Genomic DNA, 112,338 nt, shown 5'->3' on the forward strand with positions numbered 1-112,338 from the left:
CCAGCGTTCAATCTGAGCCATGATCAAACTCTTCAATTTAAGTTTGGTTGCCAATTAAGGCGGCTCAATGAATTGCTGAATTAACTGCTGCAACTAAAAGTTGCTTTGGTCACTTCATCAGACATTGAAAATCAAAAATTGTTTTTGATGCTCGATGCTGTGAGTGCCCACACAGATTGCTTGATTCAAATTGTTAAAGAGCGTGGCGCTTGTCGCGCTGAGGTGGCATATAATACCTTCCCCACTTCGAAAGTCAAGCGCTTGTTTTCGCTTTTCTTTCGGCGCTGGCTTCACGAGGAAGCTAGCTCATCAGGTTGGCGTGTTCTGCCGTGCTGGTGAGGGCGCATTATAGGGAGGCGCGTCGCGATGACAAGGGCTTTTTGCAAAAATGCGTTCGTTTGCTGAAAAAGCAGACTAAAGCCCTCTAATCACAGGTTTCCGCCCAGTTTCACGCCGCTTTTTTGCTCAACTCTTCGCTTTGAGCCTGGATATAGTTGACCCAGCTGGTCGCCCGCTGCTGCCAGTTGCCCTGCTGCTGCAGTTCACGGGCCAGCACCAGCGCCTCGGCATACTGCTCCTTATTAAGGTGTGCTTGCACCAGCAGTGCCTTGGCCCTGTTGCCTTGCTCCCCTTTCACCGACTTGATGGCCGCGAGCTGGGTCATGGCGGCATCTGTTTTGCCTTGTTGCAACAGCAGCTCGGCGGCGCGCATGGCCGCCTTGGGATGAGTATGCTCACGGGCGAGCAGTTGCCAGCTGTCGACAGCCTTCGGCCACTCGCGCGCCCCTTCCCACAACTGGGCCAGCAGCTGACGGTTCTCAGCGCTTTGCTTCATCTGTCCCTTCACCATGGCAGCTTCCAGCAGGCGGGCGCCGCGATAGGGCAGTCCCTGCCAGGCATAAAGACGGATCAGCTGGTTGCGGGTGGCGGCATCATCCATCAGCTGACGGTCGATGGCGGTTTGCAGCAGTGCCAGCGCCTGATCGCCGCGCTTGGCGGAGAGGTTGAGCGACACCGCCTGTTGCCACCACTTGCTCTCTTTCGGCTCATGACGGATCAGCTCTTCGGCCTGATCGGCGGCCACTGTGTAGCGCTGCAGCGCGGTGAGAGCGGAGAGGCGGATGATGGCTGCCTGCTTCTGCCAGCTCTTCTTCAACAGCTGTTCACTCTGGCTGGCCGCCTCACCGTACTGCTTGTTGTGGTAATAGAGGCCGGCCAGACGCAGGCGCAAAGCATCATCAGCCTTGATGGCCAACGCGGCCTTGTAGCTGGCGATGGCGCCGGTCCAGTTGGATTGCTGGGCCTGGATGTCGCCGCGCAGCCGCAGCAGTTGCAGCTGTTGCTGCTCGGGCCACTCTTTATAGGCCAGAGCCTGCTCCACGTAACGGCTTGCCTGCGCGGTCTGCTGCAGGTTGGCAGCCAGGGACGCCTGCAGTTGGGCCAGCCAGGCGCGCTCAGCATCGCTATTTGGTTTGAGGCCGGATGCCTTGCTCTGGGCCTGTTGCCACTGGCCGGACTGATAGAGCTTCATCACGGGCTCCAGCTGGCGGGAGAAAAGAGGGCTCACCTCCATCGCCAGACAGGCTTGGCTGACCAGGGCCAGCACACAGATCCAGATCCGCAACATAGTTATGACTCCAGTTTGAATTTGAGCGTGATGACTTGCACCAGCTTGTCGGTGGCGCCGGGTCTCGGCTGATAGCGCCACTTGTTGATCGCCTGAATGGCCGCCCGCTCGAACTGACGCTTCGGCTTGGCCTCGACCACTTCCACATCCTGTACCCGACCGTCGGCATCGACGCTGAAACGTAAGGTCACCGACCCTTCGATGCCGGCCTGCTGGGCCCGATAGGGATAGACTGGCTCGATCCGCTGCAATGGCATCAGCATGTCGCCGGCGCCGATCCCGGCACCTTGCTGCTGGCCATGGAAGTTGCCGCTCGCGACCGGGTTGGGACTGGTCGCAACGCCAGGGGCATAGACCTGCACCGCGCTGAGGCTGGAGACCAGATCCAGGCTCGGCTGCACCGAGGGCAGCGGGGCCGCCGCCGGCATAGGCAGCGGCGTCGAGGCCAGCGCGGCAGGCGGCTCCGGCAAGGGTTCCGGCTCCTGGGGTACCGGGCGCTCACGCACCTGCACCTCGGTCACCTCGTTCTGCATGTTGATGACGATGGATTTCTGCTCGGCGCTCGCCTTCTCCCCTCTGGGCGGCTCCACCAGGGTGGCCATGAACAACAGGATCCCCAGACTGAGGGCAATCCCCAGTCCCAGGCTCATCAGCTTGTATTTCATTTCGGTGCCACCGCCACGGCGATGTTGGCGATGCCCGCCGCCTTGGCCTCATCCATCACCCGCACCACCTTGCCGTGGGGAACCCGCTCGTCGGCCTGGATCACCAGGCTGGCATCGGGCTGTTCCGCCAGCAGGCGGGCGACGCTGGCCTGAACTCGCTCCACGTCGATCTGCTTGCGGTCGAGGAATATCTGCCCTTGGGGACCGATCGCCAGCATGATGCTGGAGGACTTCTGCGCCTTGGCCTGGCTGGCCTGGGGCCTGTGCACCTCGAGCCCGGCTTCGCGCACAAAGGAGGTGGTGACAATAAAGAAGATCAGCATGATGAACACGATATCCAGCATGGGGGTCATGTCGATCTGCACTTCGTCGCGCTGGCGTTTGGATTGCCGTCTCATTGCATTACCTTCTCTTCTCGCAGGCCGTCCCGGGTCTTGGCCAGCGCACGCTTGGCCTGGCTCTCGAGCCGGCTGAGTAACAACACGCCGGAGAGAGCGACCACCATGCCAGCCATGGTGGGGATGGTGGCACGGGAGATCCCGCCCGCCATGCTCTCCGGGTTAAAGCGGTTGGCCGCGGCCAACGCATCGAATACGCCTATCATGCCGGTCACGGTACCCAGCAGCCCCAGCATGGGGCAGAGCACCACCAGGGTGCGGATGAAGATCAGATGACGGTTGAGCTCAAGCTCGGCCTCGGCCAGCCAGCGCCCGCGAATCGCCCGAGCGTGCCAGCTGTGACGCTCGCTGCGGGCCTGCCAGCGGCCGAGCAGCTGGCGCTGCAGCGGGGCAAACCCCAGGTTGAGGTAGAGCAGCCGCTCGATCATCAGAATCCACATCAGCACCAGCAGGGCCAGAATGACCCAGAGCACCGGGCCGCCACGGCCCATGAAGCTCTGCAGCTGTTGCCAGATGTCGAGCATCATGCCGCCCGCTCCATCCCGTCACGGTTGCTTTCGGCCCGCTCGGCCAAAATGCCGGCCACCTGCTGCTCCAGCACGTTGGAGAGCTCGGTGAAGCGGGACTGCAGCAGGCTGTGGGCCAGGATCAGCGGAATGGCCGCGACCAGACCCTGTACCGTGGTGACCAGCGCCATGGAGATGCCGCCCGCCATGATCTTGGGATCGCCGGTGCCGAACTGGGTGATGGCCTGGAAAGTGCCGATCATCCCGGTCACGGTGCCGAGCAGCCCCAGCATGGGGGCAATGGCCGCGATCACCTTGACCATGCCGATGCCGCGCTCCATGCGAGGGGTCTCCTGCAGGATCGCCTCATCGAGACGCAGTTCGAGGGTCTCCATGCTCAGCTCGGGATGCTTGTCCGCCACCGTCAGCACCCGGCCGAGGGCGTTGTCGGCATGATATTCACCGCTCTTGAGCTGGCGACGAACCCGACCCAGTTCACGGGAAAGGCTCCACAGCCGCACCCCGGCGATCCCCAGGCCGATGGCGGCCAGCAGCACTATGATGGCGCCGACCTGGCCGCCCTGCTGGACTTGCTGCCAGAAGGTAGGGGCTTGCGCCAGCATTGCCAGCAGGGTGCCGTGGGAGGGATCCAGCGGCAGCGTTTCTCCTTCCTGGCCTTGATAGGCGGCCGCGGCGGAGAGCACGTTGCCGGGCAGGCCCAGCACCGGGCTCAGGCCTTCGGCAGTGGGTTGCAGGAACCCCTGCTCGCCAAACAGCGCGAAGCTGCCGACCCGGGTCAGTGGCTGCTCGCTGGCCGCCCCCTGGGCATCCAGCACCTTGCCATTGAACTGGGCAACCCGGCCCGACTCGCGGATCTCCTGCAGCAGGGTGGCAGGCAGCAGGGCGAGGGCGACGCGATCCGGTACCTGCTTCTCCTGTGCCATCGCCTTGAGCGGCGCGAGGCGCTCGGGGTACTGACCCTCGACCGCGGATTCACTCAGCAGCTTGACCGCATCGCTGGCCCCCTGGCGGGTGACCGCAAAGATCTCGTTCATGTCGCCGGAGGCCTGCTCCCACTGGGCATTGAGTTCGACCAGCTGCTTCTCATTGGTGGCGAACTGGCTGGCCAGCTCCTTGCTCAGGCGCTGGGCCTCGGCCAGCTTGGCGCGGGCACTGTTCAGCTCCTTGGAGACGGACGCCAGATCCTGCTGTGCCTGCTGTTCACGGACCTGTTCCTGCTGCTGCCAGGCTTCGTCGGCCACGGCGGCAGTGGTGCCCAGAGAGAGGGCGAGGGCGAGGGGGAACCACTTCATGGTGACGCTCATGACTGGGCCTCCTGACCACGGCTGACGGAAAGGGGGACATTCAGCAACTGGGGAACCTTCTTGTCGGCGGCCATCTCCAGCGCCTCGGCGACGGGGGAGAGCCACTGGCTGTCGAGGGGCTGCCACTGCTTGTTCTGCGCGGACCAGCGCCACGCCTGGGAACGATCGGCGGTCATCGCCAACAGGGAGACCCGGCCCACCGCCAGCACGTCGACCCGGCGCGGCGCGCCGTCCAGCACCAGTTCGGCGGCATAACTGTCGAGCCGGCTGCCATATTCCGCTTCGATCTGGTAGGCCTGCAGCAGCTGGCGGAACTTCTCCGCTTCGCTCACGTCAGCCCTGGCCAGAGTGGCTTTCAACTGTTCAACTCGCGCCAGGCGATCTTCCTTGCGCAGCGGAATGTCATTTTGTACCAGCTGCTCCAGATCGGCCTGCATCTGCAGCATCAGCGGGATCAGGCCCTGCCGGGTCTCCTGTACCGCTTCCAGTTGCTGACTCAGCTTGCCCAGCTCATTTTGCTGATCGGCCACCAGAGACTGCATGTAGCGGTTGTAGGCTTCCAGATCGCGCAGTTGCAACTGCGCATTCTGCAGCTCCAGCCTGGCGGCAACGGCCGCATCGGCGGCTTTCTCCACGCGCTGCTGGGAGGCTTTCCCGGCAGCTATGCTGTTTTTCAGTGCCGGCGCGACCAGCTCGTCGGCGCCGGCAGCGAAGTGGACTGACAGTGGCAACAAGGCCAAACCCCAAAACTTGTTCATGATATAAATCTTAACAATGATAACTATTCTCATTGTCTCAGAGTGGAGGGTCAGTGGCAATCAGATGATTTTGTTGGCCTTCGGCTGAAAAAACAGGATAATTTTTAAGCAAGCACGGGAGTCACTGGCGTTGTTCGTCACAACACCAAATTAATAAATAAAAAATATCTTTTCGATCAATGTGATAGAGATCGAAAAAGGAGAAGTTCATGTTCAACGATGCGATCTGGGAACATATCGATCGGTTCACCAAGGCCAAGAAGACCAGCGATATCCAGCAGCAGCTGGAGCGCTTCAGTCACCAGATGGGCTTTGATTACTTTCGTTTGCTGATTATTTTCCCCATCAGCATGCAGAAATCCCATGTGGCGTTGTTCAACAACTGCCCCACCAGCTGGTTCGATGCCTACTCGGAACGGCACTACCTGACCCAGGATCCGGTCGTCTTCCTGGGACTGAAGCAGACCCAGCCCATCTTCTGGAACAAGCTCGACTGCGACTCCCCCTGGCTGCCCAGCGCCAGCCGGGAGGTGATGAACCTGGCCGCCGACTTCGGGGTGAGAAACGGCGTCTCCTTCCCGCTGCACACGCCGCAGGGGGAACACGGCATTCTCTCCTTCATCAGCAAGGAGAAGTCCAATTCCGATCTGATGTTTGAAAACGTTCCCTTGCTGTCGTTCTGCGCCAGCTACATCTTCAACTCGGCGCTGCAGTTGATAAAGAGCAGGCCGGACCTGATGAAGTACCTGACCGAGCTGTCCGATCGGGAGAAGGAGTGCCTGTTCTGGGCCAGCGAGGGCAAGACCTCCTGGGAGATCGCCACCATCCTCGGCATCAGCGAGCGGACCGTGAACTTCCACCTCAATCAGGTCACCAACAAGACCGACTCGAAGAACCGCAACCAGGCGATCGCCAAGAGCATCTCCAGCGGCATCATAGTGCCTTCGCTGGACGACGTGACCATCACCAACCTGCGGTTGTCGTGACGCCAGCCCGGCAGCACAGCCAATAAAAAAGAGCCGCAATGCGGCTCTTTTTTCATTTCCGGCGACGGCTTATTCCACCGTGACGGATTTCGCCAGGTTGCGCGGCTGATCCACGTCGGTGCCCTTGATGAGGGCAACATGGTAGGAGAGCAACTGCAGCGGCACGGTATAGACGATCGGCGCGATCACCTCTTCCACGTGGTTCAGGCTCATCACCCGCATGGTCTCGTCGCTCTTGAAGCCGGTATCGGCATCGGCGAACACGTAGAGGATACCGCCACGGGCACGCACCTCTTCCACGTTGGACTTGAGCTTCTCCAGCAGATCGTTGTTCGGCGCCACCACTATGATGGGCATCTCGGCATCGATCAGCGCCAGCGGGCCGTGCTTCAACTCACCGGCGGCATAGGCCTCGGCGTGGATGTAGGAGATCTCTTTCAGCTTGAGTGCCCCTTCCATGGCGATGGGGTACTGGCTGCCGCGACCCAGGAACAGGCTGTGGTGCTTGTCGGCAAACTCTTCGGCCAGGGCCTCGATATCCTTGGCCAGCGCCAGGCTCTCCTTGATGCGCAGCGGCAGGGCCTGCAGCGCCTTGACCAGCTCGGCTTCGGCGGCGGTGCTCAGGTGGCCGCGGCAACGACCGATGGAGGCCACCAGCATCAGCAGACCGGCCAGCTGGGTGGTGAACGCCTTGGTAGAGGCCACTCCAATTTCAGCCCCCGCTCGGGTCATAAAGGCCAGATCCGATTCGCGCACCAGGGAGGAGCCCGGCACGTTGCAGATGGCCAGCGAGCTCATGTAGCCGGACTCCTTGGCCAGGCGCAAGGCGGCCAGGGTATCGGCGGTCTCGCCACTCTGGGAGAGGGTCACCAGCAGGCTGTTGGGGCGCACCACCGACTTGCGATAGCGGAATTCGGAGGCGATCTCCACGTCGCAGGAGACGCCGGCGATCTCTTCGAACCAGTAGCGAGCCACCATGCCGGAGTGATAGGAGGTGCCGCAGGCGACGATCTGCACGTGATCGACCTTGTCGAAGATGGCGCGCGCACCGTTGCCGAACGACTCGACCACCACGTGATCACCACCCAGACGCCCTTCCAGGGTGTTGGTGATGGCCTTGGGTTGCTCGTGGATCTCTTTGAGCATGTAGTGGCGATACTCGCCTTTGTCACCGGCGTCGTGGGAGAGTTCGGACTCCTGCTCTTCACGCACCACGGCCTCGCCGTGGGTATCGAAGATGTGCACGTCGCGACGGGTCACTTCGGCCACGTCACCCTCTTCCAGGAAGATGAAGCGGCGGGTCACGGGCAGCAGCGCCATCTGGTCGGAAGCGATGAAGTTCTCGCCGATGCCGCGGCCGATCACCAGCGGGGAGCCGGAACGGGCCACCACCACGCGGCTGTCGTCACGGCTGTCCATCACCACGGTGCCGTAGGCGCCGCGCAGCTGCTTCACCGCGACCTGCATGGCAGCCAGCAGGCTGGGGGCGGATTTCAGCTCGTGGTGCACCAGGTGGGCGATCACCTCGGTGTCGGTGTCGGAGCTGAACACATAGCCCAGCGCCTTCAACTCTTCCCGCAGCTCTTCATGGTTCTCGATGATGCCGTTGTGCACCACCACGATATGCTCGGAGACGTGAGGGTGGGCATTGCGCTCGGACGGTTCGCCGTGAGTGGCCCAGCGGGTGTGGGCGATGCCGGTACCGCCATGCACGGACTGCTCGTCCAGCGCCTTGGCCAGCTCGGCCACCTTGCCGAGGCGACGCACCCGCTGCAGCGGCTGACTGGCGCTGAACACGGCCACACCGGCCGAGTCGTAGCCGCGATATTCCAGACGGCGCAGACCCTCTACCAGAATTTCAGCCACATCACGTTGGGCGACGGCCCCGACGATGCCACACATACACTTCTCCTTAAGACGCTATTGATTCGGTTGGATAATCATTTGTTCAGGTCAGACTGCCACGGGGGCGCAGATCAGCTGGATCCCCTTGGCCTGAATTCGTTCTCTGGCCGAGATAGCCAGCCCCTCGTCGGTCACCAGGGTATGGATGCTGGACCAGGGCAGTTCGAGATTGGGGATCTTGCGGCCGATCTTCTCCGACTCCACCATGACGATGACCTCCCGCGACACCTCGGCCATCACCCGGGACAGCCCCACCAGCTCATTGAAGGTGGTGGTACCGCGTTCCGGATCGATGCCGTCGGCGCCGATGAACAGCTGGTCGAAGTCATAGGAGCGCAGCACCTGCTCCGCCACCTGACCCTGGAAGGATTCGGAGTGGGGGTCCCATGTGCCTCCCGTCATTAACAGGGTAGGCTCGTTTTCCAGCTCGCGCAGGGCACCGGCCACATTGAGGGAGTTGGTCATCACGATGAGACCGCGCTTGTTGCCGAGCAGCGGGATCATGGCGCTGGTAGTGGTGCCGCTGTCGATGATGACGCGGTTGTGATCGCGGATCCGTTCGGCCGCAGCCTTGGCGATAGCCAGCTTTCGTTTCGAAACTTGCTCTGGATTGCCGTCCACCACCATCTCGCTGGGCAGGGGCACGGCGCCACCGTAACGACGCAGCAACAGGCCACCGGTCTCCAGCACGGCCAGATCTTTGCGAATGGTCACCTCGGAGGTGGAGAAGTGCTTGGCCAGGGCATCGACGCTCACTTCACCCTGCTCCTGCACCAGGCTCACTATGGTGTGACGGCGCTGCTGAGTATTACGTTTGGTCATCTTAAAGTTTCGATTCGAAAGAATGTCGAAATATTAATGCCTTTTCTGGAAAAATCAAACGGCAAATAGGATCCGATATGGTTCGATGCCAGAATGGGGGGCTGATTTGCGACGAGGATGCCATGCAAAAACGAACCATCTGGCTGGTAGAAGATGAAGCCAGCATCGCCGACACCCTGATCTATGCCCTGCAAACCGACGGTTTCGAGGTGGAGTGGTTTTCCCTCGGCCAGCCGTTGCTGGCGCGACTTGCCCAGTCGCGCCCCGACTTCCTGATCCTGGATGTGGGGTTGCCGGACATCAGCGGCTTCGAGCTGTGCAAGGAGGTACGAGCCCGCTGCGACGTCCCCCTGATGTTCCTCACTGCCCGCAGCGAAGAGATAGACCGCCTGATTGGACTGGAGATTGGCGCCGACGACTATGTGGCCAAGCCCTTCTCGCCCCGCGAGGTGTGCGCCAGGGTACGGGTCATCCTGCGCCGCAGCCAGCTAGCCGCCCCCCAGCCGAGCCAGACACTCACCCTGGACGAGGAGCGGGCCCGCATCAGCTTTCACGGCCAGCCGCTGGCGCTCACCCGCTACGAATACCTGCTGCTCAAGACCCTGATGCTGACGCCGGGCCGGGTCTACTCCCGCCAGCAGCTGATGGATCTGGTGTGGAGCGGGGCGGAAGAGAGCCTAGATCGCACCGTCGACACCCACATCAAAACCATCCGCGCCAAGCTGCGAGAGCGGGATCCGGACGCCAACCTGATCCTGACCCACCGCGGATTGGGTTACAGCCTGGAGCAGGCATGAACAGAGGGTTGCCGGGTCACGGTCGGGGGATGACATGAGAATCGGACTGCAACTGCTGTGCGGGCTGGTGCTGATCTTTGCGCTGGCCGCCTGGTTCGTGCTGGAGATCTTCGTCGAGGAGATCAAACCCGGGGTGCGCAGCGCTACCGAAGATACCCTGGTAGACATGGCCCAGATGCTGGCCCCGCTGGCGCTGGATGACCTGCAGGAGGGGAAGATGGCCGACGGCCGGCTGGCCAGCGCCTTCGCCCGCCTCAACCAGAGCCCCATCAACGCCCTCATCGACGGCCACCTCAAGCAGCAGGCGGAGTACCGCATCTATGTGGTCGATCGCTGGGGCAAGGTGGTTTACGACTCGGACGGGGTGGATCTGGGCAAGGACTACTCGCGCTGGAACGACGTCTACCTGACCCTGCGCGGCGAATACGGCGCCCGCAGCACCCGCAGCGATCCCGACGATCCCACCAGCTCGGTGATGCACGTCGCCGCCCCGCTGCGGGAGGGGGACGACATCCTCGGCTCCCTCACCGTCGCCAAACCCAACCGCACCCTGCTGCCCATGATAGAACGCAGCGAGCACCAGCTGCTGCAGGGGGCTGCCCTGCTGCTGTTCATCTCGCTGCTGATCGGCGCCCTGCTGGTGTGGTGGCTCAACCGCGCCATCGGCAAGCTGGTGCACTATGCCGATGCGGTCAGCCAGGGCCAACCCGCCACTCTGCCACGCCTCTACAGCCCGGAGCTGGATCGGCTCGGCCGCTCCCTGGAAACCATGCGCCGCCAGCTGGACGGCAAGGCCTACATCGAAGCCTATGTGCACAGCCTGACCCACGAGCTCAAGAGCCCGCTGGCCGCCATTCGCGGGGCAGGGGAAATACTGACCGAGGCGCCGCCGCTGGACATCGCAAAGCGCTTTATCGGCAACATCAATCTGGAGACGGCCCGCATGCAGCAACTGATCGAGCGGATGCTGCAGCTGGCCAAACTGGAGTCGGGGCAGGGGCTGGACAGACAGGCGGTCGAGCCGGCCAGACTGGGCAGACGGGCGCTCGACGCCCGCCAGATCCTGGCCCAGCGCCGCCAGATCACCCTGCACGCCGAGCTGGGGGAAACCCAGAAACAGAAGTGGGACCCGCTGCTGGTGGAGCAGGCCCTCGGCAACCTACTGGACAACGCTCTCGACTTCTCCCCCGTCGGCAGCACCCTCAGGCTGAGCGGCACCATGGAGGAGGGGGGTTACTGCTTCCGGGTGCGGGATCAGGGACCCGGCATTCCGGCCTACGCCCTGCCGCGCATCTTCGAGCGCTTCTACTCCCTGCCCAGACCCGACAAAGGCAAGAGCAGCGGCCTCGGGCTCAGCTTCGCCATGGAGGTGGCGCGCCAGCACGGCGGCCGGCTGACCCTCACCAACCAGGCTGACGGCGGAGTGCTGGCCGAGCTCTGGTTGCCAGCGGGCTGACACTTCACACTGGGCACATAAAGCGGCGCTATGCTGGTGTTTTCCCAGCGAACTTTATGTGCTCAAGGAGCTCCCATGTCCCGCCTTCTGTTATCCGGCCTGCTCGGCGCAGGCCTGCTGTTTTCGCTGCCGGCCAACGCCGCCACCGGCTGCTTTCTCTATGCCGACGGCAACGGCCAGACCCTCTCCAGCGAAGGGGATTGTTCAAGCCAGTTGCCACCCGCGTCCACCTTCAAGATTCCGCTGGCGCTGATGGGTTATGACAGCGGCTTTCTGGTAGACGAAGAGCACCCGGCGCTGCCCTTCAAACCGGGTTACGACGACTGGCTGCCCGCCTGGCGGGAGACCACCACCCCGCGCCGTTGGGAAACCTACTCGGTGGTCTGGTTCTCCCAGCAGATCACCGAATGGCTGGGGATGGAGCGCTTCCAGCAGTACGTCGACCGTTTTGACTACGGCAACCGGGATCTCTCCGGCAATCCTGGCAAAAACGATGGTCTGACCCAGGCCTGGCTCAGTGCCAGCCTTGCCATCAGCCCACAGGAGCAGGCCCGCTTCCTCGGCAAGATGGTGAGCGGCAAGCTGCCGGTGTCGGCGCAGACCCTGCAGTACACCGCCAACATCCTCAAGGTGAGCGAGATCGACGGCTGGCAGATCCACGGCAAGACCGGCATGGGCTACCCGAAGAAACTGGATGGCAGCCTCAACCGGGAGCAGCAGATCGGCTGGTTCGTCGGCTGGGCCAGCAAGCCGGGCAAGCAGCTCATCTTCGTCCATACCGTGGTGCAGAAACCCGGCAAGCAGTTCGCCTCGCTCAAGGCCAAGGAAGAGGTGCTGGCCGCCCTGCCGGCCAAGCTGAAAACCCTGTGATACCCAGACCGGCGCCAGGCGCCGGTTTTTTTATCCCCCTTCACCCCCGCTTCACACAGCCCCATCTCTGCTTCACCCACGACTGTCACACTCGCGCCATCAACAAGGAGACGTGTCATGGTCAAACAGATATTCAGCCACAAGATCTTTCTGCTGCTGTTGCTCAGCCTGCTGCTGATGGTGCCGGTGCAATCCATCATGGAGCTGAACCGGGAGCGCCAGACCTATCGCAGCCAGGCCATCCACAGCATCATGGCCAGCAGCAGCGGTCCGCAGCGACTGCTGGGGCCGGTCGTGGTGCAGCCTTATACCCGCACAATCACGGTGGAGCAGGATGGCAAGCGCTTCGAGCGCAAACTGCAGCTCTATCGCTACCTGCTGCCGGAACAGCTGGATGTGCAGGCCAGCATGGAAGTGACCCCGCGCAAGCTAGGCATCTACCAGGCCCAGGTCTATCACACCCGGCTCTCCCTCTCCGGGCGACTGCCTGCCGAACTGAACGGTAAAACCCTGATCAGCGGCGAACCGGATCTGACCGTCGATGGGGCCGATCCCGCCCTGGTGGCAGGCAAACCCTATCTGAGCCTGGTGCTGTCCGATGCCCGCGGCATCAACCGGGTACCCGAGCTGCAACTGGGGGAGCAGCGCATCCCGTTCGCCCCCGGCGCCTTGCTGGGTGACGGACTGGCCGGCATCCATGCACCGCTCGCCACCCTGCCGGGGGAGGGTGGCGCCTTTCACATCGAACTGGACCTGCAGGGGATGAACCAGCTGGAAGTGGTACCTCTCGGCCAGGACAGCAGGCTCAACCTCGCCAGCAACTGGCCCCACCCCAACTTCATCGGAGACTTTCTGCCGGGCAGCCGCACCCTTACCGCCAGCGGTTTCGAGGCCAGCTGGCAGAGCAGCTGGTTTGCCACCGACATGGAGAGCCGTTTCAACCGGATGATGAAGGGCACCAGCGGCGATCTGCCCGCCTTCAGCGTCAGCCTGGTGCAGCCGGTGGATCACTATCAGCAGAACGAGCGGGCCGCCAAGTATGCGCTGCTGTTCATCGGCCTCACCTTCCTCAGCTTCTTCATGTTCGAGCTGCTCAAGGGATTGCGGGTGCACCCGATCCAGTACGCGCTGGTGGGCATGGGGCTGGCCATCTTCTATCTGGTGCTGCTGGCACTGACCGAACACCTCGGCTTTGCCTGGGCCTATCTGATTGCCGCCCTGGCCAGCGTGACCCTCAACGGCTTCTACCTCAGCCATGTGCTTGGTGGCCCCAAACAGGGGCTCGGCTTCGCGGCCCTGCTCGGGCTGGTCTACGCCATTCTGTTCGGCTTGCTGCAGGCCGAGGAGATAGCCCTGCTGCTCGGCGCCCTGCTGCTGTTCGCCATCCTGGCGCTGGTCATGGTGCTGACCCGCAAGCTGGACTGGTATCGGGTGATGAGGAACGCCCCGATGCCCCCCGCCAGCGGGCAGGAAAACTGAAAACAAAACCGGCGCCATCAGGCGCCGGTTTGCATTTCATTGATCGGGTATCACTTCTTCTTGATCGGGCGCGCCCAGTTCTGGATATGGCGCTGGGGCACCCGGGTGATCACCAGCTCGTTCTCGGCCACGTCCTTGGTGATGGTGGAGCCGGCCCCCAGGGTCGCCCCCTTGCCGATGCGCACCGGCGCCACCAGCTGGGTGTCGGAGCCGACGAAGACGTCGTCCTCGATGATGGTCTGGAACTTGTTGACCCCGTCGTAGTTGCAGGTGATTGTGCCGGCACCGATGTTCACCTTGGCACCCACCTCGGCATCTCCCAGATAGGTCAGGTGACCGCACTTGGAGCCAACCCCCAGCCGGGCCTTCTTCATCTCGACGAAATTGCCGACGTGGGCATCCTGCTCCAGTACAGCACCCGGGCGCAGGCGGGTAAAGGGACCGACCGAGCACTGATCGGCGATTTGCGCGCCTTCGATGACGGAGTAGGGTTTCACCTCGGTGTGATCGCCGATCACGCAATCCTTCAGCACGCTGCCGGCCCCGATGCGGACGTGGTTGCCCAGCACCACCTTGCCTTCGATGATGACGTTGACGTCGATCACCACCTCTTCCCCGATCTCCAGGGAGCCGCGCAGATCGAAGCGGGCCGGGTCGATCAGGGTGGCACCGGCGATCATCAGCTTCTCGGCCTGCATCTGCTGATAGCTGCGCTCGAGCTGGGCCAGCTGCACCCGGTTGTTGGCCCCTTCCACCTCCATGGCGCTGTCCGGGTGAACCGCGGCGATGGGGCAGTTGTCGGCGTGGGCCATGGCAATGACGTCGGTCAGATAGAACTCGCCCTGGGCATTCTTGTTGTCCAGACGGGAGAGCCAGCTGCGCAGCTGGCCACCGTTGGCCACCAGCACGCCGGTGTTCACTTCGCGGATGGCGAGCTGCTCGGCGTTGGCATCCTTCTGCTCGACGATGCCGACTACCTGGCCATTGCTGCGCACGATACGGCCATAACCGGTCGGGTTGTCCAGCACCACGGTCAGCAGCGCCATGCCATCGCTTGCCTTGGCGGCCAGCAGCCGCTGCAGGGTCTCAGGCTGGATCAGCGGGGTGTCGCCGTACAGCACCAGCACGTCGTCTTCATCGTTCCAGAACGGGATGGCCTGGGCCACCGCATGACCGGTTCCCAGTTGCTGGGCCTGCAGCACCCAGTTCAGGTCGGATGCCTGGATCCGCTCCTTCAGCAGTTCGGCACCGTGGCCATAGACCAGGTGCAGCTGCTCGGCCCCCACCTGGCGGGCGGTATCGATCACATGGGAGACCATGGGCTTGTTGGCGACCGGGTGCAGTACCTTGGGCAGGGAGGAACGCATACGGGTACCTTTACCCGCAGCAAGGATCACGACATTGAGAGACATAGCTAGCCTTTGAGACAGGTGGAAATGCTGGGCGGAGTCTATCCAACGAGTAAAAAAAAAGCGACCCGCAGGTCGCTTTTTACCTCACCGTTATTAACGGTAATTCTTTTTGACGATATCGATGACCCGCAGTTGAGCCATCGCCTTGGCCAGCTCGGTGGCGGCCTGGGCGTAGTCGATATCACCATGGGAGCTGTGGATCCGCTCTTCCGCCGCGCGTTTGGCTTCCTGGGCTTTCGCCTCATCCAAATCGTCGGCACGAATCGCGGTGTCCGCCAGCACGGTCACGGCTTCGGGTTGCACTTCCAGCATGCCGCCGGAGATGTACAGCACCTCTTCAGTTCCGTTCTGCTTCACCAAGCGGACCAGGCCCGGCTTGATGGCAGTCAGCAACGGAGCATGACCGTGGCGGAGACCCAGCTCACCTTCGGAGCCTGATACCTGAGCGGACTGCACGCGACCGGAAAACAGTTTTCCTTCGGCGCTCACCACATCCAGGTGAAAGGAGATCATCTCAGCCATGGGCCCTCCTATCGAGGCTTACAGTTTCTTGGCTTTCTCGACAACTTCGTCGATGCTGCCAACCATGTAAAACGCCTGCTCCGGCAGATCGTCGTACTCGCCTTTCAGGATGCCCTGGAAACCACGGATGGTCTCTTTCAGCGGCACGTATTTACCCGGAGAACCGGTAAACACTTCGGCCACGAAGAACGGCTGGGACAGGAAACGCTCGATCTTACGGGCACGGGCTACGGTCAGTTTGTCTTCTTCTGACAGTTCATCCATACCCAGGATGGCGATGATGTCCTTCAGCTCCTTGTAGCGCTGCAGCACGGTCTGAACGCCACGAGCAGTCTCGTAGTGCTCCTTGCCAACCACCAGCGGATCCAGCTGACGGGAGGTGGAGTCCAGCGGGTCAACGGCCGGGTAGATACCCAGTGCCGCGATCTGACGGGACAGTACCACGGTCGCATCCAGGTGGGCGAAGGTGGTCGCCGGAGACGGGTCGGTCAAGTCATCCGCAGGCACGTAAACGGCCTGTACGGAGGTGATGGAACCGGTCTTGGTGGAGGTGATGCGCTCCTGCAGAACACCCATCTCCTCGGCCAGGGTCGGCTGGTAACCTACTGCAGAGGGCATACGGCCCAGCAGTGCGGATACTTCGGTACCGGCCAGGGTGTAACGGTAGATGTTGTCCACGAAGAACAGCACGTCACGACCTTCGTCACGGAACTTCTCGGCCATGGTCAGGCCGGTCAGCGCCACGCGCAGACGGTTTCCGGGCGGCTCGTTCATCTGACCGTAAACCAGAGATACTTTATCCAGTACGTTGGACTCCATCATCTCGTGGTAGAAGTCGTTACCCTCACGGGTACGTTCACCTACACCGGCGAACACGGAGTAACCGCTGTGCTCGATCGCGATGTTACGGATCAGCTCCATCATGTTTACGGTCTTGCCTACACCGGCACCACCGAACAGACCAACCTTACCACCCTTGGCGAACGGGCATACCAGGTCGATAACCTTGATACCGGTCTCCAGCAGGTCGTTGCTGTTGGACTGATCTTCGTAGCTGGGAGCCGCGCGGTGGATGGACCAACGCTCTTCTTCACCGATCGGACCCTTTTCGTCGATCGGATCGCCCAGTACGTTCATGATCCGACCCAGAGTCGATACACCGACCGGCACCTGGATGGATTTACCGCTATTCACTACTTCCAACCCACGACGCAGACCGTCGGAGGAGCCCATGGTGATGCAACGAACGACGCCGCCACCGATCTGTTGCTGAACTTCCAGCACCAGACCCTGGCCTTGACCTTCGCTGACAACCTTCAGTGCATCGTACACCTGGGGCACGGCATCTTGCGGGAACTCGATGTCCACCACAGCGCCGATGATTTGGACGATGAAACCGTTACTCATGTCAAATCCTCTAAACCTTTGATAACCCTTGCCTTACACCGCAGCAGCACCGGACACGATCTCTGTCAGTTCCTGGGTAATACTGGCCTGACGGGCCTTGTTGTATACCAGTTGCAGATCGTTAATCAGGTTACCGGCGTTGTCAGTCGCGGCTTGCATGGCAACCATTCGGGCTGCCTGTTCACTTGCCAAGTTTTCCACTACCCCCTGGTAGACCTGGGATTCGACGTAGCGAATCAGCAGGGTATCCAGCAGTTGCTTGGGATCCGGCTCATAGAGGTAATCCCAGTGGTGTTTCTTGGCGAGCTTGCTGTCTTCAGTTACGGGCAAAGGCAGCAGTTGATCGACTCGTGGTTGCTGAACCATGGTGTTGACGAACTTGTTGTACACCAGATACAGCCTGTCAATCTCACCGTTGTCGTAAGCCTTCAGCATGACCTTGACTGAACCAATCAGGTCATTGACGCTCGGGTTATCGCCCAGTCCTGCGACGTGAGCTTTCACCTTGGCGCCGTGCCGTTCAAAGAAGTTGGAGGCCTTGTTGCCGATCAGAGCCAGGTCAACCTTGGCTCCTTTCGCGCTCCATTGCTTCATGTCATTGAGGGCAGCCTTGAACAGGTTGATGTTCAGACCACCACACAGGCCACGGTCGGTGGAGACGACGATGTAACCCACTCGCTTGACCTCACGTTCGATGAGGTAGGGGTGCTTGTATTCCAGGTTCCCCTGAGCGATATGGCCGATCACCTTGCGCATGGTTTCAGCGTACGGACGGCTGGCAGACATGCGATCTTGCGCACGGCGCATCTTGCTTGCTGCCACCATTTCCATAGCGCCGGTGATCTTCTGAGTGTTTTTCACACTCGCGATCTTGTTACGTATCTCTTTTGCGCCGGCCATCTCTTACTCTCCATCAGGTGGCAGCTCGCGCTGCCACACACGCTTACCAGGTCTGGGTTGCCTTGAAGTTGTCCAGCAACGCAGTCAGCTTGCCAACGATCGCGTCGTTGTAGTCGGCCTTGGCATTGATTTCAGCCATCAGCTCGGCATGCTGGGTATTGGCGTAAGAGAGCAGAGCGGCTTCGAAGTCGACGATCTTGTTCAGCTCGACATCGGAGAGATAGCCTTTTTCCGCGGCGAACAGCACCAGAGACTGGTGAGCCACGCTCAGCGGAGAGTACTGCTTCTGCTTCATCAGCTCGGTCACTTTCTGACCGTGGTCCAGCTGCTTGCGGGTCGCATCGTCCAGGTCGGAAGAGAACTGGGCGAATGCAGCCAGTTCGCGATACTGGGCCAGCGCGGTACGGATACCACCGGACAGCTTCTTGACGATCTTGGTCTGAGCGGCACCACCTACACGGGATACGGAGATACCCGGGTCAACGGCCGGACGGATACCGGAGTTGAACAGTTGTGAAGTCAGGAAGATCTGGCCATCGGTGATGGAGATCACGTTGGTCGGAACGAACGCGGATACGTCACCAGCCTGGGTTTCGATGATCGGCAGGGCGGTCAGAGAACCGGTCTGGCCTTTCACTTCACCGTTGGTGAACTTCTCTACGTACTCGGCGTTGACGCGAGCAGCACGCTCCAGCAGACGGGAGTGCAGATAGAAAACGTCGCCCGGGTAGGCTTCGCGTCCTGGCGGACGGCGCAGCAGCAGGGAGATCTGGCGATAAGCTACGGCCTGCTTGGACAGGTCATCATAGATGATCAGCGCGTCTTCACCGCGGTCACGGAAGTACTCACCCATGGAGCAGCCGGCATACGGAGCCAGGTACTGCAGGGCAGCCGCTTCGGAGGCAGAGGCAACCACCACGATGGTGTTGGCCAGGGCGCCGTGCTCTTCCAGCTTGCGTACCACGTTGGCGATGGTGGAGGCCTTCTGGCCGATCGCAACGTAGACACACTTAATGCCGGAGTCTTTCTGGTTGATGATGGTGTCGATGGCGATGGCAGTCTTACCCACCTGACGGTCACCGATGATCAGCTCACGCTGGCCACGACCGATAGGGATCATGGCATCGATGGCTTTCAGACCGGTCTGGACCGGCTGGTCAACAGACTTACGCTCGATAACGCCCGGTGCAATCACTTCGATCGGCGAGAAGCCGTCGTTGTCGATTGGACCTTTACCGTCGATCGGCTGACCCAGGGTGTTCAACACCCGGCCCAACAGACCACGACCGACCGGCACTTCCAGAATACGGCCAGTCCCTTTTACTTTCATTCCTTCTGACAGACCGTCATAGGAACCCATGATCACCGCACCGACGGAGTCACGCTCCAGGTTCAATGCCAGAGCGTAGCGGTTGCCCGGCAGCTCGATCATCTCACCTTGCATGGCATCGGCCAGGCCGTGAATACGAATGATACCGTCGCTCACAGAGACGATGGTACCTTCGTTACGCGCTTCGCTCTTTACATCAAACTGCGCAATGCGCTGCTTGATCAGCTCGGCGATTTCAGTGGAATTCAGTTGCATGCTCTAATACCCCAATCAAGATTGCAGCGCGTCAGCCATGCGATCCAGCTTACCGCGGACCGTGCCGTCGATAACCAGGTCACCGGCCTTGATGAGCACCCCGGCCATCAAGGACGCATCCATGCTGCAATTCAGCTTCACTTTGCGCGCGAGACGTTGTTCCAGAGAAGCCTGAATATTGGCTTTCTGCTGGTCGGTCAGTTCGATCGCCGAAATCACGTCAGCCTGAACTTCTTTATCCAGTTCAGCCTTGAACGCGACGAATTCGGCAACGACCGCCGGCAGCACACCCAAGCGACCATTCTCGGCCATCACCCGGATCAGGTTCTGACCATGCTCGTCGAGTTGCTCACCACAGATGCCGACAAACAACTTTGCCAGCTCTTCGGCAGCCACAGAGCCGTTTACCAGGTTGTGGATGGTCTCGTTCTCCGCTACTTGTGCAGCGAAGCCGAGCATCCCCAGCCACTGGTCAACCGCCTTGTGCTCAACGGCAAACTCGAAAGCAGCCTTGGCGTAGGGGCGAGCGATTGTAGTCAGTTCAGACATAGCCCCGTTCCCGTTACAGTTCTGCTACCAGCTTGTCGACGATGTCGCTGTTGGCAGCCTGGTCGATTTGGCGCGCCAGGATCTTCTCTGCACCAGCAATGGCAAGAGCAGCAACCTGCTTACGCAGTTCTTCTTTGGCACGATGACGTTCAGCTTCAATCTCGGCACGGCCCTGAGCCAGGATTTTTTCCCGCTCAGATTGGGCACCGGCAGCAGCTTCATCAATGATCTGGGCCTTGCGTTTGTTGGCCTGTTCAATGATTTCTGCAGCCTGGAGCTTGGCTTCTTTCAGCTGATCGGTGGCGTTGGCCTTGGCCAAATCCAGATCTTTCTTGGCACGCTCGGCAGAAGAGAGGCCGTCAGCAATGGTTTTCTGACGGGCTTCGATGGCAGCCATCAGCGGCGGCCACACGTACTTCATGCAAAACACTACGAAGAAGAAAAAAGCAACTGCTTGGCCGAGGAGGGTGGCGTTGATATTCACAGCCTGTGTCCTCTTAGTTAGTTAATGGGTTATGTCCGGAGGTCGCTATGACTTAGCCGGCAACCGCAAACATCACGTACAGACCCAGACCAACGGCGATCATCGGGATCGCATCCACCAGACCCATCACGATGAAGAACTGGGTACGCAGAACAGGGATCAGGTCCGGTTGACGAGCTGCACCTTCCAGGAATTTGCCACCCAGGATACCGATACCGATGGAAGCGCCGATAGCCGCCAGACCCATCATCATTGCAGCAGCGATGTACAGCAGGTCCATGTTCAAGTTTTCCATGAGGATCTCCATTTATTTAGATGTAATTGATTGTATAAAAAGGATTATTTGAGTTGCATCAACCATGGTCTTCTTGAGCCATCGACAGATAGACGATGGTCAGCACCATGAAGATAAACGCCTGCAAAGTGATGATCAGGATGTGGAAAATTGCCCAAGGCACGGACAGGATCCACTGAGACCACCAGGGTAGCAAACCCGCAATCAGGATAAAGATCAGTTCGCCAGCATACATGTTGCCGAACAGTCGAAGACCCAGAGAAACAGGTTTGGAAATCAGCGTAACAGTTTCCAGGATGAGGTTAACCGGGATGGCCGCCGGGTGGTTGAAAGGCTGAAGCGTCAGCTCCTTCACAAACCCGCCGATACCCTTGACCTTGATGCTGTAGTACAGGATCAAGAAGAACACGCCCAAAGCCATGGACATGGTGATGTTAACGTCAGCAGAGGGAACCACACGCAGATAGGGAACACCCATCAACTGTGCAGCGTGGGGGATAAAGTCAACGGGGATCAGATCCATCAGGTTCATCAGGAAGATCCACACAAACACCGTCAGGGCCAAAGGTGCGATGACCTTGTTGCGACCGTGAAAGATGTCCTTGACGTTACCACTCACAAACTCGACCAGCATCTCCACAAAGCACTGCAGTTTACCGGGCACACCACTGGTAGCGTTGACGGCTACGCGGCGGAACAACCAGATAAACAGAGCGCCCAACAGAACAGAAAATATCATTGAGTCGACATTGACTGTCCAGAACCCAGACCCGACTTGCAGATGGGTCAGATGGTGGGAGATATATCCCTGAGGAGTCAGGACTTCTCCGGTTGCAGACATGAGTTTTCCTAATAGTGGTTGTTAAGCGTGAATGAGACTATCCACTGTACAACGAGGGCGAGGATATAAGTGGCAAAGAACGAGACGGTATCGACCTCGATCCCGGCGCCAAACATCAGGGCGAAAAGTCCTGTTGTAGTAATGAGCTTAATCCCTGCCCCACCATAAAAGTCCCGCAGAACCAGGCCCACGCTCTCTTTCGTCACCTTGCGGCGCAGAACCCAGAGCGTGAACAGGGCTTGAGGAACCCAGTACATGCTCCCCCCGTAGAGAGAGGAGCGTCCGGCAAACGCACCGGCCTGGTAAAACCAGACGGTACTGATCGCCAGGATCAGGACGAGCTGACAAACGAGCATAGCCAAGGCCAGCGTTAAACCTTCCAAGGCTATTTTCTGCTTCACCAACCTACCCCTGAACATTACAGAACTGTAAAAAATCGGGATCCGAAGACCCCGCGTTTACAGCCCAAAAAGCCGGTCAAATTATACCCTTGAAGACAGCTATTGCAACATGGCAAAAATCCTTAATTTTTGCGGCTTTCCGCACAGAATTAAGGTTATGTTCATATCAAAAGGAATGGATGTTTTATTACTACAAAAAGCGTAAAAATCACGATTCTGACAGGCCAAAATAGCTCAATACCCGGTCCAAATCCGCCAAGTTCTCGTAACTAATTACTAACTTGCCGCTATCCTGTTTTCCCGGCTGAAGTTGCACCTGATTGCCAATTTTTTCTGAGATCTGGCGCTCGAGATAACCAAACTGGGGATCGCGGACGGGCTCGACCCTGGCTTTTGCCGGTTCAAGCGCCTTTTGCACCAATTTCTCGGTATCTCGCACTGTCAGCCCCTTCTGGGCCACCAGTTTGGCCAGTTCGGACTGGGCCTGGCCGCTCAGGGCCAGCAGGGCACGGGCATGGCCCATGTCGAGGTCACCGTGCTCGACGAAGCGCTTCACGTCGTCGTTGAGCTGGTTGAGGCGCAGCAGGTTGGTCACCGTGGTGCGGGACTTGCCCACCGCATCGGCCACCTGCTGGTGGGTCAGTTCGAATTCGGTCAGCAGCCGCTGCAGGGCGACCGCCTCCTCGATGGCGTTGAGGTCCTCACGCTGGATGTTCTCGATGAGCGCGATGGCGACGGCAGCCTCGTCAGGCACGTCCTTGACCAGGCAGGGCACCACCTCGAGGCGGGCCAGCTGGGAGGCGCGCCAGCGCCGCTCACCGGCGATGATTTCGAAGGATTGCTCGCCGAGGGGGCGTACCACGATGGGCTGGATCACCCCCTGGGCACGGATGGAGTTGGCCAGCTCTTCCAGCGCATCCTGCGACATGTCCTTGCGCGGCTGGTACTTGCCGGACTGCAACCACTCCACCGGCAGCTTGCGCAGTTCGCCCTGGTTGGTCGGGGTCGGGGCCATGGCCTGCTCGGTGCGCTGATCGCTCATCACCTGCTTCTGGCGCGCGGCCGTGCTGGTGCTGAGCAGAGCGTCCAGCCCCTTGCCCAGCCCACGTTTTTTCGGCGTCATATGCTGTCTCGGTCTGCGATGGTCACCTGACGCTCCTGCTCCTGGCGACGCAGGATCTCGCCAGCCAGAGCCAGATAGGCCTTGGCGCCCACCGATGATTTGTCATAGTGCATGGCCGGGGCGCCGAAACTCGGTGCCTCCGCCAGTCTTACGTTGCGGGGAATGATGGTGCGATAGACCTTGTCCCCGAAGTGCTGTTTAAGCTGATCGGACACATCATTGGCCAGCCGGTTGCGGTGATCGAACATGGTGCGCAGCACCCCTTCGATCTTCAGATCCGGATTGACCACGGCTGCCAGCTTGCTGATGGTGTCCACCAGGGCGGTCAGCCCTTCCAGCGCATAGTATTCGCACTGCATGGGCACCAGCACGGAGTCGGCGGCGGCCATGGCGTTGACGGTCAGCATGTTGAGAGAAGGCGGGCAGTCGATGAAGACGTAGTCGTACTTGTCCCGCACCGCGGCCAGCGCGTTGCGCAGGCGGATCTCGCGGGCGAAGAACTCCATCAGACGAATTTCGGCCGCGGTCACGTCGGCGTTGGCGGCGATCAGGTGATAACCCCCGGAGGTTTCGGGGATGATCACCTCGCCGATGAGGGCGTCCTCGATCAGCAGCTCATAGGCGGTGCGCTCGACTTCGTACTTGTCGACACCGCTGCCCATGGTGGCATTGCCCTGCGGATCCAGATCGATCACCAGCACCTTGCGGCGGGTAGCGGCCATGGAGGCGGCCAGATTCACACAGGTGGTGGTTTTACCCACTCCACCCTTCTGGTTGGCTATGGCGATGACTTTTCCCACACTGTCCCCTAAATGAAACTGCGACCCTATTCGGGCTGGATATGTTTGAATTCCAGCAGATGACGTTCGCCTTCCAGCTCCGGCACCACCAGTTGATGGGAGGCGACCAGACGGATGTTGGCGGGCAACTGGGCCAGCTCCTGCTCGGGATATTGTCCCTTGAGCGCGAGGAAGCTGCCCTGGGCCGACGGCAGATGGTGACACCAGCCCAGCATGTCCTCCAGTGAGGCGAAGGCCCGGCTCAGCACGCCGTCAAATCCCACCTCGGGCTGATACTCCTCGACCCGGGATTTGACGGGAGTCACGTTGATCAAGCCCAGCTCCAGGATCACCTGGCGGATGAAGTTGATCCGCTTGCCCAGACTGTCCAGCAGCACGAACTGCTTGTCCGGATTGATGATCGCCAGCGGCAGTCCGGGCAGCCCCGGGCCAGTGCCCACATCGATGAAGCGCTCACCGTGCAGGTGCCGGCTCACCACCAGGCTGTCGAGGATATGCTTGACCAGCATGGCGTCCGGATCTCGTACCGAGGTGAGATTGTAAGCCTTGTTCCACTTGTGCAGCAACTCGACAAGCCGAACCAACTGGGTCTTTTGGGTCTCGGTGATAACAATTCCGGCCTGCATGAGCAGGCCGTTCAATCTTTCCAGCATGTTTTGCAACGGTAGGATCCTCAGGCGGTTTTACGCAGCAGGCCGTGTTTTTTCAGATGAACCAGCAGGATGGAGATGGCCGCCGGGGTGATGCCGGAGATGCGGGACGCCTGACCTATGGTCTGCGGCTTGGCATCGTTGAGCTTGGCGATCACCTCGTTGGAGAGGCCGTTGACGTCGCGGTAGTTCATGTCCAGCGGCAGCAGGGTGTTCTCGTTGCGCAGCTGCTTCTCCACCTCGTCGTGCTGGCGTTCGATGTAGCCGGCGTACTTGATCTGGATCTCCACCTGATCGGCGGCGGCCGAATCGCTCAGCGCAGGCCCGACCCCCTCGATGGCCATCAGCGCATCGTAGGTCACCTCGGGGCGACGCAGCAGCTCTTCCAGGCTCTGCTCGCGGGTCAGCGGGGTGTTGACCAGGGCGTTGACCGCCTCCAGCGACGGATGTTGTGGGTGGATCCAGGTCGAGCGCATGCGCTGACGCTCCTGCTCCACCTGTTCCATCTTGGCGTTGAACTTGCTCCAGCGCTCGTCATCCACCAGGCCCAGCTCGCGGCCGATGGCGGTCAGGCGCAGATCGGCGTTGTCTTCCCGCAGCAGCAGGCGATATTCGGCACGGCTGGTGAACATGCGGTAGGGTTCGCGGGTTCCCAGGGTGGAGAGATCGTCCATCATCACGCCGATGTAAGCCTGATCCCGGCGCGGATGCCAGGGATCCTTGCCCTGCGCACGCAGGGCGGCGTTCAGACCGGCCAGCAGGCCTTGGGCTGCCGCCTCTTCATAGCCGGTAGTGCCGTTGATCTGGCCGGCGAAGAACAGGTTGCCGATGCACTTGCTCTCCATGTTGGCCTTGAGATCCCGCGGATCGAAGAAATCGTACTCGATGGCATAACCCGGGCGGGTGATATGCGCATTCTCGAAGCCGCGCACGGAGCGGACGATCTGCACCTGCACGTCGAACGGCAGGCTGGTGGAGATCCCGTTCGGGTAGAGTTCGTGGGTGGTCAGGCCTTCCGGCTCGACGAAAATCTGGTGCGCCGTCTTGTCGGCAAAACGGGTGATCTTGTCCTCGATAGACGGGCAGTAGCGCGGGCCAATCCCCTCGATCACCCCGGCGTACATGGGGCTGCGATCCAGGTTGTTGCGGATCACCTCGTGGGTGCGCTCGTTGGTATGAGTAACGTAGCAGGGCACCTGACGCGGATGCTGGCTGGCATCGCCGATGAAGGAGAAGACCGGACGCGGATCGTCACCGTGCTGGGCCTGCATCACCGAGAAATCGACGCTGCGGGCATCGATGCGGGGCGGCGTACCTGTCTTGAGGCGATCAATGCGCAGCGGCAGTTCCCGCAGGCGCTGGGCGAGGGCGATCGAGGGAGGATCCCCGGCGCGGCCCCCCTTGTAGTTTTCCATGCCGATGTGGATCAGGCCGTTCAGGAAGGTACCCACGGTCAGCACGACCGTCTTGCCGCTGATGCGGATCCCGCTCTGGGTGACCACGCCGGCAACCCGATCCCCGTCCATGATGAGATCGTCACAGGCCTGCTGGAAGATCTTCAGGTTGGGGTAGTTCTCCAGCATCTGGCGCACGACCGCCTTGTAAAGCAGACGATCCGCCTGGGCGCGAGTGGCGCGAACTGCAGGGCCCTTGGAGGAGTTGAGGGTACGGAACTGGATCCCGCCAAGATCGATGGCACACGCCATGATCCCGCCGAGAGCGTCAACTTCCTTGACCAGGTGTCCCTTGCCGATCCCGCCGATCGCCGGGTTGCAGGACATATGTCCCAGCGTATCGATATTGTGGGTCAGCAACAGGGTATTGAGGCCCATCCGGGCTGCCGCTGTTGCCGCTTCGGTTCCTGCATGACCGCCACCGACGACGATCACATCAAATTGTTCATGGTATTGCATTGGGGATCACCTTGATCTGCACGCCTGAAGATCTTTGTTTGCCTGTGCTCGAGGGCGGAACATTCTATCTGTTTAGCGTCCTGAGGGGAACGTCTACTTAACGTTCAGTATGGAGGGAGGATCCACTAAATAGATCTTAAGGATCTTTAGATCGATCTTTTATTGGATCTTTTATTAGGATCCGCCGCTTCTGTTGATAAGCACTTTTTGATCATAAAGATCATCGTCTTAAGAGCGATCTCTGGTTGTGGAAAAGCTTGGATCCTGGCCCCGTGAACTGGGGGATAACAAGGGTTTTTATACACAGACACCCTTTGGTTTAGATTTCATACATGGATAACTATAGGTTTTACAGAGTTTCACACAGGAGTTATTCACAATTTCTCGGAGCATTCTAGGGGAACCCTTGGGACAACTTCTCCGGATCCACCTGTTAATAACCTGGTGGATAGCGATCTGGGGATAAGCGGGGAGATCGAGCCGTTCATGCCGGATCTCCCGCTCCCGGTTCAGGCGATCAGAGCCAACCAGTTCCGGATCCAGATTTCGGCCGCATCTTCCGGGATCTCGTGCCGGGTCACGTCGATGTCGAGACGATCCCCAATCCGGCTGGCGCCGCACTCGGCCAGCAGTCGATCCAGCGTCTTGCCACCCTGGCAGAAGGTGTCATAACTGCTGTCTCCCAGCGCGATCATCCCGTATTTCCAGCCATCAAGATCCGGACGCTGCTCGGCAAGATCCTTGGCGAAAGGCTGCAGATTGTCGGGCACATCGCCGGCTCCGTGGGTGGAGGTGACCACCAGCACTATGGCCTCCGGCTCGGCAAGCACCCTGGCCAGGCTGGCAGGGTTGTGGATCTCGGTTTGGTGGCCCGCTTGTTCCAGCAGGCCAGCGACGTGGTCCGCGACATATTCAGAGGCGCCCAGCATGGAGCCGACGACGAGATTGAGTTTGGCCATGGAATGGATCCTGATTTCAGACGAAGCAAGAGAAAGCCGGATTCTACCGCCAAAGGGTGTGGATAAATATGGATAAAGCTTGGGGATAATGGATCCTCGCTGCTTTTGTACGGAAAAAAGGGATCCACGCCCGCCGATCCAGCCCAGTCTTGCGATCGTGTCGAAAAGGGGCCGTTTCCTCCTCTTGTGTGTTCTCCGCTCGGCTCCTGATACTTCAAGTAACAATGCGGATGCAAATGATTAGCAATTATTGAATCGATTCGATCATGGCTCCTGTAGTAGCATGTCGCTGCTTTATTCGCCTGAGGAACCGGGCTACCGGCATGACCGGCTACCAATAATAAGAAATCAGAAACAACTCATTGATATTTGAGACACTTACTATGATTGCGCAAAAAAACACTCCCATCGCAGCGATGCGAAAGAGAGGGGCACAGCAACTGCTGCCGCTCTCCTGCCTGTTGGCCAGCCTGCCCGTGCTGGCGGCCGAACAACCGAAAGAACTGCCCAAAGCCAGCGAGACCATGGTGGTCACCGGCACCGCCATGAAGGTGGAAGTGCCCATGGCCGAGACGCCTCGCGCCGTCTCCGTGGTCAACCGCGAGGAGCTGGATCAGCGTGCCGTGCAGCAGCTTGACGAGTCCCTGCGCTACCGCTCCGGCGTGCTCACCGGTCTCTATGGCTCCGACAACAATACCGACTGGTTCAAGGTGCGCGGCTTCGATGTCGCCTCCTATCTGGATGGCAGCCGTTTGCTCAGGATGAATGGTTATTACGTCTGGACGCCGGAGCCGTTCGGCCTGGAGAGCGTGGAAGTGCTGAAAGGCCCGGCCTCCATTCTGTATGGCGAGGCGCCTCCCGGCGGCGTGATCAATGCCATCAGCAAGCGGCCGACCGCCACCCCGCAGGGGTTGCTGGATCTGCAGCTGGGCAGCCGGGATCACCGCCAGATCGGGGTGGATGTCTCCGATGCGCTCTCCGACAACAGCCGCTATCGCATGGTTGCTCTTTATAAGGAGCGTGACGGCGTGCTGGACGGCACTTACAACGATCGCGTCTATCTGGCGCCGAGTGTGACCTTCGATCTCTCGGATCGCACCAGCCTGACCCTGCTGGCCAGCTTCCTGCACGACGAAGGGGTGCCGACCAACGGCTTCTTCCCGGTTTACGGCACCCTCAATACCAGCGGTGGCCAGATAGATCCCAGTACCAACCTGAGCCAGCCGGATTACGATCGCAACCGCAACACCCAGCTCTCCACCGGTTACGAGCTGACCCACCAGCTCAACCAGACCTGGGAGTTCAAGCAGAATGTCCGCTTCAACTACAACGATCTGCTGCTGCGCCAGACCTATATATATCCTTGGGCTGCTTGGCCTGCGACACCCGATGAAAATATGCCGGTTCGTGGCCGTGGCATGATCTATCGGGATGGCAACACCAAGAGCGCCACCATGGACAACCAGGTGGTGGGCTACTGGAACACCGACAGCACAGAACAGACCCTGCTGCTGGGGGTGGATCTGCAGCGCCATGTCAACGAGGGGATGGAAGCTGATCAGTGGATGGGAACCATAAATACCCAGCACCCGGATTACAGCGGCTTCCCCGGTTTTGATGAGTCCACCGCCACCCACCAGAAGAGTACCAAGGGTCAGAGCGGCCTCTATGCCCAGCACCAGATCCGCTGGGACGATCGCTGGTTGCTGACCGGCGGCGGTCGCTTCGACTACGTGGAGACCCACAACATCAGCGAAGCCAAGGGCAAGAACGAGAAGCAGTATGATCACGAGCTCTCCCTCTCCGGCAGCCTGATGTACCTGGCCGACAACGGTCTCTCTCCTTATGTTGCCTATGCCGAGTCGTTCGAGGTGCTGCCGGGTATCGACCCCAACACCAGTGAATCCTACAAGCCGCTCAAGGGCACCCTGTACGAGACCGGCGTCAAGTACGCGCCGAGCTTCCTCGATGGTTACATCAACCTGGCCCTGTTCGATCTGGAGCAGACCAACTCGCTGGTCTCCACCGGTTCCGGCCAGCAGACCCAGGCCGGCGAAGTGACCTCCCGGGGGGTTGAGCTGGAAGGGAGCGTGCAGGCCACCGAGGCGCTGCGCCTCACCGCTGCCTACACCTATACCGATGCCAAGACCAACGACACCGGCAATGGCGATCGCCGTGCCAGCCTGATCCCGCGCCACCAGGCCTCCTTCTGGGGCAACTACAAGGTGCAGCAGGGTCCGGTCTCCGGTCTCGAGCTGGGTAGCGGCGTGCGCTACGTCGGCTCCAGCGTCGGCATCGGCGCCGTGAATGCGGACTACACCCCCGTCTACGGCTCGGCCCAGGTGCCGGCCCATACCGTGTGGGATGCGATGCTCGGGTATGACTTTGCCAAGAACTGGCGGGCTCAGCTCAACGTCAACAACCTGCTGGGTGATACCTACGTGGCCAGCTGCGACTACTACTGCTACTACGGCGAGCCGCGCAGCGTAGTGGGCAGCATCAACTACCGCTGGTAATCGGAGTGGGGCGGGAACCGGGTTCCCGCCCTTCTTTTCATCTGCAGTTGCTCTGATCTCTCTGGAATACCGGTCCGTTATGGAACTCTTGTCTCTGGTTTATCGCCAATATCGTTGGCCCTTCATCGCCATTACCCTGCTCAGCCTGCTCAGTGCCGTCAGCGGGATTGGTGTCATTGCCTTTATCAATCAGTCTCTTGTCGAATCCGTCGGCGATCCGCTGCCGGTGCTCGGCCAGCTGATCGGCCTCATTTTATTGCTGCTGGTGATCACGCTCGGCTCTCAGCTGGCGCTGACCACCCTCGGCCATCATTTCGTCTACCGGCTGCGCGGCCGCCTGCTCAAGCAGTTGCTGGATACCGATGTCGCCCGCCTGCGCCAGATTGGCCAGGGGCCGCTGTTGGCCTCCCTCTCCAGCGACATCGGCCAGATCACCATCGCCTTCGTGCGCCTGCCCGAGCTGGTGCAGGGTCTGGTGCTCACCCTGGGGTCGGCTCTCTACCTTGGCTGGCTGTCGCCGGCCCTGCTCGGCGTCACTACGCTCTGGGTCACCTTCACCATGGTGGTGGGCTGGCTGCTGGTGAACCGGGTCTATCGCCATCTCTCCCACATGCGTCAGGCCGAGGATCGGCTCTATCAGAACTATCAGGCCATCATCGCTGGCAGCAAGGAGCTGGCGCTCAACCGCGAGCGGGCCCACTTCGTCTACCACCAGCTTTATCAGCAGAATGCGCAGGACTATCGGGAGCAGATCATTCGCGCCGACACCTATCACCTGAGCGCGGTGAACTGGTCGAATATCATGATGCTGGGGGCCATCGGCCTGGTCTTCTTCCTGGCCAACGGGCTGGGCTGGGCCGACACCCAGGTGGCCGCCACCTTCGCGCTGACCCTGCTGTTCTTGCGTACCCCCTTGTTGCAGGGCATTGGCGCGCTGCCGACCCTGCTCTCGGCCCAGGTGGCGTTCGACAAGATAGCGGCCCTCAATCTGGCCGCGCCGGACGCCGACTTCCCGCTGCCGTCCGCACCCCGCGCCTGGCAGCGCATCGAGCTGGAGCAGGTGAGCTTTCACTATCAGGGGGAGGGTGGTTTCGCAGTGGGTCCCATCAACCTAGTGATCGAGCGGGGGGAGCAAATCTTCATCATAGGTGGCAACGGCTCCGGCAAGTCGACCCTGGCCATGCTGCTGACCGGACTCTATCAGCCGGTAGCGGGCCGGATCCTGCTGGATGGGGAGACGGTCACCGATCGCAACGCCTATCTGGCGCTGTTCTCCGCCATCTTCACCGACTATCACCTGTTCCAGCACCTGCTGGGGCCGGAACCCAAGGATGAGCTGGTGGCCGAGTGGCTGGAGCGGCTGCAGATGGGCAGCAAGCTCGCCATCGAAGATGGCTTCATCGCCGATATCGACCTCTCCCAGGGGCAGCGCAAGCGGGTCGCCCTGCTGCTGGCGCTGGCCGAGCAGCGCGAGGTGATGCTGTTCGACGAGTGGGCTGCGGATCAGGATCCCCAGTTCCGCCGCATCTTCTATCAGCTGCTGCTGCCGCGCCTCAAGGAGATGGGCAAGACGGTGATCGCCATCAGCCACGACGATCTCTACTTCTCCCAGGCCGACCGGCTGCTGGAGATGCGCCAGGGCCGGCTCAGCGAGCTGACCGGCGAGCGGCGCGAGCAGGTGAGCCGCGATGCGGTCGCCCATCTGGATTGTGACTTGAATGCAGAGGTGCCGGTTTGAACCCGGCCAACAGGAACCGCTTATGTTTGAGATGAAATCAGCCAGCTTCGTGGTCAATGACCGCACGCTGCTGCACCCCACCGATCTCTGTTTCGAGCAGGGCAAGGTCTATGGCCTCATCGGCCACAACGGTTCGGGTAAATCCACCTTGCTCAAGCTGCTGGCACGCCAGCAGCCGCTCAGTGACGGCGAGATCCGGTTCGATGACAAGCCGCTGCCGGCGTGGGGCGCGCGCGACTTCGCCCGTCAGGTGGCCTATCTGCCCCAGCATCTGCCGAGCGCCGAAAACCTGCTCGGGCGGGAGCTGGTGGAGATGGGCCGCTACCCCTGGCGCGGCCTGCTGGGTCGGATGGGGGCGGAGGATCACCGCCAGGTCGAACGTGCCATCGCGCTGACCCATACCGAACACTTCGCCGACCGGCTGGTGGACACGCTGTCCGGTGGCGAGCGGGGGCGGGTGTGGCTGGCCATGCTGCTGGCCCAGGAGAGCCGTTTCATCCTGCTGGACGAGCCGCTGGCCGCGCTGGACGTAGCTCATCAGGTGGAGGTGCTCACGCTGGTCAAGCAGTTGAGCCGTCAGCTCAAGCTCGGGGTCATCATCGTCATTCACGACATAAACATGGCCTCCCGCTTCTGCGATCGGTTGGTGGCGCTGCACTCCGGCCGCCTGCTGACCCACGGCGAACCCGAACAGATCATGACCGGCGAGACCCTGCACGCCATCTATGGCATCCCGATGGAGGTCATTCGCCACCCGGCCCATGACCACGCCATCGCCATCGTTTAGACAAGGCTTGTTATCTCGATGCTTTTATTCAAGAAAGTTGGTTGGTTCTGCTGCCTCTTGGCTCCGCTCATGTTGCAGGCCGAGCCAGTGGTGCCTGCCGCTGCAGACCTCCCTCGAGCCGATGCTGTGAAGTCGGTACCCCGTATCGCCACCGTCGACTGGACCATAGCGGAAACCCTGCTGGCGCTCGGGGTGACGCCGCTGGCGGTGGGGGATGTCGGTTCCTACCGCGCCTGGGTCGGCGAGCCGCTGCTGCCGGCCGCCGTGGTGGACATCGGCCAGCGCGCCCAGCCCAACCGCGAGCTGCTGGCGGAGCTCAAACCCGATCGCATCCTTATCTCGCCGCTGGCGGCCCCGCTGGCGCCGACCCTCTCCCGCATCGCGCCGGTGCAATCCATCGCGCTCTACGAGCCGGATGCCGATCTGTGGCAGCGATTGCACGAGGCGACCCTGACCATAGCCGCGCTGGTGGACAAAACCGCCGAGGCCGAGCAACTGCTGGCCAGGCTGGACCAGGATCTGGCGCAGATGCGGGCGGCGTTGCCTGCAGAGCTGCCGCCCCTCTTGGTGGTGCAGTTCATCGATGAGCGCCATGTGCGGGTATTTGGCCGCCACAGCCTGTTCGAGGCGGTGATGCAGCGGCTCGGCCTGCGCAATGGCTGGCAGGGGGAAACCAATGCCTGGGGCTTTGCCGTGGCCAGTCTGGAGCAGTTGATGGCGCTGCCGCAGGCGCGGCTGGTGGTGGTCGATCCGATCCCGGTCGGGGTGAGTGAGCGGCTGCAGGAGCCCGGTCTGTGGCAGCAGCAGCCACAGGTGAGGGCGGCGGCCGTGCTGCATCTGCCCGCGGTGTGGAGTTTTGGCGGCGTGCTGGCGGCGCGTCGCTTTGCCGTGCAGCTGAGTACTGCGCTGCAGCGGGATGGGCAAAGCGGGGAGGGGCTGTGATGAACCAGATTTTTCCATCGCCGCTGCGACTGTCTGTCAGCCTGTTGCTGGGATTGACGCTGGCGCTCGCCGGTTGGGAGCTGGCCGATCAATTGCCGGTGGCGCGTTGGCTGGCGACCCTGTTATCGCCAGATCTGACCGATGCCAGCCAGGCGGTAGTCCACTTCAGCTGGCTGCCGCGCCTTGCCGTCTGCCTGCTGGCCGGCGCCGCCCTCGGGCTGGCCGGCACCCTGATGCAGCAGGTGTTGCGCAACCCGCTGGCCTCGCCCACCACCCTGGGGGTAGCCTCCGGCGCCCAGCTGGCGCTGATGATGGTGACCCTGTTTGCTCCCTCCTGGCTGCTGCTGGGGCGGGAGTGGATCGCCATGGCCGGCGGCAGTCTCGCCATGGGGCTGGTGTTTGCCCTGGCCTGGCGTCGCCAGCTCAATCCGGTGGTCATCGTCTTTGCCGGGCTGGTGATCAACCTCTATCTGGCGGCCATCAGCATGGGGCTCCTGCTGTTCTTTCAGGAGGAGCTGAAAGGCTTGCTGGTGTGGGGCAGTGGCTCGCTGGTGCAGAACAGCTGGAGCGGGGTGAGTTACCTGCTGCCCCGTCTGCTGCTGGCTGGCGTGCTGGCCGCGGTGCTGGTGCGCCCGCTGGCGGTGCTGGAGCTGGATGATGCCAGTGCCCGCAGTCTGGGGGTCTCTCTTCAACACCTGCGTTTCGCCGGACTGGGGCTGGCGGTGTTCGTCACTGCCTGCGTGGTGAGCGTGGTGGGACTGATCGGCTTCATCGGGTTGGCGGCGCCCGCCCTGGTGCGCTTGCTGGGGGTGAGAAAACTGGCCCTGCGACTGCTGTGGGCCCCGCTATTGGGCGCTCTGCTGCTGGCGGCCACCGATCTGTTGCTGCAATCCTTGAGCCGCAGCGGCTCTGTACTCATTCCGACCGGCGCCATGACGGCCCTGTTGGGAGCTCCGCTGTTGTTGTGGCTGATCCCGCGCCTGGGTATCAAGTCGGGCACACCAAAGGCGAATGCCGCCCTGCTGGTGGCCCGCCACCCGGCACCGGCTCGCCTTGTCGGCCTGATGTTGATGGGGCTGGTATTGGCGGTGATGGCCTCCCTGCTGTTTGGACAGGGGATTGACGGCTGGCACTGGCCTAGCTGGCTGCGCTGGCAGGCCCAGCTGGAGTGGCGGCTGCCGCGCACCCTGGCGGCCGGTGCGGCGGGCATGCTGCTGGCGCTGGCGGGCACCCTGCTGCAACGGGTCAGCAGCAACCCCATGGCGAGTCCCGAGCTGCTGGGGGTGAGTGGTGGCACCTTCATGGGGGTGATTGCCACGGCGCTGCTGCTACCCGCCCTGCCTCTGCCCATGATGCTGGCCGGCGGCCTGTTAGGTGCCTTCGGTTGTCTGCTGCTGTTGCTGCTGGTCAATCGCAGCCACGGCTTCCAGCCGGAGCGGCTGCTGCTCTCCGGCATCGCCATCACGGCGCTGTTCGAGCCGCTACAGGCCATCGCGCTGGCCAACGGTGACCTGCGGGTGCAGCAACTGCTCTCCTGGATGTCCGGCTCCACCTATTACGTCACCCTGCCGCTTGCCGGCGGGTTGGTCGTGCTGGCACTGACGCTGCTGGCAGCCTGCCTGCTGCTCAGCCGCTGGCTCGATCTGCTGCCGATGGGGCCGGCGGTGGCCGCCGCGCTCGGCATTCGGCTCAACCGGGCCCAGCTCGCCATCCTGCTGCTGGTGGCCGTGCTCACCGCCAGCGCGACCCTGGTGGTGGGGCCGCTCTCCTTCGTCGGCCTGCTGGCACCGCACATGGCCAAGCTGATGGGGCTGGTGCGGGCACGCTGGCATCTACTCGGTGCCGCCGTCTCCGGCGCCCTGCTGATGGTGTCGGCGGACTGGATCGGCCAGCAGATCCTGTTCCCGCAGGAGCTGCCGGTGGGGCTGGTCTCCACCTTGTTAGGGGGCGCTTACTTCATGTGGTGTCTGCGCCGCCTCTAGGTTGATGGATGAAAAATGCACAAAAAAAGCCCGGGATGAACCCGGGCTTTTTATTGCCTGCCGTACGGCGTTATTTGCCGATGCAGAAGCTGGAGAAGATGCGGCCCAGCAGATCGTCGGAGCTGAACTCGCCGGTGATCTCACTGAGTGACTCCTGCGCGAGGCGCAGCTCTTCGGCCACCAGCTCGCCGGCCACGAACACCTCCAGCTGCTCCTTGGCTACCAGCAGCCGCTCGGCGGCACGCTCCAGAGCGTCCAGGTGGCGGCGGCGGGCCATGAAGCCCCCCTCGGTGTTGCCCTGGAAGCCCATGCAGGCTTTCAGATGCTCGCGCAGGGCGGGCAGTCCCAGCTCGGTCTTGGCGGAGATGCGGTAGACCGCGTGGCCCAGCTCCTGACTCGGCGCCAGATCTTCGCCGGTCAGGTCCGCCTTGTTGCGAATGACGGTGAGGCCGATCTTTTTTGGCAACCGATCAACAAATTCCGGCCAGATCTCCCGCGGGTCGACCGCAGCCGTGGTGGTGCCATCCACCATGAACAGCACCCGATCGGCCTGCTCAATCTCGGCCCATGCACGCTCGATGCCGATCTGCTCCACCTTGTCCTGGGTGTCGCGCAGGCCGGCGGTGTCGATGATGTGCAGCGGCATGCCATCCAGATGGATGTGCTCGCGCAGCACGTCGCGGGTGGTACCGGCGATCTCGGTGACGATGGCGGACTCGCGCCCCGCCAGAGCGTTGAGCAGGCTCGATTTGCCGGCGTTGGGGCGACCGGCGATCACCACCTTCATCCCTTCCCGCAGCAGGGCGCCCTGCTTGGCCTCGCCGCGCACCGCATCCAGTTCGTCCATGATGGCGTAGAGATCGCCAGCCACCTTGCCGTCGGAGAGAAAATCGATCTCCTCGTCCGGGAAGTCGATGGCGGCTTCCACATAGATACGCAGCCGGGTGAGACTCTCCACCAGCTGCTGGATCTTGCCGGAGAACTGCCCCTGCAGGGAGTGCATGGCACTGCGGGCCGCCTGCTCGCTGGAAGCCTCGATGAGGTCGGCGATGGCCTCGGCCTGGGCCAGATCCAGTTTGTCGTTCATGAAGGCGCGCTCGCTGAACTCGCCGGGGCGGGCTGGGCGTAGCCCTTTTATCTGCAGGATGCGGCGCACCAGCATGTCCATGATCACCGGGCCGCCGTGGCCCTGCAGCTCCAGCACGTCTTCGCCGGTGAAGCTGTTGGGGGCCTTGAACAGCAGGGCAATACCCTGATCCAGCGGCTGGCCTTGCTCATCCCTGAACGGCAGATATTCGGCGTAACGCACCCGGGGGAGTTTGCCGAGCACTATCTCGGCGACCTGTTCGGCGGCGGGGCCGGAGACGCGGACTATGCCGACGCCGCCCCGGCCGGGGGCGGTGGCCTGGGCCACGATGGTATCTGTAGTCATCTTGCTTGGCTCATTTGTTCGCTGATGGTTCACAGCAGTGGGGTCATTGTAATAAAAAAGGCGGCCCGAAGGCCGCCTCTTTTGTCATCCATCTTGCCATCGGGAGCGATTAGCTGCGGGTATGCAGGCCTTTCTTCTCCAGCTGACGATAGATGATGGTCTGCTGGGTAATGGAGATGACGTTGCTCACCAGCCAGTACAGGGTCAGACCTGCCGGGAACCAGAGGAACATGAAAGTGAAGATGATCGGCATGAACTGCATCACTTTCTGCTGCATCGGGTCGGTAATGGTGGTCGGGCTCATCTTCTGCAGATACCACATGGAGGCACCCATGAGGATCGGCAGCACGAAGAAGGGGTCCTTCACCGACAGGTCGGTGATCCACAGGGCGAACGGCGCGTGGCGCAGCTCGACGGACTCCATCAGTGCCCAGTAGAGGGCGATGAAGATCGGCATCTGTACCAGGATCGGCAGACAGCCACCCAGCGGGTTGACCTTCTCCTTCTTGTACAGCTCCATCATGCCCTGAGACATCTTCTGGCGATCGTCGCCGAAGCGCTCGCGCAGGGCGGCCAGCTTGGGCTGCAGCATGCGCATCTTGGCCATGGAGGTGTACTGGGCCTTGGTCAGCGGGAACATGACGCCACGCACCAGCAGGGTCAGCATGATGATGGCCAGACCCCAGTTCTGGACGAAGCCGTGGAACACGGTCAGCAGCCAGTGCAGCGGTTGGGCGATGAACCAGAGCCAGCCGTAGTCGACGGTCAGGTCGAGGTGGTTGGCTACCTTGGCCATCTGATCCTGCAGCTTGGGACCGACCCACAGCTTGCTGGTCACTTCGGCCTGCTGGCCGGCAGCGATGTCAACCAGCGGTGCCTTGTAGCCGATGATGGCCTGGTCTTTGCCAGGGATCACACGGCTGTAGAAGCTGTTGGTGTCGTCGGCATTCGGTGCCCAGGCGGAGACGAAGTAGTGTTGCAGCATGGCGACCCAACCACCCTTGGTGGTCTTGTTCAGGTCGGCATCCTTCATCTCGTCGAAGGTGTACTTCTTGTAGCGGGTATCTTCGCTGGAGAAGGCACCACCGCGGTAGGCGCTGGCCACCATGGCGTGACCCTGCTGGTCTTTCGGCGTGGCCACGGTCTGCTTCAGCTGACCGTAGAACTGCACCTGAACCGGCTCGGCAGACTTGTTGTCGATCTTGTAGTCGACGCCGACTGCGTAGTCACCACGCTTGAGGACGAACTCCTTGGTGAAGACCACGCCCTTGCTGTCGGTCCAGGTCATCGGGACGACGACTTGATCCTGACCGTCGGCCAGCTGGTAGCTGGTCTGGGTGGCTTCATAGGTGGGACGACCCTGGGGCTGGCTGTCCGGGCCATTGCGACCAACCAGACCGCTCTGGGCAACATAGAGGTGCTCAGGCTGACTGGTCAGCAGTACGAACGGTTGATCCTTGCCTTCTTCCAGCTTGTGGGCCAGCAGTTCGGCAGAGACGATGTCACCACCCTGGGTATCCAGGGTCAGCTTGAGCACGTCGGAGGTGACGGTGATCAGCTTGCGTGCGGTGTTCGCGTTGGCTTGCTCGGAAACCTGAGGAATATCACCGGTCTGACCGGCTTCAGGTACGAAATGTTCGGTTTGGGCCACGGTAGTCGGGGCCGGCTTCGGAGCCTTGTCGGACTCCCACTGTTGCCAGAGCAAAAAGCTCACGAACAGCAAACCGATCAGGATGAGATTGCGTTGTGATTCCATAGTCTTCAGTTTCTTCGCTTTGGTTGCGGAACCGGGTCATAACCACCCTCGGATAAGGGATGGCATTTTAATAGACGTTTGCTGGCTAACCAAACGCCTTTTATGAAACCGTGAAGTCGGATTGCTTCTATCGCAAATTGGGAACAAGTCGGGGTGAAACGGCAGCGCGGCCCGAGCAGAGGGCTAATGATTAGCTGATACAGGCGTATCAGTTTGACAGCTACCCATTGCAACGGCGTGACAGAGTGCGCCATAGCTTTTCCAGTAACTTGAACAGTTCCTCGTTATCCATCTCCTTCACACCGGCCTTGGCGATTACGACGATGTCGATAGCGGGCAGATTGGCTTGATTGAGGCGGAAACTTTCCCGAACCACCCGTTTTACACGGTTGCGCCAGACGGCACGCTTGAGTGCTTTTTTGGGCACGGCGAGACCAAGGCGAGGGTGTTCGAGCGAATTGGGAGAGGCGAGAAGTGTAATCTGCGGAGAAGCGGCCCGGACAGGCTCGGCGAAAACGCGTTTGAAGTGTTCGGGAGTTAACAGACGTAACTCCCGAGAAAAGGCGTGCTGGGTAGGCATTAGACTACCAGGCGGGCACGACCCTTGGCACGACGAGCGGCCAGAACTTTACGACCGTTGGCAGTTGCCATGCGGGCGCGGAAACCGTGAGAGCGCTTGCGCTTCAGGTTGGACGGTTGAAAAGTACGTTTCATGATTCGATTCCGTATTTCTGTACAGTTTTGATTGTCACACTTAGCCGACGCGCCAGCTATAGCGTGTGACGACTAGCAAAAGAGGCCGAATTCTAAACAGAGTTCGGCTTTTAGTCAATCCGCCGTTCCCTCCCATCCTGCCCCGACCTCGAAAAGGTCTTGGACGAACGTGAGGATCCGAAGGATCAAGGGCTCCGGATTATACTGGCAACCCGGGGTTTAACAAGGATCCTCCAATAAAAAAGGCGGCAATGCCGCCAAAGAGAGAGCTATTTAAGCACTTTACGCAGGAACTCCCGGGTGCGGGGATCCTGCGGATCGACCAATATCTGATCCGGCGGGCCCTGTTCCACGATCCGGCCTCCCTCCATGAAGATCACCCGATCGGCAACATCTCGAGCAAATTCAATCTCATGGGTCACCACCACCATGGTCTGGTGCTGGCGGGCCAGCTCCTTCATCAGGCCCAGTACTTCGTCAACCCATTCGGGATCGAGGGCCGAGGTGGGCTCGTCAAACAGGATTACCTTGGAATGAGCCGCCATGGCCCGGCCGATGCCGACCCGTTGCTGCTGACCGCCCGACAATGAGGCCGGATAGGCGTCCTGCTTGTCGGCAAGACCTATGTCCTTGAGGATGCCGAGGGCGGTGGCACGGGCCTCCGCCTTCGGCTGTTTCCAGACGGTGATCAGCCCCTCGGCGATGTTGTCCAGCGCCGTCTTGTTGGCAAACAGGGCATAGTTCTGGAACACGAAGGAGGCGCGCTTGCGCAGCTCGATGGCCTGCTGTTCGCTGGCCTTGGCCAGGTTGAGCTGCAGATCGTCAATGGCGAGGGTGCCCGTGTCGGGAGTCTCCAGCAGGTTGAGGCAGCGCAGCAGGGTCGACTTGCCGGTGCCGGAGGGGCCGATGATGACGACGATTTCCCCCTTTTTCACCTCCAGATCGATGCTGTTTAGCACCTGATTGCCGTCATATGCTTTGGAGAGGCCGGTTAGCTTGATCATGATGGCCCTCCTTTAAACAGGCGCAGAGTTAAAACGGACTTCCGGCGTGCATTGCAAGCGGGTCGGTTGCGTTGTCATGGCAAACCCCTAATAGGCACGGTTGAGCCGCACTTCCAGCAGATGCTGCAGGCGGGTAAAGAAGATGACTACCACCCAGTAGACCAGGGCCACCGCCATGAAGCTCTCGAAGAACTTGAAGGAGGAGGAGGCTTCCATCTGCGCCTTGCCCATGATCTCGGCCACCCCCAGGGTGAAGGCCAGCGAGGTGCTCTTGATCATGTCGATGAAGTAGTTCATCAGGGACGGCGTGGCGATGCGGGCCGCCTGCGGCAGTATGATCCGCTGCATTGCCTGGTAACGGCTCATGCCGATGCTGAGGGCGGCTTCCATCTGGCTCTTGTGGATGCCAATGATGGAGGCACGAATCGACTCGGCCATGTAGGCGGCAAAGTGCAGGGTCAAACCGACGATGGCGGCGGTGAAGGCATCCATTCCCACGAAGATGGGGAACAACTGCGGCAGCCCGTAGTAGAGCAGGAACAGCTGGACGAGCAGCGGTGTACCCCGAAAGAACGAGATATAGAGCATCGCCAGCCAGTGGATCACGGGAATGCGAAAGACCCGTACTATCGCCAGGGCCAGCGACAGTACGAGTGCCAATGCGAATCCCCACAGGGCCATTTCCATCGTGGTGCCCAGATACTTGAGCAGGATGGGAAACAGCCCCAGCGTGTATTCGAGATCAAATTCCATCATTTATTTGTCGGTGATGTCGGAAGCGAACCATTTTTCAGAGATCTGACGCAGGGAACCATCCTTGCGCATGGCGGTGAGGGCGTCATCGACCTTCTTCAGCAGCGCCTGCTTTTCAGGGGTCTTCAGGAAGGGCAGGGCGTTCTCGATGGTCTCGAACGGTGCGCCAGCCTGTTGCAGCGGCAGCTTGGACTCTTTAATCAGCTGGGCGGTGGAGACGCGGTCCATCACGAAGGCGTCGATGCGGCCCAGGGCAACGTCCTGCTCGAAGGCGGAGTCATAGGTGCGGATGTCGATCTTCTTGTTCGGGTCGTTCTTGCGCAGCAGCTCTTCGAAGTTGGAGCCCAGGTTCACCGCGACCTTCTTGCCTTCCAGATCCTTGATGCCGTGAATGGTGCTGTTGCCCTTGCGCACCACAATCTGGGCGCCGTCATAGACGTAGGGCTGGGAGAAGGCGTACTTGGCCTTGCGCTCGTCGGTGATGGTGATCTGGTTGGAGATGGTGTCGACGCGGCCGGTTTCCAGCATGCCGAACAGGCCGGAGAAGCTGGCGGTCACGAACTCGACCTTGTAGCCGGTGCGCTCGCCGATCTGGTTCCACATGTCCACTTCAAAACCCTGCAGCTTGTCCTGTTTGACGAAGGTGAACGGGAAGTACTTGCCGGACATGCCGACCTTGATGGTTTCCTGGGCGATGGCTTGACCGGACAGGGCGGCCAGCAGAATGGCGGCGCCGGAGACCAGCTTGATGGATGACGTCATGGTGATTCCTCTCTCTCTGTAGTTCTGTATTTTTAGTTGTAAACGCTGGGGTTGCGCTGATGTTATTGGAATAAAACCTAAAGAATAAATGATATTTGGTTATATAAAATAACCGCTTCAGGTCTGGATCTTTGGTGCATCGGTAACGGGATCGGGCTGTGGGTAACTTTGGGGATGAAATCAGATCCACGGCTGCTGGATCCTTGAAAGTCAAGGATCTTATTTGCTGGATCCGCGAGGTCGCGGCTAGAGATCCAGCCGCTAAAAACGTAGAATAGCCGGTCTTTAGTTAATCAATCGACGGGAGTTTAGAGTGACTGCTTCGCTATGGCAGCAGTGCCTTAACCGGCTGCAAGATGAGTTGCCCTCGGCAGAATTCAGCATGTGGATCCGGCCGCTTCAAGCGGAGTTGAGTGACAATACTCTGACCCTGTATGCACCGAATCGTTTCGTTCTGGACTGGGTTCGAGACAAGTATCTCATCCGGGTGAACGGCATCATCAATGAGCTCTGCGGGGTCGATGGCCCCACCCTGCGTTTTGACATCGGCAATCGTCCCCATCCCGTCGCGGTGGCCAGGGCGCCGGCGCGGGGTGCGGATCCTGTGAATAACTCGCAGAAGAGCTGGGAAAGCAAGGCCGAGGCCAAGCCCGAACCGAACCACAAGAGCAACACCAACGTGAACTATACCTTCGAGAATTTCGTCGAGGGTAAGTCCAACCAGTTGGCCCGTGCGGCTGCCCGTCAGGTTGCCGACAATCCGGGTGGGGCCTACAACCCGTTGTTCCTCTATGGCGGCACCGGTCTGGGCAAGACCCACCTGCTGCATGCCGTCGGCAACGCCATCAAGGAGCGCAAGCAGGACGCCAAAGTCATCTACATGCACTCCGAGCGGTTTGTGCAGGACATGGTGAAGGCGCTGCAGAATAACGCCATTGAAGAGTTCAAGCGTTATTACCGTAGCGTCGATGCCCTGCTCATCGATGACATCCAGTTCTTTGCCAACAAGGAGCGCTCCCAGGAGGAGTTCTTCCACACCTTCAATGCCCTGCTCGAAGGCAACCAGCAGATCATCCTGACTTCGGATCGCTATCCGAAGGAGATCAACGGGGTGGAAGATCGTCTCAAGTCCCGCTTCGGCTGGGGCCTGACCGTGGCGATCGAGCCGCCTGAGCTGGAGACGCGTGTCGCCATCCTGATGCGCAAGGCGGACGAGAACCAGATCCACCTGCCGGACGAAGTGGCCTTCTTCATCGCCAAGCGACTGCGCTCCAACGTGCGCGAGCTGGAAGGTGCCCTCAACCGGGTGATCGCCAATGCCAACTTCACCGGTCGCGCCATCAACATCGACTTCGTGCGCGAAGCGCTGCGCGATTTGCTGGCGTTGCAGGAGAAGCTGGTCACCATCGACAATATTCAGAAGACGGTGGCGGAGTACTACAAGATCAAGCTGGCGGATCTGCTCTCCAAGCGCCGTTCCCGCTCCGTTGCCCGTCCACGCCAGCTGGCGATGGCACTGGCCAAGGAGCTGACCAACCATAGCTTGCCGGAGATAGGTGATGCCTTTGGTGGTCGTGACCACACTACCGTGCTTCATGCCTGCCGCAAGATCGAGCAGCTGAAGGAAGAGAGTCACGACATCAAGGAAGACTATTCCAACCTGATCCGTACCCTTTCTTCCTGATGACGGAACTGAGTGCACAGATGCAGCTTGAACATGCCAACCTGATCCGAAACCTTTACTCCTAATCACAACGGAGAGCACAGATGCAGCTCGAAATTAGCCGTGAGGCCCTGTTACGTCCTCTGCAACTGGTGTCCGGTGCCCTGGGTGGCCGGCCGACCCTGCCGATCCTCGGCAACGTGCTGCTTGATGTCAGCAACGGTCTGCTGTCACTGACCGGTACCGACCTCGAAGTGGAGATGATCGGTCAGGTCTATCTCAACAGCGACAGTCAGGATGGCCGCACCACAGTACCGGCGCGCAAGCTGCTGGATATCTGTCGCGGTCTGCCGGAGGGGGCGGACATTCGTCTCAATACCGAAGGCGAGCGCCTGATCATCCGCTCCGGCCGCTCCCGCTTCAACCTGTCGACCCTGCCGGCCACCGAATACCCGAACATCGAGGATTGGGAATCCGTGCTCGAGTTCGACATCGGCCAGCTGGAGCTGAAAAAACTCATCGACGCGACCCAGTTCTCCATGGCGAGCCAGGACGTGCGCTATTACCTGAACGGCATGCTGTTCGAGAGCGAGGGGCACGGCCTGCGTACCGTGGCCACCGATGGTCACCGGCTGGCGACCTGCCGCCGCGAGGTGGTGAGCGAATCGCTGCCCGATCATCAGGTCATCCTGCCGCGTAAAGGCGTGCTGGAACTGGTGCGCCTGCTGGAAGCGGAAGACAAGCCGGTACGGCTGCAGATCGGCCGCAGCAACCTGCGCGCCGCCCTCGACGGTTTCATCTTCACCTCCAAGCTGGTGGATGGCCGTTTCCCGGACTGGCGCCGCGTCATTCCGCGCAACAGCGACAAGGCCCTGATCGCCGGCCGTGAGGATCTGCGCCAGGCCTTTGCCCGTGCCGCCATCCTCTCCAACGAGAAATTCCGTGGGGTGCGTCTCAATCTGCAGGAAAACCTGCTGCGCATCACCGCCAACAACCCGGAACAGGAAGAAGCCGAAGAGCTGCTTGACGTACAATACGAAGCCGGCGAGATGGAGATCGGTTTCAACGTCTCTTATGTGCTGGACGTGCTGAATACGTTAAAATGTGACCAAATCCGGATCAGCCTGAGCGATTCCATCAGCAGCGCCATTATTGAGGATTTTGACAGTCAGGATGCTCAGTACGTGGTAATGCCGATGCGGATCTAGTCGTGTCCCTGGTCAAACTCCAGCTCAGCGACTTTCGCAATATCCAGCAGGCCAGTCTCGCGCTGTCACCCGGCCTCAATATCCTGGTCGGGTGCAACGGCAGCGGCAAGACCAGCGTGCTGGAAGCCATTCACTACCTCGGTCTCGGTCGCTCCTTTCGCACTCACCTGACCGGGCGGGTCATCCGCCAGGGGGAGAGGGCGTTTACCCTGTTCGCCCAGTGCGAACTGGAGGGGTGCCAGGTGCCCATCGGCCTCGCCAAGGACAAGAGTGGCGAGACCCAGCTCAAGATTGCCGGTGCCCAGGCCCAGCGCCTGGCCGACCTGGCCGAGCTGCTGCCGGTGCAGCTGATCCACCCGGATGGCTTCAACCTGCTGACCGGCGGGCCCCAGGCTCGCCGAGCCTGGCTCGACTGGGGTGTTTTTCATCAGGAACCGACCTTCTTCTCCCTGTGGGGACGGGTACGGCGGCTGCTGAAACAGCGCAATGCACTGCTGCGCCAGAGCACCCAGTATCGCCAACTGGCGTTCTGGGATCAGGAGCTGGTGCGGTTGGGGGGAGAGCTGGCCGAGTTTCGCGCCAGTTATTGTCAGGCCATTACCCCCCTGATCAAGGAGATGACGGCGGACTTTTTGCCGGAATTCGACATCAGCCTTGGATTCTATCGAGGCTGGGAAAAAGATACCCCGCTCAATGAATTGCTGGAGGCGGGGTTTGAGCGGGATCGGACGCTGGGTTACACGGGCGTTGGTCCGCAGAAGGCCGATGTGCGCCTCAAGGCGAACGGCGTGCCCGCTCAGGATATTTTGTCCAGGGGTCAGCTGAAGTTGTTGGTCTGTGCCATGCGACTGGCCCAAGGGCTCTATTTGAATCAACATAGCAGCCGTGGCTGTATTTTTTTAATTGATGATTTTGCCTCTGAACTGGATGTCGACAAGCGCCGATTGCTGGCCGCAAGGCTGAAGCAGTGTGCGTCCCAGGTGTTCATTACCGCCATCGACACCGGTCAGCTCGCAGACATGATGGATGCGAATGACTGCAAGTTGTTCCACGTGGAACAAGGCAAGATCTCCGAAACGTTAGAGAAGGCAGAGAGTAAGCTATGAGTGAAAATACTTACGACTCCTCGAATATCAAGGTACTGAAGGGCCTGGATGCGGTCCGCAAGCGCCCGGGGATGTATATCGGCGATACAGATGATGGCTCGGGCCTGCACCACATGGTGTTCGAAGTGGTCGATAACTCCATTGACGAGGCGCTCGCTGGCTACTGCTCCGATATTCAGGTCAAAATCCACTCCGATGGTTCCGTCTCCGTCCGTGACAACGGCCGCGGCATTCCTGTCGACATTCACCCGGAAGAGGGTCGCTCCGCCGCAGAAGTCATCATGACCGTGCTGCACGCCGGCGGCAAATTCGATGACAACTCCTACAAGGTGTCCGGCGGTCTGCACGGCGTGGGCGTCTCCGTGGTGAACGCGCTCTCTGACAAGCTGTTGCTGACCATCCGTCGCAACGGTCACGTCTACGAGCAGACCTATCACCTGGGCGAGCCACAGGCTCCGCTCAAGCAGATCGGCGATGCCACCACCACCGGGACCGAAGTGCGTTTCTGGCCGAGCCCGACCATCTTCAGCGACACCCTGTTCCATTACGAGATCCTGGCCAAGCGCCTGCGCGAGCTCTCCTTCCTCAACTCCGGCGTTTCCATCCGTCTGATGGACGAGCGTGACGGCCGCGAGGCGCACTTCTGCTACGAAGGCGGCATCAAGGCGTTTGTCGAGTACCTGAACCAGAACAAGACCCCGATCCATCCGAAGGTGTTCCACTTCACCACCGAGCAGGACGGCATCGGCGTCGAAGTGGCGATGCAGTGGAACGACGCCTATCAGGAAGGGGTCTACTGCTTCACCAACAACATTCCGCAGCGTGATGGCGGCACCCACCTGGTGGGCTTCCGTACCGCGCTGACCCGTACCCTCAACTCCTACATGGACAAAGAGGACTACAGCAAGAAGGCCAAGTCTGCCGCCAGTGGCGACGACGTGCGTGAAGGTCTGATTGCCGTTATCTCCGTCAAGGTGCCTGACCCTAAGTTCTCCTCCCAGACCAAGGACAAGCTGGTCTCTTCCGAAGTGAAGACCGCCGTCGAACAGGCGATGGGCGAGAAGCTGGCCGACTTCCTGCTGGAAAACCCGGGCGATGCCAAGATCGTGGTCAACAAGATCATCGATGCGGCCCGTGCCCGTGAAGCGGCCCGCAAGGCCCGCGAACTGACCCGCCGCAAAGGCGCGCTGGATATCGCTGGTCTGCCCGGCAAGCTGGCCGACTGTCAGGAAAAAGACCCGGCGCTCTCCGAACTCTACATTGTGGAAGGGGACTCTGCTGGCGGTTCCGCCAAGCAGGGTCGCAACCGAAAGAACCAGGCCATCCTGCCGCTCAAGGGCAAGATCCTGAACGTGGAGAAAGCCCGTTTCGACAAGATGATCTCCTCCCAGGAGGTGGGCACCCTGATCACCGCACTGGGCTGCGGTATCGGTCGCGACGAGTACAACCCGGACAAGCTGCGCTATCACAACATCATCATCATGACCGATGCGGACGTCGATGGTGCGCACATCCGTACCCTGCTGCTGACCTTCTTCTATCGTCAGATGCCGGAAATCATCGAGCGTGGCTATGTCTACATCGCCCAGCCGCCGCTCTACAAGGTGAAGAAGGGCAAGCAGGAGCAGTACCTGAAAGACGAGGACGCGCTGCTGCAATATCAGACCGCCATGGCGCTGGATGGTGCAACCCTGCACGTCAACGAGTCTGCCCCGGCCATCGGTGGCGAGGCACTGGAGCGTCTGGTCAACCAGCATCGCGCCGTGACCCACCTCATCACCCGCATGTCCCGCCGTGCGCCAGAAGCCGTGCTGACCCAGCTGATCTATCAGCCGGAACTGAACGAAGCACTGCTGACCAGCGAGAGCGATCTGCAGGCCTGGTGCCAGAGCATGGAAGCCGTGCTCAACGAGAGCAACCACGGTATCCAGTACCAGATGCAGGTGCGCCGCGATGAAGAGCGCCGTCTGTTCGTGCCGCACGCCGTGGTACGTCAGCACGGTGTTGACCGCGAATACCCGATCAGCTACGACTTCCTGCAATCCTCCGAGTACCGTCAGCTGGTCTCGCTGGGCAAGGAGATCGCCAACCTGATCGAGGAAGGTGGTTACATCAAGCGTGGCGAGAAGGTGAAGCCGGTCGCCAGCTTCGTCGAAGCGGTCGAGTGGCTGATGGGCGAAGGCAAGCGCGGCATCTATATCCAGCGCTATAAAGGGTTGGGTGAGATGAACCCGGACCAGCTGTGGGAAACCACCATGGATCCGGAAGCCCGTCGCATGCTGCGCGTCACCATCGATGATGCCGTCGGTGCCGACCAGCTCTTCTCCACCCTGATGGGTGACGCAGTAGAGCCGCGTCGCGACTTTATTGAGACCAACGCCCTGCGCGTGGCCAACCTCGACGTTTAATCAGACTCGCTGATTGCATTAAAAAGCCGCTCACAAGAGCGGCTTTTTTACATCTGTAGTCTGCTTTATCAGAGCATTTTGCTCATGATGACCAGGTTGTGGGGTAGAACTTCACCATCGCTAGCCGTGCGATGACGCAACGCTGGCACTATGTGGTGGATGACCCTGAACCCCAGCTTGGTATAGAAAGGCTCGGCGGCCTGGGTACCGAGATTGACCTCATAGACCTTTTGCTGCTTCAGGTAATCCAGCACGGTATTGGCGAGCAGGGTGCCGGTTCCTGCGGCTTGCCCAGGTTGCACCACCACAGTGCCGATATAGGCGTATCGCCGATTGTCTGTGGAGTAGATAGACCCGGACATACCTCCCTGCAGTTCACCATTCTCATCGCGCAGCATCAAGACAAAGGTCGGCTGGATTTTGGGATCCTGCTCGTTGACGGCTTCGATGTAGAGGGTTTTGCCTGCTGGCTGAGAACCGCAATGCGCTCTAAATATTGCAGTGTGATCCGGGCCTGCGGGCATATGAACGGCTTCGTGCAGATAACCGCTTTGGGTGAGAGGGGAATAGAGCTCCTGATACGTGGTGAGTATCACCACCTCATTGATGAGGTGGCCCTGCTGCCGTTGTTCATCGATCAGCTGATCCAGATAATCGAGCGGAGTACCGAGAAAGCTGGCTTCCGAGTAGTGGACGATGACGTTGGGGTTGAAGCCAAACTCCTGCTCACGCAGTTGCAGCAGGGCAAAAAGAGCCAACTGCTTCTCGCTCAGTTCATCGGCTGTGCAGTTCTCTGGCTGATACAGCTTGAGTGGATTATGTCGAGTGGTCATTGTTTATCCATAAAATGATGCGCGCAGATGATAACACAGCCGATGGGATGGGCACGTTCCACGTGGAACATTGAACCGGATTACCCCAGCTCAGGTGCCGGGCAGTAGAGGCGTAGACGATGGCCATCCGGATCGAGGGCCATGCAGGTGTAGCCAAACTCCATCTTGGTCGGCGCCTGGATCAGGGTGAGCCCGCGCGCCAGCCACTCGGCAGACAGGCGATCGACGGCATCATCATCGGGGAGGGCAAAGGCCAGCTCTATCGCTCCGGCCATTTGGGTCACGGCAGGTTCGACCGTGGCGCTGGACCAGAGTGCCAGTCTGGCGCCCGATTCGAACACGAACATGGCAAAGGTAGGTGACTCCTCCACCGGTTCACGCCCGAACAACTCGCGGTAGAAGAGCGCGCTGCGGGTCGGATTGGTAACGTAGAGGATGGTGAACTGGGGGACTAACATGGTGATGCTCCTTGCTGATGAGATGGCGCATCGGCGCCGACCCCGTCAGCATGGCGCTGCCTGCTGTCAGTTTCTGTCAGCAATGAATCTGGGCTGCGGGATCTGCTGGCTGGCGCGCCACTCCTTGAGTAGCCGCTCCCGATTGCCCGGATAAGATTCCGCTTCCAGCCGCATCGCGCTGATCCTGTCCACCCGAAAGTGACGAAAGCCCTGGCGCAGCTCGCACCAGGCCACCAGTACCCGCACCTGATCGAAGTAGCCGAGGGCACAGGGCCAGACGGTGCGCTCCGAACTCTCCTCCTTGAGATCCCGATAGCTCAGGCTCACCTTGCGCTGCTGGCGGATGGCGCTGCGCAGGGGGGCTTCATCGGTGAGGCTGTCGCTGCGGGAGGTGCCGATCAGTAAGGCATTGGCATGCAGCTGTTGGCGGTAGTCGGCGGGCAGCACGGCCTCTATCTTGGCCAGCGCGCTGCTGGCGGCGGTACTGAGGGCATGGTCGGCATGGGCCGCTACCCAGCGTGAGCCCAGCACCAGCGCATCCAGCTCCTCCTCGCTGAACATCAGCGGCGGCAGCATGAAGCCGGGGCGAAGCACATAGCCGATGCCCGCTTCCCCCTCGATGTGGGCGCCCTGTGCCTGCAGGGTGGCGATATCCCGATAGAGGGTGCGCAGGCTGATGCCAAACTGGCTGGCCAGTTCCTCACCGGTGATGGCGTAGCGGTGGCCGCGCAGCAGCTGGAGCAGGGTCAGCAGGCGTTCGGAACGGGACATGGAATGACTCCTCGGGATCTCTGGTTAGCCTGCCATAGCGGAGTGAGCGGGTACAGCGGGCATCATCAGGAGTTATGGTCACGAAAAGATCGTCGCCACTCGCTGGGGGAGATGGCAAAGCGGGCGCGGAAGTGGTTGCGCAGGGAGGTGGCACTCTTGAAGCCAACCAGCTCGGCAATGCGGTCGATGGAATGGCCGCTCACTTCCAGCAACTCCTGACTGCGCCTGAGCCGTTCCGCCAGCAGCCATTCACCCACCGAGAGACCGGTTGCCTGATGAAAACGGCGGGTAAAGGTGCGTCTGCTCATCAGGGTGTGATCTGCCAGAGAGTCCAGGGTGTGAGGCTCGGCCAGATGGGCACGCAGGTGATCGAGCAACTGGTTCATCCGGACATCGCGGGTGGAGGCGGGCACCGGCTGCTCGATAAACTGGGCCTGCCCCCCTTCCCGGTGAGGTGGGATCACCAGCCGCCGCGCCACCTTGTTGGCGATGGCCGAGCCATGGTACTGGCGCACCAGATAGAGGCAGCAGTCCAGCCCGGCGGCAGTGCCTGCCGAGGTGACCAGCCCATCATCATCGACATAGAGGGCGTTGGTATCGAGTTGCACGCAGGGAAAGCGGCGGCAGAAATCCTGTTCGTACTCCCAGTGGGTCGATGCCTTGCGACCATTGAGCAGCCCGGCGTAGGCGAGCACATAGGTGCCGAGGCAGAGCCCGACCAGCCGGGCACCTCTGGCTCTGGCGGCAATCAGGGCATCGAGCAGCTGTGCTGGTGGCCGTGCTGCCGGGTCGTGCCAGAAGGGGATGACGATGATCTCCGCCTCGGCCAGCACCTCCAGCCCATGGGGAGCCTGAATGGTGAAGCCTTGCGCCGAGTGTGAATGAGGGTTGCCATCGCCGCAGCAGATCTTGAGCTCGAACAGCGGCTGGTCCGGCAGGATATCGCCGAAGATGAGGCAGGGGACGGCGCAGTGAAAAGGGCTGAAGTGATCGAAGGTCACCACGGCAACGATCGGGGTGGTCATGGTGTTGGCTCCTCTCTGCGCGCAGACCACTCATCATAAGCGTTCGGCAGTGAAAGCCGAAGGGCCATGTCTGGCATGGCCCTCTTGTGGATCACAGTGATATCGCCTCGCCATCTTGCGGCACCCGTACCCGATCCATCATGCCCCGTTTCGCCAGATAGTCGCGCAGCTCTAGGCGTGACAGCACGGCGTGATTGACCGCCTCCATATGGCTGGCGATCAGCGTGGCTTGCGGTGCAGCCTGATAAACGGCGGCGACATCCTCCTTGCCCATGATGATGGAACCGAGCCCGGGCACCTGTGCATCGCCACAGTTGAGGATGATGACCTCGGGCTGATGCTGTTGCAGGGCTTGCTCGACCCAGGGATGCCAGATGGTATCACCGGCCAGATAGAGGCACTGTTCATCGGGGTGGGAGAAGACCACGCCGCACACCTCTCCCATGCGCTCGCCCAGTACCGCCATCAACTGGTCGCTGCCGTGCTGGCCACCGGTCCGCTGCAGGCGAATACCGGCAAACTCGGGCTGGTCGCTCAGCAGGCGCACATCCTCAAAGCCACTGGCACGAATGGCATCGGCATCTTTCTGATGTTGCACCAAGAGCGGCAGATGCTTGGGGATCCGGGCTCTGGCGGCATCATCCCAGTGGTCGGGATGGTCGTGGGTGACGATAACGGCGTCCACATCGACCAGCTCATCGATCGGTAGCGGCAGCTCGACCAGCGGATTGCGCAGCTGGCTGTTGGCAGTGCCTTCAAAGCCGGGGAAGGCCCCCTTGGCAGAGAGCATGGGGTCGATCAGAAAGCGGGTGCCGGCATAGTCGAGCAGCAAGGTGGCGTTGCGAACCTGGGTAATCTTCATGGGATGGCTCCATGTTGGCTGGTGGATATGCAACCAATTATGGGAGACGGAGTGAGTTGCCATCAGTGGCCTACGGGTCGATTATCATCACTATCGGGCCAACAGGTTGATGTTCTACAGGTCTGCGCGGCCATTTAAAAAATTTGAAAAAATCCCCTTGAAAGGAAAAAGTGAGCCCCTATATAGGTAACAAGGCCGGAACGCTCGACAGAGGTTTCGACCAGGCACCCGTCCATCAGGAGGGTAAACAATCGGTTATCGCTCAAAAGAGGATAATACTATGCGTTCTATCGACTTTTCTCCGCTCTATCGTTCTGCCATCGGTTTCGATCGTCTGGCCACTCTCATCGAATCTGCCGCCAGCAATGGCAATGCCGGATATCCCCCCTACAACATCGAGCAGCTGGGTGACAGCGACTACCGCATCAGCATGGCGGTGGCGGGCTTTACCCAGGAAGAGCTGGAGCTGAGCTTCCAGGAGAATCTGCTGACGGTGAAGGGCAGCAAGCAGGCCGACACCGAGCGCAACTACCTCTACCAAGGCATTGCCGAACGCGGCTTCGAGCGTCGCTTCCAGCTGGCCGACTACGTGCGGGTGAAGGGGGCCGACCTCAAGAACGGTCTGCTGCACATCGACCTGGTGCGCGAAGTGCCCGAGGCGATGAAGCCCCGCAAGATCGAGATCAACGGCTGACAGCCTGACCTCGTTGCATTGCTGAAGTTTCCCGGGTGCCGATGGCGGGCCCGTGGAGAGTAAACCCTGTTGCTTTATAGAAGGATAGGATCATGCGTAACCTCGATTTTTCTCATCTCTATTCCAATGCCGTCGGCTTCGAGCGGATGGCCCGTGAGCTGGAAGGCCTGTTCGATCAGAAGACCTCGGCCTACCCCCCGTACAACATCGAAAAGCGCGATCACGACAGCTACCTCATCACTGTTGCCGTGGCCGGTTTCGAACGCAATGAGCTGGAGCTGGAGACCGAAAACGGCACCCTCAAGGTGAAGGGGCGCAAGGTCGCCACCATGGGTGAGCGCCAGTTCCTCCATCAGGGGATCGCCGAGCGGGACTTCGAGCTCGCCTTCAAGCTGAGCCAGCATGTAGAGGTGCAGGGAGCCAAGCTGGAGCATGGCCTGCTGACCATAGAGCTGGCCCGCGAGCTGCCGGAGGCGCTCAAGCCCCGCGCCATCCCCATCGGCAAACCCGAGCAGCTGGCGCTGCCCGGCTAAACAGTACCGCTGACCAGCTGATAGAAGAGAGGCCTGCATTGCAGGCCTCTCTGTTTTTGTATCGCCGGGCGGATTAGCCGGCGTAGAGGGTGTTGATCTCGTCGGCCAGGATGGCGATGCCGCGGCGTACCAGCTCCTCGCTCTGGGAGTAGTTGAGGCGGATGCACTCCTGACTGTGACGCCACTCCGGGTCGTCAATGCCGGGGAAGAAGTAATGGCCCGGTACGATCAGCAGGTTCTTCGCCTTCAGTCGCTCGTACAGCTCCTGACAGTGGATCGGCAAGCCTTCGAACCAGAGCCAGAGGAAGAGGGCGCCTTCCGGCTTGTGGATGTGGAAGCGCGGATCGGGGATCGCCTCGCGCAGCAGTTGCACCGCCAACTCCGCCTTCTGCCGATAGAAGGGTTTCACCACCTGTTCGCTGAGGGCGATGATCTCGCCACTCTCGATCATCGGAATGGTGATGGCAGGGCCCAGACTGCCCGGTGCCAGATTGATGATGCCGCTCAGGTTGGTGATGGCCTGAATGATCTTCTCGTCGGCGATGACGATGCCGCAGCGGGTGCCCGGCAACCCCAGCTTGGAGAGGCTCATGCAGAGGATGGTGTTGGCGTTCCAGAACGGCTTGGCCTCGCTGAAGATAATGCCAGGGAAGGGGACGCCATAGGCATTGTCGATCAGTAGCGGAATGCCCTTGTCGCGGGCGATCTGATCGAGGTGCTCGATCTCTTCATCGGTCAGCACGTTGCCGGTCGGGTTAGTGGGGCGGGAGACGCAGATCACCCCGATGTCATCACCCACCTGCAGGCTCTCGAAGTCCACGTGGTACTTGAACTGGCCGTTGGGCAGTTTCTCGATGGTGGGCTTGTAGGCCACGAAGTAGTCGTCCGCCAGAGCCGAGTCAGCATAACCGATGTACTCGGGGGCGAGCGGGAACAGTACCTTCTTCTTGCGGCCATCGGCAAATTCGCCCGCCAGCAGGTTGAACAGATAGAAGAAGGCGTTCTGGCTGCCGTTGGTCAGGGCGATGTTGCGGGCGGAGATCTCCCAGCCCAGCTCCTTGCTGAGCAGGGCCGCCAGCGCCTTGGTGAACCTGTCCTTGCCCTGGGGGCCATCGTAGTTGGCCATCGCCTTCACCAGCTCGCCGTTGTCGAGCAGGCTCTTGGCCTCGGCCTGAAAGCGTTCCAGCATGGCGGGGATGGGGGCTGGGTTGCCACCACCCAGCATGATGGCGTCCGGATTGGTCAGCCCCTGATTAAGGTCATCCATGAGTTGGGTAATACCGGCATGGCGAGTGAACTTCTCGCCGAACAAGGAAAATTCCATTCGGTGACAGATCCAGAGTCAGTTACGGGGGAGCTAGCACCATAGCTCAGTTTAAAAGCGGGTGTCGATCAAAAAAATGGGACGTTCCACGTGGAACAGCAGGCAAAATCTAGTGTGGTGAAAATAACCACTTGTTGGTTCAATCCTGACTACAGGATGTTTTCCAACTGGCGCCATTTATTATCTAAAAACAATTAATTTAAATAAAATCATGTTGTTATAGATGTGGCACGACAATTGGAATAGTTATCTGGTCATCTCAACCACACCGGAGCACACCAGATGAAAATCCTGATCGCAACCTTGATTGCCAGCAGCCTGAGCCTGAACGTCATGGCCGACGAATACCCCAGACCCGAACTGGACAGCGTCAAGCTGGAGCAGGAAATATTGGCCCAGCAGCAGCAGGCCTCCCATGCCGTGGTGGAGGAGGCGATCCACAACCTCAAGCCGCTGGCGCTGGATACCCTGGTGGTGGAGGCGAGCTCGGCCGATGCGACTCACCCCGAGAGTTGAGATAGCGCAAGGGGGTCTGCCCCGTATGTTGCCTGAAGAAGGCGATGAAGGCGCTGTCGCTGGCGAACTCCAGCGCAGCCGCCACCCGACTGATGGGCTCGGCTTCTGCCAGCAGCTCCAGCGCCCGCAGCAGTCGCCACTGCTGACGCCAGGCCTGGTAGCTCATGCCGGTCTCCCGCATGAAGATGCGGCCTATGGTCTTGTCACTGGCACTCACCCGTTCGGCCAGCCGGTTGAGCCGATCGGGCAGGGCGTCACCCTGCTTCACCTCCTGCAGCCAGCCGGCCAGACGCACGTCTGACGGCAGCGGCAACTGCCAGGATTCCCGCGGCGCTTGCGCCAGCTCCTCTTTCAATAATGCCAGCGTGCAGGTCTGCTCTGTCTCCGGCTTGTCCCACGGCCAGAGCGCCATCCGTTCGATGATCTCCCGCAGCAGCGGGTTGACCGCCAGCACCGCCATCTCGGCTGGCAAGCCGGGCTCCGGCTGGAAGTAGAGGGAGCGATAGGCCACCACCCCGCGCATCAGCACCCGATGGGGCAGACCCGCCGGCAACCAGGCGGCCCGCGTCGGCGGCAGCAGGCAGACCTGATCGTCCAGCTCTATGGTCATGCAGCCGGCCTGGGCGAACAGCAGCTGATGGCGCCTGTGCTGGTGGCGGCCAGAGTCGTGCCAGCCGAGGGCGGCGGCGATACCGATGGCACTGCCGTCGTGCTGGTCAGGATCAAAAGGGTGATCGGGAAGAATAAAGGCCATGTGTCCGATTATTGATGTTTATAGTCTTGCTTATTGTAATCGGACAATTGGCGTCACTCTAGAATGACGGCCTCTAGTGAAGGAGGTTTGTCATGAACAACAAGTTGCCACCGCTCTGGCTGGTGGTCGGGCTGATGATGTTTCCCCAGATAGTGGAGACCATCTACAGCCCGGTACTGACCCATATCGCCACTGAGTTTCGGGTGAGTGAGGGGCAGGCATCCCAGACCCTGTCGGTCTATTTTCTGGCGTTTGCGGCGGGCGTGGTTTGCTGGGGTCGGTTGTGCGATCTCATCGGTCGGCGCCCAGCCATGCTGGCGGGGTTGCTGACCTATGGCGCCGGCACCCTGCTGGCGTTGCTGGCCACTCAATTTGAAACCCTGCTGCTGGCCCGGGTCATTGCGGCCTTCGGTGCCGCCGTGGGCTCAGTAGTGACCCAGACCATGCTGCGCGACAGCTATCAGGGCAGCGATCTGGCGCGGGTCTTCTCGGTGATGGGCATAGCGCTCTCCCTCAGCCCAGTGCTGGGGCTGGTGAGCGGCGGCCTGCTGGCCGATGGTTTTGGTTATCTCGGGGTATTTGGCGCCCTGCTGGCACTGGCAATCGGCTTGTTGCTGATTGCCTGCCGGCAGTTGCCGGAAACCCGGCCGATCACCACCCAGCGAGTGGCACTCTGGCCGCTGGTATGCCGGATGGTGCGTGATAGCGGCTTGTGGCGCAGCGCAGCTCTGGTGGCGCTGTTCAACACCATGCTGTTCGGCTACTACAGTCTGGCGCCGTTTCTGTTTGCCGGGCTGGGGTTGAGCGCGGGCGAGTTTGGTTACTCCGGTGTCGTGCTGGCACTGTCGACCCTGGGGGGGAGTCTGGTCAACAAGCGTCTGTTGGGACTTGGCTGGTCGCCTGCCTCGCTGATCCGGCTTGCCGCCTTGTTGGCACTGGGCTCGGGTTGGCTGGTGTGGGCCAGCCAGGCGTCGCTCTGGTTTCTGCTGCCCATGACGGGAGTGGTAGTGGCATTCGGGCTGGCGATCCCCAATGTGCTGAGCCAGGCGCTGCTGGCCTATCGAGAGGTGGCGGGCAGTGCTGGCGCCCTGTTCGGGCTCGGTTACTACCTGCTGCTCAGCCTGGGGTTGGCGGTTGCAGCCAGCTTGCAGGATCTCGGTCTGCTGCTCGGTGGCTGCGGTCTGTTGGCCCTGTGTTGTTGCTGGCGTCGTTCCACGTGAAACATCAGCTGCCGATAAAGCGGTAGCCGATGCCGGATTCGGTCTCGATAAGGGCGGGGTCTTGAGGGTTATCCCCCAGCTTCTTGCGCAGGCTGGCGATGACGATGCGCAGGTAGTGGGTGTCCTCCTTGTGGCTCGGCCCCCAGATGTCGTTGAGCAGCTGGGTCTGCAGCACCAGCTTGCCGGGGTGGCACACCAGCGCCTGCAGCAGGGCGAACTCCTTGCGGGAAAGGGCCACCTCTTCCTCCCCCAGGGTGACCCTGTGGCTGCTGCTGTCCAGGGTCAGCCCGCATTGGGGGAAGTGGCGGCACTCACCGCTGCTGACCCCGGCCCGCTGGCGCAGCAGCACCCGGATACGGGCCATCATTTCACCGACGCCGAACGGCTTGCTCATGTAGTCATTGGCTCCGGCATCCAGCAGGCGCACCTTCTCCTGCTCCGAGTCCCGCGCCGACAGCACCAGTACCGGATGCTGATGGTGCTCGCGAATGGCCTGCAACACCTGAAGACCATCCCCATCCGGCAGGCCCAGATCCAGGATCACCAGGTCGGGGTTGAGGTGGCGATACTGCGCTAGCCCCTCGTTGACGCCAACGGCCTCGCTGACCTGATGACCTTCGGCGATCAGGCTGATCCGCAAAAAACGGCGGATGGCCGCCTCGTCGTCGATGACCAGTATGTGAGCCATTCAACCTCCAGCTCGCTGATGAAAAAGGGCGGCGACCATCAGGCCGCCGGAGCATTGAGGGCCAGCGGCAGGGAGATGCGCATGCAGGTACCGTTGCCGTTGGGGCCGGAAAAGGCCCAGATGCGGCCCCCATGGACCTCTATCATAGCGCGGGAAATGGCGAGGCCAAGCCCGGTACCGCGGCTGCCGCAATCACCGACCGGCTGGGTGTAGAAGAGGTTGAAGATCTTGTCCCGGTCAGACTCGGCGATGCCGACCCCGATATCTATGATGTCGATGATGAGGTCGGGGTCCGCCAGCATCACCTTGAACTCGATGGGGGTGCCGGCCGGCGAGTAGCGGGAGGCGTTGTCGAGGATATTGACCAGCACCTGCTCGATCAGGGCGCCGTGCACATAGAGACGGGGTATCTGCTGATCGAAGTGCACCAGCAGCTTGTGCTGGCGCCAGGAGGAGTCGAGCCGGCGGCGGGCATTCTCCACCAGATCCGCCAGATCGACCCAGTCCCGTTTCAGCTGGAAGTCAGGTGAGCCGATGCGGGTCATGTCCAGCAGGTTCTGCACATAGCTGTGCAGGCGGCGCGCCTCCTCCTGCACCGAGTGCAACAGCTCGCTGCGGTCTTCGCTGCTGATCCGGTCACCATATTCCAGCAGGGTGCTGCCGGCACCTATGATGGTGGCGAGCGGTGTCTTCAAATCGTGGGAGACAGAAGAGAGCAGGGCGGCGCGCATCCGGTCGGTCTCTGCCTGCAGCTGGCTGTCGGCCAGCCGCTCGTTGAGGTCGATCCGGGCCAGGGCGGCGCGGATATCGGTGAGCAGCGCCTGCAGCTGATGCTCGGCCGAGGAGGCGAGCGGATTGGCCAGCAGTATGCCCAGCACCAGGTCATCGCTGAGGTGATGGTACTGGGCCTCGGCCGCGTTGAGGGTGGCGGTGTGGGCGCCGGCGCTCTGTTTCTGGGCCAGACACCAGTCGATGGCCGCCTTGTCGGTCTGTCCCGGTTTGTGCTCGGTCGAGCCGGCCCAGTACTGGTAGTGCCGATCGAGGGCAAACACCGGCTGACCCAGTGCCAGCGAGATGGCCTGGCTCCCTTGCCTGAGCACCTCGACCGGGCTGCTGGCGGTGGCCAGCCCCTGGCTCAGGGAGAGCAGGGCGTTGCCCAGCTGCTGGGTCTCGCGCAGGCCGACCAGCTGCTGGCGCTGACGGGAGGCGAGCCGTCCGGCCGTGATGCCGACGATGAGCAGCACGAACAGGGTGAGCAGGTCGCTGTGGCTGGCCACGCTGAGGGAGAAGTAGGGGACGGTGAACAGCAGGTTGTGGCCGACGAAGCCCAGCACGGCGGCCAGGATGGCGGGCACCAGGCTGGTGGTGAGCGCGGTGGCCAGTACCCCCAGCACGAACAGCATGGGCAGGGAGGCGGGCGGCAGCCAGTGGGATAGCCCCCAGACGGCGGCCGAGGTGGTCCCCATGATGACCACCGCCAGCAGGCTCTGGCGAATGTCCTTGGGGTGAAGCGGTTGCCAGTTCAGGCCGGGTTTGCGCTTCTCTGTGTCCACCAGGGTGATCTCGAGCCCCTGTGCCTGCCTGAGCAGATGCTGCACCAGCGAGCGGCGCCACGGCGCCTTGTGGGGCTTGCCCAGCAGCAGTTGCGACACCTGCTGCTGTTCGGCCGTCTCCAGCAGGGCATCGGCCACCGCCGGGCTGGAGAGGGTCAGCACCTTGGCACCCAGCTGGGAGGCGAGCGCCAGCGCCTGCTCCTGCTCGGCGGAACGCTGCCCCTTGCTGTCGACGTGCACCACCAGCCAGGGCAGCTGGCGGCGCTGGGCGAAGCGGTGGCCGTAGCGCACCAGGGCGGCGCCGTGCTCGTCGCCGAGGCAGACCATCAGCTTGCCTCTCAGCGGCAGTGTGGTCTTGCCGGCGGCCTGCCACTGCAGTTGCAGATCCCCCTCCACGTGGCTGGCGGCGGTCTGCATCGCCAGCTCCCGCAGGGCGGTCAGGTTGTTGAGGGAGAAGAAGGACTGCAGGGCGGCCTTGGCCTGGTGGGGCACATAGACCTTGCCCTCCTTGAGGCGGCCGAGCAGCTCCTTGGGGGGGAGGTCGATCAGCACCAGGCTGTCGGCTTCCAGCAGCACCTGATCGGGCAGGGTCTCCTTGACCCTTACCCCGGTCAGCTGCCACACCAGATCATTGAGGCTCTCCAGGTGCTGCACGTTGAGGGTGGTGTAGACGTCGATACCGGCGCCGAGCAGCTCCTCCACATCCTGCCAGCGCTTCTCGTGGCGGCTGCCAGGGGCGTTGCTGTGGGCCAGCTCGTCCACCACGGCGATGGCGGGTTTGCGGGTCAGCAGGCCGTCCAGATCCATCTCCTCCAACCGCTGCTGGCGGTGCAGGTGCAGCTTGCGCGGCTGGATGGCGAGCTTGTCGAGCAGGGCCAGGGTCTCCTGGCGGCCGTGGGTCTCCACCACCCCGATCAGGATGTCGACCCCCTCTTTGGCCTGTTCCCGCACCGCCTGCAGCATGGCGTAGGTCTTGCCCACGCCGGGGGCGGCGCCGAGAAACACCTTCAGCTTGCCCCTGTGCTCCTGTTCCAGGCTCGCCAGCAGGGCGTCCGCCCTCACTTCATCACGCATCCCCGCGCTCCCGTTGCATCGGCCGAACCGCGGCCGTGACCTCATTGCTCATGCTTGTCCCCGTTGTCGAAAGGGAGCCTTCCCGAACGGCAAGGAGCGCCCTCAGGCGCCCTTTTGATGATCGAGTTGCAGGTTCAACTGGAGAATGTTGACCACCTGCGGGCCAAGGATACCAGCTTGTGCCGCCGACTTGACCTGCTCCGTCAGCCGAACGGGATCCAGCCCCCGTTGCCCGGCGACCCGATCCACCTGAGCCAGCACCGCATCGAGCGGCAGATGGGGATCGAGGCCGGAGGCGGAGCGGGTCAGCAGGGCGGGGACCCTGGCTTCCGGCTGCGCCCTGGCTGCCGCTGCGGCAAACTCGGCCCGCAGCGGCGAGCTCATCCCCAGGTTGCTGGCGCCGCCACCTATGGTGGCGAAGTCGCTGGCGGAGGGGCGGGAGTGGAAGTAGTCGGCCCGCTCGAACTTCTGGGCCAGCAGGGCGCTGCCGACCACCTGCTGCTTGTCGTTGGTGAGCTGGCTGCCGTTGGCCTGCCAGGGGAAAACAAGCTGGGCCAGCCCGGTGACGGCCAGCGGATAAGCCACTCCCAGCAGCAGGGTCAGGGTCAGCAGGGTTCTGATTGCTATCATGATTCTCTTGCTCCAAATACGTTGGTTGGATGCGGGTCTGCCCCGCATCCGGTAATGCCGTTACACCAGCCCCAGGCCGGTGATAACCAGGTCGATCAACTTGATACCGATGAAGGGCACTATCAGACCGCCAACGCCGTAGAGCAGCAGGTTGCGACGCAGCAGGCTGGCCGCCGTGCCCTGCAGGCTGACCCCGCGCAGGGCCAGCGGCACCAGCGCCACTATGGTCAGGGCGTTGAAGATGATGGCCGACAGGATGGCGCTCTCGGGGCTGCCCAGCTGCATCAGGTTCAGCGCCCCCAGCTGTGGATAGGCGGCGATGAACAGGGCCGGCAGAATGGCGAAGTACTTGGCCACGTCGTTGGCGATGGAGAAGGTGGTCAGGGCGCCACGGGTTACCAGCAGCTGCTTGCCCACCAGCACCACGTCCAGCAACTTGGTGGGGTTGGAGTCGAGATCCACCAGGTTGCCCGCCTCCTTGGCGGCCTGGGTGCCCTCGTTCATGGCCAGCCCCACGTCGGCCTGGGCCAGTGCCGGTGCGTCGTTGGCGCCGTCCCCGCACATGGCCACCAGCCGGCCGTCGGCCTGCTCCTGGCGGATGTAGGCCAGCTTCTTCTCCGGTGTCGCCTCGGCGATGAAGTCGTCCACCCCGGCCTCGGCGGCGATGGCTGCGGCGGTCAGCGGGTTGTCACCGGTGATCATCACGGTGCGGATCCCCATGTGGCGCAGGATCTGGAAGCGAGCCTTGATGCCCGGCTTGATGATGTCCTTGAGGAACACCACCCCCAGCAGCTTCTCGTGGGTGCAGACCAGCAGCGGTGTGCCGCCCTGGCGAGCTATGCTGTCGACCGACTTGAGGATGGGCTCGGGCACCGCCTTGCGATCGAGGGAGAGGTAGCGCAGCACGGCGTCCACTGCTCCCTTGCGATATTGATGACCGTTGCGGTCCAGCCCGCTCAGCCGGGTCTCGGCGCTGAAGGGGATGAGGATATCGCTCTCCAGCTGGCTCGGTCTGGTGTGGCTCTTGCCAGCCAGGGTCAGGATGGACTTGCCCTCCGGCGTGTTGTCACCGAGCGAGGCCAGCATGGCGGCCTGGGCCAGCAGGGCCGGATCGATACCGGGGGCCGGGATCAGCTCGTCCGCCATCCGGTTGCCGAAGGTGATGGTGCCGGTCTTGTCCAGCAGCAGGGTGCGCACGTCGCCGGCAGCCTCCACCGCCCGGCCCGACTTGGCGATGACGTTGAGCTTCACCAGCCGGTCCATGCCGGCGATGCCGATGGCGGAGAGCAGACCGCCGATGGTGGTCGGGATCAGGGTGATGAACAGGGCCAGCAGGTAGAGCCGGGGCACCTGGGTGCCGTTGTAGTCGAGGAACCAGGGCAGGGTGGCCACCACCAGCAGGAAGATCAGGGTCAGCCCCACCAGCAGGGCGTCCAGCGCCATCTCGTTGGGGGTCTTCTGGCGCTTGGCCCCTTCCACCAGCGCAATCATGCGATCCAGGGTGCTTTCACCCGGATTGTTGCTGATGCGCACCCAGATCTCGTCGGAGACGACGGTAGTGTTGCCGGTCACGCCGCTGCGATCGGTGCCCGACTCGCGGATGACGGGGGCGGATTCACCCGTGATGGCGGCCTCGTTGACCGAGGCGATGCCGGCGACCACTTCGCCGTCGGCGGGGATCATCTCGCCGCTGCGCACCAGCACCAGATCGCCCTTGCGCAGGCTGGTGGCCGGCACCCATTCCCCCTTGTCATCCTGCGGATGGGTGACCCGACGCGCCCTGAGCTGGCTCATGCCCGCCTTCAGGCTGTCAGCCCGCGCCTTGCCGCGCCCCTCGGCCAGGGTCTCGGCGAAGTTGGCAAACCAGAGGGTGAGCCAGAGCCAGGCGGTCAGCTGCCAGGCCAGCGAAGGGGCAACGCCGGAGACAGGTTGTCCCAGCAGGGATTCCACGCTGGCCATCACGGCCGCCAGCCAGAGGGTGAACAGGATGGGGCTGCCGAGCAGCGCCCTGGGGTTGAAGCGATAGAGGGCTTCCACCATGGCCTGCATGATCTGTGATTTCTGTTTCTTGCCCTTCACCTTGAGGGTGTCGGTGCTCATTGAAGCGGACTTGCTCATTGGAAAGCTCCCAGCATCGAATAGTTGACCACGGCGATCAGTGAGGTGTGCAGCATCAGAAGGCACCTCCCAGCAGGCTCAGGTGTTCCGCCACCGGACCCAGCGCCAGCACCGGCAGGAAGGAGAGGCCCCCCATCAGCAGCACGGTGACGATCAGCAGGGTTATGAAGAGCGGGCCGCTGACGGGGAAGTCCCCTTCGCTTCGCTCCTGGCGCGGGGCGCGGGCCAGCTGGCCGGCGATGGCCAGCACCGGAATGATGTAGCCGAAGCGGCCGAGCAGCATGGCCAGCCCGATGGCGATGCACTGCCAGCTGTCGGCGGCGGCCAGGCCGGCGAAGGCGGAGCCGTTGTTGCCGGCGGCCGAGGCGTAGGCATAGATCAGTCGGGACAGGCCGTGGGGGCCGTCGTGACCGATGACGGTGGCGGAGTCCGGCATCAGCAGGGTAATGCCGCCGATCACCAATACCCCGACCGGCATCACCAGCATGCTGGCGACCACCCATTTCATCTCGGTGATGCCGAGCCGCTTGCCCAGATAGGTCGGGGTACGCCCCACCATCAGGCCGCACAGGAACACGGTCAGCAACACGAACAGCATCATGCCGTAGATGCCGGAGCCGACCCCGCCGAAGATGACCTCGCCGAGCAGCATGTTGATCATGCCGACCATGCCGCCGAGAGGTGTGAAGCTGTCGTGCATGGCGTTGACCGAGCCGTTGGAGGCGCTGGTGGTCGCCACTTCCCAGATGCTGGAGAGCAGGGGGCCGAAGCGGCTCTCCTTGCCTTCCCAGTTTCCTGCCATGCTGCTGGCGTCAGTGGTGAGCTGGGCGAGGGCTGGGTCCGGTTTCAGCTCCTGGGTGATGGAGACGAAGAGCCCGATCACCATCATCAGGGTCATGGCGACAAGGATGGCGCGGCTGTGGGCCAGGTCCTTCACGTAGCGACCCAGGGTGCAGACCATGGCGGCGGCCAGCGTCAGCAGGGCGACCATCTCCAGCCAGTTGGAGAGGGCGGTCGGGTTCTCGAACGGATGGGCCGAGTTGACGCCGAAGAAGCCACCGCCGTTGGAACCGAGCTGCTTGATGGCGATCTGTGAGGCCGCCGGGCCGAGCGGCAACAGCTGCTCCTGGCCTTCCAGCGCGTGGAACGGCAGGTAGGCCGACAGGCTCTGGGGTACCCCCTGCCAGACCAGCAGCAGCGCCAGGATCAGCGCCATCGGCAGCAGCACGTAGAGACAGAAGCGCACCAGATCCTGCCAGAAGTTGCCGAGGTGGGTGGTCTGCTGGCGGGCGATGCCGCGGAACAGGGCGATGGCGACGGCGGCGCCGGTGGCGGCCGAGACGAAGTTCTGGGTGGTCAGCCCCACCATCTGGCTGAAGTAGGAGAGGCTGGCCTCGCCGGAGTAGGCCTGCCAGTTGGTATTGGTCATGAAGCTGACCGCGGTGTTGAAGGCGAGTTGCCAGTTCAGCCCGGGCAGCTGTTGCGGGTTGAGGGGCAGCAGCCCCTGAGCCATCAGGATCAGAAACAGCAGGCCAAAGCCGGCGCCATTGAAGGCCAGCAGGCTGAGGGCGTAGGACTTCCAGTCCTGCTCGCGCCCGTCCGTGCCGCAGCAGGCCAGGGTGGCGCGCTCGACGGGAGCCAGCCAGCGACTCTTGCCCTCAAATACCCGATACAGGTAGTTGCCAAGCAGAGGCGCCGGCAGCAGCACCAGCAGTACGAACGCGACGGGATAGATGATCTCTTGCCACATATCCGGTTCCTCACTCATGGGTGCGCGCGAGGGCGCGCAGCAGATAGCCCGCGAGGGCGAGGACCAGCAGCAGATATAGCCAATTCATATCGACTCCATTGGTGTAATTGACGACCAAATGGTAGGAATAACCGGCGTAAAGGCGCCATAAAGCCGGATTTGGCAGGCGTAAAATCGGCGTAAAAAAGCAGGTGTGGGCGCGATTTGGGGGAGGGGAAAGATCGAAAAACCCGGCCTGAGCCGGGTTTGGTAGCAAGTCGCTGAGACCTTGAGATGCGGTTAGCGCATTGTCACAAACTCTTCCGCGCTGGTGGGGTGAATGGCAACGCAGTTGTCGAAGTCCGCCTTGGTGGCACCCATCTTCATGGCGACGCCGAAGCCCTGCAGGATTTCGTCCATGGCGAAGCCGATGCCGTGCAGGCCGACCACCTTCTCCTCGGGGCCGACACAGACCAGCTTCATCCGGGTGGGCTGGCGATGCTGGGTCAGCGCCGAGTACATGGCGGTGAACTGGCTGCGGTAGACCTTGACCTGATCTTCACCGTATTCGGCGACGGCTTCCGGCTCGGTCAGCCCTATGGTGCCGATGGGTGGGTGGCTGAATACCACGGTCGGCACCAGATCGTAGTTGAGGTGCTCATTGGGCTTGTTGTTGAACAGCCGCTCGGAGAGACGGCGGCCCGCCGCGACGGCTACCGGGGTGAGCTGGATGCGGCCGGTGTTGTCACCGACGGCATAGAGGTTGGCGATGGTGGTATTCTGGAACTTGTCGGTGGGGATAAAGCCCTTCTCGTCGAGCGTGATACCGGTGGCGGCCAGGTTGAGGTTGTCGGTGGCTGGGACGCGGCCGATGGCCCAGATCAGGCAGTCGACGGTGAGGTGGCGACCATCTTCCAGCTGCAGAGTCAGGCTCTCATCGGCGTTCTTGACCACGGCTTTCGGAATGGCGTGGGTGTGCAGCTTGGGTCCTTCCTGCGCCATGATTTCCACCAGAGTCTCGTGGATCATGGGATCGAAGTTGCGCAGCGGCGCGTGCTTGCGCACCACCAGGTGGGTTTCGGAGCCGAGCGCCTGCATCACGCCGGCGATCTCCACCGCGATATAACCGGCACCCACCACCGCAACCCGCTTGGGCTGTTCTTGCAACTCGAAGAAACCGTCGGAGTCGATGCCCAGCTCGGCACCCGGAATGGCCGGCACTTCGGGGCGACCGCCGGTGGCGATCAGTATGTGATCGGCGCTGTACTGCTCGCCGTTCACCTCGATGGTGTTGCTGCTGACGAAGCGGGCGAAGCCCTTGATGACAGTGATCTGGTTCTTGCCCAGCACGTTCTGGTAGGACTGATGAATGCGGCCGATATAGGCCTGGCGGGACTCGACCAGCTTGGCCCAGCTGAAGTGGTTGAGAGTGGTGTCGAAGCCGTAGTCGGCGCCATATTTCAGGGCATCGGCGATCTGGCCGGCATACCACATGGCCTTCTTCGGCACGCAGCCGACGTTGACGCAGGTTCCACCCAACTCTTTGGCTTCAATCAGGGCAACTTTCTTACCGTACATGGCAGCCCGGTTGGCCGAGGCGATGCCGCCGCTGCCGCCGCCGATGGCGATATAGTCAAAATGCTGTGCCATTGCGAGGTTCTCCGCTCATTAAGAATGCAATCACAGCATGATGGGGATAAAGCGGCTGGCTCACAAGAGCCAGCACTCAGTTATGTTGGATCGGCAGGCGAATATGGAACTGGGCGCCTTGCTCCGGTTCGCTGATGCAGTTGATGCGACCACGCAGCAGCTGCACCACCAGGTTGTAGATGATGTGGGTGCCGAGCCCGCTGCCGCCCTGACCCCGCTTGGAGGTGACAAAGGGATCGAAGATGCGCGGCAAGATTTCGGGCGGGATGCCGCGGCCGTTGTCGCTGTAGTCGATCAGCAGCTCTTCACCCTGTTGCTCTACCTTGATGGTGATCTTCTTGGGTTTGTCCCAGTTGTCGAAACCGTGGTTGATGGAGTTGAGGATCAGGTTCGAATAGATCTGGGTGAAGCTGCCGGGGAAGGAGAAGATCGACAGCTTGGGATCGCACTGGATATCCACCTCGCACTGGGCCTTCTTCAGCTTGTGACCGAGGGAGACCACCACCTGATGCAGGTTGTCGGCGAGGCTGAAGTTGTAGCGTGCCTCGGACGACTGGTCCACCGCCACCTGCTTGAAGCTGGCGATGAGCTCGGAGGCGCGGCGCAGGTTGCCCTGCAGCAGCTGCATGGATTCATCCAGATTGACGGTGAATTCGGTGAGATAGGAGCGCGACAGCTGCTTGGATTCGATGTGTTGCTTGAAGTCAGCCACCCGCTCCTGCAGGTAGGAGGAGGCGGTCACGCTGATGCCGATGGGGGTGTTGATCTCGTGGGCCACGCCGGCCACTAGGGAACCGAGGGAAGCCATCTTCTCCGACTCCACCAGGGTCTGCTGGGCCTGTTTCAGATCGTCGTAGGCCTTGCCCAGCTGGTCGTTGGCATCGCTCAGGCTGCGGGTACGCTCCACCACCTTGCCCTCCAGCTGTTCGTTGAGCTGGATGATCTCCCGCTCCACCTTCTTCAGGCGGGTGATGTCGTAGCCGAAGCCGATCAGGTATTTGAGGTTGGGCCCTTCATAGAAGGGGGCGAAGGTCCACTGCAGCACCAGCTCGTGGCCCTGCTGGTCATGCATCATGACTTCTTTGTCTTCGATGGAGCCGTGATCGGCCAGGGTGGCCGCCAGCTGGTCGCGCTGCTCCTTGCTGACGAACAGATCCAGCCAGTTGTGCTGCAGTATCTCCTGCTGGTGGTAGCCGGTCAGCAGTATGGCCGCCGGGTTGATGCTGGCGATGTTGAGGTCCGGCTCCATGCAGCAGATGACCATGTTGGCTGAGTTGATCAGGGTGGCGGAGAAGTCCCGCTCCTGCTGCAGCTGTTCGGCGGCCTGATGGCGCGCCGCAAATTCGTCGAGCAGCCGGGTGCGCATCTGGTTGAGGGTGGCGACCAGGGTGTCGAGCTCGTCGGGTTTCTTGCGGGGCAGTGTGCGCCCCTCCAGAGTCAGCTCGTTGGTGAGCCGGTCCAGATTCAACTTCTGGGCGTAGTGGGCGATGCGGTTGAGGTGACGCACCACCAGGTAATAAATGATGATCAGGATGCAAAACGAGACCACCAGGGTCTTGATGGTCTGGCTGACCATGATGAGCACGGATTTTTCGATGAGGCGCTGGTAGATCTGCTCCAGCGAAGCGGCGACGAACAGCTTGCCCACCACCTCGCCCTGATAGGTGAGGTTGAACTCGCGGGAGATGTCGTAACTTTCCCGCTCCACCCCCTGGGTCAGCAGCGGCACTTCCGAGTTGCCGAGCATCTCTTTCACCATCACGAACTGCATGTTGGGCAGGTTCATGATGCCCTCGATCTGCACCTTCACCTGCTCTTCATCCAGGTTCCACAGGCTGGCGGCGATGGGCTGCAGGAAGGAGGCCTCGATCTGGCCGATGCTGTCCTCGATGACGGCCACGTCCTTGCGGTAATCCCAGGCAAGCTGCAACACCGTAATGATCATCGCCAATACGGTACTGCACACCAGAATGTAGGAGAGCAGGCGGTATGAGAGTCCGTTACGGCCGACGGCCCTAGCGGTCTTGGAGAAGAGTCCTGACATGGCGTCCTTGCGGTCTGGATATATTGCCATTTAGTTTAACTGCTTCATGCACTTATGTCGTGTTTCGTTCGCGTGATAAAAACAAGGCCCCGAAACGGGGCCTTGTTGATTCAAAAAGGTTTTTAATGACTCCCTTTCGCCTTGGGCGGAATGGATTCATCAAATACCGGCAGCGGTTTGTGTTCGGAGGCCAGGTAGGTGTAGATCACCGGCAGTACGAATAGGGTGAACACGGTACCTATGGCCAGACCGGCCACGATCACGATGCCGATGCTGAAGCGCTGGGCAGCCCCGGCCCCCGTGGCATAGAGCAGCGGGATGAGACCGGCGATCATGGCGGCCGTGGTCATCAGGATGGGTCGCAGACGCACCTTGGCGGCGGTCATGACGGCTTCTATCCGGTTGCGGCCGTGCAGCAGCTGCTCCTCCTTCGCCACTTCACAGATCAGGATGCCGTGCTTGGTAATCAGGCCGACCAGGGTGATCAGACCCACCTGGGAGTAGATGTTCATGGTGGCGGCACCCCAGGCCAGGGCGATCAGCGCCCCGCTGATGGCCAGCGGCACGGAGACCATGATCACCAGCGGGTCACGGGCCGACTCGAACTGGATCGCCAGCACCAGGAAGATGATGGCCAGCGCCAGACCGAAGGTGGCGTACAGGGCGCTGCCCTCGGTCACGAACTGGCGGGCTTCGCCCATGAAGTCGTAACGGTAGCCCTGCGGCAGCTTCTCGTCCGCCGTGGTGTTGAGCCAGTTGATGGCGTCACCCATGGTGGTGCCAGGCATCAGCACGGCACCTATGGTGGCGGAGTTGAGCTGGTTGAAGTGGGGCAGGGAGCGCGGTTCACCGATCACCTCGATGCTGATCAGGCTGCCGAGCGGGATGGATTTGCCATCGGCCGCCCGTACGTAGTAGCCCTTGATCGACTCGGGGTTGAGACGGTATTTGCGTTCGACTTGCGGGATCACCTCGTAGGAGCGGCCATCCAGGTCGATGCGGTTGACGTAACCGTCCGACATCATGGTGCCCAGGGTGATGCCGATGTCCTGCATGGTGATGCCGTAGGCACCCGCCTTGTCCTTGTCGATCTTGATCTTCATGGTGGCGGAGTCGTACTGCAGGTCCAGCTCGGAGTAGACGAAGCGTCCGCTCCCCTGGGCTGCGGTCAGGATCTCGCTGGCCACCTGATAGAGGCTCTCGAAGTTGTTCGGCGTGGTGATGACGAACTGCACCGGCAGGCCGCTCGAGGCGCCCGGCAGTTCCGGGAACTGGAAGGTGGTGATGGACATGCCGGGCACGTCTTTCACCAGCCCGGCCACCCGGTCCAGCACCTCTTTCTGGCTCGCTTCACGCTGGCTCCACGGCACCATGGAGGCGATACCGAACGCCTGGTTGGCGTTGAACACCCCGGAGAAGACCTGAGAGAAGGCCACTTCCGGCTGGGAGTCCAGCACCTTGTTCACCTGCTCCATGGTCCCCTGGATGTAGTCCAGGTTGACGTTGGAGGGGGCGGTCCCCAGCACGGCCATGACGCCCTTGTCCTCGTTCGGCGCGAGCTCGCTCGGGATGAACTTGAACAGCATCGGCAGGCTGGCGAACACGATAACGGCGAACAGCACCACCACGATGCGCTTTTGCATCACGGCGTGCAGCATGGCGTCGTAACGCACCGTCATGCGTTCGAGCAGGTGGTGTACCGTGCTTTCGAACTTGCCCGGCTCCTCGTTGGCCTTGAGCATCTTGGCGCACATCATGGGCGACAGAGTCAGGGCTATGATGCCGGAGACAAACACGGCGCCCGCCAGGGTCAGCGCGAACTCCTTGAACAGGGAGCCGGTGATGCCCCCCATCAGGGCGATCGGTGCGTACACGGCGGCCAGGGTGACTGTCATGGCGATGACCGGCACGGCGATCTCGCGGGTGCCTATGATGGCGGCACGGAACGGATCTTCCCCCTCCTTGACGTGACGATCCACGTTCTCCAGCACCACGATGGCGTCATCCACCACCAGGCCGATGGCCAGCACCATGGCCAGCAGGGTCATCAGGTTGATGGAGAAGCCGAACATCTGCATCACCATCACCACGCCGATCAGACTGAGCGGGATGGTGATAATCGGGATGATGACCGCGCGGAACGAGCCGAGGAACAGGGTGATCACCACCAGCACGATGGCGGCTGCCTCGGCGATGGTCTTGATCACCTCGTGGATCGATTCGTTGATGGCCACGGTGGAGTCATAGAGGACGTTGGCCTCCATGGTGCTCGGCATGTTGCTCTTCAGGCTCGGCAGCATCGCCAGCACGTCGTGGGCGATGTTGATCGGGTTGGCGGTCGGTGCCGCGTTGATGGCCAGTACCACGGCCTCGCGGCCGTTGGCGGTGGCGCGATAGGTGTCGTGGCTCTTCTCCAGGGTCACCTTGGCGATGTCGGCCAGGCGGATCACCTTGCCGTCACGGGTGGAGACCACCAGGCGCTCGAGCTCCTCGGTGGTGTTGACCTGGGTCTCGGCGTTGCCGTTGTAGAGGGTGAAGTAGCCGGTGGCCTGGCCGGTGGCGGACTGATAGTTGTTGCTGTTGAGCACGTTCATCACGTCCGCGGCGGTCAGGTTGAACGCCGCCATCTTGGCCGGATCCAGCCATACCCGCAGGGCGTACTTGGTACCGCCGTACATGTCGACCTTGGAGACGCCGCCGACGGTGAAGAGCTGGGGTTTGATGACCCGCTCCAGGTAGTCGGTGATCTGGCTGGCGTTGAGCTCTGGGCTGGTGAAGCCGATGTAGAGCACCGCCGTGGTGGAGCCGGTGGACATGGTGACCGATGGGTCTTCCGACTCCTTGGGCAGCTGGGATCGCACCGAGTTGACCTTGGCCAGAATGTCGGACAGGGCGGCGTTGGGATCGGTGTTGAGCTTCATGTAAGCGGTGATGGTGGAGCTGCCGAGCTGGGTGGACGACGTCATGAAATCGATGTTGTCCGCCTGGGCGATGGCCTGTTCCAGCGGCTGGGTGATGAAGCCCTGGATCAGGTCGGCACTCGCGCCGTAATAGCTGGTGCTGACCGTGACGACCGTGTTGGTCATCTCGGGGTATTCCCGCACCTGCATCTTGAACACGGCCTGCAAACCCAGCAACGCGATCAGGAAGCTGATCGAGATGGCCAGGATGGGCCGTTTGATGAATATGTCGGTAAAGCGCATCTGTCTCTCCGCGTTTTACAGCATGGGAGCCTGGTCAGGAACCTTCAGACCCTGGTCCTGCACGATTTTTACCTTGGCGCCGTTGCTCAGGCGTACCTGGCCGGACATGACCACTTCGTCACCCGCCTTGATGCCGGAGACCACGTGGGCATCGTTGCCCTTGCGCTCGCTCACCTTGACCACCACCTGCTCGACGCGCTTCACGCCGTCCTGCTCCTTGACCAGGTAGACGTTCTCGCCGTACAGGGTGAAGGTGATGGCGGTCTGCGGCAGCACTATCTGGTCCTTCTGGGCCGGCAGCAGGATGCTGGCGCGGGCAAACATGCCGGAGCGCAGCAGGCCGTCGTTGTTGGGGATGTTCGCCTGCACCTGGATCAGGCCGCTCTGGTAGTTGACGGCCGGCTCGATGGCGCTGATGTGACCCTTGAACTGGCGGTTCGGGTAGGCATCCACGTTGATCCGGATCTCCTGATTCAGGCTGATGCGGGAGATGTCGGTCTGCGGCACGGTGAAGCGCAGACGCATCACGCTGGTGTCTTCCAGCCGCACTATGTCGGTACCCGGCTGCAGGTACTGGCCGAGGAAGACGTTGCGCAGGCCGACCACGCCGGCAAACGGTGCGCGCACTTCGCGGCGTGCGATGGTCGATTTCAGGCTCTCGATGTCGGCCTCGAGGGAGCGATAGGTCGCCTCGGCATCATCCAGCTGGTCGCGGGAGATGGAACCCTTGGTAAACAGGTTCTGGTAGCGTTCGTACTTGGCCTTGGCCGCCGGCAGCTTGGCCATGGAGGCGCGCAGGTTGGCCTTCTCGACGCTGGCGTCCAGGCTCAGCAGCAGCTGGTCCAGCTTGACGGTGGCGCCGGATTCGAAGGCGATGCTGTCGATGGTACCGGACTGCTCGGTCGACAGGGTCACCCCCTGATTGGGTTCGATGAAGCCGATCGCCTCGATGGTCGGTACCCAGTCACGGGTCTCCACCTTGTGGGTGGTGACCGGGAACTCGGGCTCCGGCATGTTGGCCATGTAGTTGGCTATCATCTTTTGCTTGAACAGGTTGAAGCCAATCACGCTGCCGAACAGGGCCAGCGCGATGAGCAACATGATGCTCATCCACTTTTTCATGAACTCTCGCTCCTGAGATATGAGTGCAATGTTTAAGGGGTCAAAATGGCTCGCCAGCTGGCCCGGATCACGGCTTCCAGCTGCTCTTGCGTCAGTTCGAATTGGTGCACCTGGCTTTGCAACGCCAGATTTGCCACACAGTCCAGGCTCAGCACCTGCAGTACCCGAACGGGCAGGTCGATAAACAGGCCCTGTTCTATCCCCCGTTCGTAGAAGCGATCCAGCGGGGCCCAGGCGGCCTGGATGACCGGGTCCTGCTCCAGCTCAGCTCCCAGCGGGGATGTTTCATACTGCAATTTGCATTTGAGCGCGTTCGGTTCGTCGACAAAGATGGCGTGGATGTTGAGCCACAGCCGCCGAAATTGTTCGAACGATACCTCCTCTGTCTGCACGCCTTCCATGACCAGGGGATGACACTGGAGGATGGTGTGCCGATAGAGTTGACGGATCAGGTCATCCTTGTCGCTGAAATAGCGATAGATGGTGCCTGCCGCCACCCTGGCTTTCTTGGCCACCACGGCAATGGAGAGGCCGTGGAAACCCTGTTCGCCGAGTACTTCATGAGCCGCATCGAAAATGCGTTCTTTCTTGTTCATGATTGGATGATCACAACGACTGAATGAACGTTCATTCATTCTAGGGAGGCTTTGAGGCAAGTCAAGTTTTGCCCATCGCTGTCAGCAAGATGGGGTGGGGTCAAAAGTAGCGGGGAGGGGCCGGAACCGGTCTGAATAACACAAAATCGCTTAAAAAAAGCCAGAAACGATGGAAAAACAAGCGGTTGATTCGGCTTGATAAAAAAAGGGTAGACAAGGTGGGTCCTCATCATTAATATTGCGCCCCGTTCGACAGCGTAGCGCCCGTAGCTCAGCTGGATAGAGCGCTGCCCTCCGGAGGCAGAGGTCACAGGTTCGAATCCTGTCGGGCGCACCATCAAAAGTGCGCCGGTTAAACGGGCGAGTTGAAGAACGAAAACAGCTGTGGTGGCTGTAGCTCAGTTGGTAGAGTCCCGGATTGTGATTCCGGTTGTCGTGGGTTCGAGCCCCATCAGCCACCCCATTTTACAGCTTGTCAGGTACGCGAAGGTGGCGGAATTGGTAGACGCGCTAGCTTCAGGTGTTAGTGCCCCCCGGGTGTGAGGGTTCGAGTCCCTCTCTTCGCACCATACTTGCTGTATAACGAGGATGACCGCATGGTCGTCTTTGTTTTTTGTAGAATCAAAATATTCTCGGTGATTAGCGCAGCCCGGTAGCGCATCTGGTTTGGGACCAGAGGGTCAAAGGTTCGAATCCTTTATCACCGACCACATTCTGAAAAACCTCGCTTCGGCGGGGTTTTTTGCTTTCAGCCTTGCCTATCATCCCGGCTTGCCGCGTCGCTGTAACGTTTGTTTACACTCTATCCGGGCAGTCTTGTCCCCCCTTCAGTTATCCTGCCAGCTGGAGTCCTTGGTGACCGGATGTCACAGACCTCTTTCAGGCTTTTTTATGAATAACAAAATCTCGATTTTCTCCTGCAGACCCGCAGTCATGGCCGTCCTGCTGCTGGGCGGTTGTACCCTCAAGCCGCCGATGGATGAGGTGATGAACTCCATGGTCTCTCAATCGCAGAGCGAGTCTGCCTCCTCCCTCTTGCTGACCTACAACGGCTTTTGTGTCGGTGTTGCCGGGCAGCAGGCCGTCACCCAGGTGTGCGGTGCCAAAGACACCAGGCCGTTTGAGTGGGCGCTGGGAGAGCTGAAGATGCAGGAGACATGCCTGCAGGCCAGAAGCGGCAATGAGCTGATCCTGGCTCCCTGCGATGGTCATGCCCAGTGGGTGTGGCGGGAGGACAAGCTGTTCAACAACAAGGCCTCCCGTTGTCTGGATGTCGCGGGGCGGCGTCACACCCCGAATACGCCCTTGCGTTTGGCAGAGTGCTATGGTGGTGCCAATCAGAGCTTCCTGGTCGGGGGGATTGAGTGATGCGTCCATCTCCTTTGATTGCCGCCTGTCTCTCACTTTCGCTGGGAGGGTGCCAGAGTCTGGACTCTTCGGATTTTCTGCTGGGGGCCGTGGTGATCGGTGCCATAGGCGCTGCCGCCTACTACGACCACAAGCAGGAGAAGAAGGAAGCCCGCAAGCGAGAGGAGTCGGGGGGGCAGTTGCTGGCAGCCAATGGCAAATGCCTCGACATTGCCGGTGGCGTGCGCAATGGCAACCAGTTGCAGCTTTGGGACTGCAACGGCGGAGAGAACCAGCGCTTTCGTCTGGATGGCAAGGCGGTGAAGGTCGGTGGCAAGTGCCTGGATGTGGCCGGCGGCGATCGCGACACCGGGGCCAGGGTGATCGCCTGGGATTGTCATGGCGGCAGCAATCAGCAGTGGCGCTGGGAGCGGGATCGGCTGGTCAGCCGCAGCAGCCACCTCTGTCTGGATGTATCCAAGGATGGCAGTGTCAATGGCACTCCCCTGATCCTCTGGCAGTGCCATGGGGGCGACAACCAGCGCTTTCGAAGAAAGTAACCCCGGATTGCCAATGCCAGTCAGCATCAACTGACTGGCATTGTTTTTTTGGGGTGTCCCGGTGAACGGGGATCAGTAGTTGACGACTTTTTTGGCGTTCCACACCGTCATGGCGAGCAGCATGGAGACCACGGAGGCACCGAGCCAGAAGTACTGGGCACTGCTGAAGTCATAGTGGGTCACGCCGTCGATCTCGCTGGTCTTGATCAGAGCGGCGGAGACCAGCTCCTGGATGGAGGCGGCGATGTAGGAGCAGAGACCGATGAAGCCTTTCACGGCACCGACTGCCGTCTTGGGCATCAGGTCGCAGGCGGTCAGGCCGGCCAGGAACACCACCAGACCACCGATGGCGTAGCCGATCAGGGCCAGCGCGACGGCATCCATCATGCGGCTCTGCGGGCCCCAGAACATCAGGCACATGCCGGCCACGTTGGCCAACCCGTACAGCAGGGTGGGGATGTGGCGGTTGGCGTTGAACAGCTTGTCGGAGATGATCCCGGCCAGGATGGCGCCAAGGAAGCCGGCGATGGGGTAGGCCGACATGGCGAAACCGGCGTCGATCAGGCTGTAGCCCTTCTGCTCCTGCAGGTAGAGCACGGCCCAGGAGCTCATGGCGTAGCGGGACATGTACATGCAGGCGCAGGCGGCGGCGATGAGCCAGACGACGGGCTGCTTGAGCACGAACAGCTGGGCACGGCGGATTTCGGCCGGATCCACCTTCTTGGCGATCTCGGGGGCTTCACCAAAGGCGACGGCCGGCTCCGGCAGGGCATAGGTCTGCGGCCGATCCTTCAGTACCAGATACATGCACAGGGCGGCGATCAGGGAGGCGATGCCGGCGCCGATGAAGCCGGCCTTCCAGCCGAAGTAGCTGACGATGGTGGCGGTCAGGATCCAGGAGATGCCTTCCCCTATGTTGCGCGAGCCACCCCAGACCGAGTAGACCGAACCCCGCTGCTTGGGGGAGAACCACTGGAAGATGGAGACGCAGGAGGGGGCGGAGCCGACGGACTGGAACCAGCCGTTCAGGCCCCACATCAGCACCAGGAAGAAGGTGGCGGTGTTCATGCCCATCAGGATGGTGCAGATGGACGAGAGCCCCAGCGAGACCGACATGAAGCGGCCTATGTTGGCGTAGTCGGAGAGGAAGCCGTTGGAGAACTTGCCGACGGCGTAGGTGAACAGGAAGGCGGAGCCGATCACCCCCAGCTCCTCCAGGGTCACCACGCCGGAGTCCAGCATGGGTTTCTTGACCACGTTGAGGCTCATGCGCACGACATAGAACATGGCATAGCCCAGTACCAGCCCCAGGAAGACCTGCCACTGGTACTTGCGGTAAATCGAGCGGATTTTATCGGGCGAGGCATCCATGACCGGCAGGTCGGCTCGCGTCTTGAAGAAGTTGAACATGGGGTTCTCCGTTTCTATTTTGGCAGCATGGTTTCAGAGGGAGCTCTGATAGCGGCTGCCATCATATGAAGGGAGAAATTCAGCCGGCAAAAAGCCGGATATGGGTCAACTCTGACTCAATCATGGGAAAACCATGAGTCAAAAATGACATATTTGAACTGTCCTATTGATATTCGATGAATAACAATAGCCGCGTGCCGAGGCATAATGAGTCAGAACTGGCTCATCCTCGTGAAAATAAAAATTACGGCATGTGCCGAATATTAGATGTACTGCACATATTCCTGAATTAACGCGCGAGTCGACCGATAGTCATGCACCTCTTTTGCCGCCGGCTGGCCTTGTTCATGGGCAGCGTTTTGTTGCCATTCAGCACCCTGCAGGCCGCTTCACTGACGGTGCTCACCTCGTTTTCGGAGGCGCCGGTCAAGGCGGTGATCGAGGGCTTTGCCGAACAATATCCCGGGATCCGGGTCGAAGTTATTTATCGGCGCACCATTCCCTCCCTGCGCTTATTAACGGAGGCCGATGCACCGCAAGTCGATATTATCATGTCCTCTTCGCCGACTTTTTTTAACACGCTGGACAAAGCCGGTTTGTTGGCGGCTTTGCCAAATGAAACTATGCCGCCCAAATGGCTCGCTCCCCATACCCTGGGGCTGGGCAATAAAGTGGCCGTGGTCGGTTATTCCAGCAGTGGCATCATGTATAACCGCCATTATCTGGCCAAATATCAGCTGCCGCAGCCCACCAGCTGGCAGCAACTGGCGTCCCCGCTCTTCATGGGGCACGTGATGATGAGCTCGCCCTCCCAGTCCGGCACCACCCACATGATGGTGGAGAGCGTGCTGCAGCAATATGGCTGGCAGCAGGGCTGGGCCCTGCTGATGCGGCTGGGCGGCAACCTGTCGGCCATCACGGCGCGCAGCTTCGGGGTGAGCGACGGCATCAGCCGCGGTCTGGCGGGGGCCGGCCCGGTGATCGACAGCTATGCCCTCACCAGCCAGGCCCGCTTCGATCACGTCGGCTTCAACATCATGCCCGACTCGGTGATCCTGCCGACCTACCTGGGGGTACCCCGTCGCTCGGACCATCCGCACAGTGGCGCCCTCTTTATCCAGTACCTGCTCTCCGACAAGGGGCAGGGGATCCTCGCCACTCCCGGCATGGCCAAGGCCACCCTGAGCCAGCCCGGACTGGCCAGGCAGACCCGTTACGTCACCGACAAGGCGCTGCTCTATCGACGGGCAGGCCTGCTCAAGGCCCTGTTCGAGCAGGCCATCACCCAGCAGTTGCCCAGGCTGAAGATGACCTGGCAGGGGATCAACGGGTTGAATACCCATGGCGAGCCCTGGCGGGTTGCACTGCTGGAGCAGGCCGTCGCCAAGGCGAGCACGCCGCCGCTGAGCGAGCAGGAGGCGCAGGATCCGGCCCTGCTGGCGCTGTTTGACGGCCTCTATGACCGGGAGCAGGGCAATCCACAGGCGGAGCGGGTGATGCACCTGTGGCGCCAAGCGACCGAGGCGCGCCTGAACGAGGCGCAGCGGCTGGTCGAACAGGCGGCCAGGCCATGAGCCGGCTGGGGCACTTGCTGGCCATGCCGCGCAGCCTGGGGCGGCGGCTCATCCTCGCCTTCGTGGCCATCACTGCCCTGACCGGCGCCATGGGCATGGCCGCCTATGTGATGTGGGATCGGCTGGGCCGGCAGATCCACCTCATCGTGGAGGAGAGCCTGCCCGCCATCGACAACGCCTATCAGCTGGAGCGGGCCAGTTCCCGCCTGTTGTTGTTGCTGGCCCAGCTGCGCGATACCCGGGATCCGGTGCAGTATCAGCGCCTCTCCAACGCTGTGTCGACCACCCTGGGGGACATCCAGCGTGCCTACCGGCTGGGCACCCCGGGGGATCAGGAGACACCCTCGCAACGCCAGGCGTTCGAGGAGCTGAGCGCGCTGGTGGCGGATCACGGGCGCTACCTCAAGCAGCAGATCGAGCACGCCGAAACCCTGCAGCAACTGCAAAAGCGCAGCAACTGGCTGCATCAGGATCTGGTGGATGATGCCGCCCCTCTGCTGCAGGAGGTGGAGTGGCACCTGACCGGCATGGTGGCCAGCCCGGACGACATGAGCGAGTTTGGCAACGTCATCAAGGAGTTCTCCGCCCTGCAGGATCTCACCTTCAAGGAGAACGAGCTGCAGTCCCTGGTCGGCGAGGTGATCGCCCAGCGTTATCAGCAGGATCTGGAGAGCGCCTTCCTGTTCATCGGCTACAAGATCGACGAGATAGACGCGCTGACCTCGCGGTTGGCGGAGTACCCCTCGACCGTGAGCTACCGCCAGATCCTGCAGGACATCATCACCCTGGTGAAGCCGGGTGGCCCGCTGCACCGGCTGCTGCTGGCGGATGTGCAGACCCATCAGCAGCTGACGGCCCTGCGCCCCCGGCTGGACGACGCCGTGTCGCGCTATCACCAGAAGGTCAGCCTGATGGTGAGCGACGCCAACCGCTCCCTCAGCGCGCTGGGGGAGGACAGCAGCCAGCAGGTGGCGACCGGCAAGCTGGTGATCCTGGTGGTGCTGGCGCTCACTCTGCTGCTCAGCATCTTCGTGCTGGTGGTGCTGATCGGCCGCCGGCTGATCAAGCGGCTCGACCTGCTGGGGCAGGAGCTGGACAGGGTCGCGGCAGGCCGGCTGGACGTGCCGGTCAGCACCAGCGGCCGGGACGAGATCGGCCGACTGGGCGACAGTTTGCGCCACTTCAGCCAGCAGTTGCAGCAGATGGAGCGGGCCAATGCCCTCAACCTCATCAACAACACCCAGGCCTGCCTCATCACCTGCCATCCGGATGGCACCATAGAGTCGGTCAACCCGAGCGCGCTCACCCTGTTCCGGCAGACCGGCGTCGAGCCGGGCCGGCCGTTGTGGCAGGCCTTTCCGGCAGAGGCGAGGGCGATGCTGGCGGAGCAGTTCGGAGCGGACCAGCCGCTGCACCGGCTCGGCCACAGCGAGTGCACCCTGGCCTGTGCTCAGGACGAGACGCCCCGTTTCCTACATCTCAACCTGCGCCGCTTCGAACAGGGGCGCGGGTACAGATTCATCATCACCATCACGGATGTCACCCGCCAGGAACTGACGGCCAGGGAGCTCGGCCTGCGGGTGGCGGAGCGTACCCGCGAGCTGACCGAGAACAACCGGCTGCTGGCGGAGGAGGTGGTGCAGCGCCAGCAGGCGGAGCGTACCCTGCTGCAGACCCAGGATGAGCTGATCCAGGCGGCCAAGATGGCGGTGGTGGGGCAGGCGATGACCAGCCTGGCCCACGAGCTGAACCAGCCGCTGTCGGCGATGATGACCTACCTCTACACCAGCCGGGCGGCCCTCGCCGCCGGCCAGCTGCAGGCGCTGGACCAGGATCTGGGCAAGCTCGACAAGCTGGGGCGGCGCATGAGTCGCATCATCAATGCGCTGCGCCATTTCGCCCGCAAGTCGCCGGCGGAGGAGGTGCGGGTCCGGCTCGAGCTGGGGGCGCTGGCCGAACAGGCCATGTTGCTGCTGGAGACGCGGGCGAAGCGCGATGGCTGCATCTTCCACAACGAACTGCCGGAGGGGCTCTGGCTCGAGACCGACCCAGTGCTGCTGGAGCAGGTGCTGGTCAACCTGCTGGTAAACGGACTGGACGCGGTGGCCGGGCTGGCGCGGCGGGAGATCCGGCTGCAGTTGCTGGAACAAAACGAAGCCCGGCTGCGACTGGCGGTGGTCGACAGCGGTGCCGGCTTTGGCGAGGCGATCCTGCCCAGGCTGTTCACCCCCTTCACCACCTCCAAGGAGGTTGGACTGGGGTTGGGGCTGACCATCTGCCGCTCCCTGCTGGCCCGTTGCGGCGGCGAGATCATGCTGGGCTCTGCGCTGACTGGCGGCGCCATGGTGATAGTGGAATTGGCGGCGGTCGACCCTGCCGGGTCGAACGCCCATCAGAACGAGGAGAGTGCCATCTATGCTGTTGCCCGCTAACCGTCCCGCCAACGTGCTGCTGGTGGATGATGACGAGGACGTGCTGGAGTCCTATTGCCACCTGTTGCGGCTCTCCGGCTACCAGCCGAGGGCGACCACCTCCCCCCACGAGGCGCTGGAGCTGCTGGCCGGCCAGTGGCCCGGGGTGCTGGTCTCTGACATCTACATGCCCGCCATGAACGGCATGGAGCTGTTGGCCCGGGTACACGAGATAGATGCCGAGATCCCGGTGATCATGATCACCGGCCATGGCGACATCCCGCTGGCGGTGAAGGCGGTGAAACAGGGGGCGTTCGACTTTCTGGAGAAACCGCTTCATCCCCAGGATTTGCTGGGCCTGCTGGAGCGGGCCTGCCAGCAGCGCAGCGCCGTGCTGGCGCGCCGCAGCGAGATCCAGGCGACGGTGGATGACGAACTGATCGGCACCAGCCCGCAGATAGTGGCGATCCGCGGCCAGCTCAATCAGCTGGCGCAGACCGACAAGGATCTGCTGCTGGAGGGGCCGGCCGGTTCTGGCCGCCACACCCTGGCCCGGCTGCTGCACAGGATCAGCGCCCGGCGGGAGCAGGCCTTCCAGCTGCACGACTGCGGGTCGGCTCCTAGTCTGGCCGAGGTGCAGGCCAGCCTGGCGCAGGCCGATCAGGGCACCCTGGTGCTGCAATCCCCGGCCCGCCTGAGCGCCGACTGCCAGCGCTGGCTTGGCAACCACCTGCTGGATCAGGAGCGCAAGGGAGGCAAGTCGCTGCGCACCATAGCGCTGTTCGAGGCGTCGCCGGAGGCGCTGGTGGAGCGCCAGCAGCTGATGCCGGAGCTCTACTACTTCCTCTCCCAGGTGCGGCTCAGGCTGCCGCGGCTGGTGGAGCGCAGCTGCGACATCATTCCCCTGTTCCGGGCCTTTCTGCGACAGGGCTGCAAGCGCATCGGCCGGCCGGTGCCGGCGGTAGATCGCGCCTATCTGGAGACGCTCAAGCGGCATCAGTGGCCCGGCAATCTGCGTGAACTGCGCAACGTGGCCGAGCTCTATGCGGTGGGGATCGTCAAGCTGGCCGGTGCGGAGCGGGCCATGCCGCTGGCCAGCGGCAAGGAGCCGCTGGACGATCTGGTGGAGGAGTTCGAGCGGCGGGTGATCGAGGATACCCTGTTCCTCTTCTCCGGCCGGGTGACCGACGCCGCCCAGTACCTCGGCATCCCGCGCAAGAAGCTCTACCTGCGCATGAAGAAGCACCAGCTCGACAAGGAGCAGTTCAAGCCGGCCACCTGAGGGGCTGCCGGCCTGCTCATTCGGAGGATTATCCGGGTGGGAGCACGCCATGAGCCGCAGCGTGGCTCATGGCGCCTTGTCTCAGGCGACGTCGACGCCCTGCAGGGCGAACAGCTGCTCCAGATAGACGGCGACGCCGTCCTCGTCGGAGCTCAGGGTCTGCTCGTGGTTGGCCAGCGCCAGCTTGAGCCGGTCGTGGGCATTGCCCATCACCACGCCGCGGCCGACCATGCTCAGCATCTCGAAGTCGTTCATGCCGTCGCCAAAGGCCACCGCTTGGGACATCTCCAGCCCGTGCTGCTCCAGCACGGCGCGCACCGCATTGCCCTTGTGCACTCCGGCGTGCATCACCTCGAGACAGTCCGGCAGGGAGAAGGTGACGTTGAGCCGATCACCATAACGCTGGTTCAGCTCTGCCTCTATCTGCAGCAGCTTCTCGTGCTCGCCGATGTAAAACACCTTGTTGACCTTGTCCAGCGGGTGGCTGGCGAGATCGGTCAGGCGGTAGCTGAAGCCGGATTCATGATGGAACTGCAGCAGCCAGGGCATCTCCTCTTCCACCAGCCACTCGTCGCCGTAGTAGAGGTTGATGTGGATGGAGGGGTCGCGCTCCAGCGCGATCAGCTCGGCCGCCACGCTGTCCGGCAGGGCCTGGTTGAAGATCAGCTGATCCTGCTTGTCGTGCACCACGGCGCCGTTGGAGGTGATGAGATAGATGTCGAGCCCGAGCGTGTCGCGGATGCTGCGCACATCCACATGGTGACGGCCGGTGGCCACCACGAACTTGACTCCCTGATCCACCAGACGGTGCAGGGTATCGCGGGTGCGGGGGGAGATCTGGTGCTGCCCGTTGAGCAGGGTGCCATCGAGATCAGATACAACGACCTTATACATCATCACCTCGGGGTTACGAATGAAAGCGGGAGCAGTGTACAGCAACCGCTCCCGCGACCCCATTTATTTAGGGATACAAAAAATAACCAGCCGCTAGTAGCGTGCGAAGAAGGCCAGAGTCGCGTTGAGCGCGGCCTGGCGCTGGGGATCGGCCTCCATGAACAGCTCGTGCCAGGCCCCTTCGATGCGCAGCGGCTTGCCCCCTTCGCAGCGGGCGAGCGCGCAGAAGGCATCCTGCGCCGCGTTGTCCACCACGCCGTCGTCGCCAGCCTGCAGCAGCAGCAGCGGCGTCTTGATGGCTCCGGCCTCGGCCACGGCGGCGTCCGCCCCCGTCAGCCCCTGATAGATCCAGTGGGCGGTGGCGCCCCCCAGCTTGATCTGCGGGCGCTGCTCATAGAGCTCGCGGAAGGCCTGATAGCGGGCTTCGCTGTGGCTCAGACCGTTGTCGGCAAAGTCGTGGCTCTCGTACGGGCCCTGGCCCGGGCCGTAAGGAGGTTCGCCCAGCCAGCCGCCGACCGTGCCTATGGTGGCCGCCAGCCCCTTGGCCAGCCACTTGGGCAGGCCGCCCAGGTTGATGCCCATCATGGGGGAGGAGAGCACGGCCGCCTCGATGTCACCGGGCCAGCGCTCCAGATAGCGGGCCGAGATGGCGCCGCCCATGGAGTGGGCCAGCAGGAACAGCTTGGCGGGCTGGTCCTGGGCGATCACCTCGTCATGAAACTGCTTGAGATCGAGTACATAATCGTCGAACTGGTCGACATATCCCTTCTCCTGGTCGGCCAGCAGCCGATCGGACAAGCCCTGGCCGCGGTGGTCGATGAGGTAGAGGCTGTAGCCTTGACGCCACAGATCCCAGGCCAGCTCCTGATACTTGAGGTAGCTTTCGACCCGGCCGTTGACGATGAGGATGGCGCGATCGACCTTGGCCTGGCGCAAGGCGGCATAGCGGATGGTGACGCCATCCTTGCCCTTGAAGGCGCTCTCGACGGCGTGCTGGCGCCAGAAGTCGGGCAGCGTCTGCTGATGGAGGGTGGCGACGTCGGCTTCCGGCGTCAGCTGGTAGGGATTGTTCACGGCGAGAGCTCCGGCAGAAAACAGGGTCAGGGCCAGCAGGGCGGGCGACATCAGCTTCATGATGCCGACTCTTGCTGCCAGTGCTGGTAAAGCCCCTCGATGTCGCCCGAGCAGAGCAGCGGCATGGCCGCCTGCAGGCGCGGCAGCGGCCAGTCCCACCACCGCATCTCCTGCAGCAGGGCAATCTGCTCATCGCCGAAGCGGCGACGGATCGGCTTGGCCGGGTTGCCGCCGACTATGGTGTAGGGCTCCACATCCCGGGTGACCACGGCGCGGGTGGCGATGACTGCGCCATCGCCTATGGTGATGCCGGGCATGATCATGGCTTCCGAGCCGATCCAGACGTCATTGCCGACCCGGGTATCCCCCTTGCGCTGGAAGCCGCTCTTCACCCCCTCGCCAAAGGTGCCCGGATCGAACGGGAAGGTGGATGCCCACTCCATGCGATGGCCCTGATTGCCGGCCAACAGGAAGGTGGCACCCGAGCCGATGGAGCAGAACTTGCCGATGAGCAGGCGATCCACCTCGCCCCAGATGCCGCTCTCCCAGGTCTCCCGGGTCGAGCCGTCACCCAGCAGATAGCGTACGCAGTGATCCTCGAACGTCTTGCCATGGTAGTAGCCGGAGTAGTAGCTGTAGTCGCCCGCCTCGATATTGGGGTTGCTGAGATGCTCCCGTATTACCTGGGACTCCAGCCAGCTGCCAAAGGGACTATTCATTATTATTGCTCCTGTAATTGCTCATCTTGCTGTGCTGCCCAGCCTTTGCGGGTCAGCTGCATCTGCTGCCACCACTGCTCGTCAGCCAGGATCTCGCCGGCCGGGCCGAGCTGGGGATAGGGCATCTCCTTCTCCTTGCAGAGCTGGGCATAGATGGGGTAGCCCCCCTCGAACAGTATGCTGTTCTGCTCTTCCAGGCTTAAGGGGCAGCCGCGTTGATAACAGCCGGCCAGCTCGCGTTGGCGCTGGGCCTCGTAGAGGATGGCGGCGGCGGCCACCGAGACGTTGAGGGACTGCACCATGCCCACCATGGGGATGACGATATGGTGATCGGCCAGGGCCAGCGCCTCTTCGCCGATGCCGTGCTTCTCCTGGCCCACCAGGATGGCGGTGGGTTTGGTGTAGTCGATGGCGCGAAAATCCACCGAGCTGTCGGAGAGGTGAGTCGCCAGGATCTGCATGCCGGAGGCCTTGAGCTCGGCCACAGCGCTGCCGATGTCCGGGTGCAGCTTCACGTCCACCCAGTTCTGGCTGCCGCGGGCGGTACCCTTTCGCTTGTGGATCCAGGTTTTGGGCCAGACCGCGTGTACCCGGTGGATGCCGATGGCATCGGCGGTGCGCACGATGGCGGCCAGGTTGTGCGGCTTGTGGACCTCTTCCATGCAGACGGTCAGATCGAGCTGGCGCTGGGCCAGCATGTCGGAAATTCGTTTGAAGCGTTCAGGTGTCATGTCAGTTTCTATCGGGTGAGGCTGGTGCGCGCATCGCTTGCATGCACAGGGTCAAATCGGGCCGGCGCCGGGCCAGCATGTCTCTTGAAAAGCAGCAGGCGGCTTGCGCCGCCTGTGTTCAGTTTTTCTGCCGGCTCACCTTGAGCACGTTCGGCATCACCCGGATCTTGCGCATGATGTTGGCGAGGTGGATCCGGCTCTTGGTGGTGATGAGCAGGGTGACCAGATAGACCCGGCCATCCTTCTCTTCGGTGCTGATGGCGTGAATGTTGGCGCCGGTGGCGGCAATCACGTTGGCCAGCTCCGCCAGGGCGCCCTGGTGGTTAACGATCTCGATGCTGATGCCGGTACGGAACTCCTGTTCCTGCTCCTTGTCCACTTCCCACTGCACCGGCAGGTACTTGTCCGGCTCCTTGCTGTAGCCCTTGATGTTGCGGCAGGCTTCCTGGTGGATCACCAGCCCCTTGCCCGGGCTGATGTGGGCGATGATGGCGTCCCCCGGGATGGGGCGGCAGCAGTTGGCAAAGGTGACCAGCATGCCGTCGGCACCCTTGATCGGCATCTTCTTGCTGCTGGACTTGGGCTGCTCTTCCGGCGGCAGTTCATCCCCCAGCATGCGGCGCGCCACCATCACGCTCATGGCGTTGCCAAGGCCCACGTCGGCCAGCAGGCCCTGCAGGTTCTCGTGCTTGGTGTCGGCCAGCACCTGCTTGATGCGCGGCTCGGGGATGTCTTCGATGTTCTTGGCGCCGAGCGCATGGTTGAGCAGGCGGCGACCCAGCACCACCGACTCCTCCGTGCGCAGGTTCTTGAGGAACTGGCGGATCTTGGAGCGGGCCTTGGTGGTCACCACGAAGTTGAGCCAGGCTGCGTTCGGGCGGGCCCCCGGTGCCGTGATGATCTCCACCGTCTGGCCCGAGTGCAGCGGGCTGCTCAGCGGATAGGGGTGGCGGTCGACCCGCGAACCGACGCAGGCGTGGCCGATGTCGGTGTGCACCGTGTAGGCAAAGTCCACCGGAGTGGCCCCGGCGGGCAGCTCCATGATGCGCCCTTCCGGCGTGAACACGTAGATCTCGTCGGGGAAGAGGTCGGTCTTGACCCCCTCGATGAATTCAAAGGAGCTGCCGGCACTCTGCTGCAGCTCGAGCAGGCTCTGCATCCAGCGCTGGGCGCGGATCTGGGCCGTAGTGCCCGAGCTGTCGCCATCCTGCTTGTAGGCCCAGTGGGCGGCGACGCCCTTGTCGGCCATCTGGTCCATGAATTCGGTGCGGATCTGCACTTCCACCGGCACCCCGTGCGGCCCCACCAGCGAGGTGTGCAGCGACTGGTAGCCGTTGGTCTTGGGGATGGCGATGTAATCCTTGAAGCGGCCGGGGCGGGGCTTGTAGAGGCTGTGCATCTGGCCCAGCACCCGGTAACAGGTATCTATGTCCTTCACCCTCACACGAAAGGCGTAGATATCCATTACCTCATGAAATTGCAGCTCTTTTTTCTCCATCTTGTTGTAGATGGAGAACAGGTTCTTCTCGCGGCCGCTGACCTGGGATTCGATGCCAGCCTCACGCAGCCGGCCTTCAATCTCGCTCTGGATGGAGTCGATGATCTCGCGGCGATTGCCGCGGGCGCGCCGTACCGATTCGCGCAACACCCGCGAGCGCATGGGGTAGAGCGCCTCGAAGCCCAGCTCTTCCAGCTCGTTCTTCATGGTGTGAATACCGAGGCGGTTGGCGATGGGGGCGAAGATTTCGAGGGTTTCCCGGGCTATGCGGCGGCGTTTGTCCGGTCGCAGCGAGCCCAGGGTGCGCATGTTGTGGGTGCGGTCGGCCAGCTTGATCAGGATGACCCGGATATCCTGGGTCATGGCCATCACCATCTTGCGGAAGTTCTCGGCCTGGGCCTCCTTGCGATCGCGAAACTTCAGCTTGTCGAGCTTGGAGACGCCTGATACCAGCTCGGCGACGGCATCGCCAAACAGTTCGGCCAGGTCGGCCTTGGTGACAGGAGTATCTTCGATGACGTCGTGCAGCACGGCGGCCATCAGGGTTTCATGATCGAGGCGCATGTCGCCAAGAATGCGGGCAACGGCAACCGGGTGGGTAATGTAGGGCTCGCCGCTGGAACGCATCTGTCCCTGGTGAGCATCACGGGCCACCACATAGGCTTGCCTGAGCTTCTCCACCTGCTCGGGTGGCAGGTAGGAACTGGCTATTTCTTTAAGATTTTCAAATAAATACAAGACAGTCCCCGCAGCGGTGAAACGGCAATCCGTGGATATAGAGGGTATAGTCCTGAGTTTGCGAGGTTTTCGAGCGGTTGTAAATGGGGGAGAACAGTCGGCACCCGGGCGGGCGCCGACTATAGGAAACAGCTGACTTAACCGCGGCCTTCGGCGATGGCAGCAACGGCAGCCAGCTCGGCGGCTTCCTGCTCTTGCTGCTCGTAACGGTCCTGGGTGTCCATCACCTGGTTGTTCACCAGACCCAGTTCGATCTCACGCAGGGCGATCACGGTCGGCTTGTCGTTCTCTTCGTCAACCAGGGGATCTTTGCCTTGAACCGCGATTTGACGGGCGCGGCGTGCGGCGACCAGCACCAGGTCAAAACGGTTACCTACCTGTTTTACAGCATCTTCTACAGTAACGCGTGCCATGCAGGACTCCAGTGTTTGGGCTTTCTCGGTTTAAAAAAGCGGTGTTTAAAAATGACGCAAAAGTTTACTTGTTTTTGGCCTATTCTGCCAGTAGCTGTTGCAGCAAGTTTTGTTGGGCCTGCTGCTGCTGGCGCAATTCCAGCCGTTGGCACTCGATGATGGCCCTGAGCTGGAACAGCGCCTGCTCAAAGTCTTCGTTGATGATGACATAGTCATACTCGTCGTAGTGCACCATTTCGGCAATGGCTTTATCCATCCGGCCCTTGATCACCTCTGCACTGTCCTGGCCGCGGCCGATCAGGCGACGCTCCAGCTCTTCGCGGCTGGGAGGCAGGATGAAGATGGATTTGGTCGGCATCTGCTCGCGGATCTGGCGGGCTCCCTGCCAGTCGATGTCGAGGAACACGTCGATGCCCTGCGCCAGGCAGGCTTCGATGGCGGCGCGGGAGGTGCCGTAGTAGTTGCCGAACACCTCGGCCCACTCCAGAAAGTCGCCGCGCTCGATCAGCGCCTTGAACTCTTCCACCTTGACGAAGTGGTAGTGCACCCCGTGCTCTTCACCGGGACGGGTGGCGCGGGTGGTGTGGGAGACCGACAGCTGCATCTTGCCTGCGCTGTTGTGCTGGGTCAGCAAGGCATTGAGCAGGCTGGATTTACCCGCTCCGCTCGGGGAGGAGATGATATAGAGAGTGCCTTGTTTCGCCATGTCTGTACCTTTAATCTAAACCCGTGTTTTGGTTGTAGCAGAGGCTGCCGTCTTGTGCCCGAAAGGGAGACAGCCAAATCCGAAACGCGGAAAATTCTTGAAGAAGAGGGATGTAAAGGCGGCGAATTTTAACAGAAGGCGGCGGATAAAAAAACGGCCGGAATCATATTCCAGCCGATCAAAGTATTCGTAGCTTGCTGCGGGAGCGTAACCCACATCAGCCCTCATTCTGCCTGCCGTTGCCGGGGCGGGCCAGCAGATTATCCCTGCCGCTGGCTTCGGGATTTCCGAGTTGCGCGCATCATCAGCGCGGCAGTTGGCGCTCGGCGCAGAGCCGGTCGAAGGCGGCGATGACCCGTTCGCTGGTGATTTTGCCCATGGCGTCCGGATCCTTGAGGCGGGTGCGCCAGCCAAGCTCGGTCAGCGGCTTGCCGGTCTCCTGCTCGATCAGCTCCTGATAGACGCTGACCGCGTAGTCGCGGCATAGATAGGGGCCGGTACGATCCGGGTTGTGATGGGCATAGAGGCCGAGCACCGGCGTACCCACCAGGGTGGCCATGTGAGCCGGGCCGGTATCGGGAGCCAGCACCAGGCTGGCCTCCTTGATCAGCGCCAGCAGTTGCTTGAGGTTGGTCTGCCCCACCAGATCCACCGGCTTGCTCTGGCTCAGCCGCGCAATGTCGGCAGCCAGATCCCGCTCCAGCTTGGCCGGCCCGCCGCACAGATAGACCTGAAACCCCTTGAGGGCGGCGTGATCCGCCAGTGCGGCATAGCCGGCCGCCGTCCAGTTTTTGAAGGCCTTGCTGGCGGCGGCGCAGATGAGCAGGGTCGGCTTGCCGCCGATCTTCTCCTTCGCCCAAGCCTGGTGCTCGGCGCTGATGGGCAGTTGCCAGTCCGGGGTCAGATCCTGGATGCCAAGTTCTTTGGCGAAGGCGAGGAAACCGTCCAGCACGTGAGGCGAGGCGGGGGATGGCACCTTGTGGTTGGTGAACAACCACTGGCCGTCGCTGGCCCGCTCCCGATCAAACCCGAGTTTGACTTTAGCCTTGATGCCGAGGGTGGCGATGCTGGCCCGCATGGCCGCCTGCAGGTGCAGCAGGGCATCGAATTGGCGCCCCCTGAGGGTCTGCCAGAGCTCGCGATAGCCGCGCCAGCCCTTGCTCTTGTCGAAGGCGATCACTTCGACCCCGGGCAGATCGGCAAAAAGCGTCGCTTCAATCTTGCCGGTGATCCAGGTGATGCGGGTCGTCGGCCAGGCCCGCTGGATGACGCGCACCAGCGCCAGCGCGTGGCAGCAGTCCCCGATGGCGGAGAGCCGCAGGATGCAGATGGAGGAGGGCGGCGTTTGGAACAGCGGCATGATGTGGCGCAACGATGGCAAAATGGATGGATGGCATTATGCAAACTCCCCTGTGGATTGTAAAATTGCGCACGACTGGCAGCCGGCCCCACCGGGCCCCTGTTGCCCTGGCCCTGAGCGCCAACCCGTAGCGATGACCGACCGGAATGACCAAGATGCAAATTCAGACCGAACACAACCAGATCTGCTGGTATGCCGAAGGGGCGTTTCGCGACCCTTCTCCCGAGCTGTTTGATCCGGCCTGGTGGCAGAACAACCGGCAGGTGGTGGGGACCTCCATCGGCCGCGGCGTGACCTGGTTCGTGAAGGATGAATCCCGCCACCTGGTGCTGCGTCACTACTATCGCGGCGGCATGGTGGGCAAGGTGGTGCGGGATCGCTTCTGGTTCGAGGGAGTGGAGTCTAGCCGGGCCATGGCCGAATACAGCCTGCTGGCCAAGTTGAGCGCCCAGGGGTTGCCGGTGCCACGCCCGTTTGCCGCCCGCATGGCCAAACAGGGCCCCTTCTACCGGGCTGACATCCTGATTGAGCGCATTCGCGGTGCCAAGGATCTGGTCGCCCTGCTCAAGCAGGGGCCGATCGCCGGCGAGGTGTGGCACAAGGTGGGCCAGACGGTGCGCCAGTTGCACGACGCCGGGGTCTATCACGCCGATCTCAACAGCCACAACCTGTTGCTCGACAAGGAGGGCAAGGTGTGGGTGATCGACTTCGACAAGGGGGCCATCCGCTCGCCCGGCAACTGGCAGCAGGCCAACCTGGAACGCTTGCTGCGCTCCTTCAACAAGGAGTCCCAGCTGCATACCAGTTTTCACTTCGTACCGGAGAACTGGCAGGCCCTGATGAACGGCTATCAAGGAAAAGCGAGCTGACCCTGTTGCTCGGTGCGAGAGCCAATGTTACTTATTGAGAAGGTCTTCAGATTCGGTGTCGAGGCGCTCGATGGACATGCTCAAGGCTCCCCTCAGGGAGGCAATTACCCGGTTTGATCTGGCGCTGATGGCGGATGCCATCGCCTTGCTGGAGGCAGGGCTCTGGAGCTGGAGTCCGCAGCAGGGCGTGCAGCGGGATCTCTCCTGTCTGCGGCTGCTGGGATTGAACGAAGCAGGTCTGGACGACCTCGGCTGGCTGGAGCGGGTGCACCCCGACGACCTGGGGAGCCTGCAGGAGGCGCAGCTGGCCTGCCAGAGCGGGCGGGTGGCCCAGATCCGGCTCGAATACCGGATCCTGCATCACGATGGCCACTATGTCCGGCTGGAAGAGCGGGCCAGGCGCGATGTCCACGGCCAGGTGCTGGGGGTGGTGCGTCTGCTCGAACCGCAGACGGTGCAGGTGGAGGAGCGGCACGGTACCGATCCCCTCACCGGGCTGGAGAGCCGCAGCCACTTCGAACAGCTGCTCGATGAGCGGCTGGCCAGCGCGAGCGGCAGCTTCAGCCTGCTGCAATTCACCGTCGATCACAGGGCCAAGATCCAGCAGCTGTTTGGCGAGGCAGCCTGCGACGCCATGCTGGCCAAGCTGGCCCGCATCGTGCGCCATGAACTGCGGCGGGAAGACCCCTTCGCCCGCTGGGACGAAGACGGCTTCATCCTGATGCTCTCCCAGACCGACCGGCTGAGCGGCCTCGAGATTGCCGAGCGGCTGAGGATGGAGATCGCCGATGCCAGCCTGCTGCCGCAACGGCCGGTGACCGTCAGCATCGGGCTGGTGCAGAGTCAGGCCGGCGAGCAGATCGATCACCTGCTGGCCCGGCTGGCCACCTGTCACGGTCAGGCCAGACGGGAGCACAACACAGTCGTTGGCTGATTTTTAGTCAGCGTTCACTTACCCCATGACGCTGGCATACCCAGAGGGAGGCCAGCATCAGCAGGCCGCCCAGGCTGAGCCTGAGCAGGTCGGTATCCTTGCCCCACAGCACTAGGTTGACCAGCAGGCCCGCCGGGATCAGAGCGTTGTTCATGATCGCCAGCACGCCGCTGCTGACCTGGGTCGCCCCCTTGTTCCACAGGAAGTAACCAAGGCCCGAGGCGCCGATCCCCAGCCACAGCAATATGCCCCACTGCAGGGCGCTGGTGGGGTATTGCGGTGTGCCGAGCAGCCACCAGGCGGGCAGGGCCACGGCCAGGGCGCCCAGATAGAAGCAGCCGAACACCGCCAGTTGTGGTGGTTGCTGTTCCTCCCGTGCCAGCAGTACCTTGTAGCCCACCTGACCCAGGGCGAAGCAGACGTTGGCGCCCTGCACCACCAGGAAGCCAAGCACGTAGCTTTCGGTCAGCCCGTCGAAGCGGATGACGGCCGCCCCCAGCACCGCCAGCAGTGCTCCCCACAGATAGACCGGCTTGAAGCGCCGCTCCAGCAGATCGTGGATCAAGGTGACGTAGATGGGGGTGAAGATGGTGAACACCAGCACTTCCGGCACCGTCAGCAGCAGGAAGGAGTGGTAATAGAACAGATACATGATGCCGAGCTGGGTGGCGCCGAGGGCCATCAGCTTGGCCACCAGGTCGGGCCGCAGCCAGCGGCGGCGCAGGAAGGGCAGGAACACCAGGCTGGCGAGCACGATGCGGGTCAGCACCGAGAAGTAGGCATCTACCTGGCCGGCGAGATAGACCCCGATCAGGCTGAAGGAGAATGACCAGAGCAGGGTAACCCCTATCAAGTAGTTCATGTGGTTGATTTGTCGTCAGTTGTCAATTTTGAAGGGGGCTATGATGGCCGAGAAGGAAGCCGTGATCCAGCGTTTATGGCGCCAGTTGCCACAGATCGGAGCATTTTCCTTTAGCGCGAGCAACGGGGCAGGCTCCGCCACCGACTGGAGTGGCAGCGGCGAGGGGGAGGTGGTGGTGACCGATCACCAGGGCGGCTGGTTGTTTGTCGAGACGGGTCGCTATACCACGCCCCATGGCCGGGTGCTGACCATGCACAATCGCTTCTGGTGGCAGCGCGGCGAGCAGGGGATCCGCCTCTCTCATCTGCGCTATGAACAGCCGGTGGTGCTGTTCGAGCTGCTGCCTCAGACGGATGGTCGCTGGCTCACCGCCGAACCCCATCTGTGTGGCCAAGATCACTACAGCGCCGAGCTGACGCCGGCCGAGGGCGGTTTTCTGCTCGGCTGGCAGATCACAGGGCCGCGCAAGAACGAGCGGCTGAGTTATCGCTATCTGGGCTGATGGGACGGCAAGGCCGCCAGGCGGGCATAAAAAAACCGGCGCAGAGCGCCGGTAGAGGGGACAAATCGGAGGTTTTTTTAAAACGGTCCCAAAAACAGGAGAGATACACTCTCGTCACACATTCAGAAACAGAGGTCAGGCGCTCAACGCATAGCTCAGCATGGCTTGCAGCTTGCTGTCGAAGAACCAGGGCAGCAGCACCATCAACAGCCCGAGCAGACCCACCAGCCGCCGGCGATACTGCCAGCCGGCGATCACCACCAGGCCGCCGCAGAGCGTGGTCAGGATGCCTGACATAGGGCAGCCTCCCGCTGGACGCGGCGCTGCTGGGCCCACTGGTTGAGGGCGACCGAGCCCAGGATCAGGGCCAGTGCCACACCTGTGGTGGACTGGATCTGCTCGCCGAGGAACAGGGCACCCAGCATGACGCCGAACAGCGGCACCAGGTAGTTGCTGAAGGAGGCGAAGGTCGGGCCCGCCTTCTGGATCAGCGCCATGTAGAGGAAGTAGACCAGACCGGTACAGAACACTCCGAGCACCGCGACGGCGCCGATGGCCTGCTGGCTCGGCAGGGTGAGCGCGCTCAGATCGGTGACGAACGGTGCGGCCAGCAGCAGCTGGATGGCCGAGGAGATCAGGATGTTGCGTGCCACGACCACAGGGTGGTCCTTGGCGAAGCGCTTGATCATCAGCAGGCCGATGGCGAAGCAGCTGGCACCGAACAGGATGGCCATGGCGCCGAGCAGGCCGGCATTCATGCCGCTGGCCAGTTTCGGCCAGAACAACACCAGTACGCCGACGAAGCCGATGATCACGGAGACGAGACCGCCCTTGGTGATTTTTTCACCAGAAACCAACAAGGGTGCCATCAGGATGGTGACAAACGGGATACAACCCATTACCACGGCGGCGATGGCGCTATCCACATACTGTTGACCCCAGGCCACCATGATGAAGGGCAGGGTGGCATCGAGCAGGGCGATCAGCATATAGGTACGCCACGGGGTGTGTTCGCTCTTGAGACGCATGAACAGGCAGAGCAGACCCAGGGTCAGGCTGCCACACAAGGCGCGACCGGCTGCCACCATGATGGGGGGCAATTCGGTCACGGCCTGATGCATGAAAATGAACTGGGAGCCCCACAACAGGCCAATCGCCAGCAACAACAGATAGCTACGCATTTTAATCTCCGATGTAATTCGCCTGCGCATTCTATGCAATCTGCTACTATGCCAAAAATGAATTGTCGTCATTCAACCATGGCCAATATCGATGGAACTGCCCCTTTCCCGCCTCGACCTCAACCTGCTCACCGTGTTCGACATGCTGATGCAGGAGCGCAACGTCACCCGTGCCGCCGAGCGGCTGCACCTCTCCCAGTCCACCGTCAGTCATGCGCTGGGGCGGCTGCGAACGGCGCTGGACGACCCCCTGTTCGTGATGAGCCGGCGCGAGATGATGCCGACCGAGCGCGCCAAGGCGCTGGCCGGCCCGGTGCGCCAGGCGCTGGCCATGCTGGAGCAGGGTTTGCGGCAGGCCAAGGGGTTCGATCCCGCCAGCGCGCGGCGGATCTTTCGCATCGCCACTCCGGGCTCGGTGGAGCATGGTCTGGTGCCGGCGCTGGTGGAGCGGTTGCACCGGCATGCCCCTCACTGCCGGCTGGAGGTGTGTGAGCTGGCGGACAGCGACTATGAGCGGGAGCTGGAGAAGGGGGAGCTGGATCTGGTGATCGGTTTCGCCGATGCCAACCACCTCTCGCCCCGGCTGTGGCGCGAACCCTGGTTCAACAACCCGCTGGTCTGTCTGTCGCCCCTTGGCAGCGAGCTGCCGGATGTGCTGGGGCCGGATGATCTGGTCAGTCGGCCCCACATCCACACCTCCAGCTGGGGCCACAGCCAGGCCATGGTGGATCTCTGGCTGGCCCGCTTCGGGGTGGAACGTGAACTGGGTGTCCGATTACCGAGCTTTATGGCGGTGCCGCCGCTGATGGCCACCGGTCGCTATCTGGTGGTGGTGCCCGAAATGATCGGGCGCCACTTCTGCCGCTACTACCCGCTGCGGCTGCACCAGCTGGACCCCGACATCCCCATCGTCTATCTGATGGCGGGCCACCCGCTCACCGCCCATGACGAGGCGATCGGCTGGTTCAAGGGGTTGTTGCACCGGTTGGCGTTCGAGCGCTACGGCGCGGATGCGCTCGGCAGCCCGGCGCAGCGTGGGGCGGATCAGTTCAATCCGGCGAAGTAGTCGAGCCCCATCGCCCCCTTCACCTCGGCCAGCACCTCGTCGGTCAGGGCGCGCGCCTGCTCGGTGCCCTGCTGCAACAGGCGCAGCAGCTGGCGCTTGTCGGCGATGGCCGCCTCGCGCCGTTCCCGCATCGGGGCGAGCAGGGTCTGCAGGCAGTCGTTTAGCACCTGTTTGCAGCGCATGTCCCCCAGCCCGCCGCGCTGGTAGTGGGCCTTCATCTCGGCCACCAGTGCCTTGTCGGGGTGGAAGGCATCCAGATAGGCGAACACCGTATTGCCCTCCACCTGACCCGGATCGCTCACCTTGAGGTGATTGGGGTCGGTGTACATGGCGAACACCGCCTGCTTGATCTCGTCGCTCGACATGCCGAGCTCTATGGTGTTGCCGAGGGACTTGGACATCTTGGCCTTGCCGTCGATGCCGGGCAGGCGGCCGGTGTCGCTCAGAATGGGCTGGCACTCGGTCAGCACCTCCTTGCCCACTAGAGAGTTGAAGCGGCGCACTATCTCGTTGGTCTGCTCCAGCATCGGCAGCTGATCCTCGCCCACCGGCACATGGGTGGCGCGAAAGGCGGTGATGTCGGCGGCCTGGCTGACCGGATAGATCAGGAAGCCGGCCGGCAGGCTGCGCTCGAACCCTTTCTGCTGGATCTCCGCCTTGACGGTGGGGTTGCGCTCCAGTCGGGCGACGCTGACCAGGTTGAGGTAATAGGTCGTCAGCTCGGCGAGGGCGGGCAGGGCGCTCTGCAGACAGAAGGTAGTCTTTGCCGGGTCGAGGCCGGCGGCCAGGTAGTCGGCCATCACCTCCAGCACGTGATCGGTCACCTTGGCCGGGTTGTGGCCGTTGTCGGTCAGCGCCTGCAGATCGGCGATCATCACGAACTGGCGGTAATGGTGCTGGGCGGCCACGCGCTGGCGCAGCGAGCCGACGTAGTGGCCGATGTGCAGTTTGCCGGTGGGCCGGTCGCCGGTCAGGATAACGGGGTTGTGCATGTCACTCTCTCCAGTTGGGTGAGCCGGGAGGCGACAAAGGGATGAAAACAATGACCGCCTCTCGGCGGTCACGGTGTTTTCTTTGGGAAATTTTACATAGAAAAGCAGTGCCGCCTGTTTAAGAGCAGCACCACCAGTAGTTGTGATTGAACGAGGTCATATTCATGGCAAATCAAACTACGCCTGTTCAGTTACTTCTGCAAGGGGACGACCAGCAGATCGCAGGGCACGGTATTCATCAGCTGGCGCGCGCTCGAAGTGAGCAGGCTCCAGAAGCTCTGGCGGTGGCCACACACCAGCAGGTCGATCTGGTAATCCCTGACCGCCTGGTTGACCCGCTCGCTCAAATCGCCGCAGATCACCAGCTTCTTCTCGATGGGGTAGTCCACCGACGCCAAGAAGGCTTCCAGCTTCTCTTTCGCCTCGGCGATCACCTGGTCCTGCACGTTGTCGATGTCGATATCGATCATCTCGGTGTAGAGATCCTTGAGGTCCACATCGACATGGATCACCGACAGCTTGGCGCCGTTGGAGCGGGCCCGGTCGACCGCCTTCTCGATCACCTTGCGGTTGTCTTCCGACAGGTCGATCGCGGCCAGTATGTGTTTGTAATAGGTTCCATTCATGGGAGTTCTCCTCACTGATCCTGAGCCCACTATACCAATGTCTGCTGAAACTAAAATGGTGTCCCCGGCACAGTTTTGGGATTTAAAAGAGTTTCCTATGGAGCTTTCTGTCGATGATGGGCAATAAACTGGCGATAAATCGAACAGGAGTTTGAAGCAGGTCACACCCGCTGGCTTGCCCGTAGCCGGTGACAGGCATAGGATGTGCCCGTGTTTCGCAATGAACACAAAACAACAAAAAGCATCTGAATACCGCTTTGGGGAGCCTCGCGCTCCCTTTTGTTTTTCTGCCCTCTTCCCGCCGATATTCCGCCCGACATCAAGGTAATCCCGCCCCGCTTGGTTATGCTGTAGCCAGTTCCCTTGGCAAACCGTGGCGCGCCGCTGCGTCCCACGGCCGTTCCTGTTGTCGTGTTCCTTTCCCGGAGACTCCTTGATGATCATTCATCCGCAAATCCAGGGCTGCGTCGCCCGCAACTGTCACCCCATCGGCTGCCGCGCCGCCGTGCTGCAGCAGATCGCGCGGATCCGGGCGGCGGGCCCGTTCAACGGGCCGAAACGGGTGCTGGTGCTGGGTGCCTCATCCGGCTTCGGGCTGGCGTCGCGCATCGCCCTGGCCTTCGGGGCCGGTGCCGACACCATTGGCGTGTCGTTCGAGCGCGGCCCCTCCGACAAGGGCCTGGGCAGCGCTGGCTGGTACAACAACATCTGGTTTCGCACGGAGGCGGAACAGGCTGGCCGCGTGGCCATCAACCTGATTGGCGACGCTTTCTCAGACCAGATGCGTCAGCAGGCCATCGATGTCATCCGCCAGCAGCTCGGGCAGGTGGATCTGGTGATCTACTCGTTGGCGAGCGGCATCCGGGTACTGCCGGACGGCACGCAGGTGCGCTCCGTGCTCAAGACCACCGGCCAGCCCTTTCGAGGCTGGGGGCTGGATCTGGAACACGATACCTTGGTGCAGCAGTCGCTGGATCCGGCCACCCCGGAGGAGATCCGCGACACCGTCAGCGTGATGGGGGGCGAGGATTGGCAGCTCTGGCTGCAGGCGCTGCAGCAGGCAGATTGCTTGGCGCCTGGCGCCCAGACGGTGGCCTACTCCTATATCGGCCCCGAATCGACCTATCCCCTCTATCGGGACGGCACCATCGGTTACGCCAAGGAGCACCTGCACGCCACCGCCGAGACCATCAACCTGCAGCTGGCGGAGATCGGCGGCCACGCCTGGGTGTCGGTGTGCAAGGCGCTGGTGACCAAGGCGAGCGCCTTTATTCCCGTGTTGCCTGTCTATCTGGGTCTGCTGATGGGGGTGATGAAGGAGCGCGGGGTGCACGAAGGCTGCATCGAGCAGATGCAGCGGCTGTTCGCCGGCAAGATGTACGGCCCGCAAGGGGTGGTGGCTGATGGCAACCGGCTGATCCGGATGGATGACCACGAGCTCGACCCGGCCGTGCAGGCCGCCGTCTCGGCGCTCTGGTCCAAGGTGACGCCGGACAACTTCCACGCGCTGGGGGATTTTGCCGGGCTGCGGCAGGACTTCATGCAGCTCAACGGCTTCGAGCTGGCGGGGGTGGACTATGGCGAGCCGGTGGATGTCGCCTCCCTCACCGAGCTGCAGCCCTGAGTCAGGGGAGGCTGCGGCTCAGGCCACGCTGCTGGCCAGTGCCTCCGGTTCTTCGGGGCTGCCAGGCTCCGCGGCCAGTATGGTCTGGTTGCGGCCCTGGCGCTTGGCCTGATACATGGCCATGTCGGCCCGGTGGATGAGCTGGCCCAGCCCGTCATCGGCGGCCGAGCGGCCGGCCACCCCGATGCTGATGGTCATGCGCGGCTGTTCGATCTGGCCGATGCGCTGGCGCAGTTGCTCTGCCAGATACCAGCAATCCGCCGCCGGCAGCGGCACCGCTACCAGAAACTCTTCGCCACCCCAGCGCCCGACCAGCTGCAGGTCGGGCGCCCAGGATCTCAGCTCCCGCGCCAACCGCTGAATGGCCCTGTCTCCCGCCTGATGGCCGTGACGGTCGTTGATCTGCTTGAAGTGATCGATGTCGATGATGATCAGGGTGAGCGGCCCCTCCTGCTGCCAGCGGCTGGCCAGCCGCTCCAGCAGGGCACGGCGATTGGGCAACTCGGTCAGCTGATCGAAGGTGGCCAGCTTGTAGAGGTGGCGTGAGCTGCGGTGCAGTCGATGGGTGGTGAGCCCGAGCAGCAGCAGGGCCCCGGCCAGCAAGCCGACCAGCATCAGCTGGTAGTGGCGGGCACTCTGCTGATGCAGCAGCTGCTGGCGCTTGTTCTCGTTCTCCTGCTGCAGCACCCGGTTGCTGGCCTCGCTGCGGGCCAGATCCATCTCGGCCTGGAAGGCGGCGGCATGCTGGCTCAGGGTCTGGTTGAAGTGCTGCTTGTAGTCGCTGACGTATTCGCTGAGCGCCTGGTAGGCCTCCGGGTAGCGCCCCTGGTCCGCCAGCAGACTGGCCTGCAGCGCCTTGCTGGCGGCCCCCGCACTCCCCTGGCTGGTCAGCACCTGCAGCGCCAGCTGTTTCTCGCCGCTACCCTGCAGCGCCCGGGCCCGGGTCTCCTGCAGGCGCGTGCCGGCTTCCGGGTAGCCCAGCTGCCGATACAACGCCTGTGCCTCGTCCAGGGTGCGCAGGGCGCCGGCCCAGTCGTGCTGGGCGTTGAGCGCCATGGCCTGATAGCCGAGGATGATGGCTCGGTAATCCGGCGCCAGATCCGGGTTGCTGAGCAGGTTGTCCAGCAGCCGCCTGGCCTGGGTGGGTCGATCGGTATCGATGTAGAGCCGCGCCATGTTGGCGCGAATGATGATCTGGCTGTTGGGCTCGCCCAGCTGCACCATGCGTTGCAGCGCCTCCAGATAGTAGCCTTCGGCTTCCCGCGCCAGGTTCAGGTCGGCATAGAGGTTGCCGAGGGTCATCAGCAGGCGGGCACACTGCAAGCTGGCGATGGGGGAGTCCGGTACCGATTGTTTGAGGCGAAAGGCGGTCTTGAGTTCGGCGATGGCCGGGCTCAGTTGCTGGGTGCGGTAGAGGGCGAGCCCGTTCAGGGCGTGCCACTCCGAGGTCTGTTGCGGATGGCCAGCGACGGCGGGTCTGAGCTGCTCCAGCAGGGTGAGCGCCTGATCCGGCGCCTCGGTGTCCAGGGTGAGGGCGATCTGCTGCAAGCGAAAGTCGAGCAGGCGCAGGGTCTCCTGCTGGGCGCTGGCCAGCCCGCGGGCCCGGGCGTTGTCGAGCAGGGCCTGTGGATAGCGCCCCAGCGCGGCCTGGGCCAGGGACCTGGCGTAGAACAGTTCCATATCCTGCTGGGGACTGGCGTCGAGGCGCTGCAGATAGCCGACGGGATCGCGCGCCGCCTGCAATTCAGCCTCTTTCAGCAAGGAGGGAGCTGCCTGCAACTGGGTCATCCAGAGCAGCGCCAGTGCCATTATGAATCTCATTGAATCCTTTCCCCGACCACTGGCGCCATCATAATGGCTGAATCCACCTACACCATGTTTCTTTGCTTCTCTATAACCGTATGGGGGATAGGATGAGGCGAAAAGCTGTCACAACTGAGAGCTCGGGCAGCGGTATCTGGTTGCTTCATAACGAAACTGTGGCGACAATCGTGACCAAATCACAGTGGAGAATCATCATGTTGGCCAAAGCCATGATCGAGAAGTTGAACGAGCAGATTAATCTTGAATTCTATTCCTCCAACCTCTACCTGCAGATGAGCGCCTGGTGCGAGGACAAGGGCTTCGAGGGGGCGGCCACCTTCCTGCGCCAGCACGCCGTCGAGGAGCGTCAGCACATGGAGCGCCTGTTCACCTATGTGAGCGAGACCGGTGCCATGCCGATGCTGGGCGCCATCGATGCCCCTCCCCACGAGTTCAAGTCCCTGGGCGACATCTTCCGCACCACCCTCGAGCATGAATACCACATCACCAAGTGCATCAACGGCCTGGCTCACGTGGCGTTCACCACCCAGGACTACTCCACCTTCAACTTCCTGCAGTGGTACGTGGCCGAGCAGCACGAAGAGGAGAAGCTGTTCAAGAGCATCGTCGATCGTCTGAGCCTGGTGGGCGAGGACGGCAAGGGCCTCTACTTCATCGACAAGGAGCTGGCCGAGCTGGCCAAGGGCGCCCCGGCCAGCATCATGGATGGCACCAGCGCCTGATAGTCGTGGACACTTAGTGTTCAGCCAGTACAATGACGGCCCCTCTCAACAGGGGCCGTTTTCTGTTGCAGATACCCTGAAACCACTGGGCTGGTTTCTGCCGGGTACAATGACGGTCTCTCGTTTGAACAGGGGCCGTTTTTCTTTTGATGGGTGAGTGATGATGAAGCAGTTTGATGTGGTGGTGATCGGCGCCGGGGCGGCCGGCTTGATGTGTGCGGCCCAGGCTGGTTATCGGGGCCGCTCCGTGCTGGTGCTCGACAACGCCAAGAAGCCGGGCCGCAAGATCCTCATCAGCGGCGGCGGCCGCTGCAACTTCACCAACCATCAGGCTGGTCCCCACGCCTTTCTCTCGGCTAACCCCCACTTCTGCAAGTCGGCGCTGGCGCGCTACACCCAGCAGGATTTCATCGATCTGGTGGACCGGCACGGCCTGAACTATCACGAGAAGACCCTGGGCCAGCTCTTTTGTGACGAGAGCGCCAAGGAGATCGTCGACATCCTGCTGACCGAGTGCGACTGGGCGGGCGTGGCCCTGCAGTTCCAGACTGAGATCCTCACCGTCAGCAAGGGCGAAGAGGGCTTCGTGCTGACCACCAGTCAGGGTGAGATAACCTGCCACTCGCTGGTAGTGGCCACCGGCGGCCTCTCCATGCCGAAACTCGGTGCCACCCCCTACGGCTTCAAGCTGGCGGAGCAGTTCGGCCTCAAGGTGCTGCCGACCCGTGCCGGGCTGGTGCCCTTCACCCTGCATCAGGCAGATAAAGAGGCCTTCGCCGATCTGGCCGGGGTCAGCCTGCCGGTGGCGGTGACCGCCGAGGATGGCACCTGCTTCAAGGAGGCCATGCTGTTCACCCATCGCGGTCTCTCCGGCCCAGCCATCCTGCAGATCTCCTCCTTCTGGCTGGCGGGGGAGAAGATCCACATCAACCTGCTGCCGGAGCTGGACATCCCGGCGGCCCTCAGGGAGTGGGTCCAGGCCCATCCGGCCCAGGAGCTGAAAACCGTGCTGGGGCGCGAGCTGCCCAAGCGCTTCGTCGACAAGCTGGTGGAGCTGGGTCTGCTGATTAACAAGCCAATGCGCCAGTACAACGAGCGGGAGCTGGAGGCAGTGGCCACCCTGCTGGGGGATTGGCAGATCCTGCCGAACGGCACCGAGGGGTATCGCACCGCCGAGGTGACCCTGGGGGGAGTGGATACCAACGAACTCTCCTCCAAGACCATGGAGGCGCGCAAGGTGGCCGGTCTCTACTTCATCGGCGAGGTGGTGGACGTGACCGGTTGGCTCGGTGGCTACAACTTCCAGTGGGCCTGGTCCTCCGGCTGGGTGGCTGGCCAGTACTGCTGACCAACCATCGCTCTCATCCACTTCAAACGCGGCCGCTCAGGCCGCGTTTTTTATGGGTTGCATCCCTCGCGGGGTGGCCCGCTATCCCTTTCTAAGGGTTGGCAAGAACACGGTCAGCAGGCCGATGAGCGGCAGATAGGCGCAGACCTGGTACACGGTCTCGATGCTGGTGGCATCGGCGAGCTGGCCGAGCAGAGCCGCCCCTATGCCCCCCATGCCGAAGGCGATACCGAAGAACAGGCCTGAGATGGTGCCGACCTTGCCGGGGACCAGCTCCTGGGCGTAGACCAGGATGGCAGAGAAGGCCGAGGCCAGGATCAGGCCGATGATGACCGAGAACACCGAGGTCCAGAACAGGTCGACATGGGGCAGCAGCAGAGTGAAGGGGGCGACGCCGAGGATGGAGATCCAGATCACCCGCTTGCGACCGATGCGGTCACCGATCGGCCCGCCGAGCACGGTACCTGCCGCGACCGCAAACAGGAAGGCGAACAGATAGAGCTGGGCGCTGTCCAGCGACAGGCTGAACTTGTCCATCAGGTAGAAGGTGTAATAGCTGCTCAGGCTGGCCATGTAGAAGAATTTGGAGAACATCAGCAGGCCGAGGATGGTCAGCGACCAGCCGATTTGGCGGCGGCTCAGGCCGTGACCGAGGTGCGCCTTCATCCGTTTATGGAAGTTGGCGACGTGGTGGCTGGACCAGCGCCCGACCAGGCTGAGCACGATGACGCCGACCAGGGCGAACAGCGAGAACCAGGCCGCGCTGCCCTGGCCCCGTGGCACTATGATCAGCGCCGCGAGCAGCGGGCCTATGGCCGACCCCAGGTTGCCGCCGATCTGGAACAGCGACTGGGCCAGCCCGGGCTGACTGCCGGCCGCCATGCGAGCGACCCGGGACGATTCCGGGTGGAACACCGACGAACCGATACCGATCAGCATGGCCGACAGCAGCACGGCACCGAAGCTGGCTGCCTGCGACAACGACAGCAAGCCGATCATCGTAAAGCCCATGCCGAACGGCAATGAATAGGGCATGGGCCGGCGGTCGGTGTAGAGGCCGATCAGCGGCTGCAACAGCGAACCTGTGAACTGGTAGGTGAGGGTGATGAGGCCGATCTGGGCGAATGACAGGTTGAGGCCGAGCTTGAGCAGCGGATAGATGGCCAGCAACACCGACTGCATCATGTCGTTCAACAGGTGCGAGAAACTGATGGCGGCGATCACCGGATAGCTGGTGCGATTCAAGGCATCGTGCGCGGCAGCAGCGGCGAGTGGTTGATCGGTACTGAGGCTCTTTTCCATGAGGGCGGGTTCTGTGAATCTGGATATGGCTTACCATGCCTGATCCCGATGCGTCTGGACACCACAAAGTGATGAGTGCGGGGATGTGCAGTCCAGATATGAACGGATCATTGCTCGGTGCTTGTGCTTGTGCTCGGCGGGCGGAGGATTAGTATAGAAACCTCGTCGTCGCATTATGTGGGTCGCTACCCGCCATGGAGGGATCATGTTTGAGAGCCTGGGAGTCATCAATGTCTGGACCTGCCTGAGCGGGCTGTTTTCCAAGTCCAGAGGGGCGCGCCATGTTTGAGAGCCTGGGTGTCATCAATGTCTGGACCTATCTGGTGGGGCTCTTCTTCATCATCATAGCGCCGGGGCCCAACTCGATTTATGTGCTGCGCACCGGGGCGAGCCGCGGCGTCGGCCCGGGCTACCAGGCGGCCCTCGGGGTCTTCGTCGGCGACGCCATCCTGATCTTTTGCGCCTATCTGGGCATCGCCTCCCTCATTCGCACCACCCCGCTGCTGTTCACCCTGGTGCGCTATCTGGGGGCCATCTACCTGCTCTATCTCGGGGTGAAGATCCTGCACGCCAACTTTATCGCCAGGCGGGAAGGGCAGGCGTCCGTGGTCGAGCACGGCGAGCGCTACTTCTCCAAAGCGCTTACCTTGAGTCTCACCAACCCCAAGGCGATCCTGTTCTACGTCTCCTTCTTCGTGCAGTTCGTCGACTTCAACTATGCCCACACCTGGCTCTCCTACCTGGTGCTGGCGAGCATGCTGGAGGCCATGAGCTTCGTCTATCTGACCCTGCTGATCTTCGGCGGCACCCTGATGGCCCGCTTCTTTGCACGCAAGGTACGCCTCGCCAGACTCGGCAACGGCCTCATCGGCCTCTTCTTCATGGGCTTCGCCGCCAGGCTGGCCACGCTGTCATCCTGACCCCGACAAGGGGTCACACCCGTCCGGGGGAGTCGCGGCCTTCCCTATCCGGTCGGCTGGGGTAAACTACTGCGCTTTATCATGAGGGGATCAGTCCCTCATGCTTGCCTTCCACGTGTCATGGCGAGAGATAATTCAGTTGTGTTCCCTGGTTGCAATCGGTCGGATGGTCTCATGCTCGAAAATCAGATGATGTTGTTGGCGGTGTTCGAACGGGCGGCGCTGATGCTGATGACCCTGTTCTTCCTGACCCGTACCCGGCCGTTCCAGCGGCTGTTCCAGAAGCGGGACCACACCCCGGCCGAACTGGTGCTGGTGGCCGCCATCTTCTGCCTGTTCGCGGTGTTCAGCACCTATACCGGCATTCCGGTGGAGGGGGCCCTCATCAACGTGCGGATCATCGCCATCATCTCGGGCGGCATCCTGTTCGGCCCCTGGGTCGGCATTCCGGCCGGGGTCATCTCGGGTCTGCACCGCTATCTCATCGACATGGATGGCCACACATCTATCCCGTGTCTCATCGCCAGCATCATCGCCGGTCTGCTGGCGACCTGGCTGCACCTGCGCTGCCGCAAGTCGCGGCTCTGGCTCTACGGCATCCTGGCGGGGATGGCCTGCGAAGGGCTGACCATGCTGCTCATCTGGCAACTGACCGAGCCCCACGCCGTGGGGGTCGAGATCGTCAGCCACATCGCCTATCCGATGATCGCCGGGGCGCTCTGCATCGGTCTCATCATCAAGCTGGTGCAGGACCTGGATGACGAGAAGGAGCTGATCGCCGCCAAGCAGGCCAAGCTGGCGCTCGACATCGCCAACAAGACGCTGCCGTTTTTCCAGAACATCGATCGTCACTCACTGAGCCAAGTGTGCGGCATCATTCGCAGCGAGATCAGCGCCGATGCGGTGGCCATCACCGACACCCGCGACGTGCTGGCCTATGTGGGGGTGGGCAAGGATTACTACGAGCTGGACGAGCACCACGCCATCAGCGCCATGACCCAGCGGGCGGTGCTGCTGGACCAGATCATCATCAACAACGATCTACGCCAGTACCACCTCTCCGATTTCCACTCGGTCATCATTATTCCGCTGCGGGAGAACGGCGCCGTCAGTGGCACCCTCAAGATCTACTACCGCCGCACCCACAGCATCACCAGTTCCCTCAAGGAGATGGCGGTGGGCCTCTCCCAGCTCATCTCCACCCAGATGGAGGTGTCGCGCATCGAGCAACTGAAAGAGATGACCCGCAAGGCGGAGTTCACCGCGCTGCAGAGCAAGATCAACCCGCACTTCCTGTTCAACGCCCTCAATGCCATCTCGTCGCTGATCCGCATCCGCCCCCAGCAGGCGCGCCAGCTCATAGCCAATCTGGCGGACTACCTGCGCTACAACCTCAACAAGGGGGACACCCTCATCGACATCCAGGAGGAGCTGCAGCAGGTGCGCGACTACGTGGCCATCGAGCAGGCCCGCTTCGGCGACAAGCTGGAGGTGGTATTCGAGGTGGACGACGTGCACATCCAGGTGCCGAGCCTGTTGTTGCAGCCCCTGGTGGAAAACGCCATCCTGCACGGCATCCAGCCCCGCAGTGCGCCGGGCAGGGTCACCATCGAGGTGAAACAGCTGGCGGGCGGCATTCGGGTAGCGGTGCGCGATACCGGTTACGGCATCAGCCAGGAGGTGATCGATGGGGTCGCCGCCGGGCGGGTGGAGAGCCGCAGCATCGGCCTGATGAACGTGCATCAGCGGGTAAAGCTGCTCTATGGCGACGGCCTGCACCTCAAGCGGCTGGAGCCGGGTACCGAAGTGAGTTTCTATCTGCCGGATCAGGAGTCGATGCCATGCTGAAAGCCATCATAGTGGAAGACGAATACCTCGCCCGCGAGGAGCTCATCTATCTGGTGAATCAGCACAGCCAGATCGAGATAGTGGCGAGCTTCGAGGACGGGCTGGAGGCGTTCAAATACCTGCAGGATCACGAGGTGGACGTGGTGTTTCTGGATATCCAGATCCCCTCCATCGACGGCCTGCTGCTGGCCAAGAACCTGCACAAGTCGAGCCATCCGCCCCACATCGTCTTCGTCACCGCCTACAAGGAGTTTGCGGTGGAGGCGTTCGAGCTGGAGGCGTTCGACTATATCCTCAAACCCTACAACGAACCGCGCCTCATCAGCCTGCTGCAAAAGCTCGAGCTGGCGGGCAAGTCGCAGACGGGGCAGGGGAACGAATCGGGCGCGCCGCACAATCGCACCGTCAATCTGGTGAAGGGGGAGCGCATCATAGTCACCCCCTGCGAGCAGATCTATTACGCGGAAGCCGACGAGAAGCTCACTTATGTCTACAGCCGCGATGATCGCTACGTGATGACCATGACCCTCAGCGAGTTTGTCAGCCGGCTGCCTGCCGAGGGGTTCTTCCGTTGTCACCGCTCCTACTGCGTCAACATCAACAAGATCCGCGAGATAGTGCCTTGGTTCAACAGCACCTATCTCATCCGGCTCCATGACCTGCCGTTCGAGGTGCCGGTCAGCCGCAGCAACATCAAGGCGTTCCGTCAGCTGATGCGGCTCTGATTGTCATTCATTCCCGCCGATCTGCATTTCATGCCTTAATCGGTCGGCGGGAGTGGCGTCTTGCCTATAGTGGCCCCAGTTTCCTTAAGGCCATTGACCGAGACGCATCATGACCAAAGAGATGAATCGCACCCGCTACCTCACCCTGTTGGGGACCATCATCACCCAGTTCGCGCTGGGATCCGTTTACACCTGGAGCCTGTTCAACGCCCAGCTCTCCGACAAGCTGGACGAGCCGGTCAGCCAGGTCGCCTTCGCCTTCGGCCTGCTCAGCCTCTCCCTGGCGGTGGCCTCCTCCCTGGCGGGCAAGCTGCAGGAGCGGTTCGGGGTGCGCAACGTCACCCTGGGGGCCGGCGTGCTGCTCGGCATCGGCTTCTTCCTCACCGCCCACGCCAGCAACCTGGCGATGCTCTACCTCTGCGCCGGCATCCTGGTCGGTTTTGCCGACGGTACCGGCTACCTGATGACCCTCTCCAACTGCGTGAAGTGGTTCCCGGAGCGCAAGGGGCTCATCTCCGCCTGCTCCATCGGTGCCTATGGCCTCGGCAGCCTGGGCTTCAAGTACATCAACCTGCTGCTGCTCTCCAGCAACGGCCTGGAGACCACCTTCCAGCTGTGGGGGCTGATCGCCATGTCCATGGTGCTGGTGGGAGGCATGCTGATGAAGGATGCGCCCAAGCAGGCCGCTGCCGTGCAGCAGAGCGAGAGCCGCGACTTCACCCTGGCCGAGGCGATGCGCAAGCCGCAGTACTGGATGTTGGCGCTGATGTTCCTCACCGCCTGCATGAGCGGTCTCTACGTCATCGGCGTGGCCAAGGACATCGGCGAGAACATGGTGGGCCTGCCGGCCGTGGTCGCCGCCAACGCCGTTGCCATCATCGCGATGGCCAACTTGGGCGGCCGGCTGGTGCTGGGGATCCTCTCCGACAAGATGTCCCGCATCCGGGTCATCACCATCGCCCAGCTGATTACCCTGGCCGGCATGGCGCTGCTGCTGTTCGTGCCGCTCAACGCCAACCTCTTCTTCGTGGCGGTGGCCTGCGTGGCGTTCAGCTTCGGTGGTACCATCACCGTCTACCCCTCGCTGGTGAGCGACTTCTTCGGTCTCAACAACCTGACCAAGAACTACGGCGTCATCTATCTGGGCTTTGGTCTGGGCAGCATCATCGGCTCCATCGTGGCCTCCCTGTTCGGCGGCTTCATGGCGACCTTCAACCTGATCCTGGTGTTGCTGGTGGTGGCGCTGGTGCTCTCCCTCACCATCCGCCTGCCGGCGCCGGTATCGGTCGAGCGGGCCTGATCACCTTCTTACCGCAGCAAGCAATGAAAAGACCCGGGCCAGGCCCGGGTCTTTTTTTGTGCGCGGCTCAGGGCTCAGCGTGGCGGCAGCCCCAACAGCTGGCGCACCCGCTGGCAGGTCTCTTCCACCGTTGGCCAGTCGGCGGCGGTGATGGTGACATGGCCCATCTTGCGGCCGGGGCGGGGTTCTCCCTTGCCGTAGAGGTGCAGATGCACGCCGGGCAGTGCCAGCAGGGCGGCCCAGTCGGGCGTGCCGTTTTGCCAGAGATCTCCCAGCAGGTTGAGCAGCATGGCGGGACGCACGGCGATCCGGGTGGGCAGCGGCAGATCGCACAGGGCGCGCACCTGCAGCTCGAACTGGCTGCACTCGGCGCTGTCGAGGCTGGGGTGGCCCGAGTTGTGGGGGCGGGGCGCCAGCTCGTTGACCAGCAGTTTGTCTGCCACCAGGAAGAACTCCACCGTCAGCACGCCGACGTAGTCGAGGGCGGCGATCAGCTGCTCGGCGATGCGTCTGGCATCGGCCTCCAGCGCCGGCACGTTGGCCGGGGAGCGGGTCTGATCCAGAATGCCGCCGCTGTGCCAGTTTTGCACCAGCGGCAGGGCACCGATGGCACCGCTCGGGCTGCGGGCCAGGGTCAGGGAAAATTCCCCTTCCAGCGGCAGGCGCTTCTCCAGCACGCAGGGGACGCCGCTGGCGGCCAGCGCTGCTGGCAGTTGGTCGGCGGCCTGAATGGTCCACTGGCCTTTGCCGTCGTACCCCTCGCGGGCAGTCTTGAGGATGGCGGGGAAGAGGTGATCCGGCAGCTCGGGCAGCGGCTCACCCGGCTGCAGGGTCTGGTGGGAGGCGACCGGGATGCCGGCTCTGCTCAGGAAGGCCTTCTCTTCGCGGCGATCCTGACAGATGCGCACGGCACCGGCGGCCGGTCGTACCGGCTGGTACTGCTCCAGCAGGGCCAGGGCGGTGGCCGGCACGTTCTCGAACTCGCAGGTGACGGCGGCGCAGCGGCTGGCTAGATCGTGCAGCGCCGTCGGGTCGTCATAGGCGGCGACAATATGGTGATCGGATGCCGCGCCGGCGATGCTGGTGGGATCGGGATCCAGCACCACCACCTTGTAGCCGAGACGGTGGGCGGCCATCACGAAGTAGCGGCCGAGCTGGCCGCCCCCCAACATGCCGAGGGTGGCGGGTGGTAGTATCATGCCGGGTCCTCCAGGGTGAGGGCCAGCACCCGGTCGCGTTCGTTGGCGCGAAAACCGTCGAGCTGCTGCTGGTAGCGGGGGGCATCGCCGTCCAGGGCGACGGAGAGCAGGGAGACCGCAAACAGGCCGGCGTTGGCGGCGCCCGCTTCGCCGATGGCGAAGGTGGCGACCGGCACCCCCTTGGGCATCTGCACGATGGAGAGCAGGGAGTCCATCCCCTTGAGCTGGCGGGTCGGGATGGGCACACCCAGCACCGGAAGGGTGGTCTTGGCGGCCACCATGCCCGGCAGGTGGGCGGCGCCGCCAGCGCCGGCGATGATGGCGCGCAGGCCACGCTCACGGGCGCTGGCGGCATATTCGAACAGCAGATCCGGGGTACGGTGGGCCGAGACCACGCGCGCCTCGTAGGGGACGCCATGCTCCTTGAGGATGCGGGCGGCGGCCTGCATCACGGGCCAGTCGGAGTCGGATCCCATTACCAGGCCGATCAGGGGAGGGGTATTCATGGCTATGACTCCTTGCAGTCAAACGTTTGTCTCTGGTTGGCAAAAAGAGCCGGCAAGCCGGCTCAGAATTTTTCGGGTCGCACGATTTCGACCGGTTGCAAAAAGGCGACCATGGCATAGTCGGGGTAGTAGCGACTCTGCAGGTGGGCGAGCAGGCGTTCCGCCTGTTCGCGGCTGCAGATCGCCTCTAGCCGGATGTTGCCGCTCTCGCTCCAGCTGGCGTTGCGCTCACCGTGGTCACCGCGGCCTCTGGCATCGGTGATGGTGTAGCCGCGCAGCCCCTCGCGGGTGAGGGTGCGCAGCAGGGTGGGTTCCAGGTTCGCTTCCGTGATGACGGTGAGCAGGGTGCGGATCTCGGTCTGCATGTGGCTACTCCGTGAAGTGGCGGGCCCAGCTGTGGTAAAGCGGGATCCCCAGCATGATGTTGAACGGGAAGGTGACCCCCAGCACGGCGCTGAGCGACAGGCCCGGATTGGCCTGAGGCACGGCGATGCGCATGGTGGCCGGCACGGCGATATAGGAGGCGCTGGCTGCCAGGGTGGCCAGCAGGGTCAGGCCACCCAGGGAGAGCCCCATCAGCTGGCCGATCACCAGGCCGAGGCCAGCCGAGGCGAGCGGCATCAGCAGGGCGAAGCCGAGCAGGAACAGGCCGTGACGGCGCAAGTCCTGGCACTGGCGGGCGACGATGAGGCCCATCTCCAGCAGGAACAACGCCAGCGCCCCCTTGAACAGGTCGACGAACAGGGGTTTGAGCGGGGCAATCCCGTCGGGACCGGCCAGATAGCCGATGGCCATGCCGCCCAGCAGCAGGGTGACCCCCTTGCCGAGGAAGGTTTCATGGGCCAGCCGGCGCCAGCGGGTTTGCCGACTTATCCCCTGGGCCAGCACGATGCCGACCAGGATGGCGGGGATCTCCATCACCGCCAGGAAGATGGAGAGCTGGGATTCGAAGTTGATGCCGCGCTCGGTGAGCCAGTTCACCCCGACAGCAAAGGTTGCCACGCTGACCGAGCCGTAGTGGGCGGCAGTGGCGGCGGCATCGACCCGGTTCATCTTGAGGCGTAGCACGGCGAACCCGGCCAGGGTCTGCAGCATGCCGAGCAGGATCACCAGCGCCAGTTGCGGTAATAAGGGTTGCAGGGATTGTTGCGCCAGGCCGACGCCGCCCTTGAGGCCGATGGCCAGCAGCAGAAAGAGGGAGAGAGTATCGTAGAGCGCGGGCGGCAGCTTGAGCTCGGAGCGCACCAGACCGGCCAGCAGGCCAAACAGGAAAAAGAGTACAACAACATCCAGCATGGGAGTTCGCAGGAGGCAATTCACAGGGTGGTTGCATGCTAGAGTGCAAGATGTTTCGATAAAATCAGATTTTGATTGATGATTGTTCGGTAGAAACTGATAAGGGACCCGATGCTCAACTATAAACAGCTCTATTACTTCTGGCACGTGGCGCGCAGCGGTAGTGTGACGCGGGCTGCCGAACAGTTGCACCTCACGCCGCAGACCGTCAGCGGTCAGGTGGCCGAGCTTGAGCTCTCCCTCGGGGTGGCGCTGTTCAACCGGGTGGGGCGGCGGCTTGCCCTGACCGCCGCCGGTCGCCAGGCGCTCGAGCAGGCTGGCGCCATCTTCTCGCTCGGCGCCGATCTCGAGCATACCCTGCGCCACGCCAGC

At 61.9% G+C, this 112,338-nt stretch carries 104 protein-coding genes and 4 tRNA genes (1 of these 108 only partly in view); 39 read left to right on the forward strand and 69 right to left on the reverse strand.

Features of this window, described 5'->3' with window-relative positions; genetic code table 11:
• Positions 1-448 precede the first annotated feature (448 nt).
• From AB5Y95_RS11305 to AB5Y95_RS11330, 6 genes are read right to left on the reverse strand one after another with little or no spacing between them, the layout of a single operon-like run.
• Positions 449-1,627 carry a hypothetical protein gene (locus tag AB5Y95_RS11305; protein ID WP_368161066.1) on the reverse strand — a complete coding sequence of 393 codons (1,179 nt, stop codon included), beginning with the start codon at positions 1,625-1,627 and terminating at the stop codon, positions 449-451.
• Between the two features lie 2 nt (positions 1,628-1,629).
• On the reverse strand, positions 1,630-2,292 hold the full coding sequence (locus AB5Y95_RS11310) for an energy transducer TonB (RefSeq protein WP_017766612.1): 663 nt from the start codon (positions 2,290-2,292) through the stop codon (positions 1,630-1,632).
• Complete coding sequence (locus AB5Y95_RS11315; protein ID WP_010635580.1) at positions 2,289-2,690, reverse strand: biopolymer transporter ExbD; 402 nt, start codon at positions 2,688-2,690, stop codon at positions 2,289-2,291. Before AB5Y95_RS11315 ends, AB5Y95_RS11310 begins: the two co-directional genes overlap by 4 nt.
• Positions 2,687-3,217 (reverse strand): MotA/TolQ/ExbB proton channel family protein, encoded by a 531-nt coding sequence (locus AB5Y95_RS11320; protein WP_005307253.1) that lies wholly within the window; start codon positions 3,215-3,217, stop codon positions 2,687-2,689. Before AB5Y95_RS11320 ends, AB5Y95_RS11315 begins: the two co-directional genes overlap by 4 nt.
• Complete coding sequence (locus tag AB5Y95_RS11325; protein WP_206866170.1) at positions 3,214-4,521, reverse strand: MotA/TolQ/ExbB proton channel family protein; 1,308 nt, start codon at positions 4,519-4,521, stop codon at positions 3,214-3,216. Before AB5Y95_RS11325 ends, AB5Y95_RS11320 begins: the two co-directional genes overlap by 4 nt.
• On the reverse strand, positions 4,518-5,279 hold the full coding sequence (locus AB5Y95_RS11330) for a DUF3450 domain-containing protein (protein WP_017766614.1): 762 nt from the start codon (positions 5,277-5,279) through the stop codon (positions 4,518-4,520). The genes AB5Y95_RS11325 and AB5Y95_RS11330 overlap by 4 nt, the downstream gene beginning before the upstream one ends.
• A gap of 209 nt (positions 5,280-5,488) precedes the next feature.
• Here AB5Y95_RS11330 and AB5Y95_RS11335 point away from each other — a divergent pair, with 209 nt between their 5' ends.
• Entirely contained in the window at positions 5,489-6,265 is a 777-nt protein-coding gene (locus AB5Y95_RS11335; RefSeq protein WP_016352388.1) for a LuxR family transcriptional regulator, read from the forward strand.
• Positions 6,266-6,334: 69 nt separating this feature from the next.
• Here AB5Y95_RS11335 and glmS read toward each other — a convergent pair whose 3' ends face one another.
• Both glmS and AB5Y95_RS11345 read right to left on the reverse strand, forming a co-directional pair.
• Positions 6,335-8,167, reverse strand: coding sequence for a glutamine--fructose-6-phosphate transaminase (isomerizing) (gene glmS / locus AB5Y95_RS11340; protein ID WP_017785154.1), 1,833 nt, complete (start codon positions 8,165-8,167; stop codon positions 6,335-6,337).
• Between the two features lie 51 nt (positions 8,168-8,218).
• Complete coding sequence (locus AB5Y95_RS11345; RefSeq protein ID WP_005307234.1) at positions 8,219-8,992, reverse strand: DeoR/GlpR family DNA-binding transcription regulator; 774 nt, start codon at positions 8,990-8,992, stop codon at positions 8,219-8,221.
• Positions 8,993-9,114: 122 nt separating this feature from the next.
• On the opposite strand from AB5Y95_RS11345, the gene blrA reads away from it, so the two are divergent.
• The 4 genes from blrA (at position 9,115) to creD (ending at position 13,594) form a co-directional block, all read left to right on the forward strand.
• Entirely contained in the window at positions 9,115-9,789 is a 675-nt protein-coding gene (gene blrA / locus AB5Y95_RS11350; RefSeq protein ID WP_368161069.1) for a beta-lactam response regulator transcription factor BlrA, read from the forward strand.
• 34 nt (positions 9,790-9,823) lie between these two features.
• The gene (gene blrB / locus AB5Y95_RS11355) at positions 9,824-11,245 is read left to right on the forward strand and encodes a beta-lactam sensor histidine kinase BlrB (RefSeq protein ID WP_368161071.1); all 1,422 of its coding nucleotides are present in this window, start codon (positions 9,824-9,826) and stop codon (positions 11,243-11,245) included.
• 75 nt (positions 11,246-11,320) lie between these two features.
• Positions 11,321-12,115 (forward strand): OXA-12 family class D beta-lactamase, encoded by a 795-nt coding sequence (gene blaOXA / locus AB5Y95_RS11360; RefSeq protein WP_368161073.1) that lies wholly within the window; start codon positions 11,321-11,323, stop codon positions 12,113-12,115.
• Positions 12,116-12,232: 117 nt separating this feature from the next.
• Complete coding sequence (gene creD, locus AB5Y95_RS11365; RefSeq protein ID WP_368161075.1) at positions 12,233-13,594, forward strand: cell envelope integrity protein CreD; 1,362 nt, start codon at positions 12,233-12,235, stop codon at positions 13,592-13,594.
• A gap of 50 nt (positions 13,595-13,644) precedes the next feature.
• Here the strand turns inward: creD and glmU are convergent, their stop codons facing one another.
• From glmU to mioC, 15 genes are all read right to left on the reverse strand, one after another.
• Positions 13,645-15,006, reverse strand: coding sequence for a bifunctional UDP-N-acetylglucosamine diphosphorylase/glucosamine-1-phosphate N-acetyltransferase GlmU (glmU, locus tag AB5Y95_RS11370; RefSeq protein WP_017787835.1), 1,362 nt, complete (start codon positions 15,004-15,006; stop codon positions 13,645-13,647).
• Between the two features lie 93 nt (positions 15,007-15,099).
• Entirely contained in the window at positions 15,100-15,528 is a 429-nt protein-coding gene (locus AB5Y95_RS11375; RefSeq protein WP_005307217.1) for a F0F1 ATP synthase subunit epsilon, read from the reverse strand.
• A gap of 18 nt (positions 15,529-15,546) precedes the next feature.
• Positions 15,547-16,935 (reverse strand): F0F1 ATP synthase subunit beta, encoded by a 1,389-nt coding sequence (atpD, locus tag AB5Y95_RS11380; protein ID WP_005307215.1) that lies wholly within the window; start codon positions 16,933-16,935, stop codon positions 15,547-15,549.
• Positions 16,936-16,968: 33 nt separating this feature from the next.
• Positions 16,969-17,835 (reverse strand): F0F1 ATP synthase subunit gamma, encoded by an 867-nt coding sequence (gene atpG / locus AB5Y95_RS11385; protein ID WP_005307212.1) that lies wholly within the window; start codon positions 17,833-17,835, stop codon positions 16,969-16,971.
• 43 nt (positions 17,836-17,878) lie between these two features.
• A complete protein-coding gene (gene atpA / locus AB5Y95_RS11390) occupies positions 17,879-19,420 on the reverse strand; it encodes a F0F1 ATP synthase subunit alpha (RefSeq protein WP_005307210.1) in 1,542 nt (513 codons plus the stop codon).
• A 15-nt stretch (positions 19,421-19,435) separates the two neighbouring features.
• Entirely contained in the window at positions 19,436-19,969 is a 534-nt protein-coding gene (atpH, locus tag AB5Y95_RS11395; protein WP_005307208.1) for a F0F1 ATP synthase subunit delta, read from the reverse strand.
• A gap of 13 nt (positions 19,970-19,982) precedes the next feature.
• On the reverse strand, positions 19,983-20,453 hold the full coding sequence (gene atpF / locus AB5Y95_RS11400) for a F0F1 ATP synthase subunit B (protein WP_005307207.1): 471 nt from the start codon (positions 20,451-20,453) through the stop codon (positions 19,983-19,985).
• Positions 20,454-20,505: 52 nt separating this feature from the next.
• A complete protein-coding gene (gene atpE, locus AB5Y95_RS11405) occupies positions 20,506-20,748 on the reverse strand; it encodes a F0F1 ATP synthase subunit C (RefSeq protein WP_005307205.1) in 243 nt (80 codons plus the stop codon).
• A 58-nt stretch (positions 20,749-20,806) separates the two neighbouring features.
• Positions 20,807-21,589: a F0F1 ATP synthase subunit A gene (atpB, locus tag AB5Y95_RS11410; protein ID WP_005307200.1), complete on the reverse strand. Its 783-nt coding sequence runs from the start codon at positions 21,587-21,589 to the stop codon at positions 20,807-20,809.
• A gap of 8 nt (positions 21,590-21,597) precedes the next feature.
• Entirely contained in the window at positions 21,598-22,008 is a 411-nt protein-coding gene (locus AB5Y95_RS11415) for an ATP synthase subunit I (protein WP_010635593.1), read from the reverse strand.
• 190 nt (positions 22,009-22,198) lie between these two features.
• Entirely contained in the window at positions 22,199-23,113 is a 915-nt protein-coding gene (locus AB5Y95_RS11420; protein ID WP_010635594.1) for a ParB/RepB/Spo0J family partition protein, read from the reverse strand.
• The gene (locus tag AB5Y95_RS11425; protein WP_368161079.1) at positions 23,110-23,913 is read right to left on the reverse strand and encodes a ParA family protein; all 804 of its coding nucleotides are present in this window, start codon (positions 23,911-23,913) and stop codon (positions 23,110-23,112) included. The genes AB5Y95_RS11420 and AB5Y95_RS11425 overlap by 4 nt, the downstream gene beginning before the upstream one ends.
• A gap of 26 nt (positions 23,914-23,939) precedes the next feature.
• Positions 23,940-24,566, reverse strand: coding sequence for a 16S rRNA (guanine(527)-N(7))-methyltransferase RsmG (gene rsmG, locus AB5Y95_RS11430; RefSeq protein WP_368161080.1), 627 nt, complete (start codon positions 24,564-24,566; stop codon positions 23,940-23,942).
• Positions 24,567-24,586: 20 nt separating this feature from the next.
• Positions 24,587-26,476: a tRNA uridine-5-carboxymethylaminomethyl(34) synthesis enzyme MnmG gene (gene mnmG / locus AB5Y95_RS11435; protein WP_368161082.1), complete on the reverse strand. Its 1,890-nt coding sequence runs from the start codon at positions 26,474-26,476 to the stop codon at positions 24,587-24,589.
• 509 nt (positions 26,477-26,985) lie between these two features.
• Positions 26,986-27,435, reverse strand: coding sequence for an FMN-binding protein MioC (gene mioC, locus AB5Y95_RS11440; RefSeq protein ID WP_368161084.1), 450 nt, complete (start codon positions 27,433-27,435; stop codon positions 26,986-26,988).
• Positions 27,436-27,818: 383 nt separating this feature from the next.
• On the opposite strand from mioC, the gene AB5Y95_RS11445 reads away from it, so the two are divergent.
• The 5 genes from AB5Y95_RS11445 (at position 27,819) to fhuB (ending at position 35,400) form a co-directional block, all read left to right on the forward strand.
• Positions 27,819-29,951 carry a TonB-dependent siderophore receptor gene (locus AB5Y95_RS11445; RefSeq protein WP_368161086.1) on the forward strand — a complete coding sequence of 711 codons (2,133 nt, stop codon included), beginning with the start codon at positions 27,819-27,821 and terminating at the stop codon, positions 29,949-29,951.
• A gap of 79 nt (positions 29,952-30,030) precedes the next feature.
• Positions 30,031-31,689: a multidrug ABC transporter permease/ATP-binding protein gene (locus AB5Y95_RS11450; RefSeq protein ID WP_368161088.1), complete on the forward strand. Its 1,659-nt coding sequence runs from the start codon at positions 30,031-30,033 to the stop codon at positions 31,687-31,689.
• Positions 31,690-31,711: 22 nt separating this feature from the next.
• Positions 31,712-32,476: an ATP-binding cassette domain-containing protein gene (locus AB5Y95_RS11455; RefSeq protein ID WP_368161090.1), complete on the forward strand. Its 765-nt coding sequence runs from the start codon at positions 31,712-31,714 to the stop codon at positions 32,474-32,476.
• A gap of 18 nt (positions 32,477-32,494) precedes the next feature.
• A complete protein-coding gene (locus AB5Y95_RS11460) occupies positions 32,495-33,418 on the forward strand; it encodes an ABC transporter substrate-binding protein (RefSeq protein ID WP_368161092.1) in 924 nt (307 codons plus the stop codon).
• Positions 33,418-35,400, forward strand: coding sequence for a Fe(3+)-hydroxamate ABC transporter permease FhuB (fhuB, locus tag AB5Y95_RS11465; RefSeq protein ID WP_368161094.1), 1,983 nt, complete (start codon positions 33,418-33,420; stop codon positions 35,398-35,400). Before AB5Y95_RS11460 ends, fhuB begins: the two co-directional genes overlap by 1 nt.
• A 70-nt stretch (positions 35,401-35,470) precedes the next feature.
• Here the strand turns inward: fhuB and mnmE are convergent, their stop codons facing one another.
• The 8 genes from mnmE to AB5Y95_RS11505 all read right to left on the reverse strand — a co-directional run bounded on the left by mnmE (position 35,471) and on the right by AB5Y95_RS11505 (position 41,821).
• Positions 35,471-36,832: a tRNA uridine-5-carboxymethylaminomethyl(34) synthesis GTPase MnmE gene (mnmE, locus tag AB5Y95_RS11470; RefSeq protein WP_017787843.1), complete on the reverse strand. Its 1,362-nt coding sequence runs from the start codon at positions 36,830-36,832 to the stop codon at positions 35,471-35,473.
• 109 nt (positions 36,833-36,941) lie between these two features.
• On the reverse strand, positions 36,942-38,588 hold the full coding sequence (yidC, locus tag AB5Y95_RS11475; RefSeq protein ID WP_021463924.1) for a membrane protein insertase YidC: 1,647 nt from the start codon (positions 38,586-38,588) through the stop codon (positions 36,942-36,944).
• 5 nt (positions 38,589-38,593) lie between these two features.
• Positions 38,594-38,842, reverse strand: a complete 249-nt coding sequence (gene yidD, locus AB5Y95_RS11480; RefSeq protein ID WP_010635605.1) for a membrane protein insertion efficiency factor YidD — start codon at positions 38,840-38,842, stop codon at positions 38,594-38,596.
• On the reverse strand, positions 38,809-39,168 hold the full coding sequence (gene rnpA / locus AB5Y95_RS11485; RefSeq protein WP_005307159.1) for a ribonuclease P protein component: 360 nt from the start codon (positions 39,166-39,168) through the stop codon (positions 38,809-38,811). The genes yidD and rnpA overlap by 34 nt, the downstream gene beginning before the upstream one ends.
• Entirely contained in the window at positions 39,168-39,302 is a 135-nt protein-coding gene (rpmH, locus tag AB5Y95_RS11490) for a 50S ribosomal protein L34 (RefSeq protein ID WP_005307156.1), read from the reverse strand. The genes rnpA and rpmH overlap by 1 nt, the downstream gene beginning before the upstream one ends.
• Before the next feature lie 269 nt (positions 39,303-39,571).
• Positions 39,572-40,306 (reverse strand): amino acid ABC transporter ATP-binding protein, encoded by a 735-nt coding sequence (locus AB5Y95_RS11495; protein WP_005307149.1) that lies wholly within the window; start codon positions 40,304-40,306, stop codon positions 39,572-39,574.
• 87 nt (positions 40,307-40,393) lie between these two features.
• Entirely contained in the window at positions 40,394-41,062 is a 669-nt protein-coding gene (locus AB5Y95_RS11500; protein WP_368161097.1) for an amino acid ABC transporter permease, read from the reverse strand.
• Positions 41,063-41,821: an amino acid ABC transporter substrate-binding protein gene (locus AB5Y95_RS11505; RefSeq protein ID WP_005307144.1), complete on the reverse strand. Its 759-nt coding sequence runs from the start codon at positions 41,819-41,821 to the stop codon at positions 41,063-41,065.
• Positions 41,822-42,134: 313 nt separating this feature from the next.
• On the opposite strand from AB5Y95_RS11505, the gene dnaA reads away from it, so the two are divergent.
• The 4 genes from dnaA (at position 42,135) to gyrB (ending at position 48,206) form a co-directional block, all read left to right on the forward strand.
• Entirely contained in the window at positions 42,135-43,505 is a 1,371-nt protein-coding gene (gene dnaA, locus AB5Y95_RS11510; RefSeq protein WP_005307141.1) for a chromosomal replication initiator protein DnaA, read from the forward strand.
• 83 nt (positions 43,506-43,588) lie between these two features.
• Positions 43,589-44,692: a DNA polymerase III subunit beta gene (gene dnaN / locus AB5Y95_RS11515; protein ID WP_005307138.1), complete on the forward strand. Its 1,104-nt coding sequence runs from the start codon at positions 43,589-43,591 to the stop codon at positions 44,690-44,692.
• A 2-nt stretch (positions 44,693-44,694) separates the two neighbouring features.
• Positions 44,695-45,798 (forward strand): DNA replication/repair protein RecF, encoded by a 1,104-nt coding sequence (gene recF / locus AB5Y95_RS11520; RefSeq protein ID WP_368161099.1) that lies wholly within the window; start codon positions 44,695-44,697, stop codon positions 45,796-45,798.
• Positions 45,795-48,206, forward strand: a complete 2,412-nt coding sequence (gene gyrB / locus AB5Y95_RS11525) for a DNA topoisomerase (ATP-hydrolyzing) subunit B (protein WP_017766631.1) — start codon at positions 45,795-45,797, stop codon at positions 48,204-48,206. The genes recF and gyrB overlap by 4 nt, the downstream gene beginning before the upstream one ends.
• 68 nt (positions 48,207-48,274) lie before the next feature.
• Here gyrB and AB5Y95_RS11530 read toward each other — a convergent pair whose 3' ends face one another.
• From AB5Y95_RS11530 to AB5Y95_RS11550, 5 genes are all read right to left on the reverse strand, one after another.
• Positions 48,275-49,039: an N-acetyltransferase family protein gene (locus tag AB5Y95_RS11530; protein WP_368161102.1), complete on the reverse strand. Its 765-nt coding sequence runs from the start codon at positions 49,037-49,039 to the stop codon at positions 48,275-48,277.
• A gap of 80 nt (positions 49,040-49,119) precedes the next feature.
• Positions 49,120-49,497, reverse strand: coding sequence for a VOC family protein (locus AB5Y95_RS11535; RefSeq protein ID WP_368161104.1), 378 nt, complete (start codon positions 49,495-49,497; stop codon positions 49,120-49,122).
• Positions 49,498-49,563: 66 nt separating this feature from the next.
• Positions 49,564-50,268 (reverse strand): helix-turn-helix transcriptional regulator, encoded by a 705-nt coding sequence (locus AB5Y95_RS11540; RefSeq protein WP_368161105.1) that lies wholly within the window; start codon positions 50,266-50,268, stop codon positions 49,564-49,566.
• A 65-nt stretch (positions 50,269-50,333) separates the two neighbouring features.
• Entirely contained in the window at positions 50,334-51,293 is a 960-nt protein-coding gene (locus tag AB5Y95_RS11545; RefSeq protein ID WP_368161107.1) for a helix-turn-helix domain-containing protein, read from the reverse strand.
• A gap of 91 nt (positions 51,294-51,384) precedes the next feature.
• On the reverse strand, positions 51,385-52,155 hold the full coding sequence (locus tag AB5Y95_RS11550) for an MBL fold metallo-hydrolase (protein WP_139749258.1): 771 nt from the start codon (positions 52,153-52,155) through the stop codon (positions 51,385-51,387).
• A gap of 280 nt (positions 52,156-52,435) precedes the next feature.
• On the opposite strand from AB5Y95_RS11550, the gene AB5Y95_RS11555 reads away from it, so the two are divergent.
• Both AB5Y95_RS11555 and AB5Y95_RS11560 read left to right on the forward strand, forming a co-directional pair.
• Entirely contained in the window at positions 52,436-52,849 is a 414-nt protein-coding gene (locus AB5Y95_RS11555) for an Hsp20 family protein (RefSeq protein ID WP_010672291.1), read from the forward strand.
• A 92-nt stretch (positions 52,850-52,941) separates the two neighbouring features.
• Positions 52,942-53,382 carry an Hsp20 family protein gene (locus tag AB5Y95_RS11560; protein ID WP_019446829.1) on the forward strand — a complete coding sequence of 147 codons (441 nt, stop codon included), beginning with the start codon at positions 52,942-52,944 and terminating at the stop codon, positions 53,380-53,382.
• A 73-nt stretch (positions 53,383-53,455) separates the two neighbouring features.
• Here AB5Y95_RS11560 and AB5Y95_RS11565 read toward each other — a convergent pair whose 3' ends face one another.
• Entirely contained in the window at positions 53,456-54,706 is a 1,251-nt protein-coding gene (locus AB5Y95_RS11565; protein ID WP_368161110.1) for a valine--pyruvate transaminase, read from the reverse strand.
• A 282-nt stretch (positions 54,707-54,988) separates the two neighbouring features.
• Here AB5Y95_RS11565 and AB5Y95_RS11570 point away from each other — a divergent pair, with 282 nt between their 5' ends.
• Positions 54,989-55,222, forward strand: coding sequence for a hypothetical protein (locus tag AB5Y95_RS11570; RefSeq protein WP_080630621.1), 234 nt, complete (start codon positions 54,989-54,991; stop codon positions 55,220-55,222).
• Here the strand turns inward: AB5Y95_RS11570 and AB5Y95_RS11575 are convergent.
• Entirely contained in the window at positions 55,152-55,976 is an 825-nt protein-coding gene (locus AB5Y95_RS11575) for a helix-turn-helix transcriptional regulator (protein WP_368161112.1), read from the reverse strand. The two genes, AB5Y95_RS11570 and AB5Y95_RS11575, sit on opposite strands and share 71 nt — an antisense overlap.
• Positions 55,977-56,068: 92 nt before the next feature.
• Between AB5Y95_RS11575 and AB5Y95_RS11580 the strand changes: the two genes are divergently transcribed.
• Positions 56,069-57,196: a multidrug effflux MFS transporter gene (locus AB5Y95_RS11580; RefSeq protein ID WP_368161114.1), complete on the forward strand. Its 1,128-nt coding sequence runs from the start codon at positions 56,069-56,071 to the stop codon at positions 57,194-57,196.
• Between the two features lie 4 nt (positions 57,197-57,200).
• Here the strand turns inward: AB5Y95_RS11580 and AB5Y95_RS11585 are convergent, their stop codons facing one another.
• The 11 genes from AB5Y95_RS11585 to AB5Y95_RS11635 form a co-directional block, all read right to left on the reverse strand.
• Entirely contained in the window at positions 57,201-57,884 is a 684-nt protein-coding gene (locus tag AB5Y95_RS11585) for a response regulator (protein ID WP_005307112.1), read from the reverse strand.
• 38 nt (positions 57,885-57,922) lie between these two features.
• The gene (locus AB5Y95_RS11590; protein WP_201892930.1) at positions 57,923-60,511 is read right to left on the reverse strand and encodes a sensor histidine kinase KdpD; all 2,589 of its coding nucleotides are present in this window, start codon (positions 60,509-60,511) and stop codon (positions 57,923-57,925) included.
• A 102-nt stretch (positions 60,512-60,613) separates the two neighbouring features.
• Positions 60,614-61,141 (reverse strand): potassium-transporting ATPase subunit C, encoded by a 528-nt coding sequence (locus AB5Y95_RS11595; protein WP_017787852.1) that lies wholly within the window; start codon positions 61,139-61,141, stop codon positions 60,614-60,616.
• A 60-nt stretch (positions 61,142-61,201) separates the two neighbouring features.
• The gene (gene kdpB, locus AB5Y95_RS11600) at positions 61,202-63,259 is read right to left on the reverse strand and encodes a potassium-transporting ATPase subunit KdpB (RefSeq protein WP_368161117.1); all 2,058 of its coding nucleotides are present in this window, start codon (positions 63,257-63,259) and stop codon (positions 61,202-61,204) included.
• Positions 63,260-63,314: 55 nt separating this feature from the next.
• Positions 63,315-65,009: a potassium-transporting ATPase subunit KdpA gene (kdpA, locus tag AB5Y95_RS11605; protein WP_368161119.1), complete on the reverse strand. Its 1,695-nt coding sequence runs from the start codon at positions 65,007-65,009 to the stop codon at positions 63,315-63,317.
• Positions 65,010-65,019: 10 nt separating this feature from the next.
• Positions 65,020-65,265: a hypothetical protein gene (locus AB5Y95_RS11610; RefSeq protein ID WP_368161121.1), complete on the reverse strand. Its 246-nt coding sequence runs from the start codon at positions 65,263-65,265 to the stop codon at positions 65,020-65,022.
• 23 nt (positions 65,266-65,288) lie between these two features.
• The gene (gene gorA / locus AB5Y95_RS11615; RefSeq protein ID WP_368161123.1) at positions 65,289-66,638 is read right to left on the reverse strand and encodes a glutathione-disulfide reductase; all 1,350 of its coding nucleotides are present in this window, start codon (positions 66,636-66,638) and stop codon (positions 65,289-65,291) included.
• A gap of 76 nt (positions 66,639-66,714) precedes the next feature.
• Positions 66,715-68,682 carry an ATP-binding protein gene (locus AB5Y95_RS11620; protein ID WP_368161125.1) on the reverse strand — a complete coding sequence of 656 codons (1,968 nt, stop codon included), beginning with the start codon at positions 68,680-68,682 and terminating at the stop codon, positions 66,715-66,717.
• Between the two features lie 122 nt (positions 68,683-68,804).
• Entirely contained in the window at positions 68,805-71,885 is a 3,081-nt protein-coding gene (locus AB5Y95_RS11625) for a multidrug efflux RND transporter permease subunit (RefSeq protein WP_010635626.1), read from the reverse strand.
• Positions 71,886-71,900: 15 nt separating this feature from the next.
• Positions 71,901-73,007, reverse strand: a complete 1,107-nt coding sequence (locus AB5Y95_RS11630; protein WP_226014189.1) for an efflux RND transporter periplasmic adaptor subunit — start codon at positions 73,005-73,007, stop codon at positions 71,901-71,903.
• Positions 73,008-73,039: 32 nt separating this feature from the next.
• Positions 73,040-73,603 carry a TetR/AcrR family transcriptional regulator gene (locus AB5Y95_RS11635; RefSeq protein WP_019839352.1) on the reverse strand — a complete coding sequence of 188 codons (564 nt, stop codon included), beginning with the start codon at positions 73,601-73,603 and terminating at the stop codon, positions 73,040-73,042.
• 260 nt (positions 73,604-73,863) lie between these two features.
• On the opposite strand from AB5Y95_RS11635, the gene AB5Y95_RS11640 reads away from it, so the two are divergent.
• The 6 genes from AB5Y95_RS11640 (at position 73,864) to AB5Y95_RS11665 (ending at position 75,510) form a co-directional block, all read left to right on the forward strand.
• Positions 73,864-73,940 (forward strand) — tRNA-Arg (locus AB5Y95_RS11640).
• 50 nt (positions 73,941-73,990) lie between these two features.
• Positions 73,991-74,066: transfer RNA gene (locus AB5Y95_RS11645), tRNA-His, on the forward strand.
• A gap of 20 nt (positions 74,067-74,086) precedes the next feature.
• Positions 74,087-74,172 (forward strand) — tRNA-Leu (locus AB5Y95_RS11650).
• Between the two features lie 64 nt (positions 74,173-74,236).
• Positions 74,237-74,313, forward strand: a tRNA-Pro gene (locus tag AB5Y95_RS11655).
• 223 nt (positions 74,314-74,536) lie between these two features.
• A complete protein-coding gene (locus AB5Y95_RS11660) occupies positions 74,537-74,971 on the forward strand; it encodes a ricin-type beta-trefoil lectin domain protein (protein ID WP_368161127.1) in 435 nt (144 codons plus the stop codon).
• Between the two features lie 14 nt (positions 74,972-74,985).
• Positions 74,986-75,510, forward strand: coding sequence for a lectin (locus AB5Y95_RS11665; RefSeq protein WP_368161156.1), 525 nt, complete (start codon positions 74,986-74,988; stop codon positions 75,508-75,510).
• A gap of 72 nt (positions 75,511-75,582) precedes the next feature.
• On the opposite strand, the gene AB5Y95_RS11670 is transcribed toward AB5Y95_RS11665, so the two are convergent.
• On the reverse strand, positions 75,583-76,920 hold the full coding sequence (locus tag AB5Y95_RS11670) for an MFS transporter (RefSeq protein WP_054543771.1): 1,338 nt from the start codon (positions 76,918-76,920) through the stop codon (positions 75,583-75,585).
• Between the two features lie 347 nt (positions 76,921-77,267).
• Between AB5Y95_RS11670 and AB5Y95_RS11675 the strand changes: the two genes are divergently transcribed.
• The 3 genes from AB5Y95_RS11675 to AB5Y95_RS11685 are packed head-to-tail and all read left to right on the forward strand — an operon-like array spanning position 77,268 to position 82,187.
• Positions 77,268-78,494, forward strand: coding sequence for an ABC transporter substrate-binding protein (locus tag AB5Y95_RS11675; protein WP_290037514.1), 1,227 nt, complete (start codon positions 77,268-77,270; stop codon positions 78,492-78,494).
• Positions 78,491-80,926, forward strand: a complete 2,436-nt coding sequence (locus AB5Y95_RS11680) for an ATP-binding protein (RefSeq protein WP_338713342.1) — start codon at positions 78,491-78,493, stop codon at positions 80,924-80,926. The genes AB5Y95_RS11675 and AB5Y95_RS11680 overlap by 4 nt, the downstream gene beginning before the upstream one ends.
• Positions 80,910-82,187 (forward strand): sigma-54 dependent transcriptional regulator, encoded by a 1,278-nt coding sequence (locus AB5Y95_RS11685; protein WP_338713341.1) that lies wholly within the window; start codon positions 80,910-80,912, stop codon positions 82,185-82,187. Before AB5Y95_RS11680 ends, AB5Y95_RS11685 begins: the two co-directional genes overlap by 17 nt.
• 81 nt (positions 82,188-82,268) lie before the next feature.
• Here the strand turns inward: AB5Y95_RS11685 and AB5Y95_RS11690 are convergent, their stop codons facing one another.
• The 8 genes from AB5Y95_RS11690 to AB5Y95_RS11725 form a co-directional block, all read right to left on the reverse strand.
• Entirely contained in the window at positions 82,269-83,081 is an 813-nt protein-coding gene (locus AB5Y95_RS11690) for a Cof-type HAD-IIB family hydrolase (RefSeq protein ID WP_017783517.1), read from the reverse strand.
• Between the two features lie 93 nt (positions 83,082-83,174).
• A complete protein-coding gene (locus tag AB5Y95_RS11695; protein WP_319906593.1) occupies positions 83,175-84,215 on the reverse strand; it encodes an alpha/beta fold hydrolase in 1,041 nt (346 codons plus the stop codon).
• Positions 84,212-84,874, reverse strand: a complete 663-nt coding sequence (locus tag AB5Y95_RS11700) for a CatB-related O-acetyltransferase (protein WP_368161130.1) — start codon at positions 84,872-84,874, stop codon at positions 84,212-84,214. Before AB5Y95_RS11700 ends, AB5Y95_RS11695 begins: the two co-directional genes overlap by 4 nt.
• A 2-nt stretch (positions 84,875-84,876) precedes the next feature.
• Complete coding sequence (gene trmH / locus AB5Y95_RS11705) at positions 84,877-85,605, reverse strand: tRNA (guanosine(18)-2'-O)-methyltransferase TrmH (RefSeq protein WP_026458962.1); 729 nt, start codon at positions 85,603-85,605, stop codon at positions 84,877-84,879.
• Positions 85,606-85,723: 118 nt separating this feature from the next.
• On the reverse strand, positions 85,724-87,841 hold the full coding sequence (gene spoT / locus AB5Y95_RS11710) for a bifunctional GTP diphosphokinase/guanosine-3',5'-bis pyrophosphate 3'-pyrophosphohydrolase (protein WP_005307064.1): 2,118 nt from the start codon (positions 87,839-87,841) through the stop codon (positions 85,724-85,726).
• A 137-nt stretch (positions 87,842-87,978) separates the two neighbouring features.
• On the reverse strand, positions 87,979-88,254 hold the full coding sequence (gene rpoZ, locus AB5Y95_RS11715; protein ID WP_005307060.1) for a DNA-directed RNA polymerase subunit omega: 276 nt from the start codon (positions 88,252-88,254) through the stop codon (positions 87,979-87,981).
• Positions 88,255-88,333: 79 nt separating this feature from the next.
• On the reverse strand, positions 88,334-88,960 hold the full coding sequence (gene gmk, locus AB5Y95_RS11720; protein WP_368161132.1) for a guanylate kinase: 627 nt from the start codon (positions 88,958-88,960) through the stop codon (positions 88,334-88,336).
• 304 nt (positions 88,961-89,264) lie between these two features.
• A complete protein-coding gene (locus AB5Y95_RS11725; protein ID WP_368161134.1) occupies positions 89,265-90,320 on the reverse strand; it encodes a glycosyltransferase family 9 protein in 1,056 nt (351 codons plus the stop codon).
• A 155-nt stretch (positions 90,321-90,475) separates the two neighbouring features.
• On the opposite strand from AB5Y95_RS11725, the gene AB5Y95_RS11730 reads away from it, so the two are divergent.
• On the forward strand, positions 90,476-91,189 hold the full coding sequence (locus AB5Y95_RS11730) for a 3-deoxy-D-manno-octulosonic acid kinase (RefSeq protein WP_026141425.1): 714 nt from the start codon (positions 90,476-90,478) through the stop codon (positions 91,187-91,189).
• A gap of 70 nt (positions 91,190-91,259) precedes the next feature.
• Complete coding sequence (locus tag AB5Y95_RS11735; protein WP_368161136.1) at positions 91,260-92,123, forward strand: GGDEF domain-containing protein; 864 nt, start codon at positions 91,260-91,262, stop codon at positions 92,121-92,123.
• Positions 92,124-92,130: 7 nt separating this feature from the next.
• Here the strand turns inward: AB5Y95_RS11735 and AB5Y95_RS11740 are convergent, their stop codons facing one another.
• On the reverse strand, positions 92,131-92,985 hold the full coding sequence (locus tag AB5Y95_RS11740; RefSeq protein WP_025202468.1) for a DMT family transporter: 855 nt from the start codon (positions 92,983-92,985) through the stop codon (positions 92,131-92,133).
• Positions 92,986-93,028: 43 nt separating this feature from the next.
• Between AB5Y95_RS11740 and AB5Y95_RS11745 the strand changes: the two genes are divergently transcribed.
• A complete protein-coding gene (locus tag AB5Y95_RS11745; protein WP_368161138.1) occupies positions 93,029-93,487 on the forward strand; it encodes a DUF6314 family protein in 459 nt (152 codons plus the stop codon).
• Positions 93,488-93,622: 135 nt separating this feature from the next.
• On the opposite strand, the gene AB5Y95_RS11750 is transcribed toward AB5Y95_RS11745, so the two are convergent.
• Complete coding sequence (locus AB5Y95_RS11750; RefSeq protein ID WP_017780345.1) at positions 93,623-93,784, reverse strand: hypothetical protein; 162 nt, start codon at positions 93,782-93,784, stop codon at positions 93,623-93,625.
• Positions 93,769-94,668 (reverse strand): DMT family transporter, encoded by a 900-nt coding sequence (locus AB5Y95_RS11755; RefSeq protein ID WP_010635645.1) that lies wholly within the window; start codon positions 94,666-94,668, stop codon positions 93,769-93,771. Before AB5Y95_RS11755 ends, AB5Y95_RS11750 begins: the two co-directional genes overlap by 16 nt.
• Before the next feature lie 91 nt (positions 94,669-94,759).
• Here AB5Y95_RS11755 and AB5Y95_RS11760 point away from each other — a divergent pair, with 91 nt between their 5' ends.
• Positions 94,760-95,734, forward strand: a complete 975-nt coding sequence (locus AB5Y95_RS11760) for a LysR family transcriptional regulator (RefSeq protein WP_011704088.1) — start codon at positions 94,760-94,762, stop codon at positions 95,732-95,734.
• Here the strand turns inward: AB5Y95_RS11760 and trpS are convergent.
• The gene (gene trpS, locus AB5Y95_RS11765) at positions 95,713-96,726 is read right to left on the reverse strand and encodes a tryptophan--tRNA ligase (RefSeq protein WP_010635647.1); all 1,014 of its coding nucleotides are present in this window, start codon (positions 96,724-96,726) and stop codon (positions 95,713-95,715) included. The genes AB5Y95_RS11760 and trpS overlap by 22 nt on opposite strands.
• A gap of 191 nt (positions 96,727-96,917) precedes the next feature.
• The gene (locus AB5Y95_RS11770; RefSeq protein WP_010635648.1) at positions 96,918-97,352 is read right to left on the reverse strand and encodes a universal stress protein; all 435 of its coding nucleotides are present in this window, start codon (positions 97,350-97,352) and stop codon (positions 96,918-96,920) included.
• A gap of 436 nt (positions 97,353-97,788) precedes the next feature.
• On the opposite strand from AB5Y95_RS11770, the gene fabV reads away from it, so the two are divergent.
• Positions 97,789-98,976, forward strand: coding sequence for an enoyl-ACP reductase FabV (fabV, locus tag AB5Y95_RS11775; RefSeq protein WP_017783505.1), 1,188 nt, complete (start codon positions 97,789-97,791; stop codon positions 98,974-98,976).
• 18 nt (positions 98,977-98,994) lie between these two features.
• On the opposite strand, the gene AB5Y95_RS11780 is transcribed toward fabV, so the two are convergent.
• Positions 98,995-100,785, reverse strand: coding sequence for a GGDEF domain-containing protein (locus tag AB5Y95_RS11780; protein WP_208200958.1), 1,791 nt, complete (start codon positions 100,783-100,785; stop codon positions 98,995-98,997).
• Positions 100,786-100,994: 209 nt separating this feature from the next.
• Between AB5Y95_RS11780 and ftnA the strand changes: the two genes are divergently transcribed.
• Complete coding sequence (gene ftnA, locus AB5Y95_RS11785) at positions 100,995-101,522, forward strand: non-heme ferritin (RefSeq protein ID WP_368161142.1); 528 nt, start codon at positions 100,995-100,997, stop codon at positions 101,520-101,522.
• Positions 101,523-101,685: 163 nt separating this feature from the next.
• Positions 101,686-102,870, forward strand: coding sequence for an NAD(P)/FAD-dependent oxidoreductase (locus AB5Y95_RS11790; protein WP_368161143.1), 1,185 nt, complete (start codon positions 101,686-101,688; stop codon positions 102,868-102,870).
• An 81-nt stretch (positions 102,871-102,951) separates the two neighbouring features.
• Here the strand turns inward: AB5Y95_RS11790 and AB5Y95_RS11795 are convergent, their stop codons facing one another.
• The gene (locus AB5Y95_RS11795; protein WP_368161145.1) at positions 102,952-104,172 is read right to left on the reverse strand and encodes an MFS transporter; all 1,221 of its coding nucleotides are present in this window, start codon (positions 104,170-104,172) and stop codon (positions 102,952-102,954) included.
• Between the two features lie 281 nt (positions 104,173-104,453).
• Between AB5Y95_RS11795 and leuE the strand changes: the two genes are divergently transcribed.
• The 4 genes from leuE to AB5Y95_RS11815 all read left to right on the forward strand — a co-directional run bounded on the left by leuE (position 104,454) and on the right by AB5Y95_RS11815 (position 108,965).
• Positions 104,454-105,092, forward strand: coding sequence for a leucine efflux protein LeuE (gene leuE, locus AB5Y95_RS11800; RefSeq protein ID WP_025202475.1), 639 nt, complete (start codon positions 104,454-104,456; stop codon positions 105,090-105,092).
• Positions 105,093-105,266: 174 nt separating this feature from the next.
• Positions 105,267-106,940 (forward strand): sensor histidine kinase, encoded by a 1,674-nt coding sequence (locus tag AB5Y95_RS11805; RefSeq protein ID WP_010635661.1) that lies wholly within the window; start codon positions 105,267-105,269, stop codon positions 106,938-106,940.
• Positions 106,934-107,665, forward strand: a complete 732-nt coding sequence (locus AB5Y95_RS11810; protein ID WP_368161148.1) for a LytR/AlgR family response regulator transcription factor — start codon at positions 106,934-106,936, stop codon at positions 107,663-107,665. The genes AB5Y95_RS11805 and AB5Y95_RS11810 overlap by 7 nt, the downstream gene beginning before the upstream one ends.
• Positions 107,666-107,774: 109 nt before the next feature.
• Positions 107,775-108,965, forward strand: coding sequence for an MFS transporter (locus AB5Y95_RS11815; protein WP_016348936.1), 1,191 nt, complete (start codon positions 107,775-107,777; stop codon positions 108,963-108,965).
• A gap of 74 nt (positions 108,966-109,039) precedes the next feature.
• On the opposite strand, the gene AB5Y95_RS11820 is transcribed toward AB5Y95_RS11815, so the two are convergent.
• The 4 genes from AB5Y95_RS11820 to AB5Y95_RS11835 form a co-directional block, all read right to left on the reverse strand.
• The gene (locus tag AB5Y95_RS11820; RefSeq protein WP_368161150.1) at positions 109,040-110,164 is read right to left on the reverse strand and encodes a 5-(carboxyamino)imidazole ribonucleotide synthase; all 1,125 of its coding nucleotides are present in this window, start codon (positions 110,162-110,164) and stop codon (positions 109,040-109,042) included.
• On the reverse strand, positions 110,161-110,670 hold the full coding sequence (gene purE / locus AB5Y95_RS11825) for a 5-(carboxyamino)imidazole ribonucleotide mutase (protein WP_017785107.1): 510 nt from the start codon (positions 110,668-110,670) through the stop codon (positions 110,161-110,163). The genes AB5Y95_RS11820 and purE overlap by 4 nt, the downstream gene beginning before the upstream one ends.
• A gap of 62 nt (positions 110,671-110,732) precedes the next feature.
• Positions 110,733-111,035 (reverse strand): hypothetical protein, encoded by a 303-nt coding sequence (locus AB5Y95_RS11830; RefSeq protein WP_005306985.1) that lies wholly within the window; start codon positions 111,033-111,035, stop codon positions 110,733-110,735.
• A gap of 4 nt (positions 111,036-111,039) precedes the next feature.
• Positions 111,040-111,966: a sodium-dependent bicarbonate transport family permease gene (locus tag AB5Y95_RS11835; RefSeq protein WP_368161152.1), complete on the reverse strand. Its 927-nt coding sequence runs from the start codon at positions 111,964-111,966 to the stop codon at positions 111,040-111,042.
• Positions 111,967-112,077: 111 nt separating this feature from the next.
• On the opposite strand from AB5Y95_RS11835, the gene AB5Y95_RS11840 reads away from it, so the two are divergent.
• Positions 112,078-112,338: the start of a LysR family transcriptional regulator gene (locus tag AB5Y95_RS11840; protein ID WP_010635666.1), read on the forward strand. 642 nt of this gene lie beyond the right edge of the window; only the first 261 of its 903 coding nucleotides appear in the window; it begins with the start codon at positions 112,078-112,080; its stop codon lies off the right edge, out of view.

This window comes from Aeromonas sp. R5-3, from assembly GCF_040908225.1.
Classification (GTDB): domain Bacteria; phylum Pseudomonadota; class Gammaproteobacteria; order Enterobacterales; family Aeromonadaceae; genus Aeromonas; species Aeromonas dhakensis.

What these genes read in the sequence shown, in the direction of transcription:
- AB5Y95_RS11305 (WP_368161066.1), bottom strand. Translation starts at nt 1,627, where the DNA reads ATGTTGCGGATCTGGATCTGTGTGCTGGCCCTGGTCAGCCAAGCCTGT.
- AB5Y95_RS11310 (WP_017766612.1), bottom strand. Translation starts at nt 2,292, where the DNA reads ATGAAATACAAGCTGATGAGCCTGGGACTGGGGATTGCCCTCAGTCTG.
- AB5Y95_RS11315 (WP_010635580.1), bottom strand. Translation starts at nt 2,690, where the DNA reads ATGAGACGGCAATCCAAACGCCAGCGCGACGAAGTGCAGATCGACATG.
- AB5Y95_RS11320 (WP_005307253.1), bottom strand. Translation starts at nt 3,217, where the DNA reads ATGATGCTCGACATCTGGCAACAGCTGCAGAGCTTCATGGGCCGTGGC.
- AB5Y95_RS11325 (WP_206866170.1), bottom strand. Translation starts at nt 4,521, where the DNA reads ATGAGCGTCACCATGAAGTGGTTCCCCCTCGCCCTCGCCCTCTCTCTG.
- AB5Y95_RS11330 (WP_017766614.1), bottom strand. Translation starts at nt 5,279, where the DNA reads ATGAACAAGTTTTGGGGTTTGGCCTTGTTGCCACTGTCAGTCCACTTC.
- AB5Y95_RS11335 (WP_016352388.1), top strand. Translation starts at nt 5,489, where the DNA reads ATGTTCAACGATGCGATCTGGGAACATATCGATCGGTTCACCAAGGCC.
- glmS (WP_017785154.1), bottom strand. Translation starts at nt 8,167, where the DNA reads ATGTGTGGCATCGTCGGGGCCGTCGCCCAACGTGATGTGGCTGAAATT.
- AB5Y95_RS11345 (WP_005307234.1), bottom strand. Translation starts at nt 8,992, where the DNA reads ATGACCAAACGTAATACTCAGCAGCGCCGTCACACCATAGTGAGCCTG.
- blrA (WP_368161069.1), top strand. Translation starts at nt 9,115, where the DNA reads ATGCAAAAACGAACCATCTGGCTGGTAGAAGATGAAGCCAGCATCGCC.
- blrB (WP_368161071.1), top strand. Translation starts at nt 9,824, where the DNA reads ATGAGAATCGGACTGCAACTGCTGTGCGGGCTGGTGCTGATCTTTGCG.
- blaOXA (WP_368161073.1), top strand. Translation starts at nt 11,321, where the DNA reads ATGTCCCGCCTTCTGTTATCCGGCCTGCTCGGCGCAGGCCTGCTGTTT.
- creD (WP_368161075.1), top strand. Translation starts at nt 12,233, where the DNA reads ATGGTCAAACAGATATTCAGCCACAAGATCTTTCTGCTGCTGTTGCTC.
- glmU (WP_017787835.1), bottom strand. Translation starts at nt 15,006, where the DNA reads ATGTCTCTCAATGTCGTGATCCTTGCTGCGGGTAAAGGTACCCGTATG.
- AB5Y95_RS11375 (WP_005307217.1), bottom strand. Translation starts at nt 15,528, where the DNA reads ATGGCTGAGATGATCTCCTTTCACCTGGATGTGGTGAGCGCCGAAGGA.
- atpD (WP_005307215.1), bottom strand. Translation starts at nt 16,935, where the DNA reads ATGAGTAACGGTTTCATCGTCCAAATCATCGGCGCTGTGGTGGACATC.
- atpG (WP_005307212.1), bottom strand. Translation starts at nt 17,835, where the DNA reads ATGGCCGGCGCAAAAGAGATACGTAACAAGATCGCGAGTGTGAAAAAC.
- atpA (WP_005307210.1), bottom strand. Translation starts at nt 19,420, where the DNA reads ATGCAACTGAATTCCACTGAAATCGCCGAGCTGATCAAGCAGCGCATT.
- atpH (WP_005307208.1), bottom strand. Translation starts at nt 19,969, where the DNA reads ATGTCTGAACTGACTACAATCGCTCGCCCCTACGCCAAGGCTGCTTTC.
- atpE (WP_005307205.1), bottom strand. Translation starts at nt 20,748, where the DNA reads ATGGAAAACTTGAACATGGACCTGCTGTACATCGCTGCTGCAATGATG.
- atpB (WP_005307200.1), bottom strand. Translation starts at nt 21,589, where the DNA reads ATGTCTGCAACCGGAGAAGTCCTGACTCCTCAGGGATATATCTCCCAC.
- AB5Y95_RS11415 (WP_010635593.1), bottom strand. Translation starts at nt 22,008, where the DNA reads ATGTTCAGGGGTAGGTTGGTGAAGCAGAAAATAGCCTTGGAAGGTTTA.
- AB5Y95_RS11420 (WP_010635594.1), bottom strand. Translation starts at nt 23,113, where the DNA reads ATGACGCCGAAAAAACGTGGGCTGGGCAAGGGGCTGGACGCTCTGCTC.
- rsmG (WP_368161080.1), bottom strand. Translation starts at nt 24,566, where the DNA reads ATGCTGGAAAGATTGAACGGCCTGCTCATGCAGGCCGGAATTGTTATC.
- mnmG (WP_368161082.1), bottom strand. Translation starts at nt 26,476, where the DNA reads ATGCAATACCATGAACAATTTGATGTGATCGTCGTCGGTGGCGGTCAT.
- mioC (WP_368161084.1), bottom strand. Translation starts at nt 27,435, where the DNA reads ATGGCCAAACTCAATCTCGTCGTCGGCTCCATGCTGGGCGCCTCTGAA.
- AB5Y95_RS11445 (WP_368161086.1), top strand. Translation starts at nt 27,819, where the DNA reads ATGATTGCGCAAAAAAACACTCCCATCGCAGCGATGCGAAAGAGAGGG.
- AB5Y95_RS11450 (WP_368161088.1), top strand. Translation starts at nt 30,031, where the DNA reads ATGGAACTCTTGTCTCTGGTTTATCGCCAATATCGTTGGCCCTTCATC.
- AB5Y95_RS11455 (WP_368161090.1), top strand. Translation starts at nt 31,712, where the DNA reads ATGTTTGAGATGAAATCAGCCAGCTTCGTGGTCAATGACCGCACGCTG.
- AB5Y95_RS11460 (WP_368161092.1), top strand. Translation starts at nt 32,495, where the DNA reads ATGCTTTTATTCAAGAAAGTTGGTTGGTTCTGCTGCCTCTTGGCTCCG.
- fhuB (WP_368161094.1), top strand. Translation starts at nt 33,418, where the DNA reads ATGAACCAGATTTTTCCATCGCCGCTGCGACTGTCTGTCAGCCTGTTG.
- mnmE (WP_017787843.1), bottom strand. Translation starts at nt 36,832, where the DNA reads ATGACTACAGATACCATCGTGGCCCAGGCCACCGCCCCCGGCCGGGGC.
- yidC (WP_021463924.1), bottom strand. Translation starts at nt 38,588, where the DNA reads ATGGAATCACAACGCAATCTCATCCTGATCGGTTTGCTGTTCGTGAGC.
- yidD (WP_010635605.1), bottom strand. Translation starts at nt 38,842, where the DNA reads ATGGCGCACTCTGTCACGCCGTTGCAATGGGTAGCTGTCAAACTGATA.
- rnpA (WP_005307159.1), bottom strand. Translation starts at nt 39,168, where the DNA reads ATGCCTACCCAGCACGCCTTTTCTCGGGAGTTACGTCTGTTAACTCCC.
- rpmH (WP_005307156.1), bottom strand. Translation starts at nt 39,302, where the DNA reads ATGAAACGTACTTTTCAACCGTCCAACCTGAAGCGCAAGCGCTCTCAC.
- AB5Y95_RS11495 (WP_005307149.1), bottom strand. Translation starts at nt 40,306, where the DNA reads ATGATCAAGCTAACCGGCCTCTCCAAAGCATATGACGGCAATCAGGTG.
- AB5Y95_RS11500 (WP_368161097.1), bottom strand. Translation starts at nt 41,062, where the DNA reads ATGATGGAATTTGATCTCGAATACACGCTGGGGCTGTTTCCCATCCTG.
- AB5Y95_RS11505 (WP_005307144.1), bottom strand. Translation starts at nt 41,821, where the DNA reads ATGACGTCATCCATCAAGCTGGTCTCCGGCGCCGCCATTCTGCTGGCC.
- dnaN (WP_005307138.1), top strand. Translation starts at nt 43,589, where the DNA reads ATGCAGCTCGAAATTAGCCGTGAGGCCCTGTTACGTCCTCTGCAACTG.
- gyrB (WP_017766631.1), top strand. Translation starts at nt 45,795, where the DNA reads ATGAGTGAAAATACTTACGACTCCTCGAATATCAAGGTACTGAAGGGC.
- AB5Y95_RS11530 (WP_368161102.1), bottom strand. Translation starts at nt 49,039, where the DNA reads ATGACCACTCGACATAATCCACTCAAGCTGTATCAGCCAGAGAACTGC.
- AB5Y95_RS11535 (WP_368161104.1), bottom strand. Translation starts at nt 49,497, where the DNA reads ATGTTAGTCCCCCAGTTCACCATCCTCTACGTTACCAATCCGACCCGC.
- AB5Y95_RS11540 (WP_368161105.1), bottom strand. Translation starts at nt 50,268, where the DNA reads ATGTCCCGTTCCGAACGCCTGCTGACCCTGCTCCAGCTGCTGCGCGGC.
- AB5Y95_RS11545 (WP_368161107.1), bottom strand. Translation starts at nt 51,293, where the DNA reads ATGACCACCCCGATCGTTGCCGTGGTGACCTTCGATCACTTCAGCCCT.
- AB5Y95_RS11550 (WP_139749258.1), bottom strand. Translation starts at nt 52,155, where the DNA reads ATGAAGATTACCCAGGTTCGCAACGCCACCTTGCTGCTCGACTATGCC.
- AB5Y95_RS11555 (WP_010672291.1), top strand. Translation starts at nt 52,436, where the DNA reads ATGCGTTCTATCGACTTTTCTCCGCTCTATCGTTCTGCCATCGGTTTC.
- AB5Y95_RS11560 (WP_019446829.1), top strand. Translation starts at nt 52,942, where the DNA reads ATGCGTAACCTCGATTTTTCTCATCTCTATTCCAATGCCGTCGGCTTC.
- AB5Y95_RS11565 (WP_368161110.1), bottom strand. Translation starts at nt 54,706, where the DNA reads ATGGAATTTTCCTTGTTCGGCGAGAAGTTCACTCGCCATGCCGGTATT.
- AB5Y95_RS11570 (WP_080630621.1), top strand. Translation starts at nt 54,989, where the DNA reads ATGAAAATCCTGATCGCAACCTTGATTGCCAGCAGCCTGAGCCTGAAC.
- AB5Y95_RS11575 (WP_368161112.1), bottom strand. Translation starts at nt 55,976, where the DNA reads ATGGCCTTTATTCTTCCCGATCACCCTTTTGATCCTGACCAGCACGAC.
- AB5Y95_RS11580 (WP_368161114.1), top strand. Translation starts at nt 56,069, where the DNA reads ATGAACAACAAGTTGCCACCGCTCTGGCTGGTGGTCGGGCTGATGATG.
- AB5Y95_RS11585 (WP_005307112.1), bottom strand. Translation starts at nt 57,884, where the DNA reads ATGGCTCACATACTGGTCATCGACGACGAGGCGGCCATCCGCCGTTTT.
- AB5Y95_RS11590 (WP_201892930.1), bottom strand. Translation starts at nt 60,511, where the DNA reads ATGCGTGATGAAGTGAGGGCGGACGCCCTGCTGGCGAGCCTGGAACAG.
- AB5Y95_RS11595 (WP_017787852.1), bottom strand. Translation starts at nt 61,141, where the DNA reads ATGATAGCAATCAGAACCCTGCTGACCCTGACCCTGCTGCTGGGAGTG.
- kdpB (WP_368161117.1), bottom strand. Translation starts at nt 63,259, where the DNA reads ATGAGCAAGTCCGCTTCAATGAGCACCGACACCCTCAAGGTGAAGGGC.
- kdpA (WP_368161119.1), bottom strand. Translation starts at nt 65,009, where the DNA reads ATGTGGCAAGAGATCATCTATCCCGTCGCGTTCGTACTGCTGGTGCTG.
- gorA (WP_368161123.1), bottom strand. Translation starts at nt 66,638, where the DNA reads ATGGCACAGCATTTTGACTATATCGCCATCGGCGGCGGCAGCGGCGGC.
- AB5Y95_RS11620 (WP_368161125.1), bottom strand. Translation starts at nt 68,682, where the DNA reads ATGTCAGGACTCTTCTCCAAGACCGCTAGGGCCGTCGGCCGTAACGGA.
- AB5Y95_RS11625 (WP_010635626.1), bottom strand. Translation starts at nt 71,885, where the DNA reads ATGCGCTTTACCGACATATTCATCAAACGGCCCATCCTGGCCATCTCG.
- AB5Y95_RS11630 (WP_226014189.1), bottom strand. Translation starts at nt 73,007, where the DNA reads ATGAAAAAGTGGATGAGCATCATGTTGCTCATCGCGCTGGCCCTGTTC.
- AB5Y95_RS11635 (WP_019839352.1), bottom strand. Translation starts at nt 73,603, where the DNA reads ATGAACAAGAAAGAACGCATTTTCGATGCGGCTCATGAAGTACTCGGC.
- AB5Y95_RS11660 (WP_368161127.1), top strand. Translation starts at nt 74,537, where the DNA reads ATGGCCGTCCTGCTGCTGGGCGGTTGTACCCTCAAGCCGCCGATGGAT.
- AB5Y95_RS11670 (WP_054543771.1), bottom strand. Translation starts at nt 76,920, where the DNA reads ATGTTCAACTTCTTCAAGACGCGAGCCGACCTGCCGGTCATGGATGCC.
- AB5Y95_RS11675 (WP_290037514.1), top strand. Translation starts at nt 77,268, where the DNA reads ATGGGCAGCGTTTTGTTGCCATTCAGCACCCTGCAGGCCGCTTCACTG.
- AB5Y95_RS11680 (WP_338713342.1), top strand. Translation starts at nt 78,491, where the DNA reads ATGAGCCGGCTGGGGCACTTGCTGGCCATGCCGCGCAGCCTGGGGCGG.
- AB5Y95_RS11685 (WP_338713341.1), top strand. Translation starts at nt 80,910, where the DNA reads ATGCTGTTGCCCGCTAACCGTCCCGCCAACGTGCTGCTGGTGGATGAT.
- AB5Y95_RS11690 (WP_017783517.1), bottom strand. Translation starts at nt 83,081, where the DNA reads ATGTATAAGGTCGTTGTATCTGATCTCGATGGCACCCTGCTCAACGGG.
- AB5Y95_RS11695 (WP_319906593.1), bottom strand. Translation starts at nt 84,215, where the DNA reads ATGAAGCTGATGTCGCCCGCCCTGCTGGCCCTGACCCTGTTTTCTGCC.
- AB5Y95_RS11700 (WP_368161130.1), bottom strand. Translation starts at nt 84,874, where the DNA reads ATGAATAGTCCCTTTGGCAGCTGGCTGGAGTCCCAGGTAATACGGGAG.
- trmH (WP_026458962.1), bottom strand. Translation starts at nt 85,605, where the DNA reads ATGACACCTGAACGCTTCAAACGAATTTCCGACATGCTGGCCCAGCGC.
- rpoZ (WP_005307060.1), bottom strand. Translation starts at nt 88,254, where the DNA reads ATGGCACGCGTTACTGTAGAAGATGCTGTAAAACAGGTAGGTAACCGT.
- gmk (WP_368161132.1), bottom strand. Translation starts at nt 88,960, where the DNA reads ATGGCGAAACAAGGCACTCTCTATATCATCTCCTCCCCGAGCGGAGCG.
- AB5Y95_RS11725 (WP_368161134.1), bottom strand. Translation starts at nt 90,320, where the DNA reads ATGCCGCTGTTCCAAACGCCGCCCTCCTCCATCTGCATCCTGCGGCTC.
- AB5Y95_RS11730 (WP_026141425.1), top strand. Translation starts at nt 90,476, where the DNA reads ATGCAAATTCAGACCGAACACAACCAGATCTGCTGGTATGCCGAAGGG.
- AB5Y95_RS11735 (WP_368161136.1), top strand. Translation starts at nt 91,260, where the DNA reads ATGGACATGCTCAAGGCTCCCCTCAGGGAGGCAATTACCCGGTTTGAT.
- AB5Y95_RS11740 (WP_025202468.1), bottom strand. Translation starts at nt 92,985, where the DNA reads ATGAACTACTTGATAGGGGTTACCCTGCTCTGGTCATTCTCCTTCAGC.
- AB5Y95_RS11745 (WP_368161138.1), top strand. Translation starts at nt 93,029, where the DNA reads ATGGCCGAGAAGGAAGCCGTGATCCAGCGTTTATGGCGCCAGTTGCCA.
- AB5Y95_RS11750 (WP_017780345.1), bottom strand. Translation starts at nt 93,784, where the DNA reads ATGTCAGGCATCCTGACCACGCTCTGCGGCGGCCTGGTGGTGATCGCC.
- AB5Y95_RS11755 (WP_010635645.1), bottom strand. Translation starts at nt 94,668, where the DNA reads ATGCGTAGCTATCTGTTGTTGCTGGCGATTGGCCTGTTGTGGGGCTCC.
- AB5Y95_RS11760 (WP_011704088.1), top strand. Translation starts at nt 94,760, where the DNA reads ATGGAACTGCCCCTTTCCCGCCTCGACCTCAACCTGCTCACCGTGTTC.
- trpS (WP_010635647.1), bottom strand. Translation starts at nt 96,726, where the DNA reads ATGCACAACCCCGTTATCCTGACCGGCGACCGGCCCACCGGCAAACTG.
- AB5Y95_RS11770 (WP_010635648.1), bottom strand. Translation starts at nt 97,352, where the DNA reads ATGAATGGAACCTATTACAAACACATACTGGCCGCGATCGACCTGTCG.
- fabV (WP_017783505.1), top strand. Translation starts at nt 97,789, where the DNA reads ATGATCATTCATCCGCAAATCCAGGGCTGCGTCGCCCGCAACTGTCAC.
- AB5Y95_RS11780 (WP_208200958.1), bottom strand. Translation starts at nt 100,785, where the DNA reads ATGGCACTGGCGCTGCTCTGGATGACCCAGTTGCAGGCAGCTCCCTCC.
- ftnA (WP_368161142.1), top strand. Translation starts at nt 100,995, where the DNA reads ATGTTGGCCAAAGCCATGATCGAGAAGTTGAACGAGCAGATTAATCTT.
- AB5Y95_RS11790 (WP_368161143.1), top strand. Translation starts at nt 101,686, where the DNA reads ATGAAGCAGTTTGATGTGGTGGTGATCGGCGCCGGGGCGGCCGGCTTG.
- AB5Y95_RS11795 (WP_368161145.1), bottom strand. Translation starts at nt 104,172, where the DNA reads ATGGAAAAGAGCCTCAGTACCGATCAACCACTCGCCGCTGCTGCCGCG.
- leuE (WP_025202475.1), top strand. Translation starts at nt 104,454, where the DNA reads ATGTTTGAGAGCCTGGGTGTCATCAATGTCTGGACCTATCTGGTGGGG.
- AB5Y95_RS11805 (WP_010635661.1), top strand. Translation starts at nt 105,267, where the DNA reads ATGCTCGAAAATCAGATGATGTTGTTGGCGGTGTTCGAACGGGCGGCG.
- AB5Y95_RS11810 (WP_368161148.1), top strand. Translation starts at nt 106,934, where the DNA reads ATGCTGAAAGCCATCATAGTGGAAGACGAATACCTCGCCCGCGAGGAG.
- AB5Y95_RS11815 (WP_016348936.1), top strand. Translation starts at nt 107,775, where the DNA reads ATGACCAAAGAGATGAATCGCACCCGCTACCTCACCCTGTTGGGGACC.
- AB5Y95_RS11820 (WP_368161150.1), bottom strand. Translation starts at nt 110,164, where the DNA reads ATGATACTACCACCCGCCACCCTCGGCATGTTGGGGGGCGGCCAGCTC.
- purE (WP_017785107.1), bottom strand. Translation starts at nt 110,670, where the DNA reads ATGAATACCCCTCCCCTGATCGGCCTGGTAATGGGATCCGACTCCGAC.
- AB5Y95_RS11830 (WP_005306985.1), bottom strand. Translation starts at nt 111,035, where the DNA reads ATGCAGACCGAGATCCGCACCCTGCTCACCGTCATCACGGAAGCGAAC.
- AB5Y95_RS11835 (WP_368161152.1), bottom strand. Translation starts at nt 111,966, where the DNA reads ATGCTGGATGTTGTTGTACTCTTTTTCCTGTTTGGCCTGCTGGCCGGT.